Here is a 115343-nt window from a genome sequence, read left to right as displayed (position 1 = left end):
TGCGCCCCTGCGGCCGACGTTTCCCGCCGCGCCTGCTCCGCGGCCGGCAGCGCCAACGGCAGTGCGACGTCGTCCAAGCCGGCACGGACTTCCTCCAGCAGCGTCACTGCCGCCGCAGCCTGCGGCGCCGTCTGAGCGGGGCGGTGGTGCTCGTTGCGGGAGGTCACAGCAACATCATGCCAGTTCAGCGGTAGCCGGGAGCCGCCCCGGCGCGTCGCCCGCAGCCGTGCACTCCCCGTCTGAAGGACAACTCCCCATGAAATGACGAGGGGTCTTGTCCATCTGCAGGGGATTCCAGTGACCGGCATTGGGGGAAACAGAAATGGCCCCGGACTGTCGCCCGGGACCATTTTCGATGGTGACCCCAGCGGGATTCGAACCCGCGTTACCGCCGTGAGAGGGCGGCGTACTAGGCCGCTATACGATGGGGCCAAGTACTTTCGGCAGCGTTTCCGCTGCTCAAGCTCAGTGAGTATTTCACACACTTTGCTTTGGTTTCAAATCGGCGAACCGAGTGGAAACCTCCTGTTTTGCGGCCGATAACAGCCTCCAAACCGGAGCTGGGATACCAGGACTCGAACCTAGAATGACGGTACCAGAAACCGTAGTGTTGCCAATTACACCATATCCCAATGGTACTTTCGGGCCGGTTTTCAGGGCGTTTTCCCTGCTCCGTGCGCCTCAGCACGAGAAATTACTTTACCCGAGACTTTCCGCTCGCACAAATCGACATCGCAGGCGCGCCCAGCCTCCCGCCAAAAGCAATCCCGCAAAACCCTTGCCCAGCCTCCAGGCATGTGGTTACTCTCGAGTAAGTTACCCATCGGTAACAACCTCCCTGCCCCAGCCATCGGGCACCCATGAGGAAAACGGGAACGCCTTACCAACCACGGTTCACACCACCGGGCAGCGTCGTCCGGCGGAGAGTTAGGAAGTGTCAGCGTTGACAACCCGCACAGCATCCATCGCAGCAGCCAAACCCCGATTCCGCTCCCAGTCCATCGCCGTCGTCGCCCTGTCCCTCTTGCTGGCTCTCTTTCTTGCCTTCTACACCTATCTCACAGGCCAGATTTCCAACGGTGCCGCACAGCTGATGGATGGCGCCGAGCAGGCATCCGCGGGCGCTGACCAGCTCAAGGACGGTTCAGGCCAGCTGGCCACAGGCGCCGGCGCAGCGAACAAGGGAGCGGTGCAGGTGAAGGACGGGGCCGCCAAGGTGAAGGACGGCAGCGCCGCCTTGAACGCAGGCGCCGCGCAACTGCAGACCGGCGCTGGAAAGATTTACACCGGCGTGCGCGACCAGCTGGCGCCCGGGGTGGACAAGCTCCATGCCGGTACCACCAAATTGCAGAATGACGTCCTGAACAAACTCGTTCCCGGCGTCTACCAGGTGGACGACGGCGCAAAGAAGCTCCAGGCGGGCGCCGTCGCCCTCTCGGCGGCCCTGACCCCGACCGCTGCCGGAAACGCGCCCAACAACCTTGCCGACGGCGCCGGGCAGTTGGCTGCCGGAACGGAGCAGCTCGCAGCGGGAGCCGGGCAACTTGACGCCGGGGCTGGCAGCCTCAGCGCCGGAACAGGGGCGCTGAAGAGCGGAACAGCGCAGCTGAAGGGGTACCCGGGTGCGGGCAACGATCCCACCAAGGGCGACGGGCTCGCCGCACTCAGCCAGGGGCTGGACCAGCTTGAGGCGGCGGCAAACGGCCCCCAGGGCCTGGTGCCGCTTGCGGTGATCAAGGACCAGATTGCCAAACTGGCCGACGGCGGCCGGCGGGCCTACGCAGGGGCGGGCCAGCTGGATGCGGGTGCAGCAAAGCTCAACGACGGCGCCGCGCAGCTGAAGGCCGGAACGGACAAGCTGAACACGGGAGCAGGCCAGTTGAACGACGGCGCTGGACGGCTGAAGGCAGGCTTTTCCACCCTGGCGCAAAAACTCAATGCGACGGACCCGCAGAACCCGGGAGTAGTGCTGGGCACCACCATGCTGGCAGAGGGGACCACAAAAATCCGGGTGGGCATGGACGGTGTTCCCGGCGACCCGGACCACCCCGGTCTGATCTACGCCGCCAACAGCCTGCAGGACGGTACCACCAAACTCAGCGCCGGAGTCAACGGCGACGGCGACCCAGCCAACCCGGGCCTGTTGGCCGGGACCCAGGCGCTTTCCGACGGCACGGTCACCCTAAGCCAGGGCACAGCCCAACTGCAGTCCGGCTCCGCCCAGCTCGCCGACGGCACGGGGAAACTGGCTGACGGCAACGGCAAACTGGACGACGGATCGGGCAAACTCGCCGAAGGCGCCGGAAAGCTGGCGGACGGCAACTCGAGGATCGCGGCAGGGACGGAGGAACTGCACACCAAGGTTGCGGCTGTCTCGCCGTCGTCATGGCTCAACAGCCCCGCAATTGCGCTGCTGCTCGTGGCGCTGCTGGTGGCTGCCGCCGTCGCCGCCTACCTGGTCCTTCGCCGACGGGCAGTCGGCCTCAAAGCCGCCTGACCGGCACCGAACCAGCTGACCCGATGGCCGCGGTCCTTCACGAAGGGCCGCGGCCATGCGCAATTATTTGCGGCAGCTGGTCTATCGCAACAGCTGATTCAAGGAAGCGACCATGCCGCCGTCGAAGTCTTCCACGACCTCGCCGGAGCGGTTAAGCCATACGCCCACCAGCCCTGCCGCCGTCGAACCCTCCGCGTCCAGCAGCCGGTTGTCGCCTACATAGAGCGTCTCGCCGGGGGCAGTGCCCAGCAGCCGGACGCCTTCCAGGTACATCGCCGGATCCGGCTTGGCGACACCCAGGGTGTCGGTGCCCACCAGATGGGTGACCCGTTCCAGTCCGGCACCGTCCAGCTTGGCCCGCTGGTAGTCGTGGACGTTGTTGCTCACGGCACCGTACGGAATGCCCGCGGCGTCGAGAATGTCGAGCAGCGGCAGCACGTCGGGAAACGGTTTGACGTACGCGGGCTGCTTCTCCATATAGGCGCTCAGCCACCGGTGCGATTCCTCACCGTCGGCAAGTTCCACCCCGAAGTGCCCCAGGGCGGCCCGGCCACGGAGCAGGCGCTGTTCGTTGAACGTCAGCTCCCCCGCAAGGTAGCGGTCGTAGTAGTGCGTGGTCTCGTGCGTGAAGATGCGTCCGAACCGCTCCCACCCGGCCTGGTCCAGGCCAGGCAGGAGGTGTTCACTGACCTCGCGCAGTGCGGTCGTCATGGAGTACTCAAGGTCCACCAGGGTGTCATCGATGTCGAACAGGACGCCACGGACAACTCCGAACGGTGTGTTCAAAGCGGCGGCACGTGCCTGGCTGGGAGCGGACATCAGCCGCGGAAGGCGCGGAGCCGGCGCAGTGAGGACTCCTTGCCCAGGATCACCATGGACTCAAACAGCGGCGGCGAGACGCGGCGGCCGGAAACGGCCGTGCGCACGGGGCCGAAAGCCAGCCGCGGCTTGATGCCCATGTCCTCCACCAGGGCCTGCTTGAGGGCAGCCTGGATATCCTCCGCCGTCCAATCAGCCAGCGGGTCCAGGGCGGCGATGGCGGCGTCCAGCACCTCGGAAAGATTGGCGGGAAGGCCCTTGCGCGCGTCATCGGCGATATCGATGGCGTCGTCCGCTTTGAACAGGAAAGCCAGCATCTCCGGCGCTTCACCCAGCAGGGTGATGCGTTCCTGGACCAGCGGTGCGGCCTCGGTGAGGATCTCTTCCTCACGGTCGGTCAGGATCTCCCCCACCAGGCCCGCCTCGCGCAGGTAGTGCGCCACGCGGTCGCGGAAAACCTTCGGCTCGAGCATCCGGACGTGGGTGCCGTTGATGGCCTCGGCCTTCTTCAGGTCGAAGCGTGCCGGGTTGCCCAGGACGTCGTGGATGTCGAAGTGCTCCACGAGCTGCTCCACAGTGAAGATGTCCTCGTCCGCGCTGAGGGACCAGCCCAGCAGCGACAGGTAGTTCAGCAGCCCTTCGGGGATGAAGCCCCGCTCGCGGTGCAGGAACAGGCTGGACTCGGGATCGCGCTTGGAGAGCTTCTTGTTGCCCTGTCCCATGACGTAGGGCAGGTGGCCGAACTCCGGCATGTACTCGGCAACGCCAATGGCGTACAGCGCGCGGTACAGGGCCACCTGCCGCGGCGTGGAGCTGAGCAGGTCCTCGCCGCGCAGCACGTGGGTGATGCCCATCAGGGCGTCATCCACCGGGTTTACCAGTGTGTACAGGGGAGCGCCGTTGGCGCGCACCACGGCAAAGTCGGGCACGGATCCGGCCTTGAAGGTGATCTCACCGCGCACCAGGTCGTTGAACGTAATGTCCTCGTCCGGCATCCGCAGGCGAAGGACAGCCTGTCGGCCCTCCGCCCGGTACTGGGCCAGCTGCTCCTCCGTCAGGTGCCGGTCAAAGCCGTCATAGCCAAGCTTCGGGTCCCGGCCGGCAGCGCGGTGGCGTGCCTCAATCTCCTCGGGGGTGGAGAAGGACTCGTAGATGAACCCGCCCTCATGCAGCCGCTTGATGACGTCCTGGTAGATGTCGCCGCGCTGTGACTGCCGGTACGGCTCATGGGGGCCGCCCACCTCCACGCCCTCGTCCCAGTCGATGCCCAGCCACTTCAGCGCGTCCAGCAGCTGGTGGTAGCTTTCCTCGCTGTCCCGTGCCGCGTCCGTGTCCTCAATCCGGAAGACCAGGGTGCCCTTGGTGTGGCGTGCGTAGGCCCAGTTGAACAGTGCCGTCCGGATCAGTCCGACGTGCGGTGTGCCCGTGGGTGAGGGGCAGAAACGGACGCGGACGGGCGTTTCGGCGGTGACGGGCGGAATGGAGGCGGCAGGTGACGAAGAAGCGATACTCATAGTGGCTTCAACTTTACCCGCCTGGCCGGGCCCGGCCTTCCGCCCGGCAGGACTGGGCCGGGACAGCGTTACCGGCGGACGATGGGGTTGGACAGCCGGCCGATGCCCTCGATTTCCACCTCGAAGCGGTCACCTTCCTTGACCAGGCCCACGCCCGCGGGTGTTCCGGTCATGATCACATCGCCGGGCAGCAGGGTGAAGGCCTGCGACACCAGCGACACGAGTTCGCGCACGCCGCGGATCATCTGGCTGGTGCTGCCATCCTGGCGCACCTCGCCGTTGAGCCGGCCCTGGATCTGCAGGTCCTCCGTGTCCAGGTCGGTCTCGATCCAGGGTCCCAGCGGGGCAGAGGTGTCAAAGCCCTTGGCACGGGTCCACTGCAGGTCGGTCTTCTGGACGTCACGGGCAGTGAGGTCGTTGCCGCAGGTGTAACCAAAGATGACGTCATCCACGCGCTCTTCCGGCACGTCCTTGCAGATGCGGCCGATGACCACGCAGAGTTCGGCTTCGAACGAGACCTCTTCGGAGAACTCGGGCAGCACCACGGGATCATTCGGGCCCACGACGGCCGTGTTCGGCTTGAGGAACAACAGCGGCTGCGCCGGCACTTCGTTGCCCAGCTCCTTGGCGTGCTCCACGAAGTTCCGGCCCACCCCGATCACCTTGCTGCGCGGAATGATGGGCGCAAGCAGCCGGACGTCCTCCAGCTTGTGGCGCACCGAGGTGCGCTCCACGCCATTGAAGAAGGGGTCGCCGTGGATGACAGTGATTTCCTCACTGCCGGGTTCACCTTCCACGACGCCGTACAGGGGATCGGAATCGACTACAAACCTGGCAATACGCATGGCTCCTACCCTACCGTCCCGCCGCCGTCGTCCTGCCCGCCATTCCCCTCGCGCAGGTAGGAAAGCTGCGCGGCTACGGACAGTTCCGCAGCGCGGCGGACGGAGGGGCCGACGTCGGCATAGACGGCGTCAGCCACTTCCCCTACGGACGCGTCCCGGCCCAGCCGGCGCAGCGCCGCGCGGATCTGCGCCAGCCGTTCCTCCCGGTGCGTCCGGTAGTCGTGGACGATGCCTTCGAGGGACGGCAGCACCGGCCCGTGCGCCGGCAGGACGGTTGCGGGGCCCAGTGCCGCCAACCGGTGCAGGGACGCGAGGTAGTCACCCAGCGTGCCGTCCGGGTAGTCCAGGACGGTGGTCCCCCGCCCAAGCACGGTATCGCCGGTCAGCACCGCACCGTACTCCCCGTCTGCCGGCAGGTGGAAGCAGACGGAGTCGGAGGTGTGCCCGGGCGTGGCCAGCACGGCGATCTCCAGCCCTGCCGCCCGGATCAGCTCGCCGTCAAGGAGTGGCGCTCCCCCACCATGGCAATGGAGCGGATCCGCAGCGCGGACCGGTGCCCCCGTCAGCTGGTGCAGGCGGGCAGAACCGGCAGTGTGGTCCGCGTGCCGGTGGGTTACCAGGACGAGCTCGACGGCGCCGGCACCGGCAAGTGCCGCCAGGTGCGTTTCGTCCTGGGGCCCCGGGTCCACCACCACTACGCTCGAGTGGCCAGGGTCTCGCAGGATGTAGGAATTGGTGCCGTCCAGGCTCATGGGTCCGGGGTTGGGGGCCAGGATGAACTGGGTGAAGCCGGAGCTGCGTTGCAGGGTGGGGCCGGAATCAGTGGTCACGAACCCATCCTTGCATGCGGCCTCCCTCCAATTGAGCACCCGCTCCCCAGCCTCTGCACGTCACCCACCGGCGGAATAGAACGCCCGCAGCCCGGAGTTGGCACCCAGTGACAGCACTACGATTACCAGCAGGAAGCCGGATATCTCCCATGAGCACAGCAACACTCGCAGACCTTCTCGCCCAGGCGGACACGGACGGCCACGACCATTCCGCAACCGAGAAGGCCACCGGCCTCCTGCACATCCACAACCACGCCACCGGCAGCATCGTCTGGTTCCCCACCTGGAAGAAATTCCGCGACACGGCGGACTGGACGGAAGCCGTTTCGGGGATCACTGCGGAACTGGAGGCAGCCTCCGCACCTGCGGACCAGGCCGGCGCGGCCATCCTGGCCGCAGATTTGGAGACCCTGCTGGAGCAGGCGTCCCGGTCCAGCGACGCCATCGTGTTCGTCCAGGAAAACCTCACCCGCCACCTGACCAGGGCCTGGGCTGTGGGCAACGCGGCGGCCAAGGCCAACGACAAGGACCTCTTCACCGGCGGGGCCATGCCCTCCGTCTACGCCGGCTACCCGTACGATGTGTACGCCCAGGATGGCGGCGTTTTTGCCACCACGCTGTGGAACGACATCATCGACGCCCGCCGCAACCGGGCTTTGGCGGAGGAAGCAGCGCGCAAGGCACTCAAGCCGGTGTCGCGCAAAGCCATGAAGAACGCGGCCCGGAAGGCAGCGCGGCGCTGAACCACCGTCGTCGGCCGTAACGCAGAACGCCGCCTGCCGGACCTAAGTCCGGCAGGCGCCGTCGTGCTTAAGTTACGGGCTATGCCAGGCGGGTCAACCAGCCGTGGGTGTCCGGTTCCGCGCCCGTCTGGATGCCCAGGAGCTTTTCGCGGATGGCCATGGTCACCTCGCCTGCTTTAGCGTCCTCGGAGCCGATGAATTCGGTGGCGTCCTTGAGGACCCCGATGGGGGTGATGACCGCTGCGGTGCCACAGGCGAACACCTCGGTGATCTCGCCGGAGGCAACGCCGTCGCGCCATTCATCCAGGGTGATCTTGCGCTCAGCCACCTCGCGGCCCATGTCCTTGGCCACCTGGATCACGGACATGCGGGTGACGCCCTCCAGGATGGTGCCGGTGAGCGCGGGCGTGGCCAGCGAACCGTCCTTCAGGACGAAGAACACGTTCATGCCGCCGAGCTCTTCCACGGCGTTGTCATTGGCCTGGTCCAGGAACAGCACCTGCTTGCAGCCGTTGGCCTCCGCTTCCTGCTGGGCGATCAGCGAGGCCGCGTAGTTGCCGCCGCACTTGGCGTCGCCGGTGCCGCCGCGGCCTGCCCGGGCATACTGGCGGGAGATCCAGATGGAGACGGGCTTGAGCTCGCCGCCAAAGTAGTTGCCGGCGGGCGAGGCGATGACACGGAAGGACACCTCGCGGGCAGCGCGGACGCCCAGGAAGGCCTCGGTGGCGATCATGAAGGGCCGCAGGTACAGGGCTTCGCCGTCGCCGGAGGGCACCCACTCCTTGTCCACAGCCACAAGCTCGCGGATGGCGCTGAGGAAGTATTCGGCCGGCAGCTCGGGCAGGGCCAGGCGGCGGGCGGACTTGTTCAGGCGCGCCGCGTTGGCCTCGGGCCGGAAGGTCCACACGGAGCCGTCGGCATGCCGGTAGGCCTTGAGGCCCTCGAAGATCTCCTGGCCGTAGTGGAAGACGGCGGCGGAGGGGTCCAGGACGATCGGACCGTAGGGTTCGATCCGGGCATCGTGCCAGCCGCCGTTGCCGTCCGCGTCCACGCTGTAGTCGACGATGGCGGTGTGGTCGGTGAAGTAGTTGCCGAATCCCGGGTTCGCCAGGATGGCTGCACGCTCTTCGGCGGACTTCGGGTTCTCCGAGGGCTGCCGGGTGAATTCGACGCCATGGGCGGTCTGAGTCATGGTTCCTCCACGATCGGCCGCCCGCGGTTCAGCGCTGAACAACGGGGCGGCATTTGGTGATTCGAGACAAGCTTACGCCCGAAGCCGGCGGCAGCCGGCCGCGGCGTTTACAGCTACAGGCCGGCGGCGATGGCGTCGCCAACTGCGCTGGTGCTGCGCGGGCTGCCGTCGCGCTTTTCGACGTCGGCAACCACGGCGGCTTCGATCTTCCGGGCGGCTTCGGCGTAGCCCAGGTGGTCCAGCAGGAGCGCGGCGGAGAGGATGGCCGCGGTGGGGTCCGCCTTGCCCTGGCCGGCGATGTCCGGCGCGGAACCGTGGACCGGCTCGAACATGGACGGTGCGGTGCGGTCCATGTTGATGTTGCCCGATGCCGCCAGGCCGATCCCGCCGGTGACGGCCGCGGCAAGGTCGGTGATGATGTCGCCAAACAGGTTGTCGGTGACGATCACGTCGAAGCGGGACGGGTCCGTGACCATGAAGATGGTGGCGGCATCAATGTGCAGGTAGTCGTGGGTGACCTCGGGGAACTCCTGCGCAACGGCTTCGACGGTGCGCTTCCACAGGTGCCCGGCATAGACCAGGACGTTGTGCTTATGCACCAGGGTGACGTGCTTGCGCTCCCTTGCACTGGCGCGGCGGAACGCGTCGCGGACCACGCGCTCCACGCCGTGGGCGGTATTCAGGGAGACCTCGGTGGCTACCTCATGCGGCGTGCCGGCCCGCAGGGTGCCGCCGTTGCCGACGTAGGGGCCCTCGGTGCCTTCGCGCACCACGATGAAGTCGATGGTTCCAGGGTTGGCCAGCGGGCTGCCCACCGTGCCGTAAAGCCGCGACGGCCGCAGGTTGACGTAGTGGTCCAGGCTGAAACGGAGCTTGAGCAGCAGTTCACGCTCGATGAGTCCGGACGGGATGCGGGTGTCACCCGGGGCGGCCCCCACCGCGCCGAAGAGGATGGCATCGCGTTTCTTCAGGTCTTCCAGGACATGGTCCGGGAGGGTCTCCCCCGTGGCGAGCCAGTGCCCGGCGCCGAGTTCGTAGTGCGTCGGCTTGAGCTGCACACCCTCCGCGGCCACCGCCTTCTCCAGGACTTTGAGGGCCTCGGCGATGACCTCGGGGCCGATGCCGTCGCCGGAAATTACTGCAAGATCGATGGAGGATGCGCTCATGTTTTCAGGGTAGCCAAGACATCCATATGGTGGTCAAGCTGTCTCAGCTTTTGGACAAGAGCGCATCGCTCCAGCGTTTTGCTACTCCGTGGGTTCCTCAAATTTGGGGAACACGGGCGTGGGGGCGGGCAGTCCGGTCCCCGGCACGATGGGGGTGGAGATCGCGGTGAACAGCCGCGCATCGCCTTCCGGCTGGCCGAGCGCATCGAGGAGCTTGGCGGTGGCGTTCGGCATCACCGGCTGGGCCAGGATGGCCACGATCCGCAGCACCTCCAGCGTCACGTACAGCACGGTGTTCATGCGTTCGACGTCGGTCTTCCGCAGCACCCAAGGGGCCTGTTCGGCGAAGTAGGCGTTGGTGTGGTGCAGCACGCCCCAGATGGCCTCCAGGGCACGGCTGAATTCCTGCTTGTCGAAGGCGGCACGGGCAGCCTCCAGCAGTCCATTGGCCTGGGCCAGGATGGCGTCGTCCTCCGCAGTGAACGCACCGGGCGCGGGCACGGCGGCGCCGCAGTTCTTGGCCACCATGGACAGCGACCGCTGGGCCAGGTTGCCGAAGTTGTTGGCCAGGTCCGAGTTCATCCGGCCCACGATGGCGTCGTGGTTGTAGCTGCCGTCCGCCCCAAACGGAACCTCGCGCAGGAAGAAGAACCGCACCTGGTCCAAGCCGTAGCGGGCCACAAAATCCGCCGGGGCCACCACGTTGCCCAGGGACTTGGACATCTTGACCCCGTTGTTGTGCAGGAAGCCGTGGATCATGACGCGCTTGGGCAGCTCAAGCCCGGCGCTCATCAGGAAGGCAGGCCAGTAGATGGCGTGGAACCGTGAAATGTCCTTGCCGATGATGTGCACGTCCGCAGGCCAGTACTTCCGGAACTTCTCCGAGTCCACGTCCGGGTAGCCCACGCCGGTGAGGTAGTTGGTCAGCGCATCCACCCAGACGTACATCACGTGCTTGTCGTTGCCCGGAACGGGGACGCCCCAGTCGAAGGTGGTGCGGCTGATGGACAGGTCCTCGAGGCCGCGCTTGACGAAGCTGATGACCTCGTTGAACCGGTACTGCGGGGCGCCGAATTCGGGGTGGGACTCGTAGAGGGCCAGCAGCTTGTCCTGGTAGGCGGACAGCCGGAAGAAGTAGCTCTCCTCAGCCGTCCACGTCACTTCGGTGTCCGTCTCTTTCGAGTAGCGCACGCCGTCGTCCTTGACCACCGTCTCGTCCTCGGCGTAAAACGCCTCGTCCCGCACGGAGTACCAGCCCTCGTACTTGTCGAGGTAGATGTCTCCGTTGGCTTCCATCTTTTTCCAGATGGCCTGCGACGCCGCGTAGTGGTCGGCGTCGGTGGTGCGGATGAAGCGGTCGTAACTGATGCCAAGGGCGGAATGCGCGGCCTGGTAGATCTCCGCGTTCCGGTCCACCAGCTCCTTGGGCGTGATGCCTTCCTTCTCCGCCGTCTGGGCAATCTTCATGCCGTGCTCGTCGGTGCCGGTCAGGAACATCACGTCATAGCCGTCCAGCCGCTTGAAGCGCGCCATGGCATCGGTGGCAATGTACTCGTAGGCGTGTCCGATGTGCGGCACGCCGTTGGGGTAGGTGATGGCCGTGGTGATGTAGAACGGCGTTTTCTCTGGAGCAGTCACGGTTGGACGGTTACCTTCGGTGCGGTGGAGTGGGCTAGATCAGTTCTGTCAGGGTATCGCTCAGCCGGACCAGTTCGTGGTCGTGCGAGGCCACCAGGACGGCAATCCCGTCCGAGGTGGTGTCCTTCAGGATGCTGATGATGCGGTTGGCGGAGGCACGGTCCAGCGAGGCGGTGGGCTCGTCCACCACCAACACCCTGGTGCCCAGGATCAGTGCGCGGGCAATCGCCACGCGCTGCCGTTCACCGCCGGACAGCTGGGCGGGACGATGCCGCATGCGCCGGCCCAGGCCCACCAGGTCCAGCAGGTCCTTGGCCATGTCGCGCCGCTGGTCCACCTCGCCGTCGGGGACGGCGGGCAGGAGCACGTTCTCCAGGGCGCTCATGCCGTCGATCAGGGCACCGCCCTGGTCCACGTAACCGATCAGGGCACGACGGCGGTCGGCGATTTCGTCGTCGCCCATGCTTTCGAGGGAATCGCCTTCCCAGAAGACGCGGCCCGACGTCGGCAGGGTCAGTCCCGCACCGACAGTCAGGATGCTGGTCTTGCCCGAGCCGCTTCGGCCGGCCACGCAGTGCATCTCGCCCGCGTGCAGGGTCAGGTCGAATCCTTCCACCACGCTCACGGCCTCGGCGCCGCCCTTGCCGCCGCCGTAGCGGATGGTGATGTCCCGCATCTCCAGCGGGGTGGCGTGGTCTGCCGACTTGACGATGGTGTTGGCCCGGGTCTGCAGGGGGACCTCATTGGAGCCGCTCCTGCGGCTGCGCTGGACGTTCGTCGGGTTTGTCATTGGACCACTTTCGTTGCAATCGGTATCCAGCAAATTACAGCCACCAGCCCGGCCACGGCAGCCCAGATTGCTGCATAGGGGGCCAGCAGCAGGCCGATGCCCAGGGCGCCCAGCACGCCCAGGGGCAGGGCCACGGTTCCCACCAGCGCATTTTCGAACAGCCGGACCTGGCGGAGCATGTCCGGGTTCCAGCCCATGGCCTGGAGGATGCCCAGGTACTGCCGCTTGGCGTTGAGCTCGAACCGGCCCGTGACCAGGGTCAGGACCAGCCCCACTGCAACGCCGGCAACTGCCAGCAGGATGCTGGGCAGCGTCACGCTGGCTGCGGCCAGCCCGCTGAGGGCACTGGCGCCGGCTGCCCGCGGAATGTCGATCAGCAGCGCGATCAGCCCGCCCACGGCGGCACCGAAAACGCCCACAGCGACCGCCAGGGACAGCGTGTTGAACTTGTTGGTGCTCAGCTGCCGGTTGGCGAAAGTCAGCGGGGAATCTACCTGGATGAGCCGTTCGTCATGCTGCGGCTCCTGGTCGATCACGTCGCGGTGGCGCAGCTGCTGGGCGGCAAAGAGGGCCGCACCACAGTACAGGAGCACGACGGCGGCACACACCAAAGCGGTGGCGAGGCTCCAGCTCAGCAGGCTGAGCACAAGACCGGCGGCGGCGAGCAGCACGGCCCCCACGCCGAACTCCTCAAGCACCCAGCTGCGGATCCGCCTTTGGGTCCAGCCCATGGCCCGCAAGGTGCCCGCTTCGCTGCGGCGCTTCCGGATGTAGCTGACGGTCGATGCGCCCGTCAGCAGGGCTGCTCCGCACAGCGTGAGGAAGAGCAGGGTGATGTTGGTTCCGGACAATGCTCCGGTGACGGCCTCGGCAGCGTTCTGGCGGACCCAGGACTGCTGGACCGTGCCCAGCGCCGATTCCTTGCCGGCTCCGTCCTTGGAGTAGCCGGGGACGAAGATGCTGGTGTCCTCGCGGGCCGAACCGGCCACCACGGTGGCGTCCAGGCCCATGTCCCGGATCTCGGCGGCGAGCTTCTCCACCTCGGGCTGGGCGTCCTTCCAGCTGCCCGGCGCCTTGGCGCGGACACGGACGGCGTCGATGACGGCCGCGTTCTGCTTGTAGCCGCGCGCTGCTGCGAGGCCATAGAAGTCGGTAATGGCCCCGGCGGACTGGCTGGCGAGTCCGGTGGCACTCAGCGAAGGCTTCAGCTGTGCCTCGGGCACGTCCTTCCCGGCCGCATCCTTGACCAGGGTGAACGGGGTGGGGTCGTACCCGCCCAACGGAAGCTTGTTGACGTCGCCCGAGGCTGCCTCCACGGCGGCGGGGTCGAACGTGCCGTAGACCATGGGCAGCGGCTGGGCAGCCTGCTGCTGGCCGGTGGACAGGTTGTCCCGGTAGGACCTCTCGTCCACCGGGTCGCGCTGGGTCTGGTCAACGGGCGCACCGCTGGACGCCTTGTCAGGCAGGCGGTTGACGGTGACCCATTCGCCCGGCACTGCCGTTTTGTCCACGGCACCGTTGGATGCGGTGCCGCCATCGGTGTACTTGGGGGCGCCGGCGAAGTTGGTGCTCCACTTGGCAGGTGTGTACAGGCCCGGGTTGAAGTTCCCGTTGGCGCCCAGCAGCGAGGAGTGGTCCGTCGACCCCGGCCAGGACAGCACGAAGGGATCCTTGGAGACAAAAGGCAGGTAATCCTTGCCCAGGGACTTCGAAACGGTACCGACGTCCTTGACCACCTTGCCGGCGTCGTCAATTTCCTCGATCTTGACGTTGTACTTCAGGTCCAGCGAGGTGCCGGAACGGACGATCAGCGGAACAGCCTGGGAGGCGCTGGTCAGCTGGCCGGTGCGCTTTGCCTGCTGGTACTGGGTCATCAGGGGCGCCCAGTACTTGAGCTTGACACCCAGGAAGTCAGGGCCTTCCTTAAGCTGGTCCATGCTGATGCCGCTGGTGAAGAGCCCTTCCAGGTAGCGGCCCACGGCACCGGCGCCGCGCGCGTCCGCCGGCGGCGCCTTCTCCAGTGGAGCCAGGAAGTCGCCGGCCGAGCCAAGCAGGGCCCGCTCGGCGGCGGGGTCAACGGCCACCACGGATTCGGTGACCTCAGGGGCGAGCGGCAGGGCCACGGAAAGGTTGAAGAGGTTGTGCTCTGAGCCGCCAGCCGGGGCGGGGAACTTGATGCCGGTCTCCCCCGTCGGCGCGGCGATGCGGATGCTGCTGCCGCCGGCTGCCTTCTCCTCCACGAGCTTGGCCTTGCCGAGCGTTCCTTCGGCGGTGGTCTTGAACAGCGTCTGTTCGGTGCTGCCGTCGGAGCTGACGGCGCTGGCCGTGAGACGGTACTTTTTGGCGGTGTCCGTCAGCACGGATTCGGCTGCGGGCCACTTGTCCGGAGCGGTGGCGCCCGCGGCCTGGTCTGACGTGGCGGTACCGGCCAGGCCGGCGTTGTAGCCCAGGTAGTCCATGGCGTCCAGGCGGGGCGTTTCCAGGTTCTGCGTGACGCGCGAGACAAGGCTGATGGGGGCGGCCACGGAGGTGCCGGACAGCTTCCGGATGGAGTCCAGCTGGTCGAAGCCGATGCCGCCGGCGCCGTTGGCAATCTCCGGCTGCAGGAGTGCCCCGGAGGGCGCCTTGGCCTGGACCAGGATGTCGTAGAGCCCCCTCGAGTTTTCATCGACCGTCCGGTTGAGCGCAGCCTGCGACTGGCTTTGAACGAGGACCGACAAGCACATGGCTGCGATCAAGATGGCCGCGGTCAACAGCAGCACCCTGCTTCTGATGAACCTCTGGACGGCGTTCATGGAACTCCCTGAAACCTGGATTGCGTGCGCACACGTCCATCCGCCCGGGCAGACGTGGACAATGACGGACGGATGTGCAAAAGGTATTGGCCGGTCTGCCGGCTACGGTCCTGAATCAGGACCTAGCCATTGTAAGCAGACCGGCCAATCATATGTGGCTCCGCCTTGACGTGCCCTTGCGGAGGAGCTGTTTCGGCGTTTCGGCCGGTGTGTCGCGCTAGTCTTCCAGGTCCACTTCCCGGACCATCTCGGCGCCGATGCCTGCCTTGATGGCGTCCAGCACCTGCTGGGGAACGGAACTGTCGATGGTCAGCAGCGCCAGGACCTGACCGCCCTCGTTGGAGCGCGCCACCTGCATGCCGGCGATGTTGATGTTGTTCATGCCCAGGATGTGGCCGATGGTTCCGATGACGCCGGGGCGGTCGGTGTAGGCAACCACCACGAGGTGCTCGCTGATGGGAATCTCAACCTCGAAGCCGTTGATGCCCACCAGCTTCTCGATCTGCTTGGGTCCGGTCAGGGTGCCGGACACGGAGATCTGGCTGCCGTCGCTGAGGGCGCCGCGCAGGGTCAGGACGTTACGGTAGGACTCGGTCTCCGGGGTGGTGATCAGGCGGACGTTGATGCCGCGCTGCTCGGCGATGACAGGGGCGTTGACGTAGGACACCTGCTCGGTCACGACGTCGGCGAAGATGCCCTTCAGCGCCGCGAGCTCCAGGACCTTGACGTCGAGGGAGGAGATCTCGCCGGCTACTTCGACGTCGAACTGCGTCAGGGAGGCGTGGGTCAGCGCGGTGAAGATGCGGCCCAGCTTCTCGATCAGCGGGATGCCCGGGCGGACGTCGGGGGCAATGACGCCGCCGGCAACGTTGACGGCATCCGGCACCAGCTCGCCGGCGAGGGCCAGGCGGACCGACTTGGCAACGGAGACGCCGGCCTTTTCCTGGGCCTCGTCCGTGGAGGCGCCCAGGTGAGGGGTCACCACGACGTTGTCGAGCTTGAAGAACGGCAGGTCGGTGCTGGGCTCCTTGGCAAAGACGTCAACGCCGGCACCGGCGATCTCGCCGTCCTGCAGGGCGGTGACGAGGGCTTCCTCGTCCACCAGGCCGCCGCGGGCCACATTCACCACGTAGGCGGTCTTCTTCATTTTCTTGAAGGCGTCGGCGCCCAGCATGCCCACCGTCTCGGGTGTCTTGGGCATGTGGATGGTGATGAAATCGGACTGGGCCAGCAGCTCGTCCAGGGTTACCAGCTGAACGCCCAGCTGCGCGGCGCGGGCCGAGGTGATGTAGGGGTCGTAGGCCAGGATCTTGGTGTCGAAGCCCTTGAGCCGGGCTGCCACCAGGGCGCCGATGCGGCCAAGGCCGATGATGCCGATCTTCTTTTCAAACAGCTCGATGCCGGTGTACTTGGAGCGCTTCCATTCGCCGTCCTTGAGGGCGGCGCTGGCTTGCGGAATATGGCGGGCCAGGCTGAGGATGTGGCCCACGGTGAGCTCGGCGGCGGAAACGATGTTGGATGTCGGCGCGTTGACCACCATCACGCCGGCCTGGGTGGCGGCCTTGATGTCCACGTTGTCCAGGCCCACGCCGGCGCGGGCGATGACCTTGAGGTTCTTGGCCGCGGCGATGGCTTCGGCGTCCACCTGGGTGGCGGAGCGGACCAGGATGGCGTCTACGTCACTGATCGCCGAGAGCAGCTGGGAACGGTCGGCGCCGTCGGTCTGGCGGATCTCGAAGTCCGGGCCGAGGGCCTCGACTGTGGCGGGGGAAAGTTCTTCGGCGAGCAGTACTACGGGTTTTGACACGGCTGATCCTCTGCGTTGCAGTCCTGGGGATGGAAACAAGTCTAGGCCGACAGAAAGGCCGGGCTCACATTGTTAAGTGTGAGCCCGGCCTCACCGGGGCGGTCTGCGTGGTTGCTGCCCAGCCTTAGCGGGCTGCGGAGCCTTCCACGTAGTCGACGTCCTGCTGCTGCCAGGAGAACAGGGAGCGCAGTTCACGGCCCACAGCCTCGATGGGGTGCTGTTCCGCCTTGGCGCGCAGTTCCTTGAACTCCACGGCGCCGTTGTCCTGGTCCTCGATGAAGCGCTTGGCGAAGGCACCGGACTGGATGTCGGCCAGGACAGCCTTCATGTTTTCCTTCACCTCGGGCGTGATGACGCGCGGGCCGGAGACGTAGTCGCCGTACTCTGCGGTGTCGGAGACGCTCCAGCGCTGCTTGGCGATGCCGCCTTCCCACATGAGGTCGACGATGAGCTTGAGCTCGTGCAGCACCTCGAAGTAGGCGATCTGCGGCTGGTAGCCGGCCTCGGTGAGGGTTTCGAAGCCGTACTGGACCAGCTGGGACACGCCGCCGCAGAGGACAGCCTGCTCGCCGAAGAGGTCGGTTTCGGTCTCTTCGGTGAAGGTGGTCTTGATGACGCCGGCGCGGGTGCCGCCGATGGCCTTGGCGTAGGACTTGGCCAGCTCCCAGGCGTTGCCGGAGGCATCCTGCTCAACGGCGATGATGTCCGGGATGCCGCGGCCGGCTTCGAACTCGCGGCGCACGGTGTGGCCCGGAGCCTTCGGGGCCACCAGGATGACGTCAACGCCTTCCGGAGCCTGGATGTAGCCGAAGCGGATGTTGAAGCCGTGGGCGAAGGCCAGGGCCTTGCCCGGGGTCAGCTTGTCCTTGATGGAGTCGTTGTAGATCGCGCGCTGGTGCTGGTCCGGCGCCAGGATCATGATGACGTCGGCCCATTCGGCGGCGTCGGCAACGTTCTTGACCTGGAAGCCGGCGTCCTCTGCCTTGGCGGTGGACTTGGAGCCTTCCTTCAGGGCGATGACGACCTCGACGCCGGAATCGCGCAGGTTCAGCGCGTGGGCGTGGCCCTGGGAACCGTAGCCAACGATCGCAACCTTGCGGCCCTGGATGATCGAGAGATCGGCGTCGTCGTCGTAGAACATTTCAGTCACTTGCGTAACTCCTCTTGAGTGGTTTTCTAGATAGTGGTCTTGCGGTGCTGCGGTTACGGGCGCGGGTGCCGCCGTGGCTTGACGCCTAGGCGGAGCGGAGCGCCCGGTCACTCATGGAGCGGGATCCCCGTCCAACGGCCAGGGTGCCGGACTGCACAATTTCGCGGATGCCGAAGGGCTCCAGCACTGAGAGCAGGGCTGTGAGCTTTTCGGGATGGCCGGTGGCCTCAATGACGACGGAGTCGGTGGACACGTCAACCACTGAGGCGCGGAACAGGTCTGCGGCCTGGGTTACCTGCAGGCGTGTTGCGGCATCCGCACGTACTTTGACCAGGATGTGGTCGCGCTGTACGGAAGATTCGGGGGTGAGCTCAACGATCTTGATGACGTTGACCAGCTTGTTGAGCTGCTTGGTGACCTGCTCGATGAGGTCGCCGTCGGCGTCGACCACCACCGTCATGCGGGAAACGCCCGGCACTTCGGTAGGGCCAACGGCCAGGGAGTTGATGTTGAAGGCGCGGCGGGCAAAGAGGCTGGCCACGCGGGTCAGGACGCCGGGCTTGTCCTCAACCAGGACGGAAAGTGTATGGCGGGTCATGCTCAGTCTTCCTCTTCCCATTCCGGGGTCATGTTGCGGGCAACCTGGATCTGGTCGTTGCTCACGCCGGCGGGCACCATCGGCCACACCATGGAGTTGGGGCTCACCACGAAGTCGATGACCACGGGACGGTCATTGATCTCGAGGGCTTTCTGGATGGTGGCATCGATGTCCTCTTCGCGTTCAACACGGAAGGACGCACAGCCGTAGGCCTCCCCCAGCTTGACGAAGTCCGGGATGCGGACGGTGTCGTGGCCGGTGTTGAGGTCGGTGTTGGAGTAGCGGCCCTCGTAGAAGAGGGTCTGCCACTGCCGCACCATGCCCAGCGAGGAGTTGTTGATGACAGCAACCTTGATGGGGATGTTGTTGATGGCGCAGGTGGCCAGTTCCTGGTTGGTCATCTGGAAGCAGCCGTCGCCGTCGATGGCCCAGACCACGCGGTCCGGCTCACCCACCTTGGCGCCCATGGCCGCCGGGACGGCGTAGCCCATGGTGCCGGCGCCGCCGGAGTTCAACCAGGCGTGCGGGCGCTCGTACTTGATGAACTGCGCGGCCCACATCTGGTGCTGGCCCACGCCCGCCACGTACACGCCTTCGGGCCCTGTCAGCTCGCCGATCCGCTTGATGACCTTCTGGGGGGCGATGAGGCCGTCGTCCGGTTCGGTCCAGCCCAGCGGGTAGGTGTCCTTAAGGTTGTTAAGGAACGCCCACCAGGTGGTGAGGTCCGGGGTGCCGGAAGCCTCGAACTGGCTCCGGACGGCCTCTGTCAGCTCCGGGATGATCTCCTTGACGGACCCGACGATGGGCACGTCCGCGGTGCGGTTCTTGGAGATTTCGGCGGGGTCGATGTCCGCGTGGATGACCTTGGCGTTGGGCGCGAAGGTCTTCAGCACGCCGGTGACGCGGTCGTCAAAGCGGGCGCCGAGGGTGATCAGCAGGTCGGACTGCTGCAGGGCGGTGACGGCGGAAACGCTGCCGTGCATGCCGGGCATGCCCACGTGCTGCGGGTGCGAATCGGGGAACGCGCCCTTGGCCATCAGGGTGGTTACCACGGGTGCGCCGGTTGCTTCGGCGAGGGCGAAGAGTTCGGCCGAGGCATGGGCCTTGACCACGCCGCCGCCCACGTACAGGACAGGCTTGGTGGAGGCCGCAATGAGCTTCGCAGCCTCCCGCACCTGCTTGTTGTGGCCGCGGGTGACCGGACGGTAGCCGGGCAGGTCGATCTTCGGCGGCCAGGAGAAGGTCATCTGGCCCACCTGGGCATCCTTTGCCACGTCCACGAGCACGGGGCCGGGACGGCCGGTGGAGGCCAGGTGGAAGGCCTCGGCCATCACGTGCGGGATGTCGTTGGGGTCGGTCACCAGGAAGGAGTGCTTGGTGATGGGCATCGTGATGCCCACGATGTCTGCTTCCTGGAAGGCGTCGGTGCCGATGACGCCGCTGGATACCTGGCCGGTGATGGCCACCAGGGGCACGGAGTCCATGTGGGCATCCATGATGGCGGTAACGAGGTTGGTGGCCCCGGGGCCGGAGGTGGCGATGCACACGCCCACCCGCCCGGTGACCATGGCGTAGCCTTGCGCGGCGTGGCCGGCTCCCTGTTCGTGACGGACCAGCACGTGGTTCATGGTGGAGGCCATCAGGGGGTCGTAGGTGGGCAGGATCGCGCCACCAGGCAAACCGAAAATGTCGTCGACGCCGAGTTCTTCGAGCGAGCGGACGATTGCTTGCGAGCCGGTCATCACCGTCGGGGGTACGACGTTGTTCGGCCCAAGGACAGGAGAGACGGCAGCAAGGTCGGCGACGACGGCGGCATGGTCAGCCGTCCGGTCGGCGCGTTCCGGAGCCTTGGCGGCTCCAGCGGACTTGGTGGCCATCAGCGAGGGGCTGATGGGCGATCCTTTGCTCATCGGACTCTTCCTTGTGGATCTTCTCTGGTTTTGGAACTGGTTATAACGGTGGGAATAAAAAAACCCCTCGGCCTGGCGGCTTTTGAGGGGTTTGCGCGTGACGGTTCGTTACCAGGAGGCTAATGTGCCACGCGCTTGGTAAGGACGACGACGGTGCCGGCGGTAACGAAAGTCATGCGTTCAGTTTTCCCTCTTGGCAAGATGGGTGTCAACGAGCAACAACCCTATCTCACCATGTGGACCACAATGTCCACGGAATGACCCTACCCCAAACTTCCGGCGCAAGCGCCGTCAGTCCGGGGCCCTCGGGTCATCCCTTATTAAGCCCTGCCGCCTCCGCAGGCACGTCCGGAGAAGCGGGATGTTCCTCCCCCGGCGGCCCGGCGCGAGCGGCGTCCTGCCGGGCCCCTCGGATCAGCCCTTATTAAGCCCTGCCGCCTACGGCGGGCGATTCTCCGCGGGAGGCCCCTGAGGAATTCACATCAGCCGGTCCAGGCGCCCTGGCTGGCGCTGTGGACCAGCTTGGCGTACTTGGCCAGCACGCCCTTGGTGTACCTGGCCGGCAGGGGCTCCCAGCCCACCTTGCGGGCCTCGAGTTCCGCGTCGTCCACCAGCAGATCGAAGGTGCGAGCGGCGATATCCACCCGGATCCTGTCACCGTCCTTGACGAAGGCGATGGGGCCGCCGTCCACCGCTTCCGGCGCAACGTGCCCAATGCACAGGCCTGTGGTGCCGCCTGAGAACCGCCCGTCAGTAAGGAGCAGGACGTCCTTGCCCAGGCCGGCACCCTTGATGGCGCCGGTGATCGCAAGCATTTCGCGCATGCCCGGGCCGCCCTTGGGGCCCTCATAGCGGATCACCACGACGTCTCCGGCATGGATCTGGCCATTGTCCAGTGCGTCCAGGGCGCCCTGTTCGCGCTCGAAGACGCGGGCTGTTCCTTCGAAGACGTCGGCGTCGAACCCGGCGCTCTTGACCACGGCGCCCTCGGGGGCCATCGATCCGTGCAGGATGGTGATGCCGCCGGTCTTGTGGATGGGATTGTCCAGGGCACGCAGGATCTTGCCGTCGACGTCCGGCGGGTTGATCGCGGCGAGGTTTTCCGCGACGGTCTTGCCCGTGACGGTGAGGCAGTCGCCGTGCAGCAGGCCGGCGTCCAGCAGTGCCTTCATGATCACCGGCACGCCGCCGATCCTGTCGACGTCGGTCATGACGTAGCGGCCGAACGGCTTGAGGTCGCCCAGGTGCGGAATCCTGTCCCCAATGCGGTTGAAGTCGTCAAGGGTCAGTTCAACCTCGGCTTCACGCGCGATGGCCAGCAGGTGCAGGACGGCGTTGGTGGAGCCGCCGAAAGCCATGGTGACGGCGATGGCGTTTTCAAAGGCCTCCCGCGTCATGATGTCGCGTGCCGTAATGCCCAGGCGCAGCAGGTTGACCACCGCTTCGCCGGACTTGCGCGCGAACTCATCACGACGGCGGTCTGCCGAGGGAGGGGCGGCGGAGCCGGGGAGGGACATGCCAAGGGCCTCGCCGATGCAGGCCATCGTGTTGGCCGTGTACATTCCGCCGCAGGCCCCTTCGCCAGGGCAAATGGCCTTTTCGATGCGGGTCAGGTCTTCCATGCTCATCTTGCCGGCCGCGCAGGCGCCGACGGCTTCGAAGGCGTCGATGAGGGTGACTTCCTTCTCGGAACCGTCCTCGAGCTTGACCCAGCCGGGCATAATGGACCCCGCGTAGAGGAAGACGCTGGCAAGGTCCAGCCGGGCGGCCGCCATGAGCATGCCGGGCAGGGACTTGTCACAGCCAGCCAGCAGGACGGAACCGTCGATCCGCTCGGCCTGCATCACAGTCTCGACGGAGTCGGCGATGACTTCGCGGGAGACCAGGGAAAAGTGCATTCCTTCGTGGCCCATGGAGATGCCGTCGGACACGGAGATGGTGCCGAACTGCATGGGGAAGCCGCCGCCTGCGTGGACGCCTTCCTTGGCGCCCTGGGCAAGCCGGTTAAGGGAAAGGTTGCAGGGGGTGATTTCATTCCACGAGCTGGCCACACCCACCTGGGGCTTGGCGAAGTCGTCGTCACCCATGCCGACGGCCCGGAACATGCCCCGCGCTGGGGCTGCATGGATTCCGTCGGTTACGACGCGGCTGCGGGGCTTGATGTCAGGCTTGGTATCGGTTGCGATCCGGCTGTCACTCATAGGGGAAAGTCTAGGGCTCGGGCCCTGGCGGGAACGACAACCGGGAGCATATTTGGGCGAAAATGCGGCAGATACTTGCCCAATTAGTGGACGCACGTCTCATATTTCGAGACGAAGCGGGTCCTAGTCCACGCAGGAGCCCTCTGGGGTGGGCACGCCCGGGCGTTTCCCCCTGCGCGCGGCGTCTCTGGACAGCAGTGGTGACCCGACGTAGCGTCGGGGCAGGACACCCATCCACCCTGAACCGAAGGGCCTGCCATGGACATTATTTTCTGGATCATCCTCGTCGCCATCATCGCCGCCGTCATCCTGTGGCTGCTGAACCGCAGGAGAACAGCCAACCCGCCCGGCGGACCGTCAGCCGGAACCGGGACCGGTGGGAACCGGACCGACGGGGCCCTTGGGGGCGGCAGCGCTGCAGCGTCCGCCCAGGCCGCTGGGACCACCGGCATCCCCACAGCAGCTGGATTCGGCCGGCCGGCTGAACCGGCAGCGCCCTCCACGGCCGAGGAGCCGGCGGATTCTGCTACCACCTCCACGCGTGAAGCAGCGGCAGGTGCCGCCGGAACCGGAGGCCGGGGCAAGGCCAGCGAGGGCACGTCCGGACAGGAAACTACCGGCCAGGGCACTTCGGGCAGCAGCGAGGAACGGGAAGAGCGACGGCGCCAGGACGAAGCCGCGGACCAGGCGGAGTGGGAAACCCAGTGGTCCGAGGCCGGGGCCGGATCCCGGTCCGGTTCCTCCACCACAGGCGCGACAGCAACGCCACCGGCGGCTTCGGCGGGTACGTCCTCCCCGGAGACGTCCGCGCATCGAGGTGCAACGACGGAGGCTCCCACAGACCAGCCCTCCCCCTCTGCCCGCCCTGTGCACCATGACGAATACACGGCGCCCCACGCCCCGACGCTTCCGGGCGCGGAAACAGCCGCAGTGGAAAGCACGGACGACGCCGGCACCCCGGCCGTCGCGCAGGCCGGCGGACAGGCGCCCCAGCACCGGGCAGATACTTCCGGTTCGGCAAGTGCACCAGAAGGGGCTGCACAGCCGGCCTCCGCCGGCACTGCCCCAGTCGGCGCCGGTGCCGCTGAAACGCTGGAACGGGCACAGTCTTCCGCGCTGGTAGAGAACGGGGCTGACCACCACCAGCCGTCCGGCCAGGGCGGGGAATTCACCCAGGGCCCGAACAGTACCCCGGGGCAGGGCACCGCCGTCCCTGAACCCTCCGGACACCTCGCAGCCAGCGAGCCTTATGGCGCCGGCTCCGCAGCGCCGGGCCCCGACGGGAGCGGACCAGAGGACTACACGGTCAAGGGTGATGCGGCCGCGATGGTCTACTACGAAGAAGGGCACCCCGACTATGAGCAGACCAAGGCGGAAGTGTGGTTTGAATCCGCTGCGCACGCCGAAGCCGCGGGCTTCCGCGCTCCGCGGCGCAAGCGGCTCTAGCAGGACGAAGGCCCGTCGCTTTGCGGCGGGCCTTTCTTGCCTGGCCATATGCCTTTCTGTCGCCGCCTGCACAGGATCTCCCGCGCCGGCACCCGCCACAAGCCCTGCCAGGACCGGCACCCAGGCAGGAAGCGCCGTCGCTGTCCCCACCCAACCTGCCGCTCCCGTTCCTGCGCCCGCAGTCCAGGAGCGCCTGGAGCTGCAGCTGGACACTCCCTGGGCTGCAGTCTTCCTCCCGGACGGCACAGCCGTCATCTCCGAGCGCGGCACCGCACTGCTGAAAGCAGTTCGGGGTGGGAAGGCCACTACCCTCGGGAAGGTTCCTGGCGTGGTGGCAGGTGGCGAAGGAGGCCTGCTGGGCCTGGCTCTCTCCCCGCACTTTGACTCGGACCGCTACCTGTACGCGTACCTGACAAGCCGGGAGGACAACCGGGTTGTCCGGCTTGCCCTCGACAGCACTCCAGATGGCTCCCTGACGCTCGGGCAGCCCCAGCCGGTGTTTACGGGAATACCCAAAGCCAACACCCACAACGGCGGCAGGATCCGCTTCGGTCCTGACGGATTCCTGTATGTGGGCACCGGGGACGCCCAGCACCGCGACCAACCCCAGGACCGCAACGCGCTGGGCGGCAAAATCCTCCGGCTTACGCCTGATGGCCGTCCGGCACCGGGCAATCCGTTCGGTAACGCCGTCTACAGCCTCGGCCACCGCAACGTGCAGGGCCTGGCCTGGGACAGCGCAGGCAGGCTGTGGGCCACCGAGTTCGGACCCGATGTGGACGACGAACTGAACTTGATCCTGCCGGGCGCCAACTACGGCTGGCCGGAAGTGACCGGTGCACCGCACCACGCCGGCTTCCAGGACGCAAAGGTCGTGTGGCCTTCCACCAGCGAATCTTCCCCCAGCGGCCTGGAAATTGTGGATGGCGTTGCCTATCTGGGAGCACTCCGTGGAGAGAGGTTGTGGGTGGTACCGCTGTCCGGAACGGAAGCCGGAGTTCCTGTGGCCTATTTCACAGGACAGTATGGGCGGATCCGGGACGTGATCCGCACTCCCGAAGGCGGCTTGTGGTTGCTGACAAACGGCGAAAACCCTGATTTTGCGCTGGTTTTGCGGCCATCCCGGTGACACAGAGACTGCCGGCGGCGCCGATTTCACTTGCACCAAAAGTTCGTGTAGAGTTTCATGTCGTTGCGGAGATCAACGGGAAAGAAAAAGCCCGGGGATGGAAGCAAAAAGATGCACCTCTAGCTCAATTGGCAGAGCAATTGACTCTTAATCAATGGGTTCCGGGTTCAAGTCCCGGGGGGTGCACCACTGGGAAAGCAGCCCCGGTTTGTGGAAACACAAACCGGGGCTGTTTTGTTTTTTCCGCCCCCTTCATCAAGCGCTCCCCTCGCCCTCGGGTGCACCCCATCATCGACTGCTGCGTAATTGCCGTTTTCGCCGCTCATAACGACCGTTGGGCCCACGCCGGCAGGGTTCCCTGGCCGAGCTTGCGAGGCTAGGGGGCCGGTGGGGAGCAATCGATGGTTGAGGCGGAGAGGTACGACGGCGGGCAGCGGCCGGGCACAATAAGAGCAGCCCCGGCGGCACAGGACCAGGTGCGTGGGCTGGCCTCATGAGTTGCTGCCGCCTCAGGATGCACCCCATCATCGACTGCTGAGTAACTGCCGTTTTCGCCGCTCAAAACGACAGTTACGGAGCAATCGATGGTTGGGGGCGGAGAAGTACGACGGCGGACGGGCACAATAAGAGCAGCCCCGGCGGCACAGGACCAGGTCCGGGGGCTGGCCTCATGAGTTGCTGCCGCCTCCGGGTGCACCCCATCATCGACTGCTGAGTAACTGCCGTTTTCGCCGCTCAAAACGACAGTTACGGAGCAATCGATGGTTGGGGGCGGAGAGGTACGACGGCGGACGGCAGCCGGGCACAAAAAAGCGCGGCCCGGTCATTCAAGACCAGGTCCGCGCTTATACTGCCGGTGCCACCGGTGGCTACTTGGCCACGTTATCCATGAGGGCTCCGGCGTTGCTGGGGGTGGTGGCAAACTGGCTGGCGAGCTCACGCACGACGGCTTTGAGTTCCTGGCGCAGCAGTTCGGGGTCGATCGACGCTGATGCCAACACCGAACGCTCCATCTCCACGGCCTGGGCAACGGCTTCCTTGCCCTGCTCGGTCAGCGACACCACATGGCTCCTGCGGTCCGAGGTGCTGCGGACCCGGGCGATGTGGCCGTGGGCCTCAAGCCGGCTGAGCGTCTTGCCCATGGTCTGGGCCTGGACGCGGACGTACTGGGCGAGCTGGGCCTGGGTCATGGGTCCTTGCACGGCAAGGACTTCGATGGCAATAACACCGGCGTGGGTGAGTCCGATGGCGCCAAGCTTTTCGTTCCATGAGTGTTCAACGAGGCGCGCAGCAGTGGACAGAAGGCGCCCTGTGGGCCAGTGATCCATATCAGGCATAGCAGCAAGTATAACCAAGTGCCGATTAGCACTCGCTCCACCTGCTTATTAGGCTGTTGTGTCCCGCCCGCAACAAGGAGAAAAACAATGGCTGAAAGACTCGTTACCGGCGACAATGCACCCGCTTTCACCCTGCAGGATTCAACCGGCAAGGACGTCAGCCTGGCTCCCCGTCCCGGGCGCTCCACGATCGTCTACTTCTACCCGGCCGCCTCCACCCCCGGCTGCACCAAGGAGGCCTGCGATTTCCGCGACAGCCTGGCTTCCCTCCAGGCCGCCGGCTTCGATGTCCTGGGCATCTCGCCGGACCCCGTCGAAAAACTCGCGAAGTTCGCTGACAAAGAGTCCCTGACGTTCCCGCTGCTCTCCGACGCGGACCACGCGGTGGCCGAGGCGTACGGCGCCTGGGGCGAGAAGAAGAACTACGGCAAAACTTACGAGGGCTTGATCCGGTCCACCATCGTGGTGGATCCGGACGGCAAGGTGGCACTGGCCCAGTACAACGTGCGTGCCACGGGACACGTTGCCAAGCTGAGGCGGGACCTCAACCTGGACGCCTGACCCGGCCGCGGCTGCCCGGCCCACCGCCGGGGCGACGCTACAATGGAACCTGTCATCCGCCGTCGTGCTTTTCACGCCCCGGATGACGCGCGCGAGTGGTGAAATTGGCAGACACGCAGGATTTAGGTTCCTGTGCCTTCGGGCGTGGGGGTTCAAGTCCCCCCTTGCGCACCCGGCGAATCCCCCGGCTCCGGCCGGGGGATTCGTGCGTTAAGCAGCCCACGCCCCGGTGCCGGTTCCTGCTTCTATTCGAAAAACTCCAAAGATCCACCCATCCGCCGCTGCCCACCGGCCGAATAGCCATTGAGACACCAGCCAAGGGCAGGTGCTTACCGCAAGGCAGACCGCACGCCGACGGCACAACGTCCGACGGCGGCAGGCAAACGATCCAAGGAGAACTGAAATGCAGACCTTCAAGCGCACCACTTTCACCGTCGCAGGCGTTGCAGCGGCCGCTCTGCTCAGCCTCACCGCATGCGGCGGCTCGGGCAGCACCTCAGGATCCTCGGCGTCGTCGGCGCCGATGTCATCCTCCCCCAGCTCCAGCATGGCGTCCCCGTCCAGCTCCGCCATGGCGTCCCCGTCCGCCAGTTCCTCGGCCGGGATGATGGACCCCGCAGCCAACCTTGTTGGGCCGGGCTGCGCCGCCTACGCCAAGCAGGTTCCCACCGGTGCCGGCTCGGTGGAGGGCATGGCCCTTGACCCGGTGGCCGTGGCAGCGTCCAACAACCCCATCCTGACCACGCTGACCGCTGCCGTCTCCGGCAAGCTGAACCCGAAGGTCAACCTGGTGGACACCCTCAACGGTGGCGAATTCACCGTCTTCGCCCCGGTTGACGACGCTTTCAAGAAGATCGACCCCGCAACCATCGAGACCCTGAAGACGGACGATGCCCTCCTGAGCAAGATCCTGACCTACCACGTAGTCCCCGGCCAGATCACCCCTGACAAGATCGCCGGCACCCACGCCACGGTCGAGGGTGGTTCCGTGACCGTGACCGGCAGCGGTGACAACCTCAAAGTGGACGACGCCAACGTGGTGTGCGGCGGCGTCAAGACCAAGAACGCAACGGTGTACCTGGTCGACTCGGTCCTCATGCCCAAGTAAACCTTCCCGTACGGCCCCCCAATAAGAAGGCCGGGTCCGCTGGTTTCAGTGGACCCGGCCTTGGCGCGCCGGATGACCTCCCGGGGCCGGCCCCGGTTCCTGTCCCCTAGACTGGATCCCGGCCCGCATGCGGCGGAGCCGGCAGCATCCAGAGGTGATAAACGAGTGCCCAGCAGTACTTCGCGGCGTACGGTCATCAAGGCCGGTGCCGTCCTCATGGCGCTGGGCGTGACGTCATGCACCGGCATGCCGTCCCCTGCCCCCACCTCCGGTACGCCCAGCACCACGCCGGCGGAACCTGCGGCCACCTTCAACTTCGGTACGGCCGCCCAGCCCCTGGGCCTGGACCCGGCGCTGTCCAACGACGTGGAGTCGCAGCGCATCACCCGGCAGATCCTCGAAGGCCTGGTGGGCGTGGACCAAACCACCGGCAAGCCCACCCCGCTGCTGGCCACCGAGTGGAATGAGTCCAACGACGGCCGCACCTACACGTTCAAACTCCGCACGGGAGTCACCTTCCAGGACGGCACGCCCTTCAACGCCGACGCCGTCTGCGCCAACTTCAACCGCTGGTTCAATTTCCCTGTGGCACTGCGGAAACAGGCGCCGGGAAGCTCCTTCAAAGGCGTGTTCAAGGCACACTCGGATGAGCCCGGCCTCTCCATCTTCAAGAGCTGTACGGCGCCGGCACCCGATACCGTGCAGATCGACCTTACCCAGCGCTTCACCGCGTTCCTCCAGGCGCTGACCCTTCCCGCCTTCGCCATCGCGTCCCCTGCGGCCCTTTCGTCCGGAAAAGCCGACATCCTGGACCAGAACCGGGGCGGCCAGGCCATGTCCGCGTTCGCCACAAACCCGGTGGGCACGGGCCCCTTCACCCTCGCCGCCTGGGGCAATGACAATGTGACCTTGTCCAGCAACCGGAGCTACTGGGGCGACCGGGGCCAGATCGCCACCATCAACTTCATGGCCTACAACCATCCCCAGACCCGCCTCCAGGCACTGCTGGACGGCACGATTGACGGCTACGACGCCGTGACCGTGGGCAACTTCGACCAACTGGTGAAGCGCGGCAAGCAGATTGTCCAGCGCGATCCGTTCTCCGTGATGTACGTGGGCATGAACCAGGACGTCCCGGTTCTCCAGAACCAGAAGATCCGGCAGGCGGTGGAGCTGGCCATCGACAAGGAAACTTTGATCCGGAAGTTCTTCATCGACAACACCGCCAAGGCCACGCAGTTCGTGCCGCCCAAGATCAGCGGCTTCAACAACGACGCGCCGGAGCTGGGGCACGATCCCGCGAAAGCCAAGGACTACCTGAAGGAGGGTGGCTACGCCGGCGAGGAACTGAAGTTCTACTACCCGCTGAACGTCACCCGGCCCTACCTGCCCACGCCGGAGAAGGTGTACGCCGAACTCAGCCGCCAGCTCACCGCCGTCGGCTTCAACATCAAGCCTGTCCCGGTGGACTGGTCCGACGGGTACCTGCAGAAGGTCCAGTCCGCCGGCGACCACGCGCTCCACATCCTCGGCTGGAACGGCTCCTACTCAGACGCGGACAACTTCGTAGGCCCGCTCTTTGGGGAGAAAAACGGCGAGTTCGGGTACCAGGATCCGCAGGTCTTTTCGAAGATCAACCGGGCCCGCGGACTGCCCGACGGCAAGGAGCGGGATGACCTTTATCACACCATCAATGCCCAGATAGCCGCGACGGTGCCGGCCGTTCCCGTCGCCTTCCCCATTTCCGCGCTTGCCCTCTCGGACCGGGTGCAGAGTTACCCGGCATCCCCGGTCTTAAATGAAGTTTTTACGAAGGTCCAGCTGAAGTCTTGACGGACCGGTCCAATTTCAGTATGTGGCCCGCGCGGGGATATTCTGTGACAGCCAGAGCCGCTGCAATCGGAGACTGATCGTGACCTTCATTTCCAAGACCCCACACGCCGACGTTGTCCTGATAGGCGGCGGCATCATGAGCGCCACACTGGGGGCATTCCTCAAGCAGTTGGAGCCGGACTGGACCATCTCCCTGTTTGAACGGCTGGACCAGCCGGGGCTCGAAAGCTCAGATCCCTGGAACAACGCAGGAACGGGCCACGCCGCCCTCTGCGAGCTCAACTACTCCCCCGCAGCCAAGGACGGCTCGGTCAACCCCTCCAAGGCTCTGCTCATCAACGAACAGTTCCAGCTGTCCCGCCAGTTCTGGTCCCACCTGGTGGACAACAACCTGATCGGGTCACCCAAGGGCTTCATCAACACGGTCCCGCACATGAGCTTCGTGATCGGCGAGGACCACAGCCGGTTCCTGAAGACCCGCTACGAGGCGCTGAAGCCGCACACCCTGTTCCGGAGCATGGAGTTCTCCGAGGACCACGCGCAGATCGCCAAGTGGGCACCACTGATCGTCAAGGGCCGCGACCCCAAGCAGCGCATTGCCGCCACCCGCGCGGCCGAAGGCACCGACGTGGACTTCGGCGCGCTGACGCGCGAGCTGACCACCTACCTGGGGAACAACGGCGTCGAAATCAACTACGGACATGACGTCACCGGCATCACCCGCGCCTCCGACGGCGGCTGGGACCTGACACTGAAGCACCCCAAGTCCGGGGAACGCGGCAAGATCCACGCCAAGTTCGTCTTCGTCGGCGCCGGCGGCGGTGCCCTGCACCTGCTCCAGGCCTCCGGCATTCCGGAGAGCAAGGGCTACGGCGGATTCCCCGTCTCCGGCCAGTTCTTCCGCTGCACCGACGAAACCATCGCCGCCCAGCACAGCGCCAAGGTGTACGGCCAGGCATCGGTGGGCGCTCCCCCCATGTCCGTCCCGCACCTGGATACCCGCTACGTCAACGGCAAGCGCTCCCTCCTGTTCGGACCGTACGCAGGCTTCTCCACCAACTTCCTCAAGAACGGCTCCTACCTGGACCTGCCCCTGTCCATCCGCCCGGGCAACATCATCCCGATGCTCGCCGTGGCCAAGGACAACATGGACCTCACCGCCTACCTGGTGAAGGAAGTGGTCAAGAAGCACGACCAGAAGGTCGAAGCGCTGCGCGAGTACTACCCGGAAGCAAAGGGCGGGGACTGGGAACTCATCACCGCCGGCCAGCGTGTACAGATCATCAAGAAAGACCCGCAAAAGGGCGGCATCCTTCAGTTCGGAACCGAAGTGATCGCCGGCCGCGACGGCTCCATCGGTGCGCTCCTGGGCGCCTCGCCCGGAGCCTCGACCGCTGTCCCCATCATGATCGAGCTCCTGCAGAAGACGTTCCCCAAGAACTTCAAGGGCTGGCAGTCCAAGCTCAAAGACATGATGCCCGGTTACGGGGTGAAGCTGGATGAGAATCCGGACCTCGCCGCGGAGCTGGAAAGGGCCACGGCCAAGTCCCTCCAGCTGGAGAGCGTTTCCGCCAGCCACTGACCCTGCCGGGGCCAGCGGCTGGCACCCCCAGGGCATGTACCAGTCACTTAGACCCCCAGGAGACCACCCATGTTCCGGTTGGCGCACCTTTCCCTGGCGAACCGGGCCCTGATCGCGCTGATCACCGTCTTCGCCTCGGTCTTCGGCGTGATCACCATGTCATCGCTGAAACAGGAGCTCATCCCTTCCATCGAGTTCCCGCAGATCACGGTGCTCAGCCCCATGCCGGGCGCATCGCCGGAGGTGGTGGACAAGCAGGTCAGCGGTCCGCTCGAGAAGGCGCTGAACGGCGTGGAGGGGCTGGAATCCACCTCCTCCACGTCGCGCACCGGCGTCTCGCAGATCACCATGGTGTTCACCTATGGATCGAACCTGGACCGGGCCCGGAACCAGATCGACCGGGCCATCTCCAACGCCAAGCGGACCTTGCCCAGCGACGTCCAGCCGCAGGCCATCGCCGGCAGCATCAGCGACTTCCCCATCGTCTTCCTGGCAGTATCCTCGGACAAGCCGCTCAGCGACCTGAACGCGGACCTGCAGCGCCTCAGCGTGCCGCGGCTGCAGAAGATCGACGGCGTCCGCAGCGCTGACGTGACCGGCGGCGCCACCCAGCACATCGAGATCCTCCCCCGGGCAGATGCGATGGCGGCGGCAGGGACAGGCCTCACCGCCATCCGGGACGCCCTGTCCAACAACGGCGCGCTGGTCCCCGCGGGCACCCTCGAGGACCAGGGAAAGACCCTCTCGCTGCAGATCGGCAGTCCGGTGGATTCCCTGGATGCCATCAAGGCGCTGCCGTTGGCCGGCGCCAAAAACGCCGCCACCATCGGCTCGGTGGCCGACGTGTCGATCAAGGACGACGAACGCACCTCCATTACCCGCACCAACGGGGCAGAGACCCTTGCCGTCTCCGTCACCAAGAAGCCCGAGGGCGACACCGTGGCAATTTCGCACGCGGTGCGGGACTCCCTGAATGAGCTGGAAGCGGAACTGGGTTCAAACGCCAAGTTCACCCCCGTCTTCGACCAGGCACCCTTCATCGAAAAGTCCATCAAGGACCTCACCACCGAAGGCCTGCTGGGGCTGGGGTTCGCCGTCGCCGTCATCCTCCTGTTCCTCATGTCCGCCCGGTCCACGCTGGTCACGGCGGTGTCCATCCCGTTGTCGCTGCTGATCACCTTCATCGGGCTGTCGGGCACCCGCTACTCCCTGAACATCCTGACGCTCGGCGCGCTCACCATCGCAATCGGCCGGGTGGTGGACGACTCAATCGTGGTCATCGAAAACATCAAGCGGCACCTGAGCTACGGCGAGGAAAAGTCGACGGCAATCCTTACCGCCATCCGGGAAGTGGCCGGTGCCATCACGGCGTCCACCCTGACCACCGTGGCGGTGTTCCTGCCCATCGCCTTCGTCGGCGAGCTTGCCGGCGAACTGTTCCGCCCGTTTGCCCTGACGGTCACCATGGCACTGCTGGCTTCGTTGCTGGTTTCCCTCACCATCGTTCCGGTGCTCGCCTACTGGTTCCTCAAAAACCCCAAGGCCGGCGGTGCCCCCGCAGGTTCCGCCGAAGCCCGGCGGATGGCCGACGAGGCGAAGGCAAAAGCCCACGACGCCGAACAGCGCAGCCGCCTGCAGCGCGGCTACCTCCCCATCCTTCGGTCGACCCAGAAGCACCCGGTGATCACGCTGGTGGCCGCTGTCCTGGTGCTCGGTGCCACCGGAGCCATGACGCCGCTGCTGGCCACGAACCTGCTGGGCAATTCCGGGCAGAACAGCCTGACGGTCCGCCAGGTGCTGCCCGCCGGCACCAGCCTCGCTGACACGAGTGCTGCCGCCATCCGCCTCGAAGAGGTACTGCGCGGCATCGACGGCATCAAGGACGTCCAGGTGACCTCGGGCAACGCCCAGGCCGGCTTCGCCGCCCTCACCTCCACCGGATCCTCCAACTCCACCTTCACTGTGGTCACGGATGAGAAGGCCGACCAGGAGCGGCTTCAGGACACTGTGCGCTCGGAGCTTGCCAAGGTGCCCGACGCCGGCAAGGTTTCCGTAGGCACCCAGCAGGGCGGCTTCGGCACCTCCTCCACCGTGGACATCACCCTGAAGGCGGCCACCAGCGCCGACCTGAAGTCCGCCAGCGACACCATGGTCTCGGCCATGACCGGCGTGCCCGGCACCAGCGAGGTGGAAAGCAACCTGGCCGCCAGCAACCCGGTGGTGCAGGTCAAGGTGGACCGGGCCAAGGCCACAGCCGCCGGACTGAACGAGGAACAGGTGGCCGGGGTCCTTGCATCCACCATCAGCCCCATCCCCGCCGGGACCGTGCGGATCGACACCAACGACTTCCCCGTCCGGATCGGCCAGGGCACCAAGTTCACCAGCATCGACGCCGTTCGGAACATCCCGCTGCCTGCCGGCGGCCGGCCGGTGACACTGGGAAGCATCGCCTCCGTGGACCAGGTGGACGTCCCCGTCTCCATCACCGCCAGCAACGGTGAGCGCACCGCCAAAGTGTCCATCACGCCGTCGGGCTCCAACCTCGGCGCGGTGAACAGCGAAGTCCAAAAGCGCCTGGCCGATGTCCAGCTGCCGCCGGGAGTCACCGCAACCATCGGTGGCGCCACCACCCAGCAGGCCGAATCCTTCCGCCAGCTGGGCCTGGCCCTGCTGGCGGCCATCGCCATCGTGTACGTGATCATGGTGGCCACCTTCAAGTCCCTCGTCCAGCCGCTGATCCTGCTGGTCTCGGTTCCGTTCGCGGCCACCGGCGCCGTGGCCCTGCTGCTGCTCACCGGCGTACCCCTGGGACTGCCGTCGCTCATTGGCATGCTGATGCTGGTGGGCATCGTGGTCACCAACGCGATCGTGCTGATCGACCTGATCAACCAGTACCGGCAGCCGCGAGACGGCCGGCCCGGCATGAACGTGGCGGATGCCATCACCAACGGCGCACGCCAGCGCCTGCGGCCCATCCTGATGACGGCGCTGGCCACGGTGTTCGCCCTGACCCCCATGGCGCTGGGCCTCACCGGCGGCGGCGGCTTCATCTCGCAGCCGCTGGCCGTGGTGGTGATCGGTGGCCTGGTGTCCTCCACAGCCCTGACCCTGATCCTGGTCCCCGTCCTGTACCGGCTGGTGGAGGGGCGGCGCGAGAAGAAGGCACTGCTGAAGGACCTGCAGGCCCGTCCGGAGCCCGGCGTGAAGACAGGCCCGGGATCCGACGTCGACGCGGAGTTCCGGGACTGGACCACCGGCCAGGTTCCCAAGGTCAGCGGCCGCCGCGCGGCCCCCGGCGCCGAATAGCGCATGTCGCGAATGGCGATGCCCGTACCGCCCTGCGGTGCGGGCATCGCCATTTAACGCGCCGGCCTGCGGTGGACGGAAGTGGGAATAACCACGGCGGCCCGGTGTTACAGAAGGCGATAGATGCAAATGCATCTAAATTGGTCTAGACTGAAACCAAGCCCAGCAAATCCAGGAACGGAAAGGCACGCCATGCAAATCGGTGTTTTCAGCGTCAGCGACATCACCACGGACCCCACCACGGGCCGCACCCCCACCGAGCACGAACGCATCAAGGCCTCTGTGGCCATCGCCAAGAAGGTCGAAGAGATCGGCATGGATGTTTACGCCCTGGGCGAGCACCACAACCGGCCCTTCTTCTCCTCCTCCCCCACCACCACCCTGGCCTACATCGCAGCCCAGACCGAACGGATCATCCTCTCCACAGCCACCACGCTGATCACCACGAATGACCCCGTGAAGATCGCCGAGGACTTCGCCATGCTCCAGCACCTTGCGGACGGGCGCGTGGACCTGGTCCTGGGCCGGGGCAACACCGCGCCGGTGTATCCCTGGTTCGGCAAGAACATCCAGGACGGCGTGGAGCTGGCCATCGAGAACTACAGCCTCCTCCGCAAGCTCTGGGATGAAGACACCGTGAACTGGTCCGGCAAGTTCCGCACCCCGCTGCAGAACTTCACCTCCACGCCGCGTCCGCTGGACGGTGTGGCCCCCTTCGTATGGCACGGTTCCATCCGCACCCCGCAGATTGCCGAGGTGGCGGCCTACTTTGGTGACGGCTTCTTCGCCAACAACATCTTCTGGCCCAAGGAGCATTACCAGCAACTGATCGGTCTGTACCGCGAGCGGTACGAGCACTACGGCCATGGCAAGGCGGACCAGGCCATCGTGGGCCTCGGCGGCCAGTTCTTCATGCGGAAGAACTCCCAGGACGCCGTGAAGGAATTCCGGCCGTACTTCGACAACGCCCCCGTCTACGGCCACGGGCCGTCCCTGGAGGACTTCACTTCGCAGACCCCGCTGACCGTGGGCAGCCCGCAGGAAGTCATCGAAAAGACCCTGACCTTCCGTGAGTACTTCGGCGACTACCAGCGTCAGCTCTTCCTGATCGACCACGCCGGCCTGCCGCTGAAGACCGTGCTGGAGCAGCTGGACCTGTTCGGCGAGGAAGTCCTGCCCGTCCTGCGCAAGGAATACGCGGCCCTCAAGCCGGCGCACGTCCCGGAACCGCCCACCCACGCCGGCCGCGTGGCAGCCCTGCTGGCATCGCAGGACGCCGCAGAAGCCACCTCTGAGGCGTAATGGCCGCGGGGGGATCGGAATCGCCGGTGCGGCTGGCAGCCGAAACGTGGGAATCACTGTTCCGGGCGCAGGTTGCCGTGATGCGGAAGCTGCAGTCCGGGCCGGCATTCCGGAAGCTGGCACTCAATGAGTACGACGTGTTGTTCACGCTCTCCCGCTGCCCGTCAGGCTGGCTGCGGCTCAACGAGCTCAACGACAACGTCCTGTTGAGCCAGTCCAGCCTCAGCAGGCTGGTGGAGCGGCTCGAAAAGCGGGGGCTGGTAGCCAGGATGCCCGCGCCGGAGGACGGCCGCGGCGTTCTGTTGAAGCTGACGGATGAAGGGCGCGAGCTGCAGAAGGAGATTGGCCGCGAGCACGTGCGGGACATCTCGGCGCTGGTGGGTCCCGCGCTGACAGCCGCCGAGCAGAAGGAACTGATGCGGCTTACGGACAAACTGCGGAACTCGCTGGGCCCCCTGCCGCGGAAACGCTAGCCCAGCTGGACCAGCCGGGCGGGATCCTCGGCCGGCAGGTCCCCGTTGACCACCGCGGTGACGCGCAACTGGTTCAGCACCAGGCTGCCGCCCACCGTGGACAGGAAGGCCGTGTCCGACGAGTCGCGGCCGGCGGTAATGCGCAGCATCGACTCCCGCGGCGCCAGCCCCGTGGGGTCGATGATGTGCCAGGCGCCTTCCACGTAGGCTTCGGCCACGGCATGGAAATCCATGGGGTTCAGGCCGGGGGCGTAGACAGCGGCAAGGCGGGCGGGGATGTCCTTGGAACGGAGCAGCGCAATGGCAAGATGCGCGAAGTCCCGGCAGACGCCGCGCCTGCTGAGCAGGGTTTCCACCGCGCCGTCAGTGCCGCGGGAGGAGCCGCTGATATACCGTAGTTCGCCGTTGACCCAGTTGCGGACAGCGTGCACCAGGTCGGCCCCCTGGACCCCCTCGAACTCGGCGTACGACGTGGGCAGCAGCCGGTCTGACTCGGCGTAGCGGCTTGGCCGCACGTACCGGATCCGGTCTGCCAGGCTGGCCTGTTCCGGCACGCCCCGCCCGGTCACCGTGGCTGTGTATTCCACCGTGACCTCCGTGGGCTCGGCGAACTCCATGTAGTGGAACCGGCCGCCATGGTGGTCCGAAACGTCGGTAAGCGGAACGTCCGCTCCGCCTGCAGTCACGGACAACGATTCCTCGAAGGACGAGTAGCCGCTGTTCCTCGCTACGGCGATGGCCATGGCCACCTTGGTGTTGGCGATGGTCCTGAAGGCCAGGCGTGCGGAAACAGAGCGTTCCATGTCTCTCCGGGGGTATTGGGGGCGGACGGAAAGTCGCGTGCCCCGGCACCGGGTGAGTGCGGGAAGCGGGACTAGTTTTTGACCTTCAGCGACATTAGCATCCGCTGCACGTTGGCGAAGTCACTGCTCTCGTTGACGTACTCCGCTGCCTGGCCCAAGGTGTCAAAGGCCTTCGCCGGAGCCACCTTCTGGTCCGGGGCGAAGGCTTTGAGCGCCACCAGGTCGCCGAAGGAGTAGTCCCCCTTGCCTGCGGGGCCGCGCACCACGTTCCGCAGCTCGCACGCCTTGCCGTCCGCCCCGCCCACCAGGTTGGTGATGCCGTAGGAGCCGAAGTAGCGGTAGCCCTGGATCACCCGGTAGACCATCCGGGGCGGGATGGTTCCTTCCCCTCCCTGGGCGGCGAGCTCGAAGGGTACGCTGCTGATCACGGTGTACGGGTGCTTTGCGTTGTCCGGGCAGTCAGCGGACGACGGCGGGAGTCCCGTCCTGAGCGCGGCAACGAAGGTACCGTCGGGCTTCTTCACGTCGACCTTCAGTCCGCCGGGAAGGACGCCTTCCTCCGGCGGGACGGACTGGGCGATCCAGTCCGCCGGCAGGTCGAAGCTGACCGTCTTCGCGGAGTCCGAGAACGTCTTCCAGGCAGCGGCAGTGGCCGCGCCCTGCGGTCCGGCCGGCGTTGCGGAGGTAAATCCAGTGCTGCTGCCGGTTGCCCCCGGGGTGGCTCCCTCCATGGGGCTGCCAGACGTTGCCAACCCGTTTGCAGCCGCTCCGGAGGGGGCCGGCTGCGCCGTCCAGCCGGGACTTCCGGCCGGTGTTCCGGAGCACGCCGCCAGCAATACGGCGGCGGCAACAAGGGATGCGCCGGAAAGGAGGGTGGATGCTGCCTTGCCTGTCATGGAAGCCAGCCTAGCGGCGCTTCGTCCGCTCCCCTGCGCGCATGCGGGGTGTTTTTCGCATGGCTGCGGGCCCTTCCGCCAGCCACCCGGCCGGCTTCCAGCCGGGGCACCTGCCCGGCGTGTCGCCGTCGGACGTTTACCACCCCGGGCTGGGACTAGGCTGGAAGCTATGGCGGAAGAGCAGAACGGCGCAGCCGAAGAGAACCCCGCGGACAACTCCGCCCTCAACATGTCCGCCGTGGATGTCGCCGACTGGCGGCTGCGGACCTTCGCTCTCTACGATGCCGTCCGCCGGATCTCTGCCGAGAGCCCGTCCGAGGCGCACTCGTACTGGCGCCACCAGCGCGACCTGATGTTCGCCACCCACCCCGCGTCCGCGCTTACCGCAGCGGATAAGGCACGCTTCTCCGGCCTGAAGACCGCCGACTACGATCCCATCTACCGCTTCCACGTCCCGCTGACCAAAGAGGGCGCCGGCCGGGAAATGAGCGTGGACACCGGAACCGACGGCGTGGTCCACTTTGTCCGGCTGGGCACCTTTGATCTCCCCGAAATGGGCCAGCTGGGGGTGTGGAAGATCCACGGCTACGGCGGCGGGATCTTCGTCCCGTTCCGGGACGCCACGGCAGGCCAGCCGGGTGGAAGCTACGGGGCGGGCCGTTACCTGCTGGACACCATCAAGGGTGCCTTCCAGGGTATCAACGGCAGCGGTCCCGATGCCACGTTCGTCCTGGACTTCAATTTCGCCTACAACCCGTCCTGCGCCTACAACGAGGCGTGGGCATGCCCCCTGCCCGGGCCGTCCAACCGGCTGGCTGTGGACATCCCCGTCGGCGAGCTGTACTGACCTGTGGCGGGTCTTGGCAACGCTTCCGGGTGCGCACCCCGGCTCTTCACTGTCCGCGGCACTGACCATGGTGCCGGTGCCGCCGCATGAGGGAGGAAACCTCAGCACTGGCAGGACCGGAGACCACCACCCGCCGCTTTCCCGCCACCAGGCACCACCGCGGGGTCCTGCGTTTTCCCGTCGTCCGGCAACTGATCCGCTTCTCCGGCGTCGGCGTCATCTGCACGGCGGCGTCCCTGGGGATCTATGCTCTGCTGCGGCCCTGGCTTGGCGCCCAGCTGGCCAACGCGGTGGCGCTGGTCCTCACGTCCCTGCTTAACACAGCCCTGAACCGGCGGGTGACCTTCAAGATCGCCGGCCAGCAGCGCCGCACGCGCGACCACCTCAACGGCCTGGTGGTGATCGGCGTGGCCCTGGTGATCACCGGCAGCAGCCTGGGAGTGCTGCATTGGTTCAATCCGGACGCCACGGTAGGGGACGAACTCGTCGCCACCACGCTGTCCGGCTTCCTGGCCACCGCCGTGCGGTTCAGCATGCTGCGGCACTGGATCTTTCGCCGGGCACGGCACCGCTGATTACCCGGCACCGCTGATTCAGGGACGGGGACCGTCAGTGCCGCTGGCCCGCGCCCAGGTTTTTGACGCTGCCCACCGCCGCTTGTACCGCGGCCGCGGCAGCCGCCAGGTCCTCCTGCGTCACTGAAGCGTCGAAGCTGAACCGGACAGCGGTCTGGGCCACTTCGGCGGAAATCCCCATGGCGGTGAGCACGGGCGACGGCGCATCGGAGCCGGCAGCACAGGCCGAGCCGCTGGAGCAGACCACGCCGCGCCGTTCCAACTCCAGGAGGACGGACTCGCCGCTGGTGCCGGGGAAGCAGAACGAAGCCACCGACGGGAGGCGTTGGGAGCGGTGGCCGGTAAGGACAGCCTGGGGCACTCCTGCCAGCACGGCGCCGATGAACCGGTCACGCAGTGCTTCCACCCGTGCCTGTTGCTCTGCCTGGCGGTCCTGGGCGAGCCTGAGGGCAGCAGCCAGTCCCACGGCCCCAGCCACGTTTTCAGTTCCAGAACGGCGTCCCCGTTCCTGTCCGCCACCGTGGATCACCGGTTCCAGCCGGATGCGGCTCCGGGCGAACAGCGCGCCGCAGCCTGCGGGTGCGCCGAGCTTGTGCCCGGAAATGCTCATGGCGTCCACGCCCAGGGACCCGGTGTCCAGAGGCAGCCAGCCGGCGGCCTGGACAGCGTCGGTATGAAACGGGATGCCGTGGGCGTGGGCCAGCTCCGCCAGGGCGGGGATGGGCTGGACGGTTCCCACCTCGTTGTTGGCGTACATAATGCTTACCAGGGCCGTTTCCGGATGCAGCACGGCTGCCAGGGCCTCCGGCGTGACGCGGCCCGCGGCGTCCACCGGCACCACGTCCACGGTAAAGCCGTGAAAGCGTTCCAGGTACCGCGCGGATTCCTCCACCGCCGGATGTTCGACGGCGCTGATCACCACCCGGCCCAGCTGCGGGTTTGCGGCCTGCCGGGCCAGGGCGATTCCCTTGACGGCCAGGTTGTCCGCCTCGGTACCGCCTGAGGTGAACACCACCTCGCCCTGCCGGCAGCCAAGGACGGCCGCGACAGCCGACCGCGCCCCTGCGAGCGCCGAGGCGGCGGACTCGCCGAGGGTGTGGTGGCTGGACGGGTTGCCGAACCCGCCGGTGAGATGGGGCCACATGGCGTCCAGCACCTCCCGGCGGACGGGGGTGGTGGCGGCTGCGTCGAGGAAGATCACGGCAGCCTCACCCGGCGGTCAGTTCGACGTCGAGGCCAAGGTCCAGGGCGGCCACGGTGTGGGTGAGTGCGCCCACGGAGATGACATCCACCCCCGTGGCGGCAATGGCGGCCACCGTGCCGGGGTTGACGTTGCCGCTGGCCTCCACGCGCGCGCGCCCGGCCACGAGTGCCACGCCGTCCTTCAGCTCTGCCACCGTGAAGTTGTCCAGCATGATGGTGTCCACTCCCGCGGCCAGCACGGGCTCGATCTGGTCCATGCGGTCCACTTCCACTTCGAAGTGGGTGGTGTGACCCAGCTGCGCCTTGGCGGCAAGCAGGAGCTCCGTGAGCTTTGCGGGGTCTCCCCCGGTCATCACGGCGAGGTGGTTGTCCTTGGCGAGGACGGCGTCGGAGAGGCTGTAGCGGTGGTTCGCGCCGCCGCCGCACCTAACGGCGAAGCGTTCCAGGATCCGCAGGCCGGGCGTGGTCTTGCGCGTGTCGGTAATGCGGGCCCGGGTTCCCTCGGTGAGCCGCACGAACTCCGCGGTTTTGGTGGCGATGGCGGACATCCGCTGGACCAGGTTCAGCGCCACCCGTTCCGCCATCAGCACCGAGCGGGCGGTGCCGCTGACCCGTGCGAGGTGCGTGCCGGCGTCGAACCTTTCGCCGTCCGCTACCAGGAGCTCCACCTTGGTTGCAGGGTCCACCAGCTGCATGGCGTCGCGGAACACAGTGGCGCCGCTGAGGACGCCGGGGACGCGGGCGTTCAGGACGGCGGTGGCGCGTGCGTGTGCGGGGATGAGCAGCTGCGAGGTGATGTCCCCGCCGGGGGCATCCTCGGCGAAGGCCCGTTCCAGGATCTCCTTGACGGGGGCCGGAGGAAGGGTGAGGTCCAGTGCCGGGCGCAGGCCGGCGGCGAGGTCGATCACGGCGGATTCAGTCATGGAGCAGGCTCGCTTTCGGGCGCGAAGGGTAGGAAGTTTCAGTCTGTACGGGCTCGTCGGTGCGGTAGTGCGCCCCCAACGATTCACGGCGGTTGAGGGCAGCAGCCACGAGCAGCCGTGCGGCCAGCAAGAGGTTCCGGTCCTCAAGAACCACGGGCTCAACAGAGGAGCCGTCAGCAGTCGAGCGATCAGCGGAAGAAACAACAGCAGCAGGACGGACGACGCCGGCCCACCGCTCAAGCGTGGCAGCCGCCTGAAGCAACAGCTCCCCAGAACGCAACACCCCGGCATGCGAGGTCATGAGCCGACGAAGAGCGTCCCGCGAGAACTGAGTGTCCCGCCCCTCATTCCCTCCGAAGTTAGACGGCCAACTCCCGCCCGGCGCACCTGACCGGTCCGCCGCGCCTTCTAAAGCAGCACGGACGGCGACGTGCGCACTTGCGTTCCGCGGCAGGGGTGCGGAAGCGTGCGTCAAGGGGAGGCCGGCAGCGGCCGAGACAGCACGCGGAGCATCGCTGACGCGGGACGCGTCCCAGCCCCGGTCACCGGAGAGGAAGTCTTCAACAGCGCGGCGGCCGAAGACGAGTCCCTCGAGGAGGGAGTTGCTGGCCAACCGGTTTGCCCCTTGGATCCCTGTGCACGCAACTTCCCCAGCGGCATAGAGGCCGGGAACGGTGGTGCGGGCGGAGAGGTCGGTGCGTACCCCGCCCATCCAGTAGTGCGCGGCGGGGGCGACGGGGACCAGTTCGCGGGTCCAGTCGATGCCGGCGTCGAGGGTTTTGCGGGTGAGGGTGGGGAACCGCCGGCGGAGGAAGCCTGCCCCCTTGGCTTGTTCGATGACGCGGGCGTCGAGGTAGACGTGGCCGGTGGGGTCGCCTAGCTTGGCCAGGTGGAGGGCGATGCTGCGGGAGACGACGTCGCGGGGTGCCAGTTCGGCGTCGGGGTGGTAGGCCTGCATGAAGCGCCGGCCGCCGGAGTCCAGCAGGACCGCCCCTTCGCCGCGGACTGCTTCGGAGATGAGCAGAGGCCCGTCGGGACGATTGGGATGGGCGGTGGCGGAGCTGACCAGGCAAGTGGGGTGGAACTGGAAGAATTCCAGGTCAGCGGTGGCTGCCCCGGCGCGGACGGCGAGCGCCAGTCCGTCTGCGGTGGCCACGGCGGGGTTGGTGGTTTGGGAAAACAACTGGCCTGCTCCCCCGGTGGCGAGCAGGACGGCGTCCGCGTACAGGCTGACGTTCCTGCCGTCGTGCAGGTATTCCACGCCTGCCACTCTTCCGTGGCGGGTGACGAGCCCTGTGGCGTGGGCGTGGGTGAGGACCGTGAGCTTTCCTTCGTCCCGCCGGGACAGCACTGCCTGGATGAGCGCACCGGCGACGCGCGCACCGGTGGCGTCGCCGCCTGCATGCAGAATGCGCGGGGCACTGTGGGCCGCTTCGAGCCCAAGGGCCGGGCCGCCGTCGTGCGTTGCGTCAGTGGGCGTTGCCCCGGCGCGGCCTGCATCGAAGGCGACCCCGTAGCGCTGAAGGCCCGCGATGTCGCGGCGCGCTTCCGTGCACATCAGCCGGACCGCGGCTTCGTCGCAGTGTCCCGCGCCGGCACGGAGGGTGTCCGCGATGTGCGCCGCCACCGTGTCGCCGGGTGCGGGCGTGTCCAGTACGGCGGAAATGCCGCCCTGCGCGTACCAGGTGTTGCTCTGATCCAACGCACCCTTGGTCAGGAGCACCACATCAGCGCCGGCGTCCGCGGCGAGGAGCGCCGCGTAGAGGCCGGCGATGCCGCTGCCGACGACGGCCAGACGCCCGGCCATTACGGCCTCGCAGCGAGCATGCGCTCGAGCGCGGTCCTGGCATTGTCCTGCACGTCGTCATCCACGGTGATGCGATTGACCACACGGCCGGCCACCAGTTCCTCCAATACCCATGCCAGGTAGCCGGGATGGATGCGGTACATGGTGGAGCACGGGCAGATCACCGGGTCCAGGCAGAAAATAGTGTGCTGCGGATACTCGGCGGCAAGCCGGTTCACCATGTTGATCTCGGTGCCGATCGCGAACGTGGTGGGTTCCGTGGCTGCAGCGATGGCCTTTTTGATGAAGTCCGTGGATCCGGCTGAATCCGCCGCGTCCACCACCTCCATGGGGCACTCGGGGTGGACGATGACCTGGACGTTCGGGAACTCCGCCCGGGCCTTCTCGATCTGCGCCACGCTGAACCGCTTGTGCACGGAGCAGAACCCGTGCCACAGGATCACGCGGGAGTCCAGCAGCGCCTGTTCGTCGTTGCCGCCCAGGTCCTTGCGCGGGTTCCACATGGGCATCTGCTCCAGCGGCACACCCATTGCCTTGGCGGTGTTGCGGCCCAGGTGCTGGTCCGGGAAGAACAGCACCCGCTGTGCCCGCTGGAAGGCCCACTCCAGCACAGTTTTCGCGTTGGAGGAGGTGCAGACGATGCCGCCGTGTTCGCCGCAGAACGCCTTGAGGGCTGCGGAGGAATTCATGTAGGTGACGGGGAGGACCGGAACGCGGCCTTCGGCGTCGGGCTCGGTTCCAAAGATGTCCTCGAGCTGCTCCCAGCATTCCTCCACGGAGTCCGCGTCCGCCATGTCGGCCATGGAGCATCCGGCGGCAAGGTTGGGCAGGATGACGGCCTGCTCCGGCGTGGAGAGGATGTCCGCGGTCTCGGCCATGAAGTGGACGCCGCAGAAGATGATCGCCTCCGCGTCCGGGCGGGTGAGCGCCGCGTTGGCCAGCTGGAAGGAATCACCCACGAAGTCCGCGTACTGGATGACTTCATCGCGCTGGTAGAAGTGGCCCAGGATCACCGCGCGGTCCCCCAGCATGGCCTTGGCTGCTTTGATGCGTTCCCCGAGCTCGGCGTCGCTGGCCAGCTTGTATTCCTCGGGCAGCTGGCCCTGGCGCGGCGTGCTGGCCGGGGCCGGATCGGCACTGGACGCCCCGGGACCGTAGGCCGGGACCCCTGCGAGCGCCTCGGCCAGGTCATAGTCCCACGGGCCCTTGGCCAGTGCCGGGCTGCAGGTGCTGCGCTCAGCGGCTGCGCCCTTTTCGGCCTGTTCGCGCGTGATCAGCTGGATTGCCGTGTTGACGCTGCTCATGGTGTGCTCCTGTTATCTGGGTCAAGGCCTGGCCGGCCGGTAAAGCGGTAGAGGCGTGGCGGGCGGTGCTTGCCGCCCTGGAGGTATTCCCCGGTTTCTTCGATCTCCGGGGTGGCCTTGAGCTGCCGCCGGAAATTGGCGGGATCCAGCTGGCGGTCAAGAACGGCTTCATAGACTTCGCGGACCTGGGCGAGCGTGAAGTACTCCCCCAGCAGGTGGTACGCCACCGAGCCGTAAGCCAGCTTGTTGCGCAGGCGCCAGAGGGCGTAATCCACGATGGCGTTGTGGTCGAAGGCCAGCTCACCCAGCCGGTCCGCGCGGAACCACTTCACATTCTCGGACTCGTCCGCGAGCGCTGCTTCCGTGGGCTGGACCAGGGCCCAGTAGACGATGGAGACCACTCGCTGGGTGGGCGAACGATGGAGTCCGCCGAAAGCGTACAGCTGCTCGAGGTAGCTGGGTGCAAGGCCGGTGGTCTCCCGCAGGTTCCTGGCGGCAGCGTCCTGGAGCGACTCGTCATGGCTCAGCGGACCACCTGGCAAGGCCCACAACCCCTTGAACGGTTCGCGGATGCGGCGCACCAGGGGAAGCCACAGGGTGGGACGGCCGGAGGTGGCGCTGGGCCGGAGGGCGAAAATCACCGTGGAGATGGCCAGCGACGGCGGAGCGGCCTGCCGCTCGGAAACATTAGCTGAGCTGTAGTACACGCTTCGCACCGCCTTTCGCCATCCTCGACTGCCGTCATGGGGCCGCCACCCTTAGTTATGGTCATCTTGACCAAAACTAATTCTACGGCCGGGCGTTCCCGAAAGGGAAATATTTCTGCCCACGCATTTTCCCGGCGCGGCCGGGACGCGGGTCGTAGCGTCCGCTGCGCGCCGCGCTGGACTCCTGCCGCGGATGCGGGGTGCCGGTTCCGCCTCCCGTTTCCGGGCAGCCACCCAGAAGCGGTAAATTCAATAGGTCCCAAAAGGACCCCCGGGCCCTTGGCCCTGGACCCATCCAGCCCCAGAAGGTGCACCTGCCCATGACGATGAAGTCTGCCCATACGCCATCGCCCACCAAACCAAATGCCACAGCCGTCCACAGCATGAAGCCCCGCCAGCTGACCATGATGGGGCTGGGCAGCGCCATCGGGGCGGGGCTGTTCCTGGGATCTGGTGCCGGAGTCCAGGCGGCAGGTCCGGCAGTGCTCGTCTCCTACCTCGTGGCCGGAACGCTGATCATTCTGGTTATGTGGGCCCTCGGTGAGATGGCGGCGGCAAACCCGAACAACGGGGCCTTCTCCGTATATGCGCAGCGCGCGCTGGGACGGACGGCAGGCGCCACCATCGGCTGGCTGTGGTGGCTGCAGCTGGTAGTGGTGATCGCCGCCGAGGCCCTGGGCGCCGCCGGCCTGCTGTTCTCCGTCTGGCCGGTGGTTCCGGTCTGGGCTCTGGCGCTGCTGTTCATGGTGGCCTTCACCGCCATCAACCTGACCGGGGTCCGGAACTTCGGCGAGTTCGAGTTCTGGTTCGCAATCCTCAAGGTAGCCGTGATCGTCCTGTTCCTTGGAGTTGGTGCAGCGCTGCTCCTGGGCCTGCTGCCCGGCGTCGAATCTCCCGGCGCGTCAAACCTCACCGGAAACTTCGCGCCGCAAGGCCTGGGCGGCGTCGCGGCGGCGCTCTTCGTGGTGATCTTCGCGTTTGGCGGCACGGAGATTGTCTCGGTGGCGGCAGCCGAAACCGAGGACCCGGAACGCAGCGTGGGCAAGGCCATCCGCACGGTGGTGTGGCGGATCCTCGTGTTCTACATCGGCTCCGTCTTCGTCATCGCCGCTGTCCTTCCCGCCACCTCTAAAAGCCTTGCCTCCCCCTTCGCCGGCGTCCTCGACGCGGCCCGGATCCCCGGCGCGTCCACCGCCATCACGCTGGTGGCCGTCGTCGCACTTCTCTCCGCCCTGAATGCCAATCTTTACGGCGCCTCCCGCATGGTCTACTCGCTCGCCCAGCGGGGCGAGGCGCCGCACGCCCTGACGCGCCTCAACAGCGCGGGCGTGCCCCTCCTGGCGGTGGCGGTGTCCGTGGCCTTTGGCTTCGTGGCCACTGTCCTGGAACTCCTGTTCCCGGACCGTGTCCTGCCCGCCCTGTTCCAGCTGGTGGGATCGACGTGCCTGGTGGTCTGGGGCAGCGCCCTGGTCTCCCAGCTGATCCTCCGGCGGCGGGCGGACCGGGACGGGACCCCGTTGCCCCTCCGCATGAAAGGCTTTCCCGGCCTGACCATCCTGGGCCTGGTACTGCTGGGCCTGATCTTTGCCGTCGGCTTCAGCGCCGAGGGCAGCCGCGTGCAGCTGTTCAGCACCTTCGCGCTGATCGCCGGCATCGCGCTGGCATGCGCCGCAGGAGCCCGGCTAACCGGCAGGAACAGGACCGCCAACAGGTAGAGTGGTGCCTACCTTTCCACTGAAGACGCACCGACGCGCCGGGCCCGCCCAGCGCCGTACCTGATTGGGGAACTGACACCATGACCGGCAGGCACAGCGGCCAGCAGCAGGCGCACACCGTTGAAGGCACCGACCCGCAGCTGTACGTGGCCGTCCATGAACCCGCGGCCGACGCAGGGCTTCGGCCCGTCCTGCTGCTGCATGGCTTCTCCTCCTCATCCAAGCTCAACTGGGAGGACACAGGCTGGGTCTCGGCCCTGCTCGACGCCGGCCGACGGGTGATCACGGTGGACCTGCCGGGCCACGGCCGCAGTGGTGCGCCCGAGGACATGGACTCCTACTCCCCCAGCCGTATCCGTGCGGACCTGCTGCAGGCAGCGTTCGACGCCGGCGCCCGGCCTTTGCAGGACGGCGATCCTTCCAGCGGGCTGGACGTGGTGGGCTATTCCCTGGGCTCCCGGCTCGCCTGGGAGTTTGCGGCAACCCAGCCCGAGCTGGTGCACCGGCTGGTGCTCGGCGGCCCCAACGACTCCGACCCCCTGGCGGCCTTCGACCTCGTAGCCGCCCAGGACTACCTGGCTGACGGCACGCCGATCAAGGACGAGTCCACCGCCCAGCTGCTCAAGATGGCGCTGCTGCTGCCCAGCAACAACATCTTCGCGCTCCTGTCCCTGGTTGAGGCCATCAAGGCGGAGCCCTATGACCCGGCTGAAGCGGTCCCCCACGTCCCCATGCTGCTGGTGGCTGGAGACAAGGACGAACGGGCCGCCACGTTGCCCAAGCTTGCCGAACTCGCCGGCAGCGCAGGGTCCATGGCCGAACAGGTGATACTTCCGGGCCGGAACCACACCAACGCCATCACCAGCAGGGCCTTCAAACAGGCCGCCATTTCGTTCCTGGCCGTCTGAGCGATGCCCCTGGCTGCTGCCGGCAGCCTTTGATGCGTTCGCCGACGGCGGGCCGCAGCGGTGAGGAATAGAGCGCCGGGAAGGACACATGGGGACGCGTTTCGAAGACCGCAAGGAGGCCGGACAACGCCTTGCCGCTGCCCTGGCCCAGTTCCGGGAGCGCCCGGACACCGTGGTCCTGGGCCTGGCCCGCGGGGGCGTCGGTGTCGCGGCGGCTGCGGCAACTGCGCTGGGCCTGCCCTTGGGCACTGTCCTGGTGCGCAAGCTGGGGATCCCCGGGCACGAGGAAACCGCGTACGGGGCCCTTGCCCTGGCCCGCGGCCGCATTGTCCGGCTGATCAACAAACCCCTGCTGGAGCGGGTCCTTGAACATGGGGTATCCCAGGAATCACTGAACGCCGTGGAAGACCGCGAACGCGTCGAACTGCTCCGCCGGGCAGAGCTTTACCCGGGGGCCGGCATGGACGTGGCGGGCAAGACGGTGCTCCTGGTGGATGACGGCCTGGCCACTGGCGCTACGATGCGCGCCGCCGTCGAGGCCGTGCGGGAAGGTGGCGCTGCTACTGTGGTTGCCGCCGCCCCCGTGGGTTCGGTCCAGGCCCAGGCATTGCTCGAGCGGGTATGCGACGCGGTGGTCTGCCTGCACCTGCCCGGCAATTTCCGCGCCGTCGGGAGCTACTACCGGCACTTTCCGCAGCTGAGCGACGACGACGCAGTCGGGCTGCTGGCAGACTAGCAACACCTGGACAAAGAGCAGGCCCAGACCAAGCTGTCCGGGCCTGCTGTTTGTGCGTTTGGCGGTGGGTGGGGATCAGTGGTGGCTGCTGACACCCAGCGGACGGCCCTTGGTTTCCTTGGCCAGCACCACGCCGACGGCGGAGATCACGCAGAGGATCATGATGTAGATGCCGATCGAGCCGGTCCACTTGGTGGACTGCAGCAGTGACTCCGCGATGGTGGCCGCGAAGGCTCCGCCCAGGATGGCGCCGAAGGCGTACCCGATGGAGATGCCGGAGTAGCGGACGTTTGCGGGGAACATTTCTGCATACATGGCGGACATGGGTCCGTAGGACAGGCCCAGACCAACGGTCAGGACGAACAGGGCGACGCCGTAAAGCATGATGTCCTTGGTGTCGATCAGGGCAAACATGGGGATCATCCAGGCGAAGACGATGGCGTAGCCGATCAGGAAGGTCTTGACGCGGCCAATGCGGTCCGAGAGCCATCCGCCCACCAGGGTGAAGATCAGCCAGCCGAAGGACGCCAGTGTGGTGGCCAGGAGGATTTGCGGGGTTGGCATCTTCAGCGTCTTGGTGGCGTAGGAGATGAAGAACGCAATCAGCAGGTAACCGGCCGCGTTGTTGCCGATGAAGATCAGGGTGGAGTACAGCACCGGCAGCTTATGGTTCCGGATCAGTTCACCGAGGGGCGCCTTGCTCTCCTTCTTGCGCAGGGCCATTTCCTGGAAGACCGGGCTTTCGGCGACGGCCCGGCGGATCAGATAGCCCACCACGATCAGGACGATTGAGAGCAGGAACGGCACGCGCCAGCCCCAGGCGGCGAAGTCTTCCTTGGACATGCTGGTGTTGAGGAAGAACAGCAGGCCGGTGGCCAGGATCATGCCCACGGGCACGCCGATCTGCGGGTAGGCGCCAAACAAGCCGCGGCGGTTGACTGGCGCGTGCTCGACGGCCATGAGGGCAGCACCGCCCCATTCGCCGCCGGCGGAAAAGCCCTGGATGACCCGCAGCAGGATCAGCAGCACGGGAGCCCAGGCGCCGATCTGCGCGTAGGTGGGCAGCATGCCGATGAGCGCGGTGGCCGCACCCATCATGACCAGGGTGAAGACCAGCATTGCCTTCCGGCCCAAGCGGTCGCCCAGGTGCCCTGCGATGACGGCACCGAGCGGGCGGAACAGGAAGCTGATGCCGATGAGGGCGAAGGAAAGGATCTGGGCCAGGCCGGGATTGGACTCGTTCAAGGGTGCGAGGAACAGCGGTGACAGCAGCGTTGCGGTCAGCTGGGCAAAGATGAAGAAGTCGTACCACTCGATCGTGGTGCCGACCAGGGTGCCGGCGAGGACCTTGCGCTCCTCCCGCCGACTGCTGGGGCCAGCGAGGGTATCCACCTTGGAAGGTGTGGTCATTGAAACTCCATTGTTTATTGGGCAGCAAGGCCACCCGGACGCCTTCAGAATTACCGACAGAACGGTCAGTTAGTTAGTAGGGTACTACGAAATTGTGATGCGGAACACGAACTTTGGGGATTTTTGGCCGGAAAGCAGCCTCTACGGATATGTTCTATATTTGAACGACAAGTTCGTATACAGGACAATACCGCCTCCCGGGGAGTGAGACAAGGGTCACGGAAGGGGCGCCCTGCAACCTAGGATGGACAACATGACTCCTCCAGCAGCCGCAGCACAAGCCGGAGCTGCGCCGCAGGCTTCGCCCTCCCAGACACTGTCGCGAGGCATCCGTGCGCTCGAGATCCTTGCGGCTGCCCCCGGCCCGCTGACCATCGCCGAGCTGGCCGAGGCCATGGGTGTCCACCGTTCGGTGGCTTACCGGATCCTGCGCACCCTGGAAGACCACTCCCTCCTGGTCCGTGACGACGCCGGACGGGTCCAGCCCGGGCCCGGGCTGGCGGTCCTGGCACGCGGCGTATCCCGCAACCTTCAAAGCGCTGCCCTCCCGGAGCTCACCCAGCTGGCAAACTCGCTGGACATGACGGCTTTCGTGGCTGTCTGGGACCATCACGACTGCATCACGCTCGTTACGGTCGAACCGAGGCATTCGGGAGCCAGCGTGGCCCAGCGTCCCGGCACGCGCCACCCGATCAATGCCGGGGCTCCGGGTATTGCCATCCAGTCGGCCCTCACCGAACCCGAGTGGGACCGGCTGGACACGGGCATCCCCTACCGGCCGGAGGCATTGGAAGCGCGGAGGAGAGGCTACTCGGCCAGCCATGACGAGGTCATTGCCGGGGTCTCCTCGCTGGCGGCCCCGGTCCGGGTGCCCGGCGGCCGTCCGGCCGCCCTCGCCGTCGTCTACATCCGCTCGGCCCAGGACCCGGAAGCCGTGGGGGCGGCCATTGCCGAAAGCGCGGCACGGATCGAGAGCCAACTCGCCTAGTAGAAGACCCCGCGGCAAGACAGTGGCCGGGCAGGCGCTCCTGGGTGGGCTGTCAGGCTTTTTGGCGGAGCACGACGGCGGCTCCCGCACCAAGCAGCGCAAGCGAGAGCGCGGCGCAGACCGGGACAAGGAACGCGGCTCCGTGGCCGTACAGCTGCGCCAATTGTCCCCCAACTGAGGACCCGAGAGCCGTTCCGGCGACAATCCCGCTGGCGAGCGCGGTCATGACCGTGCCCAGCCTGCCGGCGGGCGCCACCCTTCCGCCCACGGCGAAGACGGTGACCATCACCGGGCCCACCGGCAGCCCGAGAAGCAACAGGACCGCCGCCATCATGGGCAGTGACGAAGGAACCAGCAGCAGGACGGCGAGCGCCGCCATCAGGACGGCACACAGCACCCAGCGAAGCGGGAGCCCTGCACGGCGGGGCCAATAGGCAACCGAGAGTGCCGCGGCAGCCGAGCTGAGGCCCATGACGGCATACAGCAGTCCCGCTATTTCGGTGCCGGCGAGTCCGGCGGCGAAAGCGCTCAGGGCAGCCTGGGTGGAGCCAAAGAAGGTCCCCATGCAGACCATGGCAAAGACCGGCAGGGCCACCACCCACGGCAGCTTCGAAGTGTTCGTGTCCCCGGCACCCTGGCGCTTCCTGTCCGGGGAACGACGGGCGGCCGGAACCGCCCGGTGGGTGGGATGCACAGCGAAACCCGGCACAAGCGTAATGGTCATGGCCGCGGCCAGTGCCAGCGGAAGCCACGGCGCAACGAGGCTGGCCAGGATTCCAACCAGGGCCGGCCCCAGGACGAAGGTCACCTCATCCGCAGTGCTCTCGTAGGACAGTGCCGTATCCAGGTCGCGGGCAGGATCGGAGGGTGGAGCCGAACCGTCCGCGTTGGCCGTCAGGGACATCCACCGGACGCGCGCCAGGGGTCCCACCTGAGGGCTGGTGGCACCGGCTGCGAAGGCAACTGCCAGTACAGCAAGCGGGAAATCTCCAGCTCCAGCAGTGGTGGTGGCGGTGAGCACCAGGGCCAGGACGGCCAGGGTATTGAGTACAGCGGAGAGCAGCAGGATTGGACGCTGTCCCCTCCTGTCCGCCAGGGATCCCAGCAGCGGGGCGCCAAGGGCAGAGCCGATCCCCACCGCGCCGGCGGCTGTTCCGCCGGCGGCAAAGGAGCCGCTGACGGAAGTGACCAGGGTCAGTGTGCCCATGGTCAGCATGGCCAAGGGAAGCCTCGCGAAGAGCCCCAGGGGGATGAAGCTCCGGCCTGCGAGCTGCGGGAGACGCAAGAAGCGTCCGGGCGCTGCCCCTTCCACCGGGTTTGACGTGGAGACGCGGGCAGGGGCGTCATTGGTGCTTGAAGGAGATGTTTGTGGAGTCAATTCCGGGCTCGTTCAGTAAGTGCGCATCGTCCCTCCTCCCGATGCGCGCAACCCGGTAACGCCTATAAGTATATCGGCCGCAGTCAGACGAGCGCGTCCAGGCTTTCGGAGATCCGAAGCGTGGAACCGTTCCGGCTCTTGTGCACCTGCAGCTGCGTGCCGATCCGCTGTTTCATCTCGGCCACGTGGCTGACAAGTCCCACTACCCTGCCACCGTCGCGGAGCCCCTCAAGGGCATCCATCACCTGTTCCAGCGACTGTTCGTCCAGGCTTCCAAAGCCCTCATCCACGAACAGGGTCTCGATTTCAACGCCTCCGGCCTCCTGCTGGACAACGTCCGCCAAGCCCAGGGCCAGGGAAAGCGACGCCATGAAGGATTCGCCGCCGGACAGGGTGGACGTGTCCCGGCGGTAGCCCGTCCACTGGTCCACCACCTCGAGTCCCAGCCCTGACTTTGCACCCCGGGCGGCTTTGGCGTCCGTGTGCTGGAGCAGGTACCGGCCATCGCTCATGGCCACCAGCCGTTCGGACGCGGCGAGGGCCACCTGTTCCAGCCGCGCGGCCAGGACGTAGCTGTTGAGGCTCATCCGGTAGGTGTTCTCGCCCCGGCCGGACGCGGCATCAGCCAATCCCGCCAGCATTTGTGCCTTCTCCGCAGGCTCCCGTGCCGAGCAGACCAGCGTCTCGTATTCGGCAGCAATCGACGTCAGCGAGGCCAGGCAACGGGCTGCCAGGCCCGCGGCCAAATCGGCCTCACGGGCGTCGCTTTGGGCAGCCGCCGCTCCGGCGCGCATTCCTGCCAGCCGTTCTTCGTCCATCTGGAAGCCCTCCCGGGCTTCGGCCAGCGCGAGCACGATGTCCTCGGACTCGAACAATCCGGCCACACGCGCGGCCTCGTCCTGGGCAGCACGGATTGCAGCCTCCAGCGCCGCGGCCTCAGAGGCTTCAAGGAGCTGGCCGCGGACGTCGGCGACGGTGGCGAAGCCGGCTTCCGGCAGGGCGCGTTCAAGGTGTTCCTGCGCTTCGCCAGCCTGCAGCAGTGCAGCATCAAGGCGGGCCTGGGCTTCCACGGCTTTGTCCAGGACCGCCACGGCTTCCTCGAGTGCCCGCAGGCGGCGGTCAAGGCTCCGATGGCCCCCGCGCAGGCCTGCCAGGCCCTTGTCCAGCGAAGTTGCCTGTTCAGCCAGTTCGGCAAGGGACGCAGTGACCCGGGAAAGGTCCGCCTCGGCTTCGGCCACGCCGGACCGGGCCTCACTGAGGCCCGCTTCCAGTACTTCAAGCCGCTGCCGCCTGCCCTGGAGTTCCTCCGTTGCCTGCTCGGCGTCTTTTGCGGCAGCAAGGGCACCGTCCGCGGCAGCGCGCGCTTCTGCTTCAGGAGTGTCCCCGCCTTGTCCGGCGAGAACGGCCACGGCTTGCTCGGCCTTGGCAAGCTCAGCGCCAACCGAGGCGTGGGCTGCCTCCGCAGCCTCGTAAATGCCGCGGGCTTCTTCCTCTTGCTGGGCCAGGCCCGGGCCACCGCTGCCTGCATCCGCGGGACTGGGGTGGTGTCCGCTGCCGCACACGGCACAGGGTTCACCGTCGACCAGCTTCGCGGCCAGCTCGGATGCGGCATTGGCCAGGCGTTCCTCCCGCACGTCCAGCCAGCGGCGCTTGGCCTCCAACAGGTTTTCGCGCGAGTCTGCGTGGCGGGCTTTGACGAGGTCCAACGCTTTGACGGCGGAACCGTGGCGCCGGACCACGTCCAGCAGTTCCGCGGCGGCGGCAGCTTCCTTGCGGCGCAGCGCGGCGTCGGTGGACCGGATTTCCAGCCGGTCCATACCGTCCACCAGCTGTCCGCGCTCCACCAGCAGCTGCGAGACGGTGTTGCCCAGCCCCTCCACGGCCCGCTGCAGTTCCTCCTGTTTCCCGGTCAGCACCTGGTGCCGCTTTCGAAGGTCCCGGAGCCTGTCCTCGTCCGGCAGCCGTGCCTCGACGACCGCCAGCAGGGAACGCAGCCGGCCCAGTTCTTCCGCAGCCCCCGGCATGCCGTCCCTGCCGGCAGCGTCACGTTCCCCGGCTCCGGCGGTTCCGGCGGTTCCGGCGGTTCCGGCGGTTCCGGCGGTTCCCGCGGAGGCTACAGACTCCAACGCGGCGTCGGCAGCTTCAGCCGCCGTTTCGAGGCCGAGCTGGGCCAGTTCCCCGCCATCGACGGCGGCCAGCCGGAGCAGTGTCATGGCGGATTCGGCCGCGGCTGCGGCGCTGCGCACCTTGGCCGACGCTGCATCCACGGCCTGCAGCTGTCCCTGGAGGACTTGGGCCTGGCGGTGGCGCCCGAGCCGGGACAGGAGCTCCTCCTGCCGTTGGGCCCCTTCTTCCAGGGCCTCCTGCCGCTGGATGGCGGCCTGGAGTTTCCGGTTCCGCTCATGCCGGGCAGCCTCCTGTTCCGCCTGGTTTCGGCGGTCCTGGCTGGCGGCCTCGGCGGCAGCGGCGCGGTCCTTCAGTTCGGCAAGGCGCAGCACGGCGGAATCCTGCAGCCACGCCAGGCGGCGGGGAACGTCATCTGCTGGCGGGGCGCCGTCCTCCGGGAGCTGCAGCGGGGCGGCTTCGGTTTCGGCCCGCGAGGCCAGGAGTCCGAGTTGGCCGGACAGGACCGCCACATCCTCCCGGGCGACAGCGGACTGCCGGGACAGTTCCTGTTCCAGGGCCTCAAACCGCTGGGTGCCGAAAAGCTTCTGCAGCAGGTCCAGACGGTCGGCGGCCTTGGAGCGAAGGAAGGCAGCGAAGTCGCCCTGGGGCAGCATCACCACGCGGGTGAACTGTTCGCGGTCCATGCCCAGCAGCGCCATGATTTCGGCACCGGCTTCATCGTTGCGGGCCGACTTCTCCACCCACGCCCCGCCCACCCGCTCCCGGAGCAGTGTTTTGGCCTGTTGTACTGTGAAGCCGTTCTTACCCCTGGCACTGGGCTTCTCCCAGGCCGGAGAGCGTGTCACCTCGAAGCGGCGGCCCTGCGCGGAAAACTCACACGTGACCGCAGGTTCCTGCCCGGGCTCCGCGTGATCGCTGCGCAGCCGCTTGCCGTCCTGCCGGGCCCCCGGAACAGACCCGTACAAGGCAAAGCAGATGGCATCCAGGACGCTGGTCTTTCCAGCACCTGTAGGTCCGTTCAGCAGGAAAAGACCATGGGCGCTCAGCCGGTCAAAGTCGATGTCCTCGGTGCCCGCGAAAGGACCGAACCCCGAGATGCGCAGATGGTGGATCCTCACCGGGATACCTCCAGCAGCCTGACGTTTTCCAAGGCGGCGGCGAGCGCAGCCTTTTCCGCCTGGTCCGCACCCCGTCCCCGCACGTGTTCCAGGAAGCCGCAGCAGACAGCGAGGTCGTCCGGCGCGCCGGCAAGCCTGCTGCTGTAGCTGGCCTGCGCAGTGGCTGACGCGCCCTGGGGATCGAATGCCAGGACCAGGGTGTCCGGAAACCGGGTGCGGAGCCGTTCCATGGCACGGGCGGGACGCTGCGCGTCAGTCAGGGTGATCTGGCAATAGGCGGCTTCGGCCCAGGTGTGGGCGGGTTCAGCCAGGAGGTCCTCCAGCTCCCCCCGCAGTACGGCCAGGGCACGCGGGGCTTCCCATTGGACCTCCGACACAGAGGTGAGCCCCTCCGGACCGATGTCCACGAGCCAGGCCCCTTTTTGGTGGGTGGACTCGGAGAAGGAATAGGCCAGCGGTGAGCCTGAGTACCTGACGGAACCGGACAATTGTTGCCGGCCGTGCAGGTGGCCCAGGGCCGTGTAGCTGAAGCCGTCAAACAGGTCCAGCGGCACAGCGCCGACCCCACCGATGCTGAGATCCCGCTCGCTGTCCGAACTGATCCCGCCGCTGGCAAACGTGTGGGCCAGGACCACCGAGTGGACGGCGGCGGATTCCGACCGCCGGGCGATGTCCTCCCGGATCAGGCCGGTTGCTGCGCGGGTGACCTCGAAATGGCTCGCCGTTTCCACCCCGAGCTGCTCACTGACAAGCCGGGGCTCAAGCCACGGGATGCCGTAAAGCGCCAGCACGGAGTCCCTGCCGGCCGCATCCGTTCCCAGCGGGAGCAGGAGAGGTTGGGCCAGGTCTTCCACCCTGGTGCGCAGGTGCACTCCCCCGCGCTCCAGCAGCCGGGAGGCAAAGCCGAGCCTGATGGCGGAGTCGTGGTTGCCGCTGGTGAGGACCACTTTGGCACCCGCGGCAGTGAGCCGGACCAGCGCGTCGTCAAGCAGGTGGACCACGTCCACGCCCGGGAGCGCGCGGTCGTAGACGTCCCCGGCAATCAGGACAACGTCGACGCGATCGCGCTTGACCACTGCCACCAGCTGGTCAACAAAGGCGCGCTGGGCGTCCAGCATGCCGACGCCGTGGAACGAACGGCCAAGATGCCAGTCCGAGGTGTGAAGTAACCGCATATTCCTAAGCTATCGGCAGCCACTGACACTTCAGAAAAACGCCGCGGTGCGGCGCATCGGTGCCGTGATCAGGACCGCTTCCCGTCGAAGAATTCCTGGGCCTCGCTGACGCGGGACTTTTCCCGCCCAGCCGTGGCGGCCGTACCGGCGCCGGTGCTGGGGGCCGCGGCGCCGTCGTCGTCAGTGCCCGTGGTGGCCCCGTCCAGGCTGTCCGCGCCCGGACCGTCCGCATCGAGGCCGTCGGCGTCGTCCGCTTCCGGCACGTCCGCGTCCGTGCGTGTCCGGTCGCCACCAACCTTGCCATCGCTGGAAAGCGCATCGGCGACAGCAGGCTCAGCGCCCGCGGTGATCCGGAACGCCAGGCCCGCGATTGCGGCGCCGGCCAGCGGCGCCACCAGGAAGACCCACAGCTGCTCCACAGCCCAGCCCGAGCTGAAGACGGCGGACGCCACTGCGCGGGCGGGGTTGAAGGGCAGGTTTCCCACCGACTGGCCCACCTGGAGCAGGGCCGCGAAGGACAGTCCCACGGCAACGGCCGCCACGGTGCGGCTGCCGCCACGGCCGGCTGCGCCGAGGAAGACTGCCACGATGATCGCGGCTCCCAGCAGTTCCAGGAGTACGACGGCGGCGAGGGGCGCCTGGATGATGGAGTGGTCAGCAAAACCTGCTGCCACGGTGTCGAAGGCCGTGCGGCTGTCCGGGATGCTGGGCAGGGTCCGGAGGATGCCGAACAGGGCGAGGGCGCCCACCAGGGCACCCACCACCTGGGCTGCGGCGTAGGCTCCAGCGGCGCCGGCGCGGATCCGCCCGGCCAGGAGGTGCCCCAGGGTGATGGCGGGGTTGAAGTGGCCGCCGGAGACGTGTCCGAAGGCGAGCATCGCGGCGGTGATGGCCAGCCCGGCGGCAAGCGCGGCGGGCACGGGACTGGACTGCGGAATGCTGAACAGCGGCACACCAAGCCCGGCCACGGCCAGGAAGAGGCTGCCGAAGGCCTCGGCCACCAGGCGGGGCAGCAGGCCGCCGGGGGCGGTGGCAGTACCGCCGGGCTGCAGTGCGTCGCGGACTGGGACTGGGGTGCTCATGGGGAAACCTTACGTGTGGGAGTCGGGTGCCTGCTGGCGGACTGGCCACGGCAACCCGAGCAGTATTCCAGCCAAGGCTGTGCGTTTGCTGGACAGGAGCTGTCGATGGTGCGCCAGGGCGGTGGATTGACTGGCAGGCGTGCAGGGGACGGTACATTGACAGCATGAGCACTGACCCCGGCATTCCCGCGCCCACTCTCAAGTCCCGGATCCACGGCTGCCTCCTGGGCGGGGCGCTGGGAGATGCGCTGGGCTACGCGGTGGAGTCCGATTCCATCGCCGACATCCGGGAACGCTTCGGTGCGCACGGCCTGACCGGGCTTGGCGACCTGTCCGGCCCCCGCCACTTTTCCGATGAGACGCAACTGACCCTGTACACCGTTGACGGCCTGGTGGAGGCACTGGAATGGGCCAACGCCGGGGTGGGCGCGGACGTGAACGCCTGCCTTTGGCTGGCCTACCTGCGCTGGCTGGCCACCCAGGGCGAGGACGCCGGGCCGTCAGCACCGGCACCCCAGCCCCGCTGGATCGACGGCAACGAGGTGCTTCGGCAGCGCCGGCACCCGGACAAGGACTGCGTCAGCGGGCTGGCCAGCGGCGAGATGGGAACCACCGTGCGCCCCGTCAACCCCGGCGCGAGAGGCCCCGGAACGGTGATGCGGTCAGCGCCGTTTGGGCTGATTCCACATATCACGCCCGACGCCGTCTACAAGTTGAGTGCCGACGCCGCCGCCCTGACGCACGGGCATCCCGCGGCCCACCAAAGTGCCGGAATCTTCAGCCTGCTGATCCACCGGCTGGTGTCCGGAGAGGCGCTGCGGGACGCCGCGGCCTCAGTCGCGGCCCACGCCGCCACCCTTCCGGAGGTCGCGCCGGAACTGCCGGAGCGGCTGCAGGCCGCCCTCCGCCTCGCGGAGAAGGAACCTGTTGCCCCGGAGGAACTGGTGCAGGCACTGGGCGAAGGATGGCTGGCGGAGGAGGCCCTCGCCGTCGCGCTTTACGCCGTCCTTGCCACGCTCCCGGCCGGCATTGCCGACGCGCAGCCGGACCAGCATTTCCGGGATGCCCTGGCGGTGGCGGTGAACCACAGCGGCGCCAGCAACACCGTAGGCTCGCTGGCGGGAAACATCCTGGGCGCCCTGTACGGGGAGGACTGCCTGCCGGCGGAATGGGTCCAGGCCCTCGAAGCACCGGACGTCATCCAGGGCATGGCCGATCAGCTGGTAAAGGTTACGACCGGCGAAGGCTGATGTTGTTGCAGGCCTCGCAGACGTCCTCCGGGATCAGTCCGCGGCGCTGCAGGAACCCGAAGATGGTGCAGCCAAGGCAGAATCCGGCGAAGGCTTCCAGGGACGCCGCCACCACCAGGACGCCCAGGAGCGTCCAGGCCGCCGGTGCCGCGCCTGCAGCGAACAGGAGCAGCGCTGCGGTGGACACTGCCGCGCCGATCCCTTGTGCAAAGCGCTTGGGCGGCCCGGAGACCAGCCGCACCTTTCCCAGCCGCGGAGTGATCACCTTCACCGAGAGCAAGGCCAGTGGCGAAATCCGCGGGCCGAAGAGCAGCCGGAGCCAGAACCCGACGGCAATGGCCAGCAGCCCCCACCCGGAGCCAGCCACGGCGGTGACGACGGCGAGCAGCACCACGAGCGCTGCGGTGACCCGGGCGGCGTACTCATTAACGGGATTGGGAAACGCGAACAGGGAGGACATGACGCAAGAGTAGGAGGCTGCTGCCAGGCGGCCAAGCTTTGTTGCGCCGGATTACCGTAGGCGCCCCGGAGCGTGGCGGGTCCGGGATACCTGCCAGGGCATGCTGCTCAGGCGCTGACCGCCGGTGCCAGTGCGCCATTCCAGCTCTCCGCACCGGCAGCCTGCGGACTACCCGGGACGTCCCCGCCCACCATTTGCAGGAACTCGCCTTCGGACAGCACCTCGATGGCCTGTCCCCGCTCGTGCAGTTCCAGGACGCGGCGCGCCTTTCCGGTGAGCCTGCCCGAGCGCAGGTCGGAGGCAACAAACCCATCCCCCACCACCAGGACGGTGGTGCGGGCCGTGACCCGGCTTTCCGTCCGGGCGCCGCACCGGGCCGAGCGGAGCTTCGCCTCCGGGCGGTCGATGGAAAGCTGCCCCGTGAATACGACGGTCTGGGCATACAGCGGGTGGCTGGGTTCGGCGTCCGCATTGGGCTCGGGGTTGGCCCCTTCCTCGGGCCAGCCGGACTGGAACCGTCGGACCAGTGCGGCGCCGTTGCCCGAGGCTCCGGCGACCGCCGCGAGGCTGGGCTTGGACAGCTCGCCGGTGGCCGGATCAAAGGCGTGTTGGCGCGGTACCGCCAGGCCCAGCGAAAGATAGAGCTCGGCGATGCTGTTGGCACCGTTGCGGGCAGCGATGTCAATGAGGATGCCGGCGCAGGCACGGGCATCCTCCGTAGCGTCGTGGTGGTTGACCAGCGGGACGCCTGCTTCCTCGGCGGCAAACGGGAGCGAGTTGGAGACCAGCGAGTAGCAGCGCCGGGACAGCATGACGGTGCAGACATAGTCGTAGGCGGGGCCGGGCAGGCCGGATACTTCCAGTGCCGAGCGGATCACGCCCAGGTCGAACGCGGCGTTGTGCGCTGCCAGTACGTCCTCTCCGATGAAGGCGCCGATCTCGGGGAACAGCTCACCAAAGCGGGGCATGCCGGCAACATCGGCTGGAGTGATCCCGTGGATCCGGACATTGTGGTAGTCAAAGTGGTCGTACCCGGGCGGTGGACGCATCAGCCAGGAGGCCTCTTCGACGATCCTGCCGCCCCTGACCTTCGTCAGCCCCACGGAGCACGGGGAGCCGCGGAAGCCGTTGGCCGTTTCGAAGTCGATCGCCGTAAAGTCCAAACCCACGGCCCCTACCTTACCGCCGCGGACGTCCCGCCCCGGTCGGGACAGGCCCGTCAAGTACCCTTGAGGGGTGAACTTTCCTGTGATGAATGACCTCGCGGTGTCCATGCTGGCCGGCGCGGGACCGGTCCAGCCGAGAATGGCTTCCTTCCTGCCCGATTGGCTGAACCCCCAGGTTTTCCTGGCCGATCCGGTGCTCGCCCCCTGGGTGGTCCTGCTGGTGTGCGGAATCATCTTCGCCGAGACGGGCCTGCTGGTGGGATTCTTCCTGCCGGGCGACTCCATGCTGTTCACCGCCGGCCTGCTGGTGGCCACAGACACCATCAAATTCAACATCTGGCTGCTGGCCCTGCTGATCGTGGTCTCGGCGATCATCGGCAACCAGACCGGGTACCTTATCGGGTCCAAGGCGGGGCCCGCCATCTTCAACAAACCCAACTCCAAGCTGTTCAAGCGGGAGAACGTGGAGAACGCCCACGCATTCTTTGAAAAGCACGGCGGCAAAGCCCTGATCCTGGCCCGCTTCGTGCCCATCATCCGCACGTTCGTGCCCGTCATTGTGGGCGTTGCACAGATGAGCAAGCGGAAGTTTTTCCTGTACAACGTCATCGGTGCTGTCCTCTGGGGCGGCGGCGTCACGCTGCTCGGCTACCTGCTGGGTGACAAGGTGCCGTGGGTCCGCGACAACCTGGACATCATCTTCATTGCCATCGTGCTGGTCTCGGTCATTCCCATCGGCATCGAGGTCCTGCGCGGCATGTCGGCCAAGCGCCAGGCCCAGGCCTACGGCACCGACGCCGTGGATGAGTTCATCGAGGAGCACGGGCCGGAAGAGGACCAGAAGACGCCCCGGAACATCCACGGCAGCCGGCCGGAGTAGCAGCGCTCCACCTTCCGGTGGCACTAAAACCGTCCAGCGGCAGCAGAAAGGTGCGCACCCCAATGCGGGTGCGCACCTTTTTGATTTCTCCTAGCCCGCCTCTTCCAGGGCTGCCACAATCGAGGGCAGCAGCGCCCGGAACGCCTTGCCGCGGTGGCTGATGGCGTTCTTTTCCTCTGCGGACAGTTCCGCACAGCTGCGGTCCTCGCCGGCCGGCTGAAGAACGGGGTCGTAGCCGAACCCGCCGGCTCCCCGCGGTTCGCGAAGGAGGATCCCCTCGAGCTGGCCGTACTCCACCACTTCCCGGCCGGGTCCCCCGCCATCTGCCGGCAGGGCCAGGGCGGCAGCGCACACGAAGGCGGCCCCGCGGTGCTCATCCGGGACATCGGACAGTTGGTTCAGCAGGAGTTCCAGGTTGGCTGCGTCGTCTCCGTGCCGTCCGGCCCAGCGCGCGGAGAAGATACCAGGAGCCCCGCCCATGACGTCCACGGCCAGTCCGGAGTCGTCTGCAATGGCCACCAGGCCGGTGGCGCCGGCCACTGCCCGCGCCTTCAGCAGTGAGTTCTCGGCAAACGTCACACCGGTTTCGACGACGTCCGGCGCACCTGCCGCAGCGGCGTCCACCACCTGGGTGTCGACGTCGAGCCCGGGCACCTGCCCGCGCAACAGTTCGCGCAGCTCCCGGAGTTTGCCTTTATTGTGCGTGGCGAGCACCAGCCGGGGCGCCGCGCCGCTCACAGGGTGTCCGCCAGGGTCTCGCGCTGGATGGCGGCCAGCTGGGCCGTACCGAGCAGCGCCAAGTCCAAGAGCTGGTTGAGCTCGTCCCGGTCGAAGGGGGCGCCCTCTGCCGTTCCCTGCACCTCCACGAACTTGCCCGAACCCGTGACCACCACGTTCATGTCGGTTTCGGCCCGCACGTCCTCCACGTACGGCAGGTCCAGCATGGGGACGCCGTCGATGATGCCCACGGACACGGCTGCGATGGTATCAATCAGCGGCTGGGCATTCCGGGCGATCAGCTTGTTGTCGCGCGCAAAGCGGATGGAATCGGCCAGGGCTACATAGGCGCCGGTGATTGCCGCGGTGCGGGTGCCGCCGTCGGCCTGGAGCACGTCGCAGTCCAGCACAATGGTGTTCTCACCCAGGGCTTTGGTGTCGATGATGGAGCGCAGCGAGCGGCCGATCAGCCGCGAAATCTCGTGGGTTCGGCCGCCGATCTTGCCCTTGACGGACTCGCGGTCTGAGCGGGTGTTGGTGGCCCGGGGCAGCATGGCGTACTCCGCCGTGACCCAGCCGCGGCCCTCGCCCTTGAGCCAGCGCGGAACACCGGCGGTCAGCGAGGCCGTGCACAGCACCCTGGTGTTGCCGAACTCGATCAGTGCGGATCCTTCAGCCTGGTTGGACCATCCGCGGGTGATGCTGATGGGCCGGAGCTGGTCGGGGGCACGGCCGTCGGCGCGCACAATGGGCACTGCAGTTGCTTCAGATGTCATGCCTTTAGCTTATCGAGTGCCGCTGCGGCCGGTGGCGGTGCAGCGGGTGCCGGGATCGACACCGGCCGCACGGCACCGCAGGCGGCTAGATGGTGTAGTGCACGCCCGCCACGGCAACGGCAACGTCGCCCGGGAACACCGGACGGGCTTCGGCCATGACGGTGGTCTGGGAGGTCCACACCGGGATGTGGGTCAGCAGGAGCCGCCGCGCACCGGCAGCTGCTGCCGCTTCACCAGCCCGCTTGCCCGTGAGGTGGACGTCACTGATGCCGTCGTCCCGGCCCTCTTCGAAAGCTGCCTCGCACAGGAACAGGTCCGCGTCCTTGGCAGCTTCCTCGAGGCCGGCGCAGGAATCCGTGTCTCCGGAATAGGTCAGGACGCGGGATACCGGGGCGCCGTCCTTGCCGGGTTCAACCACTTCCACCCGGAGGGCGTAGGCCTCCTCGATGGGATGGTTGACGGTGAACGGGGTGACGGTGAAGGGGCCCACGGTCACCGGTTTGCGTTCGGTCCAGTTGGTGAAGTCGAACTCTTCATGCATGCCCGGGTCCAGGTCCAGCCCGTAAGCGGTAGCCATCCGGTCCGCCGTGGCGGCGGGGCCCCACACGGGAATCCGGCCGCGGCCCCAGCCTCCGGGCTTCCAGCGGATGGCCACGTGCAGGCCGCACAGGTCCATGCAGTGGTCCGGGTGCAGGTGGGTGAGGAAGATCGCGTCGATGTCCTCCAGGTCCGTGTACCGCTGGATGGCCCCCAGCGCACCGCTGCCGAGGTCCATCACCACCTTCCAGGTCCGCTCGCCGTCGGTGGCGGTCAGGAGGTAGCACGACGCCGGCGAGCCGGGCCCGGGGAACGAGCCCGTGCACCCCACAATGGTCAGCTTCACTGGCCGGGACCTCCGGTGCGGCCGGCGTCGGCCAATCCGCCGCCCACGAAGTTGGAGATCCTGGGGCGGTTCCGCGCGCTCTGTGCCGCGGCGATCATCTCCGGGGTGATGCGGGCCAGGCTCCCCGTGGGGTACTGCGCGGCCACGTGGTCCACGTGCCGGACGGACAGGACCTCCGGGCCCAGGAACCGCCGGGCGAGCGCCTCGAACTGCCCTGCGTCGCCGGTGGCTACAAAGTGGTGCTCGGGAGGGGCTTCGGAGGTCCGCTGCAGGTTGTGGGTGGCCAGGGCGCGGTAAACGTCTTTTGCGGTTTCCTCGGCACTGGACACCAGGGTGACGTCGGCGCCCATGACGTAGGAGATCACGCCCGTCAGGAGGGGGTAGTGCGTGCAGCCCAGCACTACGGTGTCCACGCCGGCCGCCTTCAGCGGGGCCAGGTATTCCTCGGCGACGGCGAGCAGCGCCGGCCCCGTGGTGATGCCGGCCTCCACGTAGCTGACGAATTCAGGGCATGCCACGGACGTGATGTCCAGGTCCGGGGCGGCGGCGAAGGTGTCCTCGTAGGCCCGCGAGCCCACGGTGGCGGAGGTTCCGATCACGCCCACCTTCCCGCTGCGGGTGGCGGCAACTGCGCGGCGCACCGCGGGCTGGATGACCTCGATGACCGGGATACCGTACTTGGCGGTGTACCGTTCACGGGCGTCCCGCAGGACAGCGGCCGACGCCGAGTTGCAGGCGATGGTGAGCAGCTTGACGCCGGAGTCCACCAGTTCGTCCATCACACCCAGGGCGTTGGCCCGCACCTCCGCGATGGGCAGCGGCCCGTAGGGGCCGTGGGCGGTGTCCCCCACGTAGAGGATCGACTCGTTGGGAAGCTGGTCAATGATGGAGCGGGCCACGGTGAGGCCGCCAACGCCGGAATCGAAGACGCCGATGGGCCGGGCTTCAGGGGCGGCGGCCGGCAGGTCACTTGCGGCGGCCGCGGGCGATGTTTCCGCCGGTGGTTCCGCGCTCGAGGCTGTTGTCATGGTTATTCGAGGATAGGTGGTCCCGGAAGCGTCAGTCATCATCTTGTGTCCAGCGACTCGTGTCTGCTGTGTCACAGCGGACGGCCTCCCCCTGGCCGCCGTGGCTCACCGGCGGGATTCCATGGACTGCAGCATGGCCTGGACCAGGGACTCCTGCAGCCAGGTGGTGAAGTTGTACACCAGCGCCAGGTAGCTCTCCACATCCTCGGCCTGGGACCAGTCCTGCATACGGTGGACATGCTCGGCGTCGGCTTCGTCCCTGATGTCCAGCCGCTCTGCCAATACAAGGCGGACATCGTTCAGTGCCATGGACCAGTGCTTTGCGCCCTCGGGCGTCAGCACGATCTCGTCCTTGTCCAGGTCCAGCGCCGCCGCACGCAGCGCACCGATCTTTGTTTCCCGCAGTGAACGCTCGGTGAGCTGGCGGAACTCAAGGGACGCGCCGCCGTCGTCCTTCACCACGTTGGGCAGCAGCCGCTTCACGGCACGGTCCGTTGGCTCGGCCACGTCCATGTCGAGCCCGATCAAGGCCGCCAGCGGGTCCTGCCCGGCACGGTCCTCCGGCTGGAGCATGGAAATGACATCGTCAATCAGGCTGCGCAGCAGGTCCCGTTCGGCCGGTTCCAGGTACCCGGTGATGCCTTTGAGTCCATATTTGAATGCCTTAGCCACGCTTCCCCTTACCCTGGCCCGAACCGCCGGACTTGCCCGAGTTGCCGCCGGGGCCACCGCTGGCCTTTTCCACCGTGGCCCAGAGCCCGAACCCGTGCATGGCCACGGCGTGGCGCTCCACCTGTTCCTTGCTGCCCGAGGCGACGATGGACCGGCCCTTCTTGTGGACCTCCATCATCAGCTTGTTCGCCTTGGTCTCCGAATAGCCGAAGTAGCTTTGGAACACGTAGCTGACGTAGCTCATGAGATTGACGGGATCGTTCCAGATCACCAGGTTCCAGGGGATGTCCGGCGCGGTCAGGGAGTCGGTGGACTCTGCTGTGCCGGTCCGGATGCCCTCCTGTGTATCAGGGCCGGGCGCAACGCTTATGGTCATCTGTCCATTCTATGGGGCGCATGGGCCCACGCCGGCGAGGGCCCCACGGCGAAGCGAAGCGAGACGCGGGAGCCGGCGGGGACTAGAGTGACTGTCGTGAGCACCTCAGCCGGCTGGGACCATCCCCGCACGTCCTTTTATACCGACCACTACGAGCTGACCATGCTGCAGGCCGCCCTCCATTCGGGGGCCGCGCACCGCAGGTCGGTGTTCGAGGCGTTCGCGCGGCGGCTGCCCGACGGACGGCGCTACGGCATCGTCGCCGGCACCGGGCGCCTCCTGGAAGGCATTGCGAACTTCCGCTTCGGGGAGGCCGAGCTGGAGTTCCTGGAACGTACACACGTGGTCAACCAGGAGACGCTGGAATACCTGGCCAACTACAAATTCTCCGGGGACATCTGGGGCTATGCCGAGGGCGACGCGTACTTCCCCAACTCGCCCATCCTGATCGTGGAGGCGTCGTTCGCGGAAGCCTGCATGCTGGAGACCTACCTGCTCTCGGTGCTGAACCACGACACCGCCATCGCCTCGGCCGCGTCGCGGATGGTGAGTGCGGCGGGCGGCCGGCCCTGCATCGAAATGGGCTCTCGGCGCACCCATGAGGAAGCCGCCACGGCATCGGCGCGGGCCGCCATCATCGCCGGCTTTGACAGCACCTCCAACCTCGAGGCGGGCATCCGCTACGGCGTGAAGACCCTGGGCACGGCCGCCCACTCCTTCACCCTGCTGCACGACACGGAGCGGGAGGCCTTCGAAGCCCAGATTGCCTCGCTGGGCGAGGGCACGTCCCTCCTGGTGGACACGTACGACGTCGAGAAGGCCGTCCGCACGGCCGTTGACCTGGCAGGTCCCCGGCTGGGCGCCGTCCGGCTGGACTCGGGTGACCTGGTGGCCCAGGCACAGTGGGTGCGCCGGCTGCTGGACGACCTGGGCAACGAGCACACCAAGATCGTGGTCACCTCCGACCTGGACGAGTACGCCATCGCGGCCCTGCAGTCAGCCCCCGTCGACTCCTATGGGGTGGGCACCTCGTTGGTCACCGGTTCCGGCGCCCCCACCGCCAGCATGGTCTACAAACTGGTCAGCCGCACGGGCGATGACGGCAACTTCGTGTCCGTGGCCAAGGCTGCCAAGAACAAGGCCAGCGTGGGCGGACGCAAGTACGCGCTGCGGAAGCTGGACGAACGCGGCAGGGCCACCGCCGAGGTGGTGGGCGTGGGCCACCGGCCGGAGGACGACGGCAACGACCGTCCTCTGCTGCAGCACTTCATGAAGAACGGCGAGCTGCTTCCGGGCTGGACCGGGAACGAGGGCGTGCTCCGCGCGCGGCAGCGCCATGCGGACTCCATGCTGGAACTGCCGCCGGTGGTCAACCGCCTGCAGCGCGGCGAGCCCGCAATCCCCACTCTCTACGAAGACAACTGAGGAGCACCGATGGCCCGCGCTTTGATCATCGTGGATGTCCAAAACGATTTCTGCGAGGGCGGCTCGCTCGCCGTTCCGGGCGGAGCGGCGGTGGCTGGAGCCATCAGCGAGTACCTCGACAACCACCACCGGGACTTCGACTACGTCATCGCCACGCAGGACTGGCACATCGATCCCGGCAGCCACTTCTCGGATACGCCGGACTACAAGGACAGTTGGCCGCGGCACTGCGTGGCAGGCACCCGCGGAGCGGAGCTGCACCCCGACCTGGACACCGAGTACGTGGACGCGTACTTCCGGAAAGGCCAGTTCGCTGCCGCCTACTCCGGCTTCGAGGGCCTGCTGGCCCCTGAGGACGCCGTCCCTACGGGCGAACGCCAGGCCGGCGGGCTGCCCGGCACCGATGCCCTCGAATCCGATGAGGACGCCATCGGCCTCGACGACTGGCTGCAGAGCCACGACGTGGAGGACCTGGTGGTGGTTGGCATCGCCACCGACTACTGCGTGAAGGCCACGGCACTGGATGCCGTCCAGGCAGGGTACGGCGTCACGGTGGTGCGGTCGCTGACCGCCGGGATCGCCGAGGACCTGGAAGACACTATGGCCGAGCTGGAACTCGGCGGAGCCGATATCGCCTGAGCCGCTACTTGCGGCCCACGAACCAGTCCTGGAGCTTGCGCAGCCGGGACTTCAGCTGTTCCTCGTTGGCCTGCGCCACAGGAGGGCCGCCGCAAACGGTCCGCAGCTTGGTGTGGACCACGCCGTGGGGCGTGCCGGTCCGCGCAGACCAGGCCGCCACGTTCTTGGCAAGCTCGTTGCGCAGGTCCATCAGCATGCGGTGGTCCGGCACGGCGGGTGCGGCGCTTTCGGCGGAGGCGGCAGGCGCCTTCCGGTTCCGCCGGTTCAACTGCTCGTGCTGGCGTTGGCGCAGGAGCATGCCCACCTGCTCGGCATCCAGGAGCCCGGGGATGCCCAGGAAGTCCATTTCGTCGTCGGACCCCACTTCGCCGCCGGTGCCGAACTCGCCGCCGTCGAACAGGACCCGGTCAAAGGAGGCCTGGGAGTCCAGCGCTTCGAACTTGCCCTTGGTCAGGCTGTCCGAGGCCTTCTCCTCCCGGTTGGCCTCTTCCATCAGCGAATCTTCCGGGTTGAAGAGGCCGTCGCCGTCCTCCTTCTCCGGCCGGTCCAGCGCGTGGTCCCGCTCCATCTCCATGGAGTTGGCCAGCGCCATCAGCTGCGGGACGGACGGCAGGAAGACCGACGCCGTCTCGCCCCGTTTGCGGGCACGCACGAAGCGTCCCACGGCCTGGGCGAAGAACAACGGGGTTGACGTGGAGGTGGCGTAGACGCCGACGGAGAGCCGCGGCACGTCAACGCCTTCGGACACCATGCGGACGGCCACCATCCAGCGCTTGTCTCCGGCCGAAAATTCCTCGATCTTGCTGGAGGCCTTGGCGTCGTCGGAGAGGATGACGGTGGGGGATTCGCCGGTGATCCTCTTCAGCTGGCCGGCGTAGGCGCGGGCGTCCTCGTGGTCGGTGGCGATGACAAGGCCGCCGGCGTCGGGCACGGTCCGCCGGACTTCGCTGAGCCTCCTGTCGGCACCGGCCAGGACAGCGGGAATCCACTCCCCCGCCGGGTTCAGCGCGGTCCGCCAGGCGTGAGACGTGATGTCCTTGGTCACCGCAGCCTCGCCAAGCGACGCAGCCATTTCCTCGCCGGCGCTGGTACGCCAGCGCATCTGGCCGGAGTAGGCCATGAACATCACGGGGCGCACCACGTGGTCCCTTAGCGCGTTGCCGTAGCCATAGGTGTAGTCAGCCTTGGAGCGCCGGATGCCATCCCGGTCCTCCGCATACTCCACGAACGGGATGGGCGAGGTGTCCGAGCGGAACGGGGTACCCGTCAGGGACAGCCGGCGCACTGCGGGATCGAACGCTTCACGCAGGCCGTCACCCCAGGACAGGGCTTCGCCGCCATGGTGGATCTCGTCGAGGATCACCAGGGTGCGGGCGGCCTCTGTCTTGGCGCGGTGCAGCATTGGCTTGCTGGCCACCTGGGCATACGTAACGGCAACGCCGATGAAGCCACGGCCGTGCTGGCCGTCGGAATTCTTGAAGTTGGGGTCGATGGCAATGCCCACCTTCGCCGCCGCATCCGCCCACTGGCGCTTCAGGTGGTCCGTAGGCGCAACAATGGTCACGCGGTTCACGGCACCTGAATCGATCAGGGTGGAGGCAATCCGGAGCGCAAAGGTGGTTTTACCGGCACCGGGGGTTGCCACCGCGAGGAAGTCGCGGGGACTGTTCTTCAGGTAGAGGTCGAGGGCTTCCTGCTGCCAGGCACGGAGTTTCGGGGCGGTTCCCCAGGCTGCACGTTCCGGGTAGGCCGGAGGCAGGGTGGGGCCGCCAAAGAGCGTCTCCGTCACTACTTGTTGTTGCCCGAGCCGCCCGGACCCTTCCCGCCGTCATTGCCCGGGCGGAGGCCATCATAGACTTCCTTGCACTCGGGGCAAACGGGGAATTTCTTCGGATCCCGGCCCGGGGTCCAGACCTTGCCGCACAGGGCAATGACGGGTTCCCCGGTCATGGCGGACTCCATGATCTTTTCCTTCCGCACATAGTGTGCGAAGCGCTCCCGGTCCCCCGGTTCCACTTCCTGGCGCAGTTCCTCGCGCTCAATGGTGGCCGTGGACGTTCCAGCCCCGGAAAGCTCGCGCATGGGGTCGTTTTCGAGAGGGTCCGTCATGCTAGTCATGCCATCCATCTTAGCCGTTCCGCCGGCCGGGCGTTCGACGGCGGCACGCCCGCGCCGGGATCCGGCACCGCCCGCCGTCGTACTTTTTGCTCCCTGGCGGCGCACCCGCTGGCCTTGCTACAGCCCCTGCCAAGCGGGCTTGTTTTCATAGGTGTGGCGGTAAAAATCCGCCAGCTTCAAGGCCGAGGCAGCGGCCTCGTCCAGCAGGACGGTGGCGTGCGGATGGAACTGCAGCACGGATGCGGGGCAGATGGCGGCGACGGGCCCCTCCACGAAATCGCGGACGGCCTGCGCCTTCTGCGCGCCCGTGGCCACGAGGACCACGTGGCGCGCTGCCATGATGGTGGCCAGGCCTTGGGTGATGACGTGGTGCGGCACCTCCGCGAGGCTGTCGAAGAACCGGGCATTGTCCCGGCGCGTCTGTTCGATCAGGCTTTTGATCCGCGTCCGGGAGGCGAAGGAAGAGCCTGGTTCGTTAAAGCCGATGTGCCCGTCCGTGCCCACGCCGAGCAGCTGCAGGTCCACGCCCCCGGCCGCAATGATGGCCTGTTCATAGGCATCGCAGGAAGCGGGGATGTCCCCCGCGGTTCCGTCGGGGCCATGGACGTTCTCCGGCGCGATGTTCACCCGGTTGGTGAATTCCCGGCGGACCACCTCACGGTAGGACTCGGGGTGGCCGGCGGGCAGGCCAACGTACTCGTCCAGGGCAAAAGCGGAGGTCCTGCTGAAGTCCAGGCCCTGTTCATGCCGGACGGCGAGCTCATCGTAGACGGGCAGCGGCGAGGAGCCCGTGGCCAGGCCCAGGACAGCGTGGGGCTTGCGCCGGATCAGCTGTTCAATGGCGTCGGCAGCGAGCTTTCCGATCTGCCTGCTGCCGCTAAGGATCACTATCTCCATGGAGTTCCTTTCCTTGAGCTGTCAGCGGTTGACGGTGACTTGGGCAAGAAGCTCGGGTCCGCGCGCGTCGAGCCACTTGCCGCCCAGCCGGACACCGGCCAGGAAGAGGACCAGGCCCAGGACGACGCCTGCCGCCAGGGTGAGCCAGCCGAACAGGATGTTCCCGGTCACTGCGTTTGCCACCAGCAGCGCGCCCTCGGGCAGGACCAAAACGATCAGGACCAGCATTCCGATAAACTGCACGGCCATGGTCTGCCCCACGTTGCCGGGAGGCTTCTTGAACGGGCTGTCCCCGGGCAGCGGGACGATGACCGTGTACCGGGCAGAGACCACCGAGGACAGGCCCAGGCCGGTGAAGAGAATTCCCAGGCTGAGCCCCAGCTGCCCGGGCAACGCCGTCCAGTTGCCGGTGAACGCGGCGTAGCCCACCGAGAACACCAGCACCACCGGCAGGGCGAACGTCAGGCACGCCAATGCCCTGCCCAGCCTGTCGGCCACGCCGCGGACGCCGGTGGCGAGGTGCAGCGCGAACGCGGTGTTGTCGTAAGAGACGTCGGCGGAGATCGACCAGGCCAGGATGAACGCGGCCAGCGGGGCCAGGAAGGCCAGGCTGCCGTAGCTTCCGGTTTGTGTCCCCTGAAACGCCAGCACCACGGGCAGCAGCGGGATTACCACCAGGGAGCCGGAGTAGCGCGGGTCCCGGAGCCAGTAAGTGAGCGACCTTGCCATCACGGCACCGGCAGGGGTGGCAGGCAGCACGCCGAACAGCCCCAGCTTTCCGCCCCTGCGCTTCCCGGCACCGGCGTAGGGCGGCGTGACCAGCGCGCGCTCGAGCAGCAGCTTCCAGCACCAGCCAAGGGCGGCCAGGACAACCACCGAAAGCAGCAGCTTCACCCCGGCCTCCCCGGGCCGCCCCGACGCGATGTCACCGCCGAGGGCCCACGGGGCGCCAAGCGGCGTCCAGGACAGGGTCCGGGCGAACTCCGGCAGGAATCCCGTGGAGGCGGAGATGCCGCGCCCAACGCCTGCCACGATGGGGCCCAGCAGGACCAGGGGCACCATGAACGCGATGGCGCTGATGTCCTTGAACCGCCGGGAGGCAGCAAGGCTTGCCGTGGCGGTGGTGACCACCTTGGCGAGGACTACGCAGGTCATGACGCCAAGGGATGCCCCGAGCAGGGCTGCGAGCGCGGGCAGCACTCCGCGGGACCAGGTGGCCACGGTGGACAGGGCCACGAGTGCGGTAGCCAGGCCGGGAATGCCGATCAACCCGCCGAGCGCCAGGCCGGCGAGCATCTGCTTCATGGGTATGGCGAAGGTGGTGAAGCGGGCGGGGTCCAGGGTCATGTCCGTGGCCGACGCCACCACCGGAACCACGCCCCAGCCCAGTACCGCGGCGGAGCCGCCCAGGACCACCGCCGTATGGGCGGTCACGGGTCCGGCGCCCCGGAGCAGGACGAGGGCAATGACCAGTGTTGCCACGACTCCCAGCGCGTAGAGTCCCGCGATGGCCATGCCCACCAGCTGCCAGGGGCTGCGGCGCAGTCCATTGCGCAGCAGTGTGAGCTTGAGCCTTAGAAGGTGCGCAACCATTCCAGCCCTTCCGTGTGGCTGTGCCCGCCCACCAACTGCACAAACCGGTCCTCGAGGGACATGCCGGCTCGCACTTCGTCAACGGTTCCCGCCGCCAGGAGCCGGCCGCGGGCCACCACTGCGACGTGGTCGCACATGCGCTGCACCAGGTCCATGACGTGGCTGGAAACGATGACGGTTCCACCGGAGGCGACGTACCGGTCAAGGATGGAACGGATGTTCGCTGCCGACACCGGATCGACGGCTTCGAAGGGCTCATCCAGCACCAGGAGCCGCGGGGCGTGGATCAGGGCGGACGCCAGGGCGATTTTCTTGGTCATGCCGGCGGAGTAGTCCACCACCAGCGTGCCGGCATCCTGGGTGAGGTCCATGGCTGCCAGCAGCTCCCCCACGCGGGCGGCCACCACCGCCTTGTCCATGCCCCGCAGCAGCCCGGCGTACGTGATCAGCTGCTCTCCGGTAAGCCTGTCGAAAAGGCGGACACCGTCGGGCAGGATGCCCATGAGCCGTTTGGCCTCCAGCGGGTGCTGCCAGACGTCCACGCCGTGCACCACGGCGGTGCCGAAGTCGGGGCGCAGGAGGCCGGTGGCCATGGAGAGCGTGGTGGTCTTGCCTGCACCGTTGGGTCCCACGATGCCGAAGAACGAACCGGCGGGCACCTCCAGGCTGATGCCGTCCACGGCGATTTTCCCCCCGAACCGTTTCGCCAGCCCGCGCAGGGAGAGGGCCGTTACCGGCCCGGGACTCGGCGCCTGGCCTGGTATCGGAGCAGTCATGAGGCAAGCCTAGTCGGCGGACCAGTGCCGCGGGGGTGCGAGACTTACGGAATGGACATCGCGTTGGGTTTGCTGGTGATCGTTGCCGTGGTGTGCGCCGGCAGCGCCCTGGGCCGCAAACTGAATATCCCGGTTCCCCTGCTTCTGGTCCTGGCCGGGGTGGCGGGGTCGTTCCTGCCCCTCATTCCGCCGGTTGAGCTGAACCCGGAGCTGGTGTTGGTTGGCTTGCTCCCGCCGTTGCTCTACGCGGCGGCGTTCCGCACGTCGCTGTTCGACTTCAAGACCAACCGGCGTTCCATTGGGCTCCTGTCCGTGGGATACGTCATCTTCGGAACCCTGGGCGTGGGGGTGGTGGTGTGGTGGCTGTTCCCGGAGATCCCGTTGGCCGCCGCCTTCGCCCTGGGCGCCGTTGTGGCGCCTCCGGACGCGGTGGCCGCCACGGCCATTGCCCGCAAAGTGGGAATGCCCCGCCGGATCGTCAACATCCTGGAAGGCGAATCGCTGGTCAATGACGCCACGGCGCTGGTGTGCCTGCGGGCGGCGGTGGCGGCCATCGCGGGCTCGGTCTCCGCGCTGGACGTCGCCGGCGGGTTCGTGGTGGCCGCCGGCGGCGGCCTGGCGGTGGGCCTCGCCGTCGCGTATGTCCTCACCGAAATCCGGAAACGGGTCCACAACGTGGCCATCAACACCTCGACGTCACTGATGGCGCCTTTCGTTGCCTACCTGCCTGCCGAGGCCATCCACGCCTCCGGAGTACTCGCCGTCGTCGTCACCGGCCTGGTGATGGGCACCAAGGCACCGTCCATGCCCAACGGCGCCGCGCGTCAAAGCGCCAGGAGCAACTGGGACACCATCCAGTTCCTGCTGGAGAACTCGGTGTTCCTGCTCATCGGCCTGCAGGTACGCACCATCGTTGAGAGCGTGCAGGACGATTCGCTGGGCGCGGGCCGCGTGTGGCTTGGCTGCGCGGTGATCCTTCTGGCCGTGCTGGTGCTGCGGCCTGCCTGGGTCTTCCCCGCGACGTACCTGCCCCGCCTGATTCCTTCCGTGCGTCGGACGGATCCGGCTCCGCCTTGGCAGTTCCCGGCCATCGTGTCGTGGGCCGGGATGCGCGGCGTAGTCACCCTGGCCGCCGTCCTGACCCTGCCCGGTGATTTGGAGCACCGCAACGTGCTGGTCCTGGCAGCCATGGTGGTGGTGGGCGGCACGCTGGTGCTGCAGGGATTTACTCTGCCCGCCCTGGTGCGGGCGCTGGGGGTGCCGGGGCCGGACCGGCGGGAGGACGCCCTGAACCAGGCCTCGCTGGTGCAGCTGGCCACGGCGGCGGGCATGGAGCGGCTGGAGCAGCTGCGGCGCGAGAGCGACCCGCCGGAGGTCATGGACATGCTCCGGCGCCGGACCCAGGAACGCGGGCTGGCGGCCTGGGAGCGCCTGGGCAGGCCGACGGCCGAGGCCACCACCCCCAGCCAGCGCTACGCCCAGCTGCGGATGGCCATGCTGGAGGCTGAACGGGACAAGGTGTTGGAGCTCAGGCGCGGCGGGGACTTCGCCCATGAAGTGCTCAGCGAAGTCCTGGAACGGCTGGACGTGGAGGAGTCCATGCTGGACGCTTCCTTCAATGAGCTCGATTCCGCCGCCGAGGGGGGCGGCGGCGAGGGGCTGGCCCAGCCGGGCGGCGTGTGTGACCACCTCACGGCTGCCCTTCCGGCCCCGGTCCCCGACAGCCCCGCCTGTGCCGGGTGCGAACGGGAGGGAACTTCGCCGGTGCACCTGCGCATGTGCCTCGCCTGCGGGACCATTGGCTGCTGCGACTCCTCGGCCGGCCGCCACGCCAGCCGCCACTTCAAGGAAACGGGCCACCCCGTCATGCGCAGTGCGGAGCCCGGCGAAGACTGGCGCTGGTGCTACGTGGACGAGCTGCTGGGCTGACCGGGCGTGGCCGGTGGGCGTACCTTGCGGATCCGGATCGGTCCCTTCGCCGTGGCGGGATCGACGACGGATCCGCCCTGGGTGATGTGCACCTGGCCGGCGTCGACCAGGCGCCGGGCAGCCTCCCGCGCCGGTTCCATGAGGTGGCGCCATTCGTCACCGCCCACGGCCCTGGCGGCATCGGAGGGGCAGATGGTGGAAGTTGCCGCCCTGGCCGCCAGGAGCTCCAGGATCTTCGCTTCCAGCTGCCCTTCAACCGGGTTTTGCTGATCATTCCCGCCGCTGCGCGCCATGCCGGACTCCCTGCGTCAAAAAAATCGGCCTAGAAGGTGCGCCGCGGGACAGCCCGCTCATACTGGGGCGGCCAGGGGAGGTCGTAGCCCAGCTCGAAGGCGGCACGGAGCCACCAGTGCGGATCGCGCAGCGCGGCCCGGGCGATGAAGACGCCGTCGGCCTGGCCGGTGGCAACGGCGTGTTCTGCCTGGCCGGGAGTGGTCACCAGGCCCACCGTGCCGGTGGCGACGCCGGCCTCTTCGCGGATGGCGGCCGAGAAACCGGTCTGGTAGCCGAGCCCCGACTTGATCTGCTGGTGGGCCACGGCTCCCCCGCTGGAGACGTCCACCAGGTCCACACCGTGGGCAGCTGCTTCCCGGGCCAGCCGGACCGACGCCGCCTGGTCCACGCCGCCCGGCGCCCAGTCAGTGGCCGAAACCCGGAGCAGCAGCGGCATGGAATCCGGAATCACTGCCCTGACGGCATCAACCACGGCCAGCATCAGGCGGTTCCGTCCGGCCTCGTCCCCGCCCCATTCGTCCTCGCGCTGGTTGATGAGCGGACTCTGGAACTGGTGGAGGAGGTAACCGTGCGCCCCGTGGATCTCCATGGTGTCAAAACCGGCATCCACCGCACGGACAGCGGCGGCGGCAAAGTCGTCGATGACGCCGTGGATCTGCTCCACGGTCATGGCGGCAGGCGCCGCGTAGCCCTCAAAGGAAGTGGTGGACGGGCCAACTGTCTCCCAGCCGCCCTCGGACGCCGGAACGCTGCCGTGCTTGCCGGAAAAGGGCCAGTACGTGGAGGCCTTTCGGCCGGCGTGGGCCAACTGGACCCCGATCTTGGTGCCGGCCACACCGTTCCGGTGGACGAAGGAAATGATCCGCTCCCACGCCGCCGCCTGCTCGTCGTTGTAGAGGCCTGCGTCGCGGGGGCTGATCCGGCCCTCGGCGTTCACTGCCGCGGCCTCGGTGAGGATCATCGCCGCGCCGCCCACGGCAAAGCCGCCCAGGTGCACCAGGTGCCAGTCGTGCGGAACGCCCGGGGCGTCGTCGGGATCGCAGCTGTACTGGCACATGGGCGACACCCAGCCCCGGTGCTGCAGCTCCATGCCCCGCAGGGTCAGCGGCTGGAACAGCGCCGGCATTAGAACAGCACCCGCGCGAGTGCCTGGCGCGCCTTTGCCACGCGCTCGTCACCGACGCCCACCACGTCGAAGAGTTCCAGCAGCCGCACGCGGGCGGCCTCGCGTTCGGGGCCAAAATTCCTGCCAATGAAGGCCACCAGGCGGTTCAGCGCGTCCTCCACGTGCCCGCCGGCCACGTCCAGGTCCGCCACGCCAAGCTGCGCATCCAGGTTGTCCGGTTCGTTGGCGGCAAGTGCACGCAGCGCGTCGCTGTCCTGTGCGGACACCGACTGCAGCCGGTCCATCAGCTCCACCTGTGCCAGGCCCGCCTTGGCTTCATGGTCCGACGGCATTTCCTTCAATGCCTGGCGGTAGGCTTCGGCGGCTGCGGCGTAGTCGCCGGCCTCAATGGCGTCGAACGCGGCCTGGTGCAGCGGCGGCAGCGGGGCAGGTTCCTGGCCGCCGGACGCGCCGGCATCCAGGCTTCCGGTGACTCCGTTTGCTGCGGCAACTTTGAGAAGTTCGTCGAAGAGGCTGCGCACCTGCTGCTCGTCCGCCGCGCCTTGGAAGAGCGGCACCGGCTGTCCCTTGAGGACGGCAACGGCAGTGGGAACAGCCTGCACCTGGAAGGCCTGCGCAAGCTGCGGGAAGGCTTCAATGTCAGCCGCGCCAAGGACCAGGCGCCCTCCGTAGGACGCCACCACCCGGTCAAGGGTGTCAAGCATCCTGCTGGACTCCGGCGAGTAGGGGGCCCACAGCGCAAACACCACCGGCACCTGCGCGGACAGCTCAACCAGCTGCTGGAAGTTCGCTTCGGTGACGTTGACCTTGAGTTCCGGTCCTCCGTCGGGCTGTGCCCCCTGGGCCGTTCCCGTCTGGGGCCCGGAAGGAGCCGGGCCGGACGGAGCTGCGGGGCGCTTCAGCGAAGAAAGGTCGACGGCGCCGCGCAGGTTAAGCAGGTTGGCAGCGGCAGGAGGGACTGGGCGGGAAGCTGGCGAACTCATGTTTCCCACTCTAGCCACTCCGGCCGCTGCCGGTGGTAATACAGCCAGGCCCTACTTGAAGCTGGCGCCGACCAGGCCGCGGGTGGCGGCAACAAGCTTCATGGGGTCCGTGGAACCTGCCGGGGGCACATAGACCGCCATGGATTCGGCGAAGCTCAGGACCATGCCCGTGGTGGTTTCCTTGCCGCCGGCCAGGGCTGCGGCGTCGTCACCGATGCTGAGCTTGTCACCGGCCGCCTTGGGTGTGCCTTCGAAGCCGAAGTTGATGCGGCCCAGGACCAGGGCCCCGCCGTCAGCGGTGCGGAACACCACGGTGTTTTCCGGAACCACCTTGTGGGTGAAGGAGAAGTTGCCGTTCTCGCCGGACTTCACCACCTCGGCCTGGTAGGACAGGGTGTCGGCGATGTACGGCGAGGACTGGCCTTCCACCAGCTTGTCCTTGAAGGGTGAGTCGGCCGACGTAAGACGGTCGGCGAGTCCGGACATCGCTTCCTCACCGCTGTAGAGCAGGCCGGACTTGTCCGAGGCGGCAAGGGTCTCAGTACCCCCGCGGCTGATGTTGGGGAACGTGGTGCCCGGCTGGAGGGGCGTGGTTTCCGTCAGCTTGTAGTTCTCGCGCGGCGACTGCTGGACCAGCGTCAGGATCTGCGGAACCACGTTGCCTTCACCCTGGGTCACGGCCAGCACCGAACGCGGCCAGTTCCGGTCGCTGGTGACCACGTACGTCAGCAGCTTGGTGGAGCGCACCGGCATCCGCGGCTCGTAAGAGCCAACCTGGGAGCGGATCTTGTAATTCTGGGTGCGGATCTCCAGTTCGGGTCCGCCCACCCGCCCGGCCAGTTTCGCCGCGTCCTTGGCTGCGTCCCCGGCATCGGTGGCGCTGGATACCTGCTCCAGGATCCGGCGGAACTGGGCATCGAGCAGCACCGGCACACCGGCTGCTTCCTTGGCCGGCGACGAGGCACTGCCGGAAGGCTGCGGGCTGGGGCTGGCCGCCTGGGCGGCGGTGGCCGAACCTGCCAGCACAGCGGCAGCAACGGCGGCTGCCACCATGGTGGCCTTGGAGGAGGAAGAGGACGACGACGGCGCCTGGTTTTGGGTGCCGGCATTTGGTGTCCCTGGGTTCAGCGCGCCCTCGTTCTGCGGGCCGGCGCCGGCGGGCTTGGCATTGCGTGCACGGGCGCGGCGGGCGTAGCTGCTGCTGCCGCCGTCGCTGTTGTGGCCATCGCTGCCGTGAGCGTCGCCTTCGCCGTTCTTCCGGCGGGCTGCCAGCAGCGCCAGGACGATTCCGGCCACGATCAGCAGGCTGCCCAGGACCATCAGCGGCACAGCCCAGGGGGTGGAGGTGTCGTTCGGGAACGTCATGGACACGGAGGCAGGCGCCGGCTTGGTGCCATCGGAGGCGAGCAGGAGGGTCCACTCGCCGTCAGCCGGCGGGGTCCAGGTGTACTCAAGCTCACCGCTGGCGTTCTCGTTGGTCACCCACAAGTCCGAGCCGGCCGGGTTCGGAGCCGCAGCATCGCCGTCGGCGTGGTCAACCTGGAGTGACTTTTCGTCCTCGGAAACCCCGGTGATGGTGTTGTGGGCCGTCTTCCCAACCCAGGCATCGACGTCGTCGGGCCGGCCTGAGGCCAGCATGAAGTTCCCGTCGCCCTGGATGTTGATCTTGACGGTTCCGCCATGCAGGGTACGCAGCTTCTGGTCAATGACCGTCAGCGGTGCGGCGGCGGCGTCGGCCGGCGCGGAGGCGGTGAACGTCTCGGATGGAGCCCAGATGGTTCTCTGGCCGATGCCGGCCAAAAGTGTCAGGAGGCCGAGCAGCACAAGTGCGGCTGCAGTCTTTAAACGCAAGGGAAACACCTATCATCAGCGGGGGTTTGCCTTCAATAGTAACCTTTTTGTTACCAGGGGCCCCTGTCTGGATCTTCCATGCCTTTCCCTGCAGGCCCCCGGGCAGCGCCTTCGGCAGGTGGTGGCAAGCCTGCTGATAGTGTTTGCGATGATCATCACACCGGCCCGCGAAGGCGGAGCCACGCACGGAACAGGCCCCTAGAACCAGTGAATGACAAGACGGACCCGTCCTCGGCGGCAGCCGCAAATCCCGGGGATCCCAAGGGCCCTGTCCCCGCTCCGGTACCTCCCCTCGGCATGGCGGCAACAGCCCGCCGCAGGGGTACAGCCGCAGCCGCCCTTGGCCAGGTGGTCCGCCGGCTTCGGCAACCCCTGCCCGGGGCGCAGCCCAGACTCCGGTTCGAGATGCCACCGGAATACACGGGGCAGGCCCCGGACACGGAACACGGCGGCGATGAGGAGCCCCAGTTCGGCCACCCGGGCCCGCGCATGTCACCGCAGCATCCGCTGTACATGGGCTTCATGGGCACCGTCGGCGTGGGCCTGGCACTGCTGGTCTACTGGATCGGCTCCCACACTACGCAGCTGCTGCTGTGGATCGTGGCGGCACTGTTCATCGCCCTGGGCCTGGAGCCCGTGGTGGGCTGGCTGGAGGGCCGCAAAATTCCCCGGCCGGCGGGAATCCTGGTCTCGGTGGCGGTCCTGATGGGCGCCGTCGTCGGGTTCTTCGCCACGCTCATTCCCACCATCGTGGAACAGGTCTCCGAGATCGTGCGGCAGGCACCGGACTGGATGCGCAACTTCATGGACTCGGATTTCTTCCGCAGCCTTGACGACCAGTTCGGCGTCCGCGACCGCATCACCGAGGAGGTCAACAAGTTCGTCAACGACCCCGCCGCGATGGGCGGCATTTTCGGCGGCGTTCTGGGCTTCGGATCCACCGTGGCCAACGGCCTCTTCGGCGCCCTCATCGTCCTGGTGCTGAGCCTGTATTTCCTGGCAGCACTGCCGGCCATGAAGAAGTGGGGCTACCGCCTGGCACCACGCTCCCGCCGCAAGCGCGTGGCCGCCCTCTCGGAGGAAATCACCCGTTCAGTGGGCAACTACGTGATCGGCCAGGCCTGCGTGGCGCTGCTCAACGCCACCTTCGCCTTCGTGGTGATGTCCATCGTGGGCGTCCCCTTCGCGCTGCTCCTGGCGTTCGTGGTGGTCCTGCTTGCCTTTATCCCCCTCGTGGGCGGCATGATCGCGGGCATCGTGGTAACCCTCGTGTCCCTGACCGAAGGCTGGCAGGTGGCCGCCATCTACGCCATCTGCTACTTCGCCTACCTGCAGTTCGAGGCCTACTTCATCTCGCCGCGCATCATGCAGAAGGCGGTGGCCGTGCCCGGTGCCGTGGCGGTGATCTCGGTCATCGCGGGCGGCAGCCTCCTGGGCGTCCTGGGGGCCCTGATCGCGATTCCCACCGCCGCCGCCGTCCTGCTGCTGGTCCGGGAGATCTACATCGTCCGGCAGGACCAGCACTAAGGGTCCGGCAAAACCAGCACTGACCACGCTGTCCGGCGGCGGCCTGCAGCCCCCCCCGCCCACCCGGGTGTGCGTGCTAGGCCCCGGCAGTCGCCGTCGGGCCGTCCCATTCCTGCGGCAGCTCCGCTCCGGCCTGGCCGGGACTGACCTGGGCCACAATGTCATTCAGGACCCGGGCAGCGTACTTCTCCCCCACCCACAGGTGCTTTGCCCCGGCCACGCCCACCACCCGGGCCTGCGGCACCATGCGGAACCGGGCGGCGGCCTCCGCAGGCTGCAGGAAGTCGTCGTGCTCCGGCACCAGGACGGTGAGCGGCTTGCCCGATTCCGCCCACAGCTGCAGGTGTTTGTCGGTTGCGCGGTGCAGCGGTGGCGACAGCAGCACCGCGCCCTCGATCTGGGCCGCCACGGGTTCGATGGCGCCGTACATCAGCGCCAGTTCCGTGCCGAAGGACCATCCCACCAGCCAGCGGTTGGGCAGGCCGCGTTCGACGGCGAAACGGACGGCCGCCTCCACGTCATGGCGTTCGCCGACTCCTTCCTCGAAGTCCCCGCTGCTGGTGCCGCGGGGAGAAGCGGTACCGCGGGTGTTGAAGCGCAACACCGCGATGCCGGCCAGCGCCGGCAGCCGGTAGGAGGCCTTGCGGAAGACGTGGGAGTCCATGAAGCCGCCGTGCGTCGGCAGCGGGTGGAGCGTGATCAGCGTGGCTTTCACCGGACCCGATTCGGGCATGGCCAGCTCCCCCACCAGGGTGTGGCCGTCCTCCGTCTGCAGCTCGATGTTCTCGCGCCGGGCAGGCAGGACCGTGGAGGCACGGATGGGAACGGGGCCCTGGGCCTGGGTGAACTGGTACGACGCCGGATCAAAAGTCATGCCTGCCAGCTTAGCGACAGTGGGGGCACCCGACGTTCGGCCAGGTCAGCGGTAGCGGTAGCTGCGCGTCAGCCAGCAGTTGGTGTGCCAGTGCCGTCGTTCGGCCAGGCCTGCCGCGGCGCCGAAGAGGTGGTCGTCCTTCCAGACCACGAGGTGCGCGACACCGGGCAGCACCGCCGTGGAGCACTCCGGGCAGATGTAGGTCTTCTCGGCGTTTTTTGCGGTCATGGTGCGCACCATCCACTCACCGTCGGGGGCGCTTTCCCGGCGGGCAATTCCCGCCCGCGCACGTTCCAGGTCCAGTTCGGGAACGTCGCCGGCACTTTTCCGCCCTGCGCCCCTGCCGGAAAGGGAACCCCGGCCGGAAGGGGGACGGCGGGGACGGTTGGAGCGCGGCATGTATCCATTCTGCCCCAGCCGCGCCACTGCCCCTGGACGGCCTCCCGCACGGTGCGTCCCGCCGTCGGACACGGCCGGCCCGGGCCCACGCGATAGTCTGTACGGCGTGCGTCTTGTCATAGCCCATTGCTCCGTTGATTACGTCGGCCGGCTCAAAGCCCATCTCCCCCTCGCCACCCGGCTCCTGCTGGTCAAGGCTGACGGTTCCGTGCTGGTGCATTCGGACGGCGGTTCCTACAAGCCGCTGAACTGGATGAGCCCGCCGGCAACGCTCCGGGTTTCGTCCCCGGACGAGGTGGACCTGGAACTCGGGGTGGTGGAGCAGTGGACGGTGCAGTCCGCCAAGACCGATGACCGGCTGATCATCAACATCCACGAGAAGATCAGCGAGTCCTCGCACGACCTCGGGGTGGACCCCGGGCTGATCAAGGACGGCGTGGAAGCGGATCTGCAGCGGCTGCTGGCCGAGCAGATTGAAACGCTGGGCCAGGGCTACTCGCTGATCAGGCGTGAGTACTTCACGGCCATCGGGCCCGTGGACATCCTTGCCCGGGACGCCGATGGCGCCACGGTGGCCATTGAACTCAAGCGCCGGGGGGACATCGACGGCGTGGAGCAGCTCACCAGGTATCTGGAACTGCTCAACCGGGACCCTCTTCTGGCACCGGTGCGCGGCATCTTCGCCGCCCAGCAGATCAAGCCGCAGGCAAAGGTGCTGGCCAACGACCGCGGGATCGACTGCGTAACGCTTGACTACGACGCGATGCGCGGAGTGGACGACAGCGAATCCCGGCTCTTCTAGCCATTTCCATTGTTGCTTCAGGCACCTAAATAGCAGCATTCGAAGCAGGCCTCTTCGTCACCTGTTTTTTACCTAAATTTTCGCCTTTTTGCTGTTCGGGCCGTTGACCTGCGGGAACAGGCATGAAATTCTTATCTCAGTCTTTGTGTAGGTGTTTTTCATGCTCGCAAGACATGTTGCGAGCGCGAAGCTCCTGCAACGCCAGGCCCCTTTCCGGGCGTGGCAATCCAGGATTCTTCTCGCGGAGTGACCAAGGGCGGCACGAGGTGTGCCGGTCTTAAAAAGTTCCACAATGAGGAGAAATAAATGGCACAGGGAACCGTCAAGTGGTTCAACGCTGAAAAGGGCTTCGGCTTCATCACCCCGGACGACTCCGATGGCGATGTCTTCGTTCACTACTCCGAGATCCAGACCGGCGGCTTCAAGACCCTCGACGAGAACCAGCGCGTTCAGTTCGAAATCGGCCAGGGCGCCAAGGGCCCCCAGGCCACCGGCGTAACAGTCGTCTAAGTAAACCGCCCGGCCGCTTTCCGCGGCTGTCAGTGACAAATGGTCCCCGGCAATTTTGCCGGGGACCATTTTGTATTTGCGGAATTATGCAGTGGGAAATGCCACATTAAAGCCAAGGGCTTTCCAGCGGGGCATTTCCAGGCTGGCCGGACGGCCTCAGGTGACCAATTTGCGGACCAGCCGGGCGCCCTGTGCCAGGGACAGGCCCGGGAGGTACGCCCGCGTCAGCGCCCGGCCGATGGCGGGCAGGTGCAGCGGGTCCTGGTAATACAGGTAGAGCGCCCGGTACTCCGGCTTGAACCTGGATTTGAACGCCGCCAGGGAGCGGAAGCCGTAGACCGGTTCAAGCGCGTGGCCTACCAGATCCAGAATCCTGACGAGGTTCTGCGCACCCTCGTCAGTGGCGCCCGCTTCCGTGCTTTCGTCCCCCGTCTCCGTTTCCTCCCCGGCGGCTCCCGTCCCCGGCTGCACGTCCGGTCGGCTGGCCAGCGGTGAGCCGGAGAGGGAGATCATGTCCACCGAGTCCCGCAACTCGAGGACCGCAGAGGCGATCAGGAATTCCATCACGCCCGGGAATCCCTCGCTGCCCCGGCGCATGACGTCCAGTGTCCGGCTCACCAGCCGCCCGCCGTCGTACACAGGCAGCCAACTGGTCACACCGTGGACGGTGCCGTTGCCGTCCACCGCCAGGCAGCACAGGACTTCCTCGTCATCGAGCTCGTCCACTCCCCCAAGCGTGAAGCCCATTTCCGGAACCGACTTGGTGGCCGCCCACTCCTCGGACACTTCGTTCAGCCGTGACCGCAGCGCCGGCGGCAATGAGTGGTACGAGCCCCAGACGGCGTGGACCCCCAGCTTGGCGGCGCGGTTCAGCGCTGTCCGGACGTTCTGCCACTCCTTGCCCTTGAACTCGAGCTGATCCAGCGCCAGCCGGGTCTCCTGGGCAACGGCAACGCGGGAAAAACCGCGTTCCCTGAGTACCGGCCACATGGTGTCGTCGCAGGAATAGAGCGCGGGCACCAGGGCTTGGCTGCGGCAGTAATCCAGGAATCCCTCGGTCACCCGCTGCTCAGCCGCGCGGTCGCCGATCGCACCGCCCAGGGTCAGCGCCACGGTCCCGTGCTGCTGGAACGCCATGCCACCCGCGCCGTCGGGGCTGAACCAGTAGGTGTTGGGCTCCCAAAGTGCCATCCATGACAGAGGGCCCCCACCCTGGTGGAGCAGGTCCCGGGCGCGGTCCCGGTCCTGCCGCCCGAAGTTCAGGCCGTGGTGCCGGCCCACCAGCACCCACCACACGGCCACCAGGGCTACCAGCCAGAACACCGGGCCGGAATAGGCGAACAACAGCGCCTCGGCACTGTCCTGCTCAGGAAAGACCCGGCGGAAATGCTGTGGAATGGGCACCGGAACGTACTGCCGCGCCAGCTCGGCGAAGAGGCCCAGCAACCCGCCGTCGCGGGCCAGTCCCCCGGACAAAAACCAGGCCACCGTGTAGGAGCTGGCCAGCGCAAGCCAGGTTCCGCACACCACAGCACCGAGCACCCGGCGGGCGCCGGGACGGGTCTGCACGCGGAACTGCCGCCGGTTCAGCCACAGGACCACCGCCAGCAGCAACGGGACAACCACAAGGGGAAGCACGTGCGCGAAAGCCGAGGACAGCGGCGTGGCATGCGTCCCCTGCAGGCGGGACGGGACCAGGGCGAACAGGGCCAGGTAGACGGCAGCCAGCGCGGTAACAGCCAGCTGGATGGCCAGGGCGATGTTAAGCGCCAGCCGGCGGCCGCGGCGCATGCCGTCCGCGCAGATCAGCAGCAGGATGACCGGCACCACCGCCAGCGCCAAACCGAACGGTCCGGCAAATCCCGCCCGTCCTGTCTCCAGGCAGGACGCGTCAACCGTGGCACCGCAGTTGAACACCAGCTGGCTGAGGGTGGGCATCGGGCTCAGCACAACGTCGCGCAGCAGGGCCAACGGGCCCGTGGGCGCCCGTGTAATGCCGGTCAGGATGGGTCCCACGGCAAAGACCGCGACGGTGAGCGCCAGCAGGTTCCTGGTTTCGCGCCCGGTGGACCGGTGGCGGTGGAGACGGCCCTGGTCCCCCTGGATCCACCACCCGGCCAGGAGGCCAAGAAGCGCGCCGATGAGGCCGATCACCGTCTCGGCATGTCCCACATAGAGAACCAGGAGGAGCGAAATGGACAGCACCACAGTGCGGAGCCGGCGCTGCCACAGCAGGGTGATCCGGGCGCTGGCTGCCAGGCCGGCAGTCAGCACCGGGGCGTAAGGGCCAATCAGGTTGTCATCGGCCATGGTGTCCAGCCAGCCGTCCCCGACATAACCCGCCAGCTGGGTCACCAGGAGGAACACAGTGACGGCCGCGAACTGGCCGCCGAAGAACAGTCCGACGGCGGCCCGCCAACCCAGCCTGCGCTCGGCAAGTCCCAGCAGGAGGACCATCATCAGCGACGCCGCGATGTAAGCCAGCGGGTTGGTGGCGAAGAAGAGGCTGGTGAACAGTGACCACCACTGCCCGCCGCGCAGGCCGGGGCCACTGACGGAGGCGAGCTCCAGGAGCTGCTCCGGCGGCCCGTCCAGGAAGCTGCCGGTCAGGGCGGCGGTGGCGAGGAAGGCAATAACCACCCCGAGGGTGAACGGCATGGACTTCAGCGTGCGCAGCACCTGCTGCACTGCAGGGCGTCCGACGGCGGCCCACATCAGGGCGGCCGTGCGGTTGGGGTTCCTGGTGGTCACCACTGCATCCCCCACTGGCTGCCGAGGAACTGCAGGGCGTCGGCAAAGCGCTTGGATGAGGTGTCCCAGGAGTGGCCGGTATGGTCCACCACGTGCGCCTGCACCGTGAAGCCGGCGCCCTCCGCCGCCGCTGCAAGTGTCCGGAGGTTTGCCACGAACTCCGGATCGTTCTGGCCTGCGGTGAGGTACATGCCGTGGGACTCGAACCGTTGGTGTTTCATGATCTCCAGTGGAGTCTGCCGGGTGAATTCGTCGGGGTTTCCGGGGAAGGCTGCGTCGATGGTCTTCTGCCGTTCCTTGGCGATTGCGGGTTCCGCTTCGCTGGAGAAGGCCAGCACGTCGGCGTAGATGTCAGGGTGCCTGGTTCCCATTTGCACCGCGCAGGTGCCGCCGAAGGAGAAGCCGCCGATGGCCCAGTGGCTGTGGTTGGTGTCCAGCGCCAGGGTGGATCCAATCCACTGCGGCACGTCCTGTGAGAGGTAGGTATCCGCTTTGGCGATGCGGCTGTCCATGCACATGGTGTTGGCGGACTGCGAGCCATTGGGATCCGGAATGACCACCACCGGTGACACCCCGCCGTGGGCGGCGGCAAAGGAATCCATATGGCCGCGGATGGCGCCTCCGGTGAGCCAGTCGGCGGGACCGCCGGGCTGCCCGGCCACCAGGACCAGGACCGGCAGGGCGGGCCGGTTGGCTGCAAAGTAGGCCGGCGGAAGGTAGATATAGGCGTCCCGGGTGTTCATCCCGGACACCGTTCCGGGGATGGCGGCCTTACGCAGTTCGCCTCCGGCCGGCAGCTCCCCCTGCGGCTTCCAGCCCTGCAGCGGCAGGCCGTCGGGTTCCCCGGCATGGCGCATGAGGTCCTGCTCCAGGGCGGGAATGCGGGCCAGTGCCGTGCCCAGCAGGTCACTGACGGTCCTGTTCAGGCCGAAGTAGGCGTTGATCTGGATCGCAGACAGCAGCATCACCAGCAGCGCGGCGAGGAGCCCTCCCCCGCGGCCGCCCCAACTGGTCCGGGGCAGCCGGAGCAGGCACAGGAGCAGTGCCGCCACACCCGGCACCAGCCACAGCAGGACGGGGTCGGGCAGGTCCTCGGGGAAGATGGTGAAGATGTTGATGAGCGCCCAGTGCACCGTACCCACCAGGGCAAATGCGGCTGCCGCGGCGATGAGGATGCGGACAGCCCATGCCCGGACTCGATGGACCGGAACCATGGCGGCGCGCCAGGGTGGCACCAGGAGATAGGCGGCGCCGCCCATTCCCAATACCAGCACGGTTCCATAGAGTGGACCGTCGGTGAGCCGGATGTCTAAAAGCCAGTCCACGTTGGCTAGCGCCAGGTCCCCACGCCGATGACAGGACCTGCTTCCAGCCAGGAGGACAGTCCCGTGTAGGCGTCGAACTTCATGGCAAGGTGCAGGTCCTGCCCCTCGTAGCGGAGTTCGACGATCACCACGTCCGGCTGGACCTTCACCGCCTCCGCTTCGGTAGGCTTCCGGCGGCCCAGCAGCTCGAGGGAGCTGCGTTTGAATGTGTACTTGGGGCGGACGCTCAAGGAGATGAGCCTGAACCACTCAAGGTCATTGTCCTGATAACGACAAACCCCCATCTGCCAGCTGTTTCCAGCTACGCAAATGGAGGCGTCCACGGTGCCGAGGGCACGCCGCAGGTTGAAGCGGCGCACCCCCGAAAGGCACAGTGCAAAAATCAGCAATCCGAACGCGATTGCCAGTGCGATGAACGAAATACCCGGTGCGTCCATCAAGGTCGTGCTAGCGGATCCCAGCGGTAGCCGAGCCGCCCAACTGGGCGTTGTCAGCAACGATCACCACGCGGTTGTTATCGACCGAGAAGAACCCGCCGTCGACGTCCACCGCAATACGGTCTCCGGAAACCGGCTGGATTGCCAGTTCACCCTCGGCCAGGATCGCCAGCAGGGGCGAGTGGCCGGGCAGGATTCCGATTTCACCATCGCTGGTGCGGGCCTTGACCATCTTGGCCGCTCCGGACCACACAAAGTGGTCCGCTGCGACAATCTCAACCTCAAGCTCAGCCATATTACTTGGTCTGTTCCTGGATCTTGGCCCACTGGCGCTCAACGTCATCGAGGCCGCCGACGTTGAAGAACGCCTGCTCCGCGATGTGGTCGAGTTCGCCGTCGCAGATCGCCGCGAAGCCTTCAACGGTGTCCTTGATGGAAACCGTGGAGCCCTCAACACCGGTGAACTGCTTGGCGGTGTAGGTGTTCTGCGAGAGGAACTGCTGGATGCGGCGTGCACGCGACACGACGATCTTGTCTTCTTCGGAGAGCTCATCGACACCGAGGATGGCGATGATGTCCTGGAGTTCCTTGTTCTTCTGCAGGATCTGCTTCACACGGACGGCCGTGTTGTAGTGGTCCTTGCCGATGTACTGGGGATCCAGGATGCGGGAGGTGGACGTCAGCGGGTCAACGGCCGGGTACAGGCCACGGGAGGCGATTTCACGGGAAAGTTCCGTGGTGGCATCCAGGTGCGCGAAGGTGGTGGCCGGCGCGGGGTCGGTGTAATCATCTGCGGGAACGTAGATGGCCTGCATCGAGGTGATGGAGTGGCCCTTGGTGGACGTGATGCGCTCCTGCAGGAGGCCCATCTCGTCCGCAAGGTTGGGCTGGTAGCCCACGGCCGAAGGCATACGGCCGAGGAGGGTGGAAACCTCGGAACCTGCCTGGGTGAACCGGAAGATGTTGTCGATGAAGAGCAGCACGTCCTGGTTCTGCACATCGCGGAAGTACTCCGCCATGGTCAGCGCGGACAGGGCCACGCGGAGGCGCGTTCCCGGCGGCTCATCCATCTGGCCGAAGACAAGGGCGGTGTCCTTGAGGACGCCTGCCTCTTCCATTTCAACCCAGAGGTCGTTGCCCTCACGGGTACGCTCGCCAACACCGGCGAACACGGAAGTACCACCGAAGTTGCGGGCAACACGGGTGATCATTTCCTGGATCAGAACGGTCTTGCCCACGCCGGCGCCGCCGAAGAGGCCGATCTTTCCACCCTTGATGTACGGGGTGAGGAGGTCGATGACCTTGATGCCGGTTTCCAGCATCTCGGTGGAACCTTCGAGCGAAGCGAAGCTGGGAGCCTTGCGGTGGATGGGCCAGCGTTCGCTGATGTCCAGCTCCGACTCGGCAACGTCCAGGGGCTGGCCCAGCACGTTGAAGATGTGGCCCTTGACGCCGTCACCAACGGGAACGGAGATGGGGGCGCCGGTGTCCACCACGGAGGTGCCGCGGACAAGGCCGTCAGTTGCCTGCAGGGAGATGGCGCGCACGAGGTTGTCACCCAGGTGCTGGGAGGTCTCGAACGTGATGGTCTTGGTCTCACCGTTGAGAGTGATCTCGGTGGTGAGGGCGTTATAGATCGACGGGATTGCGTCAGCCGGGAATTCGACGTCGACAACCGGGCCGATTACGCGCGCAATACGGCCGGTTGCACCGGACGTTGCGGCTACGTGTTCGGTAGCAGTGGCAGTCATCTCTCTCACTTCATTCAGTAGATGGCGTGGGGTTAAGTTTATCTGTGGTGGTGCTGGTTCCGCGGAACCGAGGGGCTGGAGGCTACGACGCGAGGGCGTCGGCACCTGCAACAATCTCAGAGAGCTCCTGCGTAATTTCGGCCTGGCGGGCCGTGTTGCGCAGGCGCGTGTACTTCTTGATCAGGTCCGTTGCGTTGTCGCCTGCGGACTTCATCGCCCGCTGGCGGGCTGCAAGCTCGGAAGCTGCCGCCTGCAGCATGGCTGCGAAGATCCGCGATTCGATGTAGCGCGGCAGCAGGGCGTCAAGGACACGCTCCGTTTCCGGCTCGAACTCGTACAGCGGCAGGAGATCCGACTCAGATGCAGCCTGTTCTTCCACTACTTCCAGCGGGAGCAGGCGGATAACCGTCGGCTCCTGGGTAACCATGGACTTGAAGCGGGTGTAGACAACGTGGATTTCGTCCACGCCGCCCTCTTCGAAGTCAGTTGCGAATTCTGCCAGCAGCGCTTCGCCGATTTCACGGGCGGTGGCGAACTCTGGAGCGTCGGTTCCTCCGGTCCAGACCCGCGCATATTCGCGGTTCCGGAAATCGAAGTAGGCCTGGGCCTTGCGGCCCACGAGGTAGGTCTTGACTTCCTTGCCTTCGGCGTGGAGCAGCTCGTTGAGACCTTCCGCCTGCTTGAGGACACCGGCAGAGTAGGACCCAGCCAGGCCGCGGTCCGAGGTGATTACCAGGACGGCGGCACGGCGGATCTGCTCCGGCTCAGTGGTCAGCGGGTGGTCGATTTCGCTTTGGCTGGCGACAGCAGAAACGGCGCGCGTGATCGCGTTCGCGTAAGGCAGTGAAGCTGCTACGCGCGCACGGGCCTTCCCGATGCGCGAGGTAGCGATCAGTTCCATCGCCTTGAAGATCTTGCGCATCGACGTGGTCGAGCTGATCTTCTGGCGGTAGACCCGGATCTGGGCTCCCATACTTATCCTTTCCTAACATTCCGTAGCCGGGGTGCCGGGCCCTGGGGCCCGGCACACCGGCGGTGCGGAACTAGCGCTTCTGCTTGACGATCTTTTCCTGGTCGACTTCGCCCTCGGAGATAGCGTCATGCTCCTCGTGGCCGGCGCCTACCAGGTGGTTGTCACCCTCGCCGAAGAAGCCCTTCTTGAAGTCCACGATCGAGGACTTCAGAGCGGCAACGGTGTCGTCGTCCAGCACGTTGGTCTGGGCCAGCGTGGTCAGGATCGAGGACTTGTGGCGCAGGTGCTCCAGGAACTCGGCCTCGAAGCGGCTGATGTCCTCGACGGGAACGTCATCCAGGTAGCCGTTGGTGCCGGCCCAGATGGAGACGACCTGGTCCTCGACCGGGAACGGCGAGTACTGGCCCTGCTTGAGCAGTTCCATCAGGCGGGCACCACGGGTGAGCTGCTGGCGGGACGCTGCATCCAGGTCGGACGCGAACATCGCGAACGCCTGCATGTCGCGGTACTGTGCCAGGTCCAGCTTCAAGGTACCGGAGACCTTCTTCATGGACTTCACCTGGGCGGCACCGCCAACGCGCGACACGGACACACCCACGTCAACAGCGGGACGCTGGTTGGCGTTGAAGAGGTCGGACTGCAGGAAGATCTGGCCGTCGGTGATGGAGATGACGTTGGTCGGGATGTAGGCGGACACGTCGTTCGCCTTGGTCTCGATCAGCGGCAGGCCCGTCATGGAGCCGGCACCCAGCTCGTCGGAGAGCTTGGCACAACGCTCCAGCAGGCGGGAGTGCAGGTAGAAGACGTCGCCCGGGTAGGCTTCGCGTCCCGGCGGGCGGCGCAGCAGCAGCGACACGGCGCGGTAGGCTTCGGCCTGCTTGGACAGGTCATCGAACACGATCAGGACGTGCTTGCCGCCGTACATCCAGTGCTGGCCGATGGCCGAGCCGGCGTACGGTGCCAGGTACTTGAAGCCTGCGGGGTCGGACGCGGGAGAAGCCACGATGGTGGTGTACTCCAGCGCGCCGTTGTCCTCAAGGGTCTGGCGGATGGCGGCAATGGTGGACGCCTTCTGGCCGATGGCGACGTAGATGCAGCGGACCTGCTTGTTGACATCGCCCGAAGCCCAGTTGGCCTTCTGGTTGATGATGGTGTCGATCGCGATGGCGGACTTGCCCGTCTGGCGGTCGCCAATGATCAGCTGGCGCTGGCCGCGGCCGATCGGGATCATCGCGTCGATGGCCTTGAGGCCGGTCTGCATCGGCTCGTGGACCGACTTACGCTGGGTCACGCCGGGGGCCTGAAGCTCCAGTGCGCGGGTGGTCTCGGCCTTGATCTCGCCGAGGTCGTCGATGGGCACGCCCAGCGGGTCGACAACGCGGCCAAGGAAGGCGTCGCCAACGGGAACGGACAAAACCTGTCCGGTCCGGTGGACTTCCTGGCCTTCTTCGATGCCGGTGAAGTCGCCGAGGACGATGACGCCGATTTCGCGGACGTCGAGGTTCTGGGCCAGGCCCAGGGTGCCGTCCTCAAAGCGCAGCAGCTCGTTCGCCATGACCGAGGGAAGGCCCTCAACACGGGCGATGCCGTCACTAGCGGTGGTTACGCGGCCGACCTCTACGCGCTCTGCGTTCCCGGGTTCGTAGGACGCCGCGAACTCGTTCAGCGCATTACGGACGTCGTCGGCGTTGATGGTCAATTCGGCCATCTGCAGTCCCTGCTCTCCTGTTTGTGATCACCGCAAACGGTGACCGGGGTTTCTATCAGTTGTGTTGTGCTTGTCCGGCTAGCCGGCCAGCTGGCGTTGCAGTTCGCCCAGCCGGGTAAGGACCGAGGCGTCGAGCACCTCGTCACCTACCTGGACGCGGATGCCGCCAATGAGCGCCGGGTCAACGTTGATGTTGACCTTCAGTTCCCGCCCGTACAGATTGTTCAGGCCTGCCTGGAGGCGGGCCAGCTGCGTCTGCGACAAAGGACGGGTCACACTGACCGTTGCAATCCAGCGCTGCTGCCGCTTGGCCGCCAGTTCGGCAAACCGTTCCACAAGCCGGGTGGGCTTGATCCCGCGGGGCTGGCTGACTGCCTGCGTGATGAGGACTTTGGCTTCCTCACTGACGCCGGGCACCAGCTTCTCGGCAAGGGCGGACTTGGCTGCTGCGCTTGCCTGCGGTTCGGACAGAGCACGTTGTACCTCGTGGCTGGAGGCAACAGCCTGGTTGAAGGAAAACAGATCGTTTTCCAGTTCTTCCAGGCCAGTGATTCCGGAGGCAGAAACGGCCGACTTGTTTTCAGCAACGGAAATGACCACCGTTGCGGCAAGAGTCTCGAGTGCATCGCCGATGTCACGCGCCGATGCCCAGCGTGAGCTGGCCAGTCCGCCCGCGATCTCAGCAGCATCAGCGGAGACTTTTCCGCCAACCAGCTGCCTGACCAGCGCCGACTTTTCGTCGCCGCTGCGGGAGGGGTCAGTCAGGGCACGGCGCAAGCCAGCCGAGCTGTCCACCATTCCCAGAATTCCGAAGAGTTCCTTTGCCAGCTGCAGCGACGCCGTGGGAAGCTTCGCTTCCAACGCGGCCAGGGCTGTTGCCAGCGATTCGCTCGATACGCCTGCCATTACTTAGCTGCACCTGCGTTCTGGGACTCCAGATCTGCCAGGAAGCGGTCCACAACCCGTGCTGCCCGTGCGTCGTCGTCGAGCGACTCGCCCACGATGCGGCCTGCAAGGGTGGTGGCCAGGGTGCCTACCTCAGAGCGCAGCGACACAACGGCCGCCTGGCGCTCGGATTCGATCTGCGCGTGGGCCTGTGCGGTGATGCGGGCAGACTCTGCTGCCGCCTTCTCCTTGAGATCCGCGAGGATCTGGGCACCTTCGGCGCGGGCTTCCTCACGGATGCGGTTGGCTTCGGTGCGGGCGTCGGTCAGCTGCTGCTTGTACTCTTCGAGTGCAGCAGACGCCTCAGCCTGGGCCTTTTCAGCCTTGGCGATGCCGCCTTCAATGGCCTCGGCACGCTCGGCGAAGGTCTTCTCGAACATCGGGACAACGTACTTGACCACGATGAAGAAGAGGATGGCAAAGCCCACGAAGACAACCAGCATTTCCCAGGCATTGGGAACAAGGGGGTTGACGTCGCCTTCAGCGGCGGCTGAGATGATCAGCTGATGCATATTTCACCCGTCCTTATCTACTCGGTTCTGAATGTTCGCTGACGTTCTGAAGGTTTACTTGAGAACGAAAGCGAAGACCAGGCCCAGGATGGCGAGTGCTTCGGTCAGCGCCAGGCCAAGGAATGCGATCGGCTGCAGGACGCGCTGGGCTTCCGGCTGGCGTGCAACGCCGTTGATGTAGGCAGCGAACACGAGACCCACACCGATACCACCGCCGATAGCCGAGAGGCCATAGCCGATGAGGTTGAGGGAGCCGTTGATGGAGCCTTCCATTTTTTTTCCTTTCAAGATGCCGCTTTGTGCGGCAGGTTGTTTGGGTTGCTTCATCCCCGCGAGGGGAAGACTGTGGTGTGCCGGCGGAGCATAACTCCCCCGGCGGGGTGCCTAGTGGCTGTCGGCGTGCAGGGCGCCTTCGATGTAGATCGCGGTCAGCAGCGTGAAGACGTAGGCCTGCAGGACCATGATCAGGGCTTCGAGCATGTACATGGCGATGGCACCTGCAAGGACCAGGACCGAGGTGCCCTTCAGCAGGACGTTCTCCTGCATGATGAGGTACTCGATGCCGGAGCCGGCAATCATCACGATCAGGTGGCCGGCGAGCATGGTAGCGAACAGACGGAGGCTGTGCGTGACGGGCCGGACCACGAAGTTCGAGATGATCTCAATGGGGATGACGATCGGCAGGATGTACCACGGAACGCCCGAGGGGACGGTGGCCAGCTTGAAGTAGCGCAGGCCGTTCTTCTTGATGCCGATGGCGATCCAGGTGATGTAGACCAGGCCGGCCAGCACGTACGCTCCACCCACGTGCGAGAACGTGGGGAGCTGGAACACCGGGATGGCGCCGTAGATGTTGTTGACCAGGATGAAGAAGAACAGGCTGAAGAGCAGCGGGACGTACTTGATGAAGTCCCTGCCGCCGATGATGTCCTTGGCGATGCCGTTGCGGACGAAGCCGTAGGCGGCTTCGCCGGCGAACTGGAGCTTACCGGGTACCAGCTGCTGCTTGCGTGCGGCCAGCACGAAGAAGACGGCGATAAAGACGACAGAGAGGAGGACCAGCAGCATCTGCTTGGAGAATCCTTCTGCGGCACCCCACGGCAGGATTGCCGGCAAATGCATTTCGTTAATACCAGGAGGAGTGAACTCTCCTGAATCTTGGGCCGGGAGCGCAAGCGCGATCAACGCGTTTCCTCTCTGCAGTGTCCATCATTGGGCGTTGGGCGGGGTCCGGCAGCCTGACAGCCTGCTGTTCCCCCTGTGAAATTATTTGGCATTATCTTTTCCGTCCTGGGACGGTGCGCTGGGAGCATGGCGCTCATCAGCATTTTTGCGGGAACTGGTGAGGCCGTGCATGTGGGAAAGGTAGAAACCTCCGACGGCTCCGAGCAGAGCGCCTGCGAGCACAATCCAGCGCGTTCCCCACAGATAATCCAGTCCCCACCCTATCAAACTCCAGACGATGATTCCGCCAATGATGTAGCTGAATACAGCCATTCCAGCGTTGTAGCCGCCATCGGTGGAAGCATCGGAAGCAGCGGGCGCGGGGCCTTTGGATCCCCGTTTGCCGTGGGCGCCGCCCGTGGACTTTTTCGGATCACGCATCGGTCCCTCCCCTGTCTTCTGGATCGTTGTAGATCTGGAGGCGGGCCCGGCTGAAGCCATGGATCTCCGCAGCCTGCCAAAGGACGACGGCAACCACCGCGCCGATGATGAACCACCGGCCGTGGAGCCATTCCGGAGCACCGATGGCGAACAGGATCACGGCAAAGCCCACCACCTTGATGAAGTAGGTGGCGACAAACATGCCAATCGCCCCCGACGGGTTGCTGCGTCCCACGAAGTGCCCCACCAACAGGCTGATGCCAAAGAACAGCATCACCAGCAGGCCACCGAGGACGCTCGATACGGCGCCGGTGAACCCGTTAAGGAGTGCGGCCGGAATGGCACACAGCACAAGTCCGGCCGCTGCGGCGATGGAACTGCGCTTGAGCAGGTTCAGCCACAGGGAGGGCGTGGGACCGGAGGCGCCAACAGGACCATTGCCGGAGGCAGGTCCGGACTCGGCGTTGGAGGTCATTCGATCCCAATCGTCGGCACCACATGGCAATGGCCAGGAGGCAGGGGGTGGAGTGGCAGCTTGGGCTGCCCCTAAATTCTACACGAGATAGAAATAATTCAGAACCGGCGTTACGCCGTCGTTTCCCCGTTGCCGCGCGACAGGTAGGGCCACGCCGTGACCAGTCCCATGACCAACGTGGCAAAGATGTCCACCGCAAGCACGATTTGCCACGGGAAGATTGCGAACGCGAGGCCGCCGAAGGAGAGCACTGCCGTCCACAGGTACATCAGGATCACGGCGGTGCGGTGGGAGTAGCCGATGTCCAGGAGCTTATGGTGCAGGTGGCCGCGGTCCGCGGACCACGGTGAACGTCCACGGGCTGTCCTGCGCACCACTGCAAGTCCCAGGTCAAGCAGTGGAAGGAACAGGACGGCGAACGGAAGCAGGATGGGGATCACGGTTGAGATGCCGTTGGCGCGGTCGTAGAGGCCCGAGGAGATCTGCCCCGTGGAGACGACACCGGCCGCAGCCATGAGCAGGCCGATCAACATGGCGCCGGAATCGCCCATGAAGATCTTTGACGGAAACCAGTTGTGCGGCAGGAACCCCAGGCAGCCGCCTACCAGTACGGCCGTGATGAGGGTTGCCAGGTCCGAGTAGTCGAGCAGTACCGCGTTCCGGTGCACCCAGTAGGCGGTGAAGAAGAATGCCGTGCCGCCGATAATGGCCACCCCGGCGGCGAGGCCGTCCAGTCCGTCGATGAAGTTGAAGGCATTCATCGTGGTCACGATCAGCCCGGCTGTCAGCACCACCCGGAGCGTTTCGTTTTGCAGGTAGATGGGCTCTGGAATCCAGGGAACGATGGTCATCCGGACACCCCAAAGGGCCACCGCCAGGCCGGCTGCGCTTTGGCCGATCAGCTTGACCCACCACCGAATGTCCAGCAGGTCGTCCGCCACGCCCACCAGGACGATCACGGCCGCGCCGGCCAGGACGCCCCAGGGTGAGAAATTGTTCCGGTAAATGTCCTTGACGAAGAACGACTGGCTGGCCACAACCAGCGCCACCATGATGCCCAGGAAGATCGCGACGCCGCCCAGCCTGGAGACGGGGGTGGAGTGCATGTCCCGGCTGCGGATTGGCAGGTGCAGCTCAAGCCTGTGGCCCACCACCCGGGCGCCCCATGTGGCAGCGTAGGACACGATGGCAGCCGTCAGCCCCATGAGCAGGTACATGATCATGCGGCAGGCACCGTCCGGGGAGTAAGGGTGTCAAAGCCGTTCAGCTGCGTCGGCAGCCGGTCCATGGTGGAAGGGCTCACTGGCCGGGAATCTGTTCTTCGATAAATGAAACTTCTCCGTCGCCGAGCGCGCAGCAGGCAGTGCGCCAGACTTACGCGCAGCGCCTTACAGGGCTGTATTACAGTGGACTCTAGTCAAAGATACTAGTGCCACCGGCACCATGGCTCCGCGCCACACGGGCGCACAACAGGTGGGGAACTCCCTGGCGGCCATGCGGAAAGGACCCCCATGACCCCCCGCATTGCGGTTGCCGCTGTGACGTTTGACCGGCCCAAGGAACTGTCGGTCCTGCTGCATTCGATCAACGCGCAGAGCCGGCAGGTGGACACCATTTGCCTTGTGGACAGCGGCACCACCCCAGCTGCGGAGGTTGCGGCGGCGCACCCCAACGTCGACTATGTCCGTTCCCAGGCCAACCTGGGCGGCGCCGGGGGGTTTGCGCTGGCAGCGCTCAAGGCGGTTGCCAGCGGCGCCCGCTGGGTTTGGATGATGGACGACGACGCCGAGCCGGCCGATCCGGAATGCCTCGCCACGCTGCTTCGTGAGGCTGAGGCCCGCGACCTGGAAGCGGTGGTCCCCTTGGTGACAGCACCGGGCCATCCCGACCGGCTGTCCTTTTTCTTCCGCCTTGACGGCAAGGTCACGCACGACCGCGCGGAGGTTGAAAAGCTCGGCTTCCTGCCGGACGACGGGCACTTCTTCAACGGCGCGCTGATCCGGTCGGACGTGTTCTTCAAAGTGGGACTGCCGGATATGCGGCTGTTCATCCGCGGCGACGAGGTGGATTTCACCATTCGGCTCCGCAAGGCGGGGATCCGTTTCGGCACGGTGACCACCACCGCCATTACGCACCCCCATGCCTTCTCGGAAACCCAGCATGTCTACGGCGCCCGCTGGCACGTGATAGTTCCCGACTCCGCCTTCAAGCGCTTCTACTACTACCGGAACCGCGGCTACTTGATCCGGCGGTACTTCCGGGTACGCTCGTTCGTGGCGGACGTGGGCGGCTACCTGGGCTACTTCCTGCAGCGCCGCGACCTGCGGGGCTTTTTAAGCTGGGCGCGTTCGTTCAGTACCGGCCTCCGAGGCAAGGGCTTTGCCCCGCTGGAGGACCAGAAGTTCTAGGCCGGGCCCCGGTTTTTGATCCGCCGGGCAACCAGGAGCCACAGCAGGACCCAGGGCTCCCCCAGCACGCGGTAGGCAACACGGCGGGGATGCAGGAGCAGGCGCCAGGCCCACTCCAGCCCCATCCTGCCCAGCCAGCGTGGAGCAAGTTTCTGGACTCCCGCCAACTGTTCGATGGCGCCGCCCACGGCGCAGTAAACGGCGGGGGGCATGTCGCCCAGCCGCCGCTGCAGCACTTCCTCCTGGAGCGGCATGCCCAGGCCGAGCAGGACCAGCTGCGGCTGTTCGCGGTGCAGCCAAGCCACGGCGGCGTCCTCAAGGGCAGGACCCCAGCCCTCCCCCGGGAAGCCGGCAACATGGGCGTTCGGAACGATGTCCTTCAGCCTGCTCACAGCGCCCGCATTAGCTTCGGTGCCGGCGCCGATCACGGCGATCCGTTCAAGGCCGCGCACTTGGTGAAGTGCGGGCAGCCAGTCGGTGGAACCAAGCCGGTAATCCATCACCGGGCCCTCGGCGTTGCCGGTCCTCCCCCAGAGCCACAGCACCGGGGCGCCGTCCAGGAGCACGATGTCGCTTTCCTCATACAGCAGACGGAAGCCGTCGTCGGACAAGGTGAGCGTGACGCTGTGCAGGTTATGGCCCAGGACTGTACGGGTGGACCCGTCCTCGATGAACCGGTTGAGCTCCTCGACCAACTCCGGAACGCGCAGCGGTGTCGCGTGGACGTCCAGGACGGGAATCTGCTGGCGGTCCAGCGCCATCAAGGCTGCTGGTTCCCGGCCGGCGCAGTGGGTTCCGCGTCAGCAGCGGGGACAGCGGAGGAGCCGGACCCGCCGGGTGCGTGACCGGCGTCGTCCACCGCGTCTGCCGGGGCCGACTGTTCCGCCGCGGGTTCCTCTTCAGCCATGGGGATTTCACCCAGGCCCAGGATTCCCGGTACGTGTTCGCGCAGCCGGTCCAGGCTCACGGCGCCGTTGCGGACCACGCGCAGGACGGGTCCGGTGGCATCCACGATGGTTGAGGGCACGCCGGCTTCGCCTTCCAGCGGGCGGGGGCCGCCTTCCAGGTACACCTCCACCGAGTCGGCAAGCTGTTCCCGCGCGGCCGCGGCCGTCCCGGCAGGGGCCTGGCCGGTGCGGTTGGCTGAGGAAACCGCAAGCGGACCGGTCAGGGTCAGCAGTTCCAGGGCAACTTCGTCGGCGGGCATCCGCAGCGCAACGGTTCCCTTGGTTTCGCCAAGGTCCCAGTCCAGCGACGGCTGCGCATGCAGGATGAGGGTCAGGCCGCCGGGCCAGAAGGCCTCCGCCAGCTTGCGGGCGTCCGCCGAAACCTCGGTTGCCAGGCCGTCCAGTGCGTTGATCCGCGGAATCAGGACCGGCGGCGGCATGGCGCGGCTGCGCCCCTTCGACACCAACAGCATGGTGACGGCCTGCGGCGAGAATGCGTCCGCGCCGATGCCGTAAACCGTGTCCGTGGGGAGCACGACGCACTTCTTTTCGCTGATGGCACGCTGGGCGTGTTCCAGGCCCCGGGCCCGCTCGTCATCAATGGTGCAGTCATAAGTTGTGGTCACTGGCCCATTCTTTCATTTCCGTGTGGACTGGTTGGTCCGCGAGCACGGCACTGGTGGCGCGCTCCTTGCCGTTCAGGTCCACGTGCGTGGTGATCGCTGTCCAGGTTCCACTCCTGCCAAGCATTGCGGCAATCCAGCCGGCCTGGACTTCGGCGTGTTCCATCACGAAGTAGCCCCCGGCCCGCAGCAGCCGGGCAGCGGAGGCCGCTGCCGCCGTCGGAAGTTCCATGCCGTCCGCTCCCCCGCCGTACAGGGCCTCGGGAGGATCGTGCAGGGCTACTTCGGGTTCGTTGGGGATGGCTTCGGCGGGTATGTACGGCGGGTTGGAAATGACGACGTCGACAGTTCCGTCGAGTTCCGCGAAAGCGTCGCGCAGGTCCCCCAGGATGAGGTTGACGCCCAGCGGCGCCAGATTCTTTGCCGCCCAGGCGTGCGCGAAGGGGCTGTACTCGACGGCGTGGACTTCCGCGCCGGGTACCTCGTGGGCGATGGAGCCTGCGATGGCACCGGAGCCGGTTCCCAGGTCCACGATCCGGGGCTGTTGCATGCCTTGGACATGGTCAATGGCCAGCTGCACCACGGTTTCGGTCTCTGGCCGCGGTATGAACACGCCAGGCCCCACGGCCAACTCCAGGTAGCGGAAGTGCGCCACCCCGGTGATGTGCTGCAGCGGGATGCGGCGCGCACGTTCGGCCACGAGTTCGGTATAACCCTCCGGCACCGGAGTGTCACCCAGCATCAAAGACCGGAGGCGCCCCAACCCGACGTTGAGCAGGTGGTCTGCCAGCAGCTCGGCGTCGGCCCGCGGGCTGGGCACGCCGGCTTCCGCCAGGAGTGCCGCAGCCTCACGGACCGCCGCTGCCAGGGTCCGGGACGGCGCCGCGGAGGAGGGGTCGGTCATGGGCATGAATTCCGGTCAGTCGCCGATGGCGTCCAGTCGGGCCTGCTCATCCATCTCGATGGCGGACTGGATGACCGGTTCCAGGTCGCCGTTCATGACCTGGTCCAGGTTGTACGCCTTGTAGCCGGTGCGGTGGTCCGCAATCCGGTTTTCCGGGTAGTTGTAGGTGCGGATGCGCTCCGAGCGGTCCATGGTGCGGATCTGCGACTTGCGCTGGGCCGAGTTTTCGGCGTCGATCTGCTCCTGCTGGTGCGCCAGGATGCGTGCCCGCAGGACGCGCATGCCGGCTTCGCGGTTCTGCAGCTGCGACTTCTCGTTCTGCATGGCCACCACGATGCCGGTGGGAAGGTGCGTGATGCGGACGGCGGAGTCCGTGGTGTTCACGGACTGCCCGCCCGGACCCGAGGACCGGTAGACGTCGATCTTGAGGTCGTTCTGGTTGATCTCGAGTTCTTCGGGCTCGTCCACTTCGGGCAGTACAAGTACGCCTGCGGCGGACGTGTGGATGCGCCCCTGGGATTCGGTGACGGGCACACGCTGTACGCGGTGCACGCCGCCTTCGAACTTGAGCCGGGCATAAACACCTTCGGCGGGGTCGTTGGAGTTACCCTTGACCGCCACCTGGACGTCCTTGTAGCCGCCAAGGTCGGATTCGGTGGCGGAGATGATTTCGGTTTTCCAGCCGCGGGACTCCGCGTACCGTGTGTACATGCGCAGCAGGTCGCCGGCGAACAGTGCAGCCTCGTCGCCGCCTTCACCGCCCTTGACCTCCAGGATCACGTTGCGGGCGTCGTCAGGATCGCGCGGAATGAGGAGGCGGCGAAGCTTGGCCGCAGCCGTTTCGAGGGAAGCCTCCAGCTCTGGCACCTCGGCAGCGAACTCGGGATCTTCGGCTGCCATCTCCTTGGCAGCGGCAAGGTCGTCCCGAAGTCCCTCCCACTTGTGATAGGCCTCAACAATGCCATTGAGCTGAGCCGACCGCCGCCCAAGCTTCCGGGCCAGCCGCTGGTCAGCATAAACAGCAGGATCCCCGAGCTGCGCCTGGATGGCATCATGCTCATCAAGCAGGCCCTGTACGGACTCAAACATCTATAAACCTCTTTCGACTTGTACAAGTCTAGTAACGCGACGGCTAGGGCACGAAGCGGGACGGTGGCGGCACTACCAAGCCGCGCGGGTTTTCCGCCCCGGGAGTGGCATCGGGCCTGCCGGAGCTGGGCGGCGAACGATCGAAGATCGAAGCCGCCCAGCGTAGGGGCGGGGGCGGCAAAATCCGAACGACAAAGGCGGGGGCGGCAAAATCCGAACGACAAAGGCGGGGCCGGCAAAATGCGTCGGCCCCGCCCCTGGTGAAACTACTTGTCGTTATCCGACTTCGCACCAAGCGTCGTCTTCTGCACCTGCATGAGGAACTCGACGTTGCTCTGGGTTTCCCGGATCTTGTTGGTGAGCAGTTCAAGGCTCTGCTGGGTTTCGAGTCCGGAGAGGACGCGGCGCAGCTTCCACATGATCTTGACTTCTTCGGGCGAGAGTAGGTTTTCCTCGCGGCGGGTGCCGGACGCGTTGACGTCCACGGCGGGGAAGATGCGCTTGTCGGCCAGCTGGCGGGACAGGCGCAGTTCCATGTTGCCGGTGCCCTTGAACTCTTCGAAGATGACCTCGTCCATCTTGGAACCGGTCTCGACGAGGGCGGTGGCCAGGATGGTGAGCGAACCGCCGTTTTCGATGTTGCGGGCGGCGCCGAAGAAGCGCTTGGGCGGGTAGAGGGCTGCCGAGTCGACGCCGCCGGACAGGATACGGCCGGAGGCCGGTGCTGCCAGGTTGTAGGCACGGCCCAGTCGGGTCATGGAGTCGAGGAGGACCACCACGTCCATGCCCATTTCCACGAGGCGCTTGGCGCGTTCGATGGAAAGTTCAGCCACGGTGGTGTGGTCGTCGGCGGGGCGGTCGAAGGTGGAGGCAATGACCTCGCCCTTGACGGTGCGCTGCATGTCCGTGACTTCTTCGGGGCGTTCGTCAACCAGCACCATCATGAGGTGGACCTCAGGGTTGTTGGTGGTGATTGCGTTGGCGATGGACTGCAGGATGAGCGTCTTGCCGGCCTTGGGCGGGGACACGATCAGGCCGCGCTGGCCCTTGCCGATGGGTGCCACGAGGTCGATGACGCGGGGACCGATCTTCTTGGGATCGGTCTCCAGGCGCAGGCGCTCAGACGGGTACAGCGGAACGAGCTTGGCGAACTCGACGCGGTCCTTCAACTCTTCGGGCGTCTTGCCGTTGACGGAGGTGACGCGGACCAGGGCGTTGAACTTCTGGCGGTTGGACTGCTGGTTGCGGTCCTCGCCTTCCCGGGGTGCACGGATGGCGCCGACTACGGCGTCGCCCTTGCGCAGGTTGTACTTCTTGACTTGGGCGAGCGAAACGTAGACGTCGTTCGGACCCGGCAGGTAGCCGGAGGTGCGGATGAATGCGTAGTTCTCCAGGACGTCCAGGATGCCGGCGACCGGCAGCAGGACATCGTCCTCGGTGACCTCGACGTCGTCCACATCCGGGCCCTGGTTGCGGCCGCGGCGGCGGTCGTTGCGGTCGCGGAAGCGGTCGTTGCGCGAGTTGTCCCGGTCCTGGCCGCCGGAGCGGTCGTTCCGGTCGCGGCGGTTGCGGCGGTTGCGGCGGCTTCCGCCGTCTGAATCGTCGTTGTCGCGGTTGTCCCGCCCGCCTTCGCGCTGGCCTGCCTCGCGGCTGCCCTGGTTGTCGCGGCCGCCATCGGAATCGCGGTCGCGGCCGCGGGTACGGCCGCCTTCGCGGCGCTCGGTGCGCTGGCCGGCGTCGCCTGCTTCAGTTGCAGGGGCCTCGGTGCGCTGCTCGCCGGAACGCTGTTCCGCGGCCGGCTGCTCTGCCGGGGTCTCCACCGGGGCTTCCTGGACGGAGGCGGCAGCGGCTTCGCTGCGGCGGCGGTTGCGGGTGCGCGGCTGGCGGCGCTCAGCAGCACCTTCCGTTGCCTCGGGTGCTTCCGCAGGAGCGGCCGACGGCGCCTCGACAGTCGCGGTGGCGGGTGCGGCGGTCTCCACGACGGGAGCTTCGACTGCAGGGGCAACCACTCCGTCACTGACGGCGCGGCGGCTGCGGCCGCGTCCACGGGCACGGGTGCCTTCCGCTGCAGGAGCTTCTGCGGCAGGGGCCTCCGGAGCAGAAGCAGGTGCGGTTGCAGCCGAAGCCACGGTGCTTTCCGGAGCCTTTTCCGCTGACTTCGCGGGGGCCTTGGCGGTGAGGGTCCCTGCGCGATGGGCGGAGATGGCCGAGACCAGGTCCCCCTTGCGCATGCGGGATCCGCCGGAGATACCGAGCTGGCTGGCAAGGGCCTGCAGCTGGGCGAGCTTCAGGCCGGCGAGGCCGCTGCTCTTGGCGGGTGCGGCCGTTGATTCGGCAGCAGAAGTTGTGTGTTCCACAGCTGGTGACAGCTCAGTGGTTTCGGTCACGAAGGATCCTTCCCCCTCGACGGCGTCCAGACTGGGAGCTGGACGCGATGATTTGATCTGGGCTGCAGTTCAGATCTGCAGCCGGGATTGTTCGGCCTTGCCGGTTGGATTTCGGCCAGCAGGGCCGGATACTGATTCACCTTGCGCTGCGCCCATGGCACAACGCCGGGCTGACGGTTCAGGGGCAGTTGGATGCTGCGGATTCCTGCGACAGACCAAGCAGGCGGCACCGGAATACATTCACAGTGGTAGATCAAACAGCAACTGAATGCAGGAGCAGATCAGATAGGCGGAATTACCGCCGGTGCAAGTCCACCTTAGCACCTTCGACGTCCACTGCGAGCTTCAGCACGCGCCAGCCGATGTCCGGCGTGTTCTCTTCCGTGAAGGCCTGGATGAAGGCCAGTGCATCGGCAGCCTGGAGCTCACCGTCGGCCAGGACCAGGACGGTGGGCCCTGCCCCGGAAACCACCGCCGCGTAGCCGGCCCGGCGCAGCGCGCCGATCAGGGCCGCGCTGGGCCGCATGGCCTCTGCACGGTAGCTCTGGTGCAGGTAGTCTTCCGTGCCCGGCAGCAGGAATTCGGGCTTTTGCGTCAGCGCATGGATCAGCAGCGCTGCCCGGCCGGAATTCATCGCCGCGGCGTGGTGCCCCACCGATGCGGGCAGGAGGGCGCGGGCAGCTTCGGTGGAGAGCTCGAAGTCCGGCACCGCCACGATGGGAATGACGGACCCGGCAACGGTGGCACTGGTGCTGCTGTACTGTTCACTGTCCTGCCATGACAGCGCCAGTCCGCCGAAAATCGCCGGTGCCACGTTGTCCGGGTGGCCCTCCAGTTCGCTGGTGAGCTGCAGGATCCACTCCTTTCCACGCTGGCTTTCTGCCGGCACCATGGCATTCGCGGCCGAAACTGCGGCAACCACGGCGGAAGCAGAAGAACCCAGCCCACGCCCGTGCGGGTTCACGTTCCTGGCGGTCACTTTCAGTCCACCGTGGCGGTAGCCCAGGCGTTCCAAAGCGGCGTCCATGGCCCGTATTACCAGGTGGCTGGCGTCCCGCGGCAGGGTGTCGGCACCCTCGCCGCTGAGCTCGAACACGAGTTCGTCCGTGTCCAGGCTCTCCACCGTCAGTGTGTCGTGCAGTGCCAGTGCCAGCCCAAGGCTGTCGTAGCCGGGCCCAAGGTTGGCGGTGGTAGCGGGAACGCGGACGGTGACGCGCTGGCCCGGCTCAATCAGTTGCAGTCCGACGGCGGCCTGCGAGGTGGTGTCCAAGGCTATTTTTCTTCCAGTCCCAGCTCAGCGGCAACCGTGACGACGTCGTTCGGAACCTTGACCGGCTGGACGTCGCTGCCGTCTTCGGTACGGAGGGCCCACTGGGGGTCCTTGAGTCCGTGTCCGGTAACGGTGATGACGATCTTCTTTCCGCTGGGAACTTCGCCGGCGGCATGCTTCTTGAGCAGGCCTGCCACCCCGGCAGCGGAACCGGGCTCCACGAAGACGCCTTCCTTGGATGACAGCCAGCGGTGGGCGTTCAGGATCTCTTCATCGGTGACGGCGTCAATGAGCCCGCCCGATTCGTCACGGGCGCCCACGGCCCCGTCCCAGGAGGCAGGGTTTCCGATGCGGATGGCGGTGGCGATGGTATCGGGTTCGGTGATGGGGTGGCCCGCAACAAAGGGTGCAGCCCCGGCTGCCTGGAAACCCCACATGGCGGGGGTCTTGGTGGACACTGCGGGCAGGGTGCCGGCAGTGTCGGACTCGAAGGGAGCGGAGTATTCCTTGTAGCCCTTCCAGTACGCGGTGATGTTGCCGGCGTTCCCGACAGGCAGAACGTGGATGTCGGGTGCATCGCCCAAGGCGTCCACCACTTCAAAGGCGCCTGTCTTCTGGCCCTGGATGCGGGCAGGGTTGACGGAGTTCACCAGGAAGACGGGGTAGGACTCCCCCAGCTTGCGGGCGATGTCCAGGCAGTTGTCGAAGTTGCCGTCCACCTGCAGAAGCGTGGCGCCGTGGGCGATCGCCTGGCTGAGCTTGCCCATGGAGATCTTGCCTTCCGGCACCAGGACGGCGCACTTGAGGCCGGCAGCGGTTGCGTAGGCGGCGGCGGACGCGGACGTGTTGCCGGTGGAAGCACACACCACTGCCTTGGCCCCAGAAGCGACGGCGGCAGTCATGGCCATGGTCATGCCGCGGTCCTTGAAGGAGCCGGTGGGGTTCATGCCTTCCACCTTGAGGTAGACCTCGGAACCGGTCAGTTCCGAGAGCTTCTGTGCGTGCACCAGCGGGGTGCCGCCCTCGCCCAGGGTGATGACCCTGGTGGACTCCGTCACGGGCAGACGGTCAGCGTATTCGCGGATGACACCGCGCCATTGGTGAGCCACTTAGACTCCTTCTACCCGCAAAACGGATGTAACTGAATTGATGACGTCCAGGCCCTTCACGGCCTCGACGGTGGCTGCAAGGGCAGCCTCTGACGCGCGGTGGGTGACGATCCGCAGTTCGGCAGATTCCACCTTGGAACCGGCATCGCGGTGGATGGTCTGCCGCATGATTTCAATGGAGACGCCGTGCTCGGCGAACAGCTGCGCAATTTTGGCCAGCACACCGGGCTGGTCCGCTACATCCAGGCCGATGTAGTAGCTGGTGGTGGCTGCGTCGATGGGCAGGGCGGGGACGTGGCCCGTGGTGGTTTCGGTGCGCCCGGGACCGCCCAGGACCAGCCGGCGTGCTGCCGAGACGAGGTCGCCCAGGACGGCGGAGGCGGTGGGAGTGCCGCCGGCGCCTTGGCCATAAAACATCAGCTCACCGGCGTTCTCAGCCTCGATGAACACGGCGTTGAATGCGCCGCGGACTGCGGCGAGGGGGTGTTCACGCGGCAGGAGGGTGGGGTGCACACGGACGGACACGCCTTCCTTGCCGTCCGCGTCAACGAGTTTTTCCGCGATGGCCAACAGCTTGATGACGAAGCCGGCGTCCTTGGCCGCGGCAATGTCCGAGGCGCTGACGGACGTAATGCCTTCGCAGTGGACATCGTCCAGGGAGAAGCGGGTGTGGAAGGACAGCGAGGCGAGGATGGCCGCCTTCGCGGCGGCGTCGTGTCCTTCGACGTCGGCGGTGGGGTCAGCCTCCGCGTAGCCAAGCCGCTGGGCTTCGGCGAGGGCGTCGGCGAACTGTGCGCCGGTGGTGTCCATCTGGTCAAGGATGAAGTTGGTGGTGCCGTTGACGATGCCCAGCACCCGGGTGATCCGGTCTCCGGAGAGGCTGTCGCGAATGGGCCGGAGGATGGGGATGGCTCCGGCGACGGCGGCCTCGTAGGAAAGCTGGACGCCTGCTTTGTCGGCCTCTTCGTAGAGCGTGGGGCCATCCTGGGCCAGGAGCGCCTTGTTGCCGGTGACCACGCAGGCGCCGTTGCGCAGTGCGGAGAGGATCAGTGTGCGGGCCGGTTCGATGCCGCCCATCAGCTCGATGACCAGGTCGGCGTCTTTGACCAGGGTGTCGGCGTCGGTGGTGAAGAGCTCCTGGGGCAGGTCCACGTCGCGGGGGGCGTTGACGTTGCGCACGGCAATCCCGCTGAGCTGGAGCCTGGCTCCGGTGCGGGCAGCAAGGGCATCAGCGTCCTCAATCAGGATCCGCGCAACCTGGGCCCCAACGTTGCCACAGCCCAGGAGGGCTACTTTCAGCGTTCGCATTTCCGTCATTCAGGCTCCCATGTCGCGGCTCAGCAAATCTTCTTCGGTTTCCCCGCGGACAATCAGCCGGGCAGATCCGTCGCGCACCGCGACAACGCCCGGCCGGGCCAGATAGTTGTAGTTGCTCGAGAGGGCCCAGCAGTAGGCGCCGGTTCCCGGGACAGCGAGCAGATCACCGGCTGCCACGTCCTCGGGCAGATATACATCTCTAACAACTATGTCGCCGCTCTCGCAATGTTTGCCCACCACGCGGGACAGCTGCGGGGCTGCGCCGGACGTGCGGGAAGCCAGGACAGCCGAATAATCCGCGTCGTACAGCACCGGACGGGCGTTGTCGCTCATGCCGCCGTCCACCGAAACATAGCGGCGGGGATACGTAACGTTGTTGCCCGCGTCACCGTCGCCGGAAGCCCCGGGAGCGTCCACGCGGACGGTCTTCAGGGTGCCCACTTCATACAGCGTGAACGTGGTGCTGCCTACGATCGCGCGTCCGGGCTCGATGGAGATGCGCGGCGCGTCGATGCCCAGCTCCGCGCAGGTGGAACGCACGACGGCGGCCATTGCGTTCGCGATCTCCGCTGCGGGGCGGGGCGTGTCCACCGGCGTATAGGCGATGCCGTAGCCGCCGCCGAGGTCCAGTTCCGGCATGGTGATGGAGTACTTTTCCTGCATGGCCGCCAGGAAACGCAGCAGCTTCTCTGCGGCCATGGCGAAGCCGTCCGGCTCGAAAATCTGCGAGCCGATGTGGCAATGCAGGCCCAGCAGCTCGATGCCCGGGTGCGCCGCTGCCGCTGCCACGGCTTCCTCGGCGGCGGAGACACCGGCTTGGTCCGTGGTATCCGCGGCCATGGAGAGGCCGAACTTCTGGTCCTCGTGGGCGGTGGCGATGAATTCGTGCGTGTGGGCATGGACCCCGGGGGTGAGCCGCAGCATGACCTTCGCCTGCTCACCGCGGGCCTGCGCCAGGGCGCCGACGCGGTCCAGCTCAGCCAGGCTGTCCACCACGATCCGGCCCAGCTTCATGTCCAGCGCGCGGTTCAGTTCGGCGTCGGACTTGTTGTTGCCGTGCAGGGCCACCCGCTCCCCCGGAATGCCGGCCCGGGCAGCCACGGCCAACTCGCCGCCGGACGCAGTGTCCAGGCGCAGGCCTTCCTCTTCCACCCACTTCACTACTGCGGTGCACAGGAAGGATTTCCCGGCGTAGTACACGTCCACGCCGCCGCAGATATCGGCGAAGGCAGAGTCAAACGAGTCCTTGAAGGCGCGGGCACGGGAACGGAAGTCGGCCTCGTCCATGACGAACAGGGGCGTGCCGAACTGCTCCTTGAGTGCCTGCACGTCCATTCCGCCGACGGTCAGGGCACCGGAGCCATCGCGGGAGACGCTGCCGGCCCACATGGGCCGGTGCAGTTCATTCAGGTCCGCAGGAACCTGCAGCCATTCCGGGGCAAGCGGGGACGCGGCAGTGCTTGGGGATACTGGCATGGTGCTTACATCCGTTCCGGCGCGGACACGCCGAGCAAGTCAAGGCCGTTGGCCAGTACCTGGCTGGTGGCGTCATTGAGCCACAGCCGGGTGCGGTTGAGGTCGGTGACGGGTTCTTCACCCATGGGGGCGATCCGGCAGGCGTCGTACCAGCGGTGGTATGCACCGGCGATGGCCTCGAGGTGCCGTGCCACCCGGTGCGGTTCCCGCAGTTCGGCGGCCTTGGCCACAATCGACGGGTAGCTGCCCAGGTGGGACAGCAGTTCGTTTTCGGTTGGGTGGTCCAGGAGCGCAGCGTCGAAGCTGTCCTGGCCGTCCACCTGCCGTTCCACCCCGGCAGCCACGGCGTTGCGGGCTGCGCCGCGGGAGCGCGCGTGGGCGTACTGGACGTAGAACACCGGGTTCTCGTTGCTGTGCTTCTTCAGCAGTTCCGGATCGAGCGTCAGCGGCGAATCGGCGGGGAACCGGGCCAGTGAGTAGCGCACCGCGTCCTTGCCCAGCCAGTTGATCAGGTCCTTGAGCTCGATAATGTTGCCGGCCCGCTTGGACAGCTTGGCGCCGTTCACGGACACCAACTGGCCGATCAGCACCTCGATGTTGACTTCGGGATCGTCGCCGGCGGCGGCAGCGATGGCCTTCAGCCGGTTGATGTAGCCGTGGTGGTCCGCACCCAGGAGGTAAATCTTTTCCGTGAAACCGCGGTCCTTCTTGGACAGGTAGTAGGCTGCGTCGGCGGCGAAGTAGGTGGGCTCGCCGTTGGCGCGGATCATCACGCGGTCCTTGTCATCACCAAAGTCCGTGGTCCGCAGCCAGACCGCCCCGCCGTCGTCGAACACGTGGCCCTGTTCGCGCAGGCGCGCCACGGCACTTTCGATGGCGCCGGCGTCGTGCAGTTCCTGCTCAGAAAAGAAGACGTCGAACTCAACGCCGAAGTCCGCCAGGGTGGCCTTGATGTCCTTCATCTGGGCTTCGTAGGCGGCGGCGCGGATCACCGGCAGGGCGGCAACTTCGGTGAGTTCCCTGATGTCCGGATGCGCCGAAAGTACCTCATGCCCCAGGTCGGCGATGTACTGCCCGGGGTAGCCGCCGTCGGGCACGGGAAGGCCATGCAGCCGGGAGTACACGGAGTTGGCGAAGGTGTTCATCTGCGAGCCGGCGTCGTTGATGTAGTACTCGGCCGTAACATCGGCGCCGGATGCGCGCAGCACGCGCGCGATGGAGTCGCCCAGCGCGGCCCAGCGGGTGTGCCCAATGTGCAGCGGACCGGTGGGGTTGGCAGAGACGAACTCCATGTTGACCGTGTGCCCGGCGAGCGCTGTGTTGGTTCCGTAGTCCGGGCCGGCCTCGACGATGACCTTGGCCAGGGCACCGGCGGCTGCGGCGTCCACGGTGATGTTCAGGAAGCCCGGGCCGGCGATGTCAACGGCGGAAACACCGTCGATGGCCTTGAGCCGGCTGCTCAGGATGGAGGCGAACTCGCGGGGGTTGGTGCCCGCCTGCTTGGCCAACTGCAGGGCAATGTTGGTTGCCCAGTCGCCGTGCTCCCGGTTCTTGGGTCGCTCCACGCGCACGTCAGCCGGAATGGCTGATACAGCAAGGGCGATGTCGCCGGCGGCGACGGCGTCCTTGAGGCAGGCGGATATGGCGAGGGAAAGTTCTTCGGGAGTCACCCCTCTAGCCTACCGGGGGCCAGTGACAGCAAAGAATTTGGCGGCCTTCACTGCGTCCGGCTTCACGCCAGGGAGTGGGCACTGCCACATCGTGAACCATTCGGGCCCATCCGGCGTTGACTAAACCGTAGCCAATGCCGCACGGCATCCGCGACCCGGTACCGCCCCAAGAGTGAAACGAGAGCCTTCATGAGACCCTCCAGCCCGGAAAGCCTTTCCGCGTCACGGCACGCAGTCCGCAACAGTCTCCTTGCCGGTATTGCCGGCCTGTCGCTGGCGGGGACCGTGGCCGGTTGCGCACCCTCATCCGCCGACAACACACCCGGCACCGCCGGGGCCCCACCGGCGCCCTCTTCAGGATCTTCCTCCCTGGCTGCCAGCGGCGCCGGTTACAAGGACGGCACCTACAGCGCCGACGGAAGCTACGTCTCGCCCAACGGCACCGAAACTGTGGGCGTCCAACTGACGCTTGCCGCCGGGAAGGTCGCGGACGTGCAGATCACCCAGCACCCGTCCAATCCGAACACCCGCAAGTTCCAGGGCCAGTTTGCCGGCGGCATCGCAGCCCAGGTGGTGGGCAGGAACATCGATGAACTGAACGTCTCCAAGGTTGCCGGTTCCTCGCTGACCAGCGCAGGCTTCAACCAAGCGGTGGAGAAGATCAGGTCCGAGGCACGGTAGGTAGTTCCGGTGGCGGACTGGGAGGACTTTTCGTTCCAGGGGATCGGCACTGACTGGACGGTCAGCACTCCCCTGCCGTTGCCCGCGTCCGTTCGCAAACGGCTGTTGGACCTGGTTGAAAAGTTCGACCGCGACTGGTCCCGTTTCCGCTCCGATTCTTTGGTCGCGGAACTCGCAAGGGAGCCCGGGCGCTACGAATTCCCGGACGAGGCCGCCCCGCTTGGCGAGCTGTACCGGCTGCTCTACCGGCTTACCGGTGGGGCCATGACGCCCTTGATTGGCGGCAGCCTGGAGCGCCTGGGATACGACCCCGCGTACTCGCTCCGGCCGGCCGGCCCACCCCTCCCGGCGCCGGAGTGGGAAGCGATCCTTACCTGGTCCGGAACAGTCCTGGTGGCCAGCGCCCCCGTGGTGCTGGACATCGGAGCTGCCGGCAAGGGCCTGCTGGTGGACCTGGTCGCAGCGGAACTGGACGCCGCCGGCGTGGACGGATTCGTCATCGATGCCAGCGGAGACCTCCTGGCCCGCGGCGCAGGCCCCCTCAGCGTGGCGCTTGAACATCCCTACAACCAGGCGCAGGCGATCGGCTTGGTCAACCTGGACGGCCGGGCCCTGTGTGCTTCCGCTGCCAACCGCCGTGCCTGGGGCGACGGACTTCACCACGTGCTGGACGGAACCACCGGGCAGCCGGTGCGCACCGCCGTCGCCACCTGGACATTGGCCGGCACTGCCATGGTGGCCGACGCGCTCGCCACGGCGCTCTTCTTCGTTCCCGGCGCCATGCTTCAGGAAACGTTCGATTTTTCTTGGCTGACCGTCTTTTCCGACGGCAGCGCCGCCTATTCCGCCGAATTCGAAGGGACGCTTTTTTCATGAGCCCCGTGGAAACGCCGCAGGCCCGCCTGGTCCGGCCGCTGGCCGGCCGCTTGGACACCATCGTTGGCAGGTTCACCATGTACCGGCTTGTCCTGCTGGTCCTGTCGGCACTGACCGGCTACAGCGTGCTGCTCAACGTGCTGGGCTGGCTGACGTTCGGCATCCCGGAAATGCTGGCGCACCTGGCGTTGTGCCTAACCCTGACCTATGCCTCAAACCGTGCCCTGGCGGCGCTCTTCCGCGTCAGGCCCCACCTGGAGTCGTCGCTTATCACGGGGTTGCTGCTCTATTTCCTGTTCTGGCCATCCCTGCAGCCAATGGACCTGGCAGGGGTGGCGCTGGCCTGCGTCCTGGCGTCCGCGTCCAAGTACGCGCTGGCGTGGCGTGGACGGCACATCTTCAACCCTGCTGCCGCCGGGGCCTTCGTCACCGGACTCACCGGGTTGAACATCGCCACATGGTGGGCAGCGACGCCCGCCATGCTGTGGCTGCTGGCCCCTGGCGTACTGCTGGTCCTGTACCGCATGCGCAAGGTCCTGATGGCGTCGGTATTCACGGCGGTGGCCACGGCCATCATCATGCTTGAGCTGCTTCGCTCGAGCATGACCGCCGGGATGGGCGCCTGGCAGGCCCTGGCCCAGCGGCCGGTGCTCTTTTTTGTGGGATTCATGCTCACCGAGCCCCTGACGTTGCCGCCGCGGCGCTGGCAGCAACTGGCGCTCGCAACGCTGGTGGGCGTGCTCTTTGCGGTCCCCTGGAACCTGGGGATGTTTGCGAACTCGCCGGAGGCGGCGCTGCTGGCCGGCAACCTGCTGGCCTTCCTGGCCGGCCAGCGCGGGGCCGTGAAGCTCCGGTTCGCAGGCGCCCGGCCGCTGACGCCGGCCACCACCGAGTTCTCCTTTGCACCTGCCCGCCCGGTGCGCTTCGTCCCGGGCCAGTTCATGGAGCTGGACCTTCCGCAGGCCAAGCCGGACGGTAAGGGCCGACGCCGGGTGTTCAGCCTGGCGGGCGGCCCCGGCGAGCGCCTGGTGAAGTTTGGCGTGCGGACGGACGGGCCATTGTCTGCGGCGAAGGCGGCCCTCCTGGCGCTTCGGCCGGGTGACAAGGTGGCCGCCACGGCGGTGGGCGGCGATTTCGTCCTGCCGCGCGACCCGCGCCGGCCGCTGCTGCTTGTGGCGGCGGGAATCGGCATCACACCTTTCGTCTCGTATGCAGCTTCCGGTGCGCTGCGGGACCGGGACGCCGTGGTCCTGGTCCTTGCCAGGAGCGCCGAAGAGGTGGCCTACGCGGAGGAATTGCGGAGCTCCTGCGTGCGGGTGCTGGTGTGGACTGCAGAGGAGTCCGTGCCGCCGTCGAACCTGAACCCTGTGGCCGGGCGTCCCTCCGGCGCCGGAAGCTTGCGGACGGACGGCCGACTGGACGGACGGGCCCTGGCAGCACTCGTTCCCGATATTTCCCGGCGGGACGTTTACGTGTCCGGCTCCCCGGCAAGCGTTGCGGCACTCCGCCGTGCAGCGAAGCGTGCCGGGGCGCGGCGGGTGCGGACGGACTCCTTTTCGGGCTACTGACGCCGCTTCCCTGGGCTTCCGGGGCCGGCTCCGGTGGCGGTTTTCCCTTGCGGGCCACCTTCCTGCTAAGCTCTAGGACGTCCCGCCGGGAACGGCAGGATATCCGGATTGCCCTCGTAGCTCAGGGGATAGAGCGTCTGCCTCCGGAGCAGAAGGCCGTAGGTTCGAATCCTACCGAGGGCACAGTGAAAACCCCGCCGCTTCATCGAAGCGGCGGGGTTTTTTCGTCTGTTGTCCGTGGCATCCCGTCAGAAACGCAGCGCTGCCTCGTCCATCGTGGCCAGAGTAAGCACGGCTTCCTCCACCGTTTC

At 66.7% G+C, this 115343-nt stretch carries 101 protein-coding genes and 5 tRNA genes (2 of these 106 cut by a window edge); 32 read left to right on the top strand and 74 right to left on the bottom strand.

The window, feature by feature from the left end; genetic code table 11:
* The 3 genes from FBY30_RS14560 to FBY30_RS14550 form a co-directional block, all read right to left on the bottom strand.
* Window positions 1-167 carry the start of a dynamin family protein gene (locus FBY30_RS14560; RefSeq protein ID WP_200830695.1) on the bottom strand. 1603 nt of this gene lie to the left of the window's left edge, so the window shows 167 of its 1770 coding nt (coding positions 1-167); its start codon is at window positions 165-167; its stop codon lies beyond the left edge, outside the window.
* Window positions 168-356: 189 nt separating this feature from the next.
* Window positions 357-432, bottom strand: a tRNA-Glu gene (locus tag FBY30_RS14555).
* Between the two features lie 128 nt (window positions 433-560).
* Window positions 561-632: transfer RNA gene (locus FBY30_RS14550), tRNA-Gln, on the bottom strand.
* 302 nt (window positions 633-934) lie between these two features.
* On the opposite strand from FBY30_RS14550, the gene FBY30_RS14545 reads away from it, so the two are divergent.
* A complete protein-coding gene (locus FBY30_RS14545) occupies window positions 935-2497 on the top strand; it encodes a hypothetical protein (protein WP_235009450.1) in 1563 nt (520 codons plus the stop codon).
* A gap of 81 nt (window positions 2498-2578) precedes the next feature.
* Here the strand turns inward: FBY30_RS14545 and FBY30_RS14540 are convergent, their stop codons facing one another.
* From FBY30_RS14540 to FBY30_RS14525, 4 genes are all read right to left on the bottom strand, one after another.
* Window positions 2579-3316, bottom strand: coding sequence for an HAD family hydrolase (locus FBY30_RS14540; RefSeq protein WP_142133499.1), 738 nt, complete (start codon window positions 3314-3316; stop codon window positions 2579-2581).
* Entirely contained in the window at window positions 3316-4830 is a 1515-nt protein-coding gene (gene gltX, locus FBY30_RS14535; RefSeq protein WP_142133498.1) for a glutamate--tRNA ligase, read from the bottom strand. The genes FBY30_RS14540 and gltX overlap by 1 nt, the downstream gene beginning before the upstream one ends.
* A 68-nt stretch (window positions 4831-4898) precedes the next feature.
* Window positions 4899-5675, bottom strand: a complete 777-nt coding sequence (locus FBY30_RS14530; RefSeq protein ID WP_142133497.1) for a fumarylacetoacetate hydrolase family protein — start codon at window positions 5673-5675, stop codon at window positions 4899-4901.
* 5 nt (window positions 5676-5680) lie between these two features.
* Window positions 5681-6505: an MBL fold metallo-hydrolase gene (locus tag FBY30_RS14525; RefSeq protein WP_142133496.1), complete on the bottom strand. Its 825-nt coding sequence runs from the start codon at window positions 6503-6505 to the stop codon at window positions 5681-5683.
* 149 nt (window positions 6506-6654) lie between these two features.
* Between FBY30_RS14525 and FBY30_RS14520 the strand changes: the two genes are divergently transcribed.
* The gene (locus tag FBY30_RS14520; RefSeq protein ID WP_142133495.1) at window positions 6655-7248 is read left to right on the top strand and encodes a hypothetical protein; all 594 of its coding nucleotides are present in this window, start codon (window positions 6655-6657) and stop codon (window positions 7246-7248) included.
* A 79-nt stretch (window positions 7249-7327) separates the two neighbouring features.
* Here FBY30_RS14520 and FBY30_RS14515 read toward each other — a convergent pair whose 3' ends face one another.
* From FBY30_RS14515 to ilvD, 10 genes are all read right to left on the bottom strand, one after another.
* Window positions 7328-8440: a branched-chain amino acid aminotransferase gene (locus tag FBY30_RS14515; RefSeq protein ID WP_142133494.1), complete on the bottom strand. Its 1113-nt coding sequence runs from the start codon at window positions 8438-8440 to the stop codon at window positions 7328-7330.
* A gap of 113 nt (window positions 8441-8553) precedes the next feature.
* Window positions 8554-9606 carry a 3-isopropylmalate dehydrogenase gene (locus FBY30_RS14510; RefSeq protein WP_142133493.1) on the bottom strand — a complete coding sequence of 351 codons (1053 nt, stop codon included), beginning with the start codon at window positions 9604-9606 and terminating at the stop codon, window positions 8554-8556.
* A gap of 81 nt (window positions 9607-9687) precedes the next feature.
* The gene (metG, locus tag FBY30_RS14505) at window positions 9688-11244 is read right to left on the bottom strand and encodes a methionine--tRNA ligase (RefSeq protein ID WP_142133492.1); all 1557 of its coding nucleotides are present in this window, start codon (window positions 11242-11244) and stop codon (window positions 9688-9690) included.
* A gap of 34 nt (window positions 11245-11278) precedes the next feature.
* Window positions 11279-12034 (bottom strand): ABC transporter ATP-binding protein, encoded by a 756-nt coding sequence (locus FBY30_RS14500; protein WP_141160114.1) that lies wholly within the window; start codon window positions 12032-12034, stop codon window positions 11279-11281.
* Window positions 12031-14829, bottom strand: coding sequence for an ABC transporter permease (locus FBY30_RS14495; RefSeq protein ID WP_142133491.1), 2799 nt, complete (start codon window positions 14827-14829; stop codon window positions 12031-12033). The genes FBY30_RS14500 and FBY30_RS14495 overlap by 4 nt, the downstream gene beginning before the upstream one ends.
* Window positions 14830-15046: 217 nt before the next feature.
* Window positions 15047-16636 carry a phosphoglycerate dehydrogenase gene (gene serA / locus FBY30_RS14490; RefSeq protein ID WP_142133490.1) on the bottom strand — a complete coding sequence of 530 codons (1590 nt, stop codon included), beginning with the start codon at window positions 16634-16636 and terminating at the stop codon, window positions 15047-15049.
* A gap of 124 nt (window positions 16637-16760) precedes the next feature.
* Complete coding sequence (gene ilvC, locus FBY30_RS14485) at window positions 16761-17786, bottom strand: ketol-acid reductoisomerase (RefSeq protein WP_142133489.1); 1026 nt, start codon at window positions 17784-17786, stop codon at window positions 16761-16763.
* Window positions 17787-17871: 85 nt separating this feature from the next.
* The gene (ilvN, locus tag FBY30_RS14480; protein WP_141160110.1) at window positions 17872-18384 is read right to left on the bottom strand and encodes an acetolactate synthase small subunit; all 513 of its coding nucleotides are present in this window, start codon (window positions 18382-18384) and stop codon (window positions 17872-17874) included.
* A 2-nt stretch (window positions 18385-18386) separates the two neighbouring features.
* A complete protein-coding gene (locus FBY30_RS14475) occupies window positions 18387-20294 on the bottom strand; it encodes an acetolactate synthase large subunit (RefSeq protein ID WP_142133488.1) in 1908 nt (635 codons plus the stop codon).
* Between the two features lie 482 nt (window positions 20295-20776).
* Window positions 20777-22495 (bottom strand): dihydroxy-acid dehydratase, encoded by a 1719-nt coding sequence (ilvD, locus tag FBY30_RS14470; protein ID WP_142133487.1) that lies wholly within the window; start codon window positions 22493-22495, stop codon window positions 20777-20779.
* A 258-nt stretch (window positions 22496-22753) separates the two neighbouring features.
* Here ilvD and FBY30_RS14465 point away from each other — a divergent pair, with 258 nt between their 5' ends.
* The 3 genes from FBY30_RS14465 (at window position 22754) to FBY30_RS14455 (ending at window position 25259) form a co-directional block, all read left to right on the top strand.
* The gene (locus FBY30_RS14465; protein WP_142133486.1) at window positions 22754-23941 is read left to right on the top strand and encodes a sunset domain-containing protein; all 1188 of its coding nucleotides are present in this window, start codon (window positions 22754-22756) and stop codon (window positions 23939-23941) included.
* A gap of 40 nt (window positions 23942-23981) precedes the next feature.
* A complete protein-coding gene (locus FBY30_RS14460) occupies window positions 23982-25070 on the top strand; it encodes a PQQ-dependent sugar dehydrogenase (protein ID WP_235009565.1) in 1089 nt (362 codons plus the stop codon).
* A gap of 113 nt (window positions 25071-25183) precedes the next feature.
* Window positions 25184-25259: transfer RNA gene (locus FBY30_RS14455), tRNA-Lys, on the top strand.
* A gap of 680 nt (window positions 25260-25939) precedes the next feature.
* Here the strand turns inward: FBY30_RS14455 and FBY30_RS14450 are convergent.
* On the bottom strand, window positions 25940-26398 hold the full coding sequence (locus tag FBY30_RS14450; RefSeq protein WP_142135300.1) for a MarR family winged helix-turn-helix transcriptional regulator: 459 nt from the start codon (window positions 26396-26398) through the stop codon (window positions 25940-25942).
* 96 nt (window positions 26399-26494) lie between these two features.
* Here FBY30_RS14450 and bcp point away from each other — a divergent pair, with 96 nt between their 5' ends.
* The 8 genes from bcp to FBY30_RS14410 all read left to right on the top strand — a co-directional run bounded on the left by bcp (window position 26495) and on the right by FBY30_RS14410 (window position 36572).
* Window positions 26495-26968, top strand: coding sequence for a thioredoxin-dependent thiol peroxidase (gene bcp / locus FBY30_RS14445; protein WP_142133484.1), 474 nt, complete (start codon window positions 26495-26497; stop codon window positions 26966-26968).
* An 89-nt stretch (window positions 26969-27057) separates the two neighbouring features.
* Window positions 27058-27139, top strand: a tRNA-Leu gene (locus FBY30_RS14440).
* Window positions 27140-27371: 232 nt separating this feature from the next.
* Entirely contained in the window at window positions 27372-28076 is a 705-nt protein-coding gene (locus FBY30_RS14435) for a fasciclin domain-containing protein (protein ID WP_142133483.1), read from the top strand.
* Between the two features lie 165 nt (window positions 28077-28241).
* A complete protein-coding gene (locus FBY30_RS14430) occupies window positions 28242-29909 on the top strand; it encodes an ABC transporter substrate-binding protein (protein WP_235009449.1) in 1668 nt (555 codons plus the stop codon).
* Between the two features lie 79 nt (window positions 29910-29988).
* Window positions 29989-31491, top strand: coding sequence for a malate:quinone oxidoreductase (locus FBY30_RS14425; RefSeq protein WP_142133482.1), 1503 nt, complete (start codon window positions 29989-29991; stop codon window positions 31489-31491).
* 69 nt (window positions 31492-31560) lie between these two features.
* Window positions 31561-34797: an efflux RND transporter permease subunit gene (locus FBY30_RS14420; protein WP_142133481.1), complete on the top strand. Its 3237-nt coding sequence runs from the start codon at window positions 31561-31563 to the stop codon at window positions 34795-34797.
* A 192-nt stretch (window positions 34798-34989) separates the two neighbouring features.
* Window positions 34990-36099, top strand: a complete 1110-nt coding sequence (locus FBY30_RS14415) for an LLM class flavin-dependent oxidoreductase (RefSeq protein ID WP_142133480.1) — start codon at window positions 34990-34992, stop codon at window positions 36097-36099.
* Window positions 36099-36572: a MarR family winged helix-turn-helix transcriptional regulator gene (locus tag FBY30_RS14410; RefSeq protein WP_142133479.1), complete on the top strand. Its 474-nt coding sequence runs from the start codon at window positions 36099-36101 to the stop codon at window positions 36570-36572. The genes FBY30_RS14415 and FBY30_RS14410 overlap by 1 nt, the downstream gene beginning before the upstream one ends.
* On the opposite strand, the gene FBY30_RS14405 is transcribed toward FBY30_RS14410, so the two are convergent.
* On the bottom strand, window positions 36569-37375 hold the full coding sequence (locus FBY30_RS14405; RefSeq protein WP_142133478.1) for a transglutaminase-like domain-containing protein: 807 nt from the start codon (window positions 37373-37375) through the stop codon (window positions 36569-36571). The genes FBY30_RS14410 and FBY30_RS14405 overlap by 4 nt on opposite strands.
* A 71-nt stretch (window positions 37376-37446) precedes the next feature.
* Entirely contained in the window at window positions 37447-38271 is an 825-nt protein-coding gene (locus FBY30_RS14400) for a hypothetical protein (RefSeq protein WP_142133477.1), read from the bottom strand.
* A gap of 169 nt (window positions 38272-38440) precedes the next feature.
* Between FBY30_RS14400 and FBY30_RS14395 the strand changes: the two genes are divergently transcribed.
* A complete protein-coding gene (locus FBY30_RS14395; protein WP_142133476.1) occupies window positions 38441-39118 on the top strand; it encodes a DUF1684 domain-containing protein in 678 nt (225 codons plus the stop codon).
* An 86-nt stretch (window positions 39119-39204) separates the two neighbouring features.
* Window positions 39205-39693 carry a GtrA family protein gene (locus tag FBY30_RS14390; protein WP_142133475.1) on the top strand — a complete coding sequence of 163 codons (489 nt, stop codon included), beginning with the start codon at window positions 39205-39207 and terminating at the stop codon, window positions 39691-39693.
* A gap of 34 nt (window positions 39694-39727) precedes the next feature.
* Here FBY30_RS14390 and FBY30_RS14385 read toward each other — a convergent pair whose 3' ends face one another.
* From FBY30_RS14385 to FBY30_RS14365, 5 genes are read right to left on the bottom strand one after another with little or no spacing between them, the layout of a single operon-like run.
* Window positions 39728-40894, bottom strand: coding sequence for a cysteine desulfurase family protein (locus FBY30_RS14385; protein WP_142133474.1), 1167 nt, complete (start codon window positions 40892-40894; stop codon window positions 39728-39730).
* 7 nt (window positions 40895-40901) lie between these two features.
* Window positions 40902-41819 carry a carboxylating nicotinate-nucleotide diphosphorylase gene (nadC, locus tag FBY30_RS14380; RefSeq protein WP_142133473.1) on the bottom strand — a complete coding sequence of 306 codons (918 nt, stop codon included), beginning with the start codon at window positions 41817-41819 and terminating at the stop codon, window positions 40902-40904.
* Window positions 41812-43626 carry an L-aspartate oxidase gene (locus tag FBY30_RS14375; protein ID WP_142133472.1) on the bottom strand — a complete coding sequence of 605 codons (1815 nt, stop codon included), beginning with the start codon at window positions 43624-43626 and terminating at the stop codon, window positions 41812-41814. The genes nadC and FBY30_RS14375 overlap by 8 nt, the downstream gene beginning before the upstream one ends.
* Window positions 43626-44930 (bottom strand): quinolinate synthase NadA, encoded by a 1305-nt coding sequence (nadA, locus tag FBY30_RS14370; RefSeq protein ID WP_142133471.1) that lies wholly within the window; start codon window positions 44928-44930, stop codon window positions 43626-43628. The genes FBY30_RS14375 and nadA overlap by 1 nt, the downstream gene beginning before the upstream one ends.
* The gene (locus tag FBY30_RS14365; RefSeq protein WP_236798721.1) at window positions 44927-45637 is read right to left on the bottom strand and encodes an NUDIX hydrolase; all 711 of its coding nucleotides are present in this window, start codon (window positions 45635-45637) and stop codon (window positions 44927-44929) included. The genes nadA and FBY30_RS14365 overlap by 4 nt, the downstream gene beginning before the upstream one ends.
* A gap of 320 nt (window positions 45638-45957) precedes the next feature.
* On the opposite strand from FBY30_RS14365, the gene FBY30_RS14360 reads away from it, so the two are divergent.
* The 3 genes from FBY30_RS14360 (at window position 45958) to FBY30_RS14350 (ending at window position 48996) form a co-directional block, all read left to right on the top strand.
* A complete protein-coding gene (locus tag FBY30_RS14360) occupies window positions 45958-47352 on the top strand; it encodes an amino acid permease (protein WP_142133469.1) in 1395 nt (464 codons plus the stop codon).
* Window positions 47353-47432: 80 nt separating this feature from the next.
* The gene (locus FBY30_RS14355) at window positions 47433-48260 is read left to right on the top strand and encodes an alpha/beta fold hydrolase (protein ID WP_142133468.1); all 828 of its coding nucleotides are present in this window, start codon (window positions 47433-47435) and stop codon (window positions 48258-48260) included.
* 88 nt (window positions 48261-48348) lie between these two features.
* Window positions 48349-48996: a phosphoribosyltransferase gene (locus tag FBY30_RS14350; RefSeq protein ID WP_142133467.1), complete on the top strand. Its 648-nt coding sequence runs from the start codon at window positions 48349-48351 to the stop codon at window positions 48994-48996.
* A gap of 75 nt (window positions 48997-49071) precedes the next feature.
* Here FBY30_RS14350 and FBY30_RS14345 read toward each other — a convergent pair whose 3' ends face one another.
* Window positions 49072-50406, bottom strand: a complete 1335-nt coding sequence (locus FBY30_RS14345) for an MFS transporter (RefSeq protein WP_142133466.1) — start codon at window positions 50404-50406, stop codon at window positions 49072-49074.
* Between the two features lie 253 nt (window positions 50407-50659).
* Between FBY30_RS14345 and FBY30_RS14340 the strand changes: the two genes are divergently transcribed.
* The gene (locus tag FBY30_RS14340; RefSeq protein WP_142133465.1) at window positions 50660-51394 is read left to right on the top strand and encodes an IclR family transcriptional regulator; all 735 of its coding nucleotides are present in this window, start codon (window positions 50660-50662) and stop codon (window positions 51392-51394) included.
* Window positions 51395-51446: 52 nt separating this feature from the next.
* Here FBY30_RS14340 and FBY30_RS14335 read toward each other — a convergent pair whose 3' ends face one another.
* The 4 genes from FBY30_RS14335 to FBY30_RS14320 form a co-directional block, all read right to left on the bottom strand.
* Window positions 51447-52601 (bottom strand): MFS transporter, encoded by a 1155-nt coding sequence (locus FBY30_RS14335; RefSeq protein ID WP_442858287.1) that lies wholly within the window; start codon window positions 52599-52601, stop codon window positions 51447-51449.
* Window positions 52602-52855: 254 nt separating this feature from the next.
* Window positions 52856-56017, bottom strand: coding sequence for an AAA family ATPase (locus tag FBY30_RS14330; protein ID WP_142133463.1), 3162 nt, complete (start codon window positions 56015-56017; stop codon window positions 52856-52858).
* Window positions 56014-57192 (bottom strand): exonuclease SbcCD subunit D, encoded by a 1179-nt coding sequence (locus tag FBY30_RS14325; RefSeq protein WP_142133462.1) that lies wholly within the window; start codon window positions 57190-57192, stop codon window positions 56014-56016. Before FBY30_RS14325 ends, FBY30_RS14330 begins: the two co-directional genes overlap by 4 nt.
* A 68-nt stretch (window positions 57193-57260) precedes the next feature.
* On the bottom strand, window positions 57261-58274 hold the full coding sequence (locus tag FBY30_RS14320; protein WP_142133461.1) for an MIP/aquaporin family protein: 1014 nt from the start codon (window positions 58272-58274) through the stop codon (window positions 57261-57263).
* A gap of 164 nt (window positions 58275-58438) precedes the next feature.
* Here FBY30_RS14320 and FBY30_RS14315 point away from each other — a divergent pair, with 164 nt between their 5' ends.
* Window positions 58439-59524, top strand: coding sequence for an ADP-ribosylglycohydrolase family protein (locus tag FBY30_RS14315; RefSeq protein WP_142133460.1), 1086 nt, complete (start codon window positions 58439-58441; stop codon window positions 59522-59524).
* On the opposite strand, the gene FBY30_RS14310 is transcribed toward FBY30_RS14315, so the two are convergent.
* Both FBY30_RS14310 and FBY30_RS14305 read right to left on the bottom strand, forming a co-directional pair.
* A complete protein-coding gene (locus FBY30_RS14310; protein WP_142133459.1) occupies window positions 59505-59984 on the bottom strand; it encodes a DUF4395 domain-containing protein in 480 nt (159 codons plus the stop codon). The genes FBY30_RS14315 and FBY30_RS14310 overlap by 20 nt on opposite strands.
* 107 nt (window positions 59985-60091) lie before the next feature.
* Window positions 60092-61153, bottom strand: a complete 1062-nt coding sequence (locus tag FBY30_RS14305) for an exonuclease domain-containing protein (RefSeq protein ID WP_142133458.1) — start codon at window positions 61151-61153, stop codon at window positions 60092-60094.
* A gap of 82 nt (window positions 61154-61235) precedes the next feature.
* Here FBY30_RS14305 and FBY30_RS14300 point away from each other — a divergent pair, with 82 nt between their 5' ends.
* Window positions 61236-62030, top strand: a complete 795-nt coding sequence (locus FBY30_RS14300) for a VTT domain-containing protein (RefSeq protein ID WP_142135294.1) — start codon at window positions 61236-61238, stop codon at window positions 62028-62030.
* A gap of 90 nt (window positions 62031-62120) precedes the next feature.
* Here FBY30_RS14300 and rdgB read toward each other — a convergent pair whose 3' ends face one another.
* The 6 genes from rdgB to clpS form a co-directional block, all read right to left on the bottom strand.
* Window positions 62121-62768 carry an RdgB/HAM1 family non-canonical purine NTP pyrophosphatase gene (gene rdgB / locus FBY30_RS14295; protein ID WP_142133457.1) on the bottom strand — a complete coding sequence of 216 codons (648 nt, stop codon included), beginning with the start codon at window positions 62766-62768 and terminating at the stop codon, window positions 62121-62123.
* Window positions 62765-63523 carry a ribonuclease PH gene (gene rph / locus FBY30_RS14290; protein WP_142133456.1) on the bottom strand — a complete coding sequence of 253 codons (759 nt, stop codon included), beginning with the start codon at window positions 63521-63523 and terminating at the stop codon, window positions 62765-62767. The genes rdgB and rph overlap by 4 nt, the downstream gene beginning before the upstream one ends.
* 85 nt (window positions 63524-63608) lie before the next feature.
* Window positions 63609-64406 (bottom strand): MBL fold metallo-hydrolase, encoded by a 798-nt coding sequence (locus tag FBY30_RS14285; protein WP_142133455.1) that lies wholly within the window; start codon window positions 64404-64406, stop codon window positions 63609-63611.
* Window positions 64403-65473 (bottom strand): glutamate racemase, encoded by a 1071-nt coding sequence (gene murI / locus FBY30_RS14280; protein ID WP_142133454.1) that lies wholly within the window; start codon window positions 65471-65473, stop codon window positions 64403-64405. The genes FBY30_RS14285 and murI overlap by 4 nt, the downstream gene beginning before the upstream one ends.
* A 66-nt stretch (window positions 65474-65539) precedes the next feature.
* The gene (locus FBY30_RS14275; RefSeq protein WP_142133453.1) at window positions 65540-66106 is read right to left on the bottom strand and encodes a DUF2017 domain-containing protein; all 567 of its coding nucleotides are present in this window, start codon (window positions 66104-66106) and stop codon (window positions 65540-65542) included.
* Window positions 66099-66482 (bottom strand): ATP-dependent Clp protease adapter ClpS, encoded by a 384-nt coding sequence (clpS, locus tag FBY30_RS14270; protein ID WP_142133452.1) that lies wholly within the window; start codon window positions 66480-66482, stop codon window positions 66099-66101. Before clpS ends, FBY30_RS14275 begins: the two co-directional genes overlap by 8 nt.
* Window positions 66483-66578: 96 nt before the next feature.
* Here clpS and FBY30_RS14265 point away from each other — a divergent pair, with 96 nt between their 5' ends.
* A complete protein-coding gene (locus FBY30_RS14265; protein ID WP_142133451.1) occupies window positions 66579-67907 on the top strand; it encodes a nicotinate phosphoribosyltransferase in 1329 nt (442 codons plus the stop codon).
* A gap of 9 nt (window positions 67908-67916) precedes the next feature.
* Window positions 67917-68546 (top strand): isochorismatase family protein, encoded by a 630-nt coding sequence (locus FBY30_RS14260; RefSeq protein ID WP_142133450.1) that lies wholly within the window; start codon window positions 67917-67919, stop codon window positions 68544-68546.
* A gap of 4 nt (window positions 68547-68550) precedes the next feature.
* Here FBY30_RS14260 and FBY30_RS14255 read toward each other — a convergent pair whose 3' ends face one another.
* The 5 genes from FBY30_RS14255 to FBY30_RS14235 all read right to left on the bottom strand — a co-directional run bounded on the left by FBY30_RS14255 (window position 68551) and on the right by FBY30_RS14235 (window position 73930).
* A complete protein-coding gene (locus FBY30_RS14255; protein WP_142133449.1) occupies window positions 68551-70335 on the bottom strand; it encodes a DEAD/DEAH box helicase in 1785 nt (594 codons plus the stop codon).
* The gene (locus FBY30_RS14250) at window positions 70335-70673 is read right to left on the bottom strand and encodes a DUF3039 domain-containing protein (protein ID WP_142133448.1); all 339 of its coding nucleotides are present in this window, start codon (window positions 70671-70673) and stop codon (window positions 70335-70337) included. Before FBY30_RS14250 ends, FBY30_RS14255 begins: the two co-directional genes overlap by 1 nt.
* A gap of 108 nt (window positions 70674-70781) precedes the next feature.
* Window positions 70782-71561 (bottom strand): glucosamine-6-phosphate deaminase, encoded by a 780-nt coding sequence (gene nagB, locus FBY30_RS14245; RefSeq protein ID WP_142133447.1) that lies wholly within the window; start codon window positions 71559-71561, stop codon window positions 70782-70784.
* A gap of 21 nt (window positions 71562-71582) precedes the next feature.
* Window positions 71583-73154 carry a transporter gene (locus FBY30_RS14240; protein ID WP_142133446.1) on the bottom strand — a complete coding sequence of 524 codons (1572 nt, stop codon included), beginning with the start codon at window positions 73152-73154 and terminating at the stop codon, window positions 71583-71585.
* Window positions 73136-73930 (bottom strand): ABC transporter ATP-binding protein, encoded by a 795-nt coding sequence (locus FBY30_RS14235; RefSeq protein WP_142133445.1) that lies wholly within the window; start codon window positions 73928-73930, stop codon window positions 73136-73138. Before FBY30_RS14235 ends, FBY30_RS14240 begins: the two co-directional genes overlap by 19 nt.
* 51 nt (window positions 73931-73981) lie before the next feature.
* Here FBY30_RS14235 and FBY30_RS14230 point away from each other — a divergent pair, with 51 nt between their 5' ends.
* A complete protein-coding gene (locus FBY30_RS14230; protein WP_142133444.1) occupies window positions 73982-75859 on the top strand; it encodes a Na+/H+ antiporter in 1878 nt (625 codons plus the stop codon).
* Here FBY30_RS14230 and FBY30_RS14225 read toward each other — a convergent pair.
* From FBY30_RS14225 to FBY30_RS14210, 4 genes are read right to left on the bottom strand one after another with little or no spacing between them, the layout of a single operon-like run.
* Window positions 75835-76152: a DUF3253 domain-containing protein gene (locus FBY30_RS14225; protein ID WP_142133443.1), complete on the bottom strand. Its 318-nt coding sequence runs from the start codon at window positions 76150-76152 to the stop codon at window positions 75835-75837. The genes FBY30_RS14230 and FBY30_RS14225 overlap by 25 nt on opposite strands.
* 29 nt (window positions 76153-76181) lie before the next feature.
* Complete coding sequence (locus FBY30_RS14220; protein WP_142133442.1) at window positions 76182-77279, bottom strand: NADH:flavin oxidoreductase/NADH oxidase; 1098 nt, start codon at window positions 77277-77279, stop codon at window positions 76182-76184.
* Entirely contained in the window at window positions 77279-78262 is a 984-nt protein-coding gene (locus tag FBY30_RS14215; RefSeq protein ID WP_142133441.1) for a tetratricopeptide repeat protein, read from the bottom strand. Before FBY30_RS14215 ends, FBY30_RS14220 begins: the two co-directional genes overlap by 1 nt.
* 51 nt (window positions 78263-78313) lie before the next feature.
* On the bottom strand, window positions 78314-80086 hold the full coding sequence (locus FBY30_RS14210; protein ID WP_142135292.1) for a hypothetical protein: 1773 nt from the start codon (window positions 80084-80086) through the stop codon (window positions 78314-78316).
* A gap of 234 nt (window positions 80087-80320) precedes the next feature.
* Here FBY30_RS14210 and FBY30_RS14205 point away from each other — a divergent pair, with 234 nt between their 5' ends.
* Window positions 80321-81640: an AI-2E family transporter gene (locus FBY30_RS14205; RefSeq protein WP_142133440.1), complete on the top strand. Its 1320-nt coding sequence runs from the start codon at window positions 80321-80323 to the stop codon at window positions 81638-81640.
* Between the two features lie 76 nt (window positions 81641-81716).
* Here FBY30_RS14205 and FBY30_RS14200 read toward each other — a convergent pair whose 3' ends face one another.
* Together FBY30_RS14200 and FBY30_RS14195 are read right to left on the bottom strand one after the other, a co-directional pair.
* Window positions 81717-82514 carry an alpha/beta hydrolase gene (locus FBY30_RS14200; RefSeq protein WP_142133439.1) on the bottom strand — a complete coding sequence of 266 codons (798 nt, stop codon included), beginning with the start codon at window positions 82512-82514 and terminating at the stop codon, window positions 81717-81719.
* A 45-nt stretch (window positions 82515-82559) separates the two neighbouring features.
* On the bottom strand, window positions 82560-82913 hold the full coding sequence (locus tag FBY30_RS14195) for an ATP/GTP-binding protein (RefSeq protein WP_142133438.1): 354 nt from the start codon (window positions 82911-82913) through the stop codon (window positions 82560-82562).
* A gap of 106 nt (window positions 82914-83019) precedes the next feature.
* Here FBY30_RS14195 and nucS point away from each other — a divergent pair, with 106 nt between their 5' ends.
* Entirely contained in the window at window positions 83020-83715 is a 696-nt protein-coding gene (gene nucS / locus FBY30_RS14190; RefSeq protein WP_142133437.1) for an endonuclease NucS, read from the top strand.
* A 306-nt stretch (window positions 83716-84021) separates the two neighbouring features.
* The gene (locus FBY30_RS14185; RefSeq protein WP_003804766.1) at window positions 84022-84225 is read left to right on the top strand and encodes a cold-shock protein; all 204 of its coding nucleotides are present in this window, start codon (window positions 84022-84024) and stop codon (window positions 84223-84225) included.
* Window positions 84226-84381: 156 nt separating this feature from the next.
* On the opposite strand, the gene FBY30_RS14180 is transcribed toward FBY30_RS14185, so the two are convergent.
* The 14 genes from FBY30_RS14180 to FBY30_RS14115 form a co-directional block, all read right to left on the bottom strand.
* On the bottom strand, window positions 84382-86940 hold the full coding sequence (locus FBY30_RS14180; protein WP_142135289.1) for a phosphatidylglycerol lysyltransferase domain-containing protein: 2559 nt from the start codon (window positions 86938-86940) through the stop codon (window positions 84382-84384).
* Between the two features lie 32 nt (window positions 86941-86972).
* Window positions 86973-88301, bottom strand: coding sequence for an alpha/beta hydrolase (locus FBY30_RS14175; RefSeq protein ID WP_142133436.1), 1329 nt, complete (start codon window positions 88299-88301; stop codon window positions 86973-86975).
* A 5-nt stretch (window positions 88302-88306) separates the two neighbouring features.
* Window positions 88307-88738 carry a DUF2550 domain-containing protein gene (locus tag FBY30_RS14170; protein WP_142133435.1) on the bottom strand — a complete coding sequence of 144 codons (432 nt, stop codon included), beginning with the start codon at window positions 88736-88738 and terminating at the stop codon, window positions 88307-88309.
* Between the two features lie 10 nt (window positions 88739-88748).
* Window positions 88749-89033, bottom strand: a complete 285-nt coding sequence (locus FBY30_RS14165) for a F0F1 ATP synthase subunit epsilon (RefSeq protein ID WP_018760117.1) — start codon at window positions 89031-89033, stop codon at window positions 88749-88751.
* A 1-nt stretch (window position 89034) separates the two neighbouring features.
* The gene (gene atpD / locus FBY30_RS14160; RefSeq protein ID WP_142133434.1) at window positions 89035-90489 is read right to left on the bottom strand and encodes a F0F1 ATP synthase subunit beta; all 1455 of its coding nucleotides are present in this window, start codon (window positions 90487-90489) and stop codon (window positions 89035-89037) included.
* An 82-nt stretch (window positions 90490-90571) separates the two neighbouring features.
* Entirely contained in the window at window positions 90572-91462 is an 891-nt protein-coding gene (locus FBY30_RS14155; protein ID WP_142133433.1) for a F0F1 ATP synthase subunit gamma, read from the bottom strand.
* A 70-nt stretch (window positions 91463-91532) separates the two neighbouring features.
* Window positions 91533-93170: a F0F1 ATP synthase subunit alpha gene (gene atpA, locus FBY30_RS14150; protein ID WP_142133432.1), complete on the bottom strand. Its 1638-nt coding sequence runs from the start codon at window positions 93168-93170 to the stop codon at window positions 91533-91535.
* Window positions 93171-93248: 78 nt separating this feature from the next.
* On the bottom strand, window positions 93249-94076 hold the full coding sequence (locus FBY30_RS14145; protein WP_142133431.1) for a F0F1 ATP synthase subunit delta: 828 nt from the start codon (window positions 94074-94076) through the stop codon (window positions 93249-93251).
* Complete coding sequence (locus FBY30_RS14140) at window positions 94076-94627, bottom strand: F0F1 ATP synthase subunit B (protein ID WP_142133430.1); 552 nt, start codon at window positions 94625-94627, stop codon at window positions 94076-94078. The genes FBY30_RS14145 and FBY30_RS14140 overlap by 1 nt, the downstream gene beginning before the upstream one ends.
* Window positions 94628-94681: 54 nt before the next feature.
* The gene (gene atpE, locus FBY30_RS14135) at window positions 94682-94900 is read right to left on the bottom strand and encodes an ATP synthase F0 subunit C (protein WP_003804776.1); all 219 of its coding nucleotides are present in this window, start codon (window positions 94898-94900) and stop codon (window positions 94682-94684) included.
* A 111-nt stretch (window positions 94901-95011) separates the two neighbouring features.
* Window positions 95012-95812 (bottom strand): F0F1 ATP synthase subunit A, encoded by an 801-nt coding sequence (atpB, locus tag FBY30_RS14130; protein ID WP_142133429.1) that lies wholly within the window; start codon window positions 95810-95812, stop codon window positions 95012-95014.
* An 81-nt stretch (window positions 95813-95893) separates the two neighbouring features.
* Window positions 95894-96232, bottom strand: coding sequence for an AtpZ/AtpI family protein (locus FBY30_RS14125; RefSeq protein ID WP_142133428.1), 339 nt, complete (start codon window positions 96230-96232; stop codon window positions 95894-95896).
* Window positions 96225-96707, bottom strand: a complete 483-nt coding sequence (locus tag FBY30_RS14120) for a hypothetical protein (protein ID WP_142133427.1) — start codon at window positions 96705-96707, stop codon at window positions 96225-96227. The genes FBY30_RS14125 and FBY30_RS14120 overlap by 8 nt, the downstream gene beginning before the upstream one ends.
* A 110-nt stretch (window positions 96708-96817) precedes the next feature.
* A complete protein-coding gene (locus FBY30_RS14115) occupies window positions 96818-97930 on the bottom strand; it encodes an MraY family glycosyltransferase (protein WP_142133426.1) in 1113 nt (370 codons plus the stop codon).
* Between the two features lie 288 nt (window positions 97931-98218).
* On the opposite strand from FBY30_RS14115, the gene FBY30_RS14110 reads away from it, so the two are divergent.
* Window positions 98219-99115: a glycosyltransferase gene (locus FBY30_RS14110; protein ID WP_142133425.1), complete on the top strand. Its 897-nt coding sequence runs from the start codon at window positions 98219-98221 to the stop codon at window positions 99113-99115.
* Here the strand turns inward: FBY30_RS14110 and FBY30_RS14105 are convergent.
* From FBY30_RS14105 to argS, 10 genes are all read right to left on the bottom strand, one after another.
* Complete coding sequence (locus FBY30_RS14105) at window positions 99112-99876, bottom strand: WecB/TagA/CpsF family glycosyltransferase (RefSeq protein ID WP_142133424.1); 765 nt, start codon at window positions 99874-99876, stop codon at window positions 99112-99114. The two genes, FBY30_RS14110 and FBY30_RS14105, sit on opposite strands and share 4 nt — an antisense overlap.
* Window positions 99876-100688: an L-threonylcarbamoyladenylate synthase gene (locus FBY30_RS14100; protein ID WP_142133423.1), complete on the bottom strand. Its 813-nt coding sequence runs from the start codon at window positions 100686-100688 to the stop codon at window positions 99876-99878. The genes FBY30_RS14105 and FBY30_RS14100 overlap by 1 nt, the downstream gene beginning before the upstream one ends.
* Window positions 100672-101589, bottom strand: coding sequence for a peptide chain release factor N(5)-glutamine methyltransferase (gene prmC, locus FBY30_RS14095; protein WP_142133422.1), 918 nt, complete (start codon window positions 101587-101589; stop codon window positions 100672-100674). Before prmC ends, FBY30_RS14100 begins: the two co-directional genes overlap by 17 nt.
* Window positions 101590-101604: 15 nt before the next feature.
* Window positions 101605-102678, bottom strand: coding sequence for a peptide chain release factor 1 (prfA, locus tag FBY30_RS14090; RefSeq protein ID WP_142133421.1), 1074 nt, complete (start codon window positions 102676-102678; stop codon window positions 101605-101607).
* A 266-nt stretch (window positions 102679-102944) separates the two neighbouring features.
* Entirely contained in the window at window positions 102945-105065 is a 2121-nt protein-coding gene (gene rho / locus FBY30_RS14085) for a transcription termination factor Rho (protein ID WP_142133420.1), read from the bottom strand.
* Window positions 105066-105360: 295 nt separating this feature from the next.
* A complete protein-coding gene (thrB, locus tag FBY30_RS14080; protein ID WP_142133419.1) occupies window positions 105361-106335 on the bottom strand; it encodes a homoserine kinase in 975 nt (324 codons plus the stop codon).
* 2 nt (window positions 106336-106337) lie between these two features.
* Window positions 106338-107444 (bottom strand): threonine synthase, encoded by a 1107-nt coding sequence (thrC, locus tag FBY30_RS14075; protein WP_142133418.1) that lies wholly within the window; start codon window positions 107442-107444, stop codon window positions 106338-106340.
* Complete coding sequence (locus FBY30_RS14070; protein ID WP_142133417.1) at window positions 107445-108761, bottom strand: homoserine dehydrogenase; 1317 nt, start codon at window positions 108759-108761, stop codon at window positions 107445-107447.
* Window positions 108762-110237, bottom strand: coding sequence for a diaminopimelate decarboxylase (lysA, locus tag FBY30_RS14065; RefSeq protein WP_142133416.1), 1476 nt, complete (start codon window positions 110235-110237; stop codon window positions 108762-108764).
* 5 nt (window positions 110238-110242) lie between these two features.
* The gene (gene argS, locus FBY30_RS14060; protein ID WP_142133415.1) at window positions 110243-111907 is read right to left on the bottom strand and encodes an arginine--tRNA ligase; all 1665 of its coding nucleotides are present in this window, start codon (window positions 111905-111907) and stop codon (window positions 110243-110245) included.
* 189 nt (window positions 111908-112096) lie between these two features.
* Between argS and FBY30_RS14055 the strand changes: the two genes are divergently transcribed.
* The 4 genes from FBY30_RS14055 (at window position 112097) to FBY30_RS14040 (ending at window position 115215) form a co-directional block, all read left to right on the top strand.
* A complete protein-coding gene (locus FBY30_RS14055) occupies window positions 112097-112588 on the top strand; it encodes an FMN-binding protein (RefSeq protein ID WP_142133414.1) in 492 nt (163 codons plus the stop codon).
* Between the two features lie 9 nt (window positions 112589-112597).
* The gene (locus tag FBY30_RS14050; RefSeq protein ID WP_142133413.1) at window positions 112598-113464 is read left to right on the top strand and encodes an FAD:protein FMN transferase; all 867 of its coding nucleotides are present in this window, start codon (window positions 112598-112600) and stop codon (window positions 113462-113464) included.
* Complete coding sequence (locus FBY30_RS14045; protein WP_142133412.1) at window positions 113461-115032, top strand: ferredoxin--NADP reductase; 1572 nt, start codon at window positions 113461-113463, stop codon at window positions 115030-115032. The genes FBY30_RS14050 and FBY30_RS14045 overlap by 4 nt, the downstream gene beginning before the upstream one ends.
* Before the next feature lie 110 nt (window positions 115033-115142).
* A tRNA-Arg gene (locus FBY30_RS14040) sits at window positions 115143-115215 on the top strand.
* A gap of 65 nt (window positions 115216-115280) precedes the next feature.
* Here FBY30_RS14040 and FBY30_RS14035 read toward each other — a convergent pair.
* Window positions 115281-115343, bottom strand: partial view of a cation diffusion facilitator family transporter gene (locus tag FBY30_RS14035; protein WP_142133411.1) — the final stretch only. Its footprint extends 888 nt past the window's final position; 63 of the gene's 951 nt are visible here — the last part of the coding sequence; its start codon lies beyond the right edge, outside the window; it ends in the stop codon at window positions 115281-115283.

The organism is Arthrobacter sp. SLBN-83 (genome assembly GCF_006715285.1).
In the GTDB taxonomy this organism is placed as follows: Bacteria; Actinomycetota; Actinomycetes; order Actinomycetales; family Micrococcaceae; genus Arthrobacter.
The sequence above is the reverse complement of the archived record's forward strand: the minus strand, read 5'-3'. Positions and strand labels throughout refer to the sequence as shown.

Coding starts and splice junctions, on each gene's coding strand:
- FBY30_RS14230 (WP_142133444.1), top strand. CDS start 73,982: ATGGACATCGCGTTGGGTTTGCTGGTGATCGTTGCCGTGGTGTGCGCC.
- nagB (WP_142133447.1), bottom strand. CDS start 71,561: ATGGAGATAGTGATCCTTAGCGGCAGCAGGCAGATCGGAAAGCTCGCT.
- atpA (WP_142133432.1), bottom strand. CDS start 93,170: ATGGCCGAATTGACCATCAACGCCGACGACGTCCGTAATGCGCTGAAC.
- FBY30_RS14145 (WP_142133431.1), bottom strand. CDS start 94,076: ATGGCAGGCGTATCGAGCGAATCGCTGGCAACAGCCCTGGCCGCGTTG.
- FBY30_RS14195 (WP_142133438.1), bottom strand. CDS start 82,913: ATGCCGCGCTCCAACCGTCCCCGCCGTCCCCCTTCCGGCCGGGGTTCC.
- FBY30_RS14500 (WP_141160114.1), bottom strand. CDS start 12,034: ATGACAAACCCGACGAACGTCCAGCGCAGCCGCAGGAGCGGCTCCAAT.
- nadC (WP_142133473.1), bottom strand. CDS start 41,819: ATGACTGAATCCGCCGTGATCGACCTCGCCGCCGGCCTGCGCCCGGCA.
- FBY30_RS14140 (WP_142133430.1), bottom strand. CDS start 94,627: ATGCATCAGCTGATCATCTCAGCCGCCGCTGAAGGCGACGTCAACCCC.
- FBY30_RS14510 (WP_142133493.1), bottom strand. CDS start 9,606: ATGAGCGCATCCTCCATCGATCTTGCAGTAATTTCCGGCGACGGCATC.
- FBY30_RS14355 (WP_142133468.1), top strand. CDS start 47,433: ATGACCGGCAGGCACAGCGGCCAGCAGCAGGCGCACACCGTTGAAGGC.
- FBY30_RS14055 (WP_142133414.1), top strand. CDS start 112,097: ATGAGACCCTCCAGCCCGGAAAGCCTTTCCGCGTCACGGCACGCAGTC.
- lysA (WP_142133416.1), bottom strand. CDS start 110,237: ATGCCAGTATCCCCAAGCACTGCCGCGTCCCCGCTTGCCCCGGAATGG.
- gltX (WP_142133498.1), bottom strand. CDS start 4,830: ATGAGTATCGCTTCTTCGTCACCTGCCGCCTCCATTCCGCCCGTCACC.
- FBY30_RS14200 (WP_142133439.1), bottom strand. CDS start 82,514: ATGACTTTTGATCCGGCGTCGTACCAGTTCACCCAGGCCCAGGGCCCC.
- FBY30_RS14185 (WP_003804766.1), top strand. CDS start 84,022: ATGGCACAGGGAACCGTCAAGTGGTTCAACGCTGAAAAGGGCTTCGGC.
- FBY30_RS14400 (WP_142133477.1), bottom strand. CDS start 38,271: ATGACAGGCAAGGCAGCATCCACCCTCCTTTCCGGCGCATCCCTTGTT.
- atpE (WP_003804776.1), bottom strand. CDS start 94,900: ATGGAAGGCTCCATCAACGGCTCCCTCAACCTCATCGGCTATGGCCTC.
- nadA (WP_142133471.1), bottom strand. CDS start 44,930: ATGAGCAGCGTCAACACGGCAATCCAGCTGATCACGCGCGAACAGGCC.
- FBY30_RS14435 (WP_142133483.1), top strand. CDS start 27,372: ATGCAGACCTTCAAGCGCACCACTTTCACCGTCGCAGGCGTTGCAGCG.
- FBY30_RS14240 (WP_142133446.1), bottom strand. CDS start 73,154: ATGGTTGCGCACCTTCTAAGGCTCAAGCTCACACTGCTGCGCAATGGA.
- FBY30_RS14340 (WP_142133465.1), top strand. CDS start 50,660: ATGACTCCTCCAGCAGCCGCAGCACAAGCCGGAGCTGCGCCGCAGGCT.
- FBY30_RS14260 (WP_142133450.1), top strand. CDS start 67,917: ATGGCCCGCGCTTTGATCATCGTGGATGTCCAAAACGATTTCTGCGAG.
- FBY30_RS14450 (WP_142135300.1), bottom strand. CDS start 26,398: ATGGATCACTGGCCCACAGGGCGCCTTCTGTCCACTGCTGCGCGCCTC.
- FBY30_RS14310 (WP_142133459.1), bottom strand. CDS start 59,984: ATGTCCTCCCTGTTCGCGTTTCCCAATCCCGTTAATGAGTACGCCGCC.
- FBY30_RS14300 (WP_142135294.1), top strand. CDS start 61,236: ATGAATGACCTCGCGGTGTCCATGCTGGCCGGCGCGGGACCGGTCCAG.
- FBY30_RS14180 (WP_142135289.1), bottom strand. CDS start 86,940: ATGTGGGCCGCCGTCGGACGCCCTGCAGTGCAGCAGGTGCTGCGCACG.
- FBY30_RS14220 (WP_142133442.1), bottom strand. CDS start 77,279: ATGCCGGCGCTGTTCCAGCCGCTGACCCTGCGGGGCATGGAGCTGCAG.
- bcp (WP_142133484.1), top strand. CDS start 26,495: ATGGCTGAAAGACTCGTTACCGGCGACAATGCACCCGCTTTCACCCTG.
- FBY30_RS14125 (WP_142133428.1), bottom strand. CDS start 96,232: ATGCGTGATCCGAAAAAGTCCACGGGCGGCGCCCACGGCAAACGGGGA.
- FBY30_RS14320 (WP_142133461.1), bottom strand. CDS start 58,274: ATGAGCACCCCAGTCCCAGTCCGCGACGCACTGCAGCCCGGCGGTACT.
- FBY30_RS14315 (WP_142133460.1), top strand. CDS start 58,439: ATGAGCACTGACCCCGGCATTCCCGCGCCCACTCTCAAGTCCCGGATC.
- FBY30_RS14070 (WP_142133417.1), bottom strand. CDS start 108,761: ATGACGGAAATGCGAACGCTGAAAGTAGCCCTCCTGGGCTGTGGCAAC.
- FBY30_RS14420 (WP_142133481.1), top strand. CDS start 31,561: ATGTTCCGGTTGGCGCACCTTTCCCTGGCGAACCGGGCCCTGATCGCG.
- prmC (WP_142133422.1), bottom strand. CDS start 101,589: ATGACCGACCCCTCCTCCGCGGCGCCGTCCCGGACCCTGGCAGCGGCG.
- FBY30_RS14415 (WP_142133480.1), top strand. CDS start 34,990: ATGCAAATCGGTGTTTTCAGCGTCAGCGACATCACCACGGACCCCACC.
- FBY30_RS14235 (WP_142133445.1), bottom strand. CDS start 73,930: ATGACTGCTCCGATACCAGGCCAGGCGCCGAGTCCCGGGCCGGTAACG.
- FBY30_RS14410 (WP_142133479.1), top strand. CDS start 36,099: ATGGCCGCGGGGGGATCGGAATCGCCGGTGCGGCTGGCAGCCGAAACG.
- FBY30_RS14115 (WP_142133426.1), bottom strand. CDS start 97,930: ATGATCATGTACCTGCTCATGGGGCTGACGGCTGCCATCGTGTCCTAC.
- FBY30_RS14395 (WP_142133476.1), top strand. CDS start 38,441: ATGGCGGAAGAGCAGAACGGCGCAGCCGAAGAGAACCCCGCGGACAAC.
- FBY30_RS14045 (WP_142133412.1), top strand. CDS start 113,461: ATGAGCCCCGTGGAAACGCCGCAGGCCCGCCTGGTCCGGCCGCTGGCC.
- FBY30_RS14110 (WP_142133425.1), top strand. CDS start 98,219: ATGACCCCCCGCATTGCGGTTGCCGCTGTGACGTTTGACCGGCCCAAG.
- FBY30_RS14345 (WP_142133466.1), bottom strand. CDS start 50,406: ATGACCACACCTTCCAAGGTGGATACCCTCGCTGGCCCCAGCAGTCGG.
- FBY30_RS14495 (WP_142133491.1), bottom strand. CDS start 14,829: ATGAACGCCGTCCAGAGGTTCATCAGAAGCAGGGTGCTGCTGTTGACC.
- rph (WP_142133456.1), bottom strand. CDS start 63,523: ATGACATCTGAAGCAACTGCAGTGCCCATTGTGCGCGCCGACGGCCGT.
- FBY30_RS14155 (WP_142133433.1), bottom strand. CDS start 91,462: ATGGGAGCCCAGATCCGGGTCTACCGCCAGAAGATCAGCTCGACCACG.
- clpS (WP_142133452.1), bottom strand. CDS start 66,482: ATGACCATAAGCGTTGCGCCCGGCCCTGATACACAGGAGGGCATCCGG.
- prfA (WP_142133421.1), bottom strand. CDS start 102,678: ATGTTTGAGTCCGTACAGGGCCTGCTTGATGAGCATGATGCCATCCAG.
- FBY30_RS14405 (WP_142133478.1), bottom strand. CDS start 37,375: ATGGAACGCTCTGTTTCCGCACGCCTGGCCTTCAGGACCATCGCCAAC.
- FBY30_RS14335 (WP_442858287.1), bottom strand. CDS start 52,601: ATGGGCACACTGACCCTGGTCACTTCCGTCAGCGGCTCCTTTGCCGCC.
- FBY30_RS14475 (WP_142133488.1), bottom strand. CDS start 20,294: ATGAGCAAAGGATCGCCCATCAGCCCCTCGCTGATGGCCACCAAGTCC.
- FBY30_RS14465 (WP_142133486.1), top strand. CDS start 22,754: ATGGACATTATTTTCTGGATCATCCTCGTCGCCATCATCGCCGCCGTC.
- FBY30_RS14360 (WP_142133469.1), top strand. CDS start 45,958: ATGACGATGAAGTCTGCCCATACGCCATCGCCCACCAAACCAAATGCC.
- murI (WP_142133454.1), bottom strand. CDS start 65,473: ATGACTGACGCTTCCGGGACCACCTATCCTCGAATAACCATGACAACA.
- FBY30_RS14325 (WP_142133462.1), bottom strand. CDS start 57,192: ATGCGGTTACTTCACACCTCGGACTGGCATCTTGGCCGTTCGTTCCAC.
- FBY30_RS14540 (WP_142133499.1), bottom strand. CDS start 3,316: ATGTCCGCTCCCAGCCAGGCACGTGCCGCCGCTTTGAACACACCGTTC.
- FBY30_RS14515 (WP_142133494.1), bottom strand. CDS start 8,440: ATGACTCAGACCGCCCATGGCGTCGAATTCACCCGGCAGCCCTCGGAG.
- FBY30_RS14170 (WP_142133435.1), bottom strand. CDS start 88,738: ATGGACGCACCGGGTATTTCGTTCATCGCACTGGCAATCGCGTTCGGA.
- ilvN (WP_141160110.1), bottom strand. CDS start 18,384: ATGACCCGCCATACACTTTCCGTCCTGGTTGAGGACAAGCCCGGCGTC.
- FBY30_RS14530 (WP_142133497.1), bottom strand. CDS start 5,675: ATGCGTATTGCCAGGTTTGTAGTCGATTCCGATCCCCTGTACGGCGTC.
- FBY30_RS14250 (WP_142133448.1), bottom strand. CDS start 70,673: ATGGATGGCATGACTAGCATGACGGACCCTCTCGAAAACGACCCCATG.
- FBY30_RS14120 (WP_142133427.1), bottom strand. CDS start 96,707: ATGACCTCCAACGCCGAGTCCGGACCTGCCTCCGGCAATGGTCCTGTT.
- FBY30_RS14105 (WP_142133424.1), bottom strand. CDS start 99,876: ATGGCGCTGGACCGCCAGCAGATTCCCGTCCTGGACGTCCACGCGACA.
- ilvD (WP_142133487.1), bottom strand. CDS start 22,495: ATGAGTGACAGCCGGATCGCAACCGATACCAAGCCTGACATCAAGCCC.
- FBY30_RS14225 (WP_142133443.1), bottom strand. CDS start 76,152: ATGGCGCGCAGCGGCGGGAATGATCAGCAAAACCCGGTTGAAGGGCAG.
- FBY30_RS14375 (WP_142133472.1), bottom strand. CDS start 43,626: ATGGCCGGGCGTCTGGCCGTCGTCGGCAGCGGCATCGCCGGCCTCTAC.
- FBY30_RS14520 (WP_142133495.1), top strand. CDS start 6,655: ATGAGCACAGCAACACTCGCAGACCTTCTCGCCCAGGCGGACACGGAC.
- FBY30_RS14390 (WP_142133475.1), top strand. CDS start 39,205: ATGAGGGAGGAAACCTCAGCACTGGCAGGACCGGAGACCACCACCCGC.
- atpD (WP_142133434.1), bottom strand. CDS start 90,489: ATGACTGCCACTGCTACCGAACACGTAGCCGCAACGTCCGGTGCAACC.
- FBY30_RS14165 (WP_018760117.1), bottom strand. CDS start 89,033: ATGGCTGAGCTTGAGGTTGAGATTGTCGCAGCGGACCACTTTGTGTGG.
- FBY30_RS14215 (WP_142133441.1), bottom strand. CDS start 78,262: ATGAGTTCGCCAGCTTCCCGCCCAGTCCCTCCTGCCGCTGCCAACCTG.
- FBY30_RS14350 (WP_142133467.1), top strand. CDS start 48,349: ATGGGGACGCGTTTCGAAGACCGCAAGGAGGCCGGACAACGCCTTGCC.